We start from the raw sequence: 115,343 nt of genomic DNA, 5'->3' as shown, positions 1-115,343 counted from the left end.
TTATTGGTTCGATAATAACTGGCACTATGTACGCAAGTGGGATCATTTGAAAGAGGTGAAAAGCTTACAGCCTGTAAGTCCTGAACAAACAGCTGCATTACAAAAGCTGCAAGCGCAGGATTTCTCTGCCAGCGATGCTATTATCAGCCGCTGCATTTCAACCAGCATCAGCCTGCTGTGGACAGAAGAGCAGATTGCAGATAAAGGCGCTAAAATGGTAGCCGCAATTCAAAAAGTATTACAGGCCAGCCCGGTAACGGCCTAAGCCTTCTTTGTAAAATATCCTTTGGTAAAACCACTGCCGGCAACGGCAGTGGTTTTTGTTTTTATAACCTGTTTAAACCGCTGTTTGCTATATATGGATAACCTGCTGCCTGCTTTACGGCAAATTCCTTTCGGCCGTATTCTGCTGGCCTTTATTGCCGGTATACTGCTGCAAAACTATTGTCCTTGCCCTGCCCGCTTGTTGCTGGCAGGCGCAATACTGCTTTCTGTTATATGGGCTGCATGGTTGTTGCTGCCCGTGGGTTTTCAATACCGTTTCCGGTGGGTACAGGGTATTGTGCTTTCGGGCATGCTGGTGGTAACGGGCGCGGCGGGTGTGTGGCTGCAAAGCATCCGCAATCATCCTGCCTGGCTGGGCCATACTTATCAGCAGGGTATGCCGTTGCTGATGCAGGTAACAGAGCCCCCGGTAAGCAGGCCTGCATCGTGGCGTGTAATGGCACAGGTGCAGGCAATGCAGATAAATGGCCAATGGATGCCTGTTACAGCAAAGCTTTTACTGTATTTTCAAAAAGATACTGTGCCACCACCTGTACCCGGTACGCAGTTAATCAGCAGCAAGGCATTGCAGGGCGTAAGTAGTTTTAATAATCCGGGTGGGTTTAACTATGCTGCGTATTGCGCCCGCCAACACATTTTTCATCAGGCATACCTCCGCACCAAAGATTATCAGCTGGTGGGTGTGCAGGCGCTGCCTGCCTATCAGCGTATACTGGCAAACGCGCGGCAGGCGGTGCTGGATAATATACACCGGTACATTGCCGATAAACAGCTTGCCGGTGTGGCAGCTGCCCTGCTGATAGGTTACCGGGATGAGCTTGACCGCGAATTGCTTACTGATTATGCGGCAGCTGGCGTGGTGCATGTAATAGCTATCAGCGGCATGCACCTGGCAATGATTTACGGGTTGTTGTGTGTAGTGTTAAAGCGGTTAAAGCCGCACAGGCAATTGCGATGGGTACACGTTATTATTACCCTGCTGGTGCTATGGTTGTTTACAGGGCTGGCGGGTGCGGTGCCATCTATTACCCGCAGTGCTGTTATGTTTTCTGTAATAGTATTGGGGCAGGCTTTTTACAAACGCCATAATGCTTTTAATAACCTGGCAGCTTCTGCTTTTCTGCTACTGGTGCATCATCCTTTTTGTTTGTGGGATATTGGTTTTCAGCTTTCCTATGCAGCCGTTGCCGGTGTAATGCTTTTTTACCAACCCCTGTACCAGTGCATGATATGGCAAAACCGTATGCTGGACTATATATGGCAGCTTACGGCACTAACGTTGGCAGCACAGGTGCTGGCTTTGCCGGTAGTGCTGTATCATTTTCATCAGTTTCCCGTGTTCTTTGTGCTATCCAATCTTTTTATAGTGCCATTATCGGGTATTGCATTGTATGCCGCTATGGTTATGCTGGCTGTATATTGGTGGCCATGGCTGGCTGCGTTAACGGGTAAGCTGGTTGCCTGGTGCATTGCAGCTATGAATGTGGTGGTAAAGCAGGTGGTGGTTATGCCGGCAGCTACTACAGGTGCAGTGGCATTCAATGACTGGCAGGTGGCCTTAATGATAGCGGGTATACTAAGTATTTGCTACAGTGTGTGGCTACGGAAAAAGGCAGGGTGGATGGCCGGGGCAGGTATGCTGGCCGCAGTGCTTGTTATAGATGGTATTGGTTTGTGGCAAAGCCGCAGCCAGAAAAGGTTTGTAGTATATAATATTCCCTCTGCTACGGCGTTGGATTTTATAACCGGTACGCGCAGCTACCTGGCGGGCGATGCTGTGGTTTGGCAGAACAGAGAACTGTATACGCGGCATATTGTACCGGCACATACCTGCTGGCGTGTGGGCGGTTGCGCCCGTGCAGCGGCGCTTTCGGCAATACCTGTATTTACATTCGCAGGTAAAAAAATTGCACTGGTTACAACAGCGCTGGTACCCACAGCAGCAAATGCACGGGTTGTAACAGCGCCTGTATCCACAGTTGCCAATGCACCGGCGGCAAAGGCCAGGTTGGCAGCGGTAGATGTGCTGGTATTAGGCAACGAAGCCGGGGCGCAGGTGGCTGAACTGACGCAGTTATTTGGCTGTAACCAGGTGGTTTTTGACAGCAGTAACCCTGTGTGGAAAATAGAAAAATGGAAAAAAGCGTGCAACGGCCTACATTTGCGCTTTCATTCTGTGCCTCAGGATGGGGCGTTTGTAATGGAGCTTTAAACACAATAGAATCATGCAAAAGAAAATCCAGTCTGCACTAATCTCTGTTTTCTACAAAGATGGTTTGGAACCCATTGTAAAAGAATTAAACCGTTTAGGTATTACCATCTATACCACCGGTGGCACCCAGAAATTTATTGAAGACCTTGGAATTCCCTGCGTGGCGGTTGAAAGCCTTACCACTTACCCGTCTATACTGGGCGGACGTGTAAAAACCCTGCACCCTGCGGTATTTGGTGGTATTCTGGGCCGCAGATACGAAGCACAGGATCTGGCAGAAATGAAGCAGTACAACATTCCGGAAATTGATCTGGTAATTGTAGATCTGTATCCGTTTGAAGAAACCCTGCGTAACACTTCGGAAGAAAAAGCAATTATTGAAAAAATAGATATCGGCGGTCCTTCTATGATCCGCGCTGCTGCCAAGAACTTTAAAGATCTGGTGGTAATAGCCGCTAAAGATGACTATGCGGTGCTGGAAGAAATGCTGAAAAAACAGGCAGGCGAAACCTCACTGGAGCAGCGCAAAGCCTTTGCTGCAAAAGCATTTGAAGTAGTAATGAACTACGATATTGCTATCAGCAATTACTTTAACCCCGGCGCTACCGTACACTCTAACAGTGCCAACAATGGTAAGCAGGTGTTACGCTACGGCGAAAACCCGCACCAGAAAGCTACTTTCTATGGCGATCTTACCCAGCTGTTTACCCAGCTGAACGGTAAGGAACTGTCTTATAATAACCTGGTGGATGTAGATGCTGCCGTACAGCTGATTGGCGAATTTGCCGGCGGCGATACTGTGTTTGCTATTATCAAGCACACCAACGTATGTGGTGTATCTGCCCGCAAAACTGTTAAAGAAGCATGGGATGCTGCACACGCCGGTGATACTGAAAGCGCCTTCGGTGGTGTACTGGTAACCAACGGCACGGTTGATAAAGCCACTGCTGAAGCCATCAACGAAATTTTCTTTGAAGTATTAATTGCCCCGGCTTTTGATGCAGACGCATTGGAAGTATTAAAAAGCAAGAAGAACAGAATTCTGCTGGAACTGAAAAAAGGTGCCAAAGCACAAACCCAACATAAAACCTTATTAAACGGCGTACTGTCTCAGGATAATGACGAAGGCAACTTTGCTGAGTGGAAAGAAGTAGGTGGCCGCTATGCTACTGATGCGGAAAAAGAAGACCTCACTTTTGCGAATCTGGTATGTAAGCACCTGAAAAGTAATGCTATTGCACTGGTTAAAAACAAGCAACTGGTAGGTAAAGGCTGCGGACAAACCAGCCGTATAGATGCCCTGCGCCACGCCATTGAAAAAGCGAAGCAGTTCAACTTCGATTTAGCGGGTGCTGTACTGGCTTCAGACGCATTTTTCCCTTTCAATGATTGTGTGCAGATAGCGCATGAAGCAGGTGTTGTTGCTTTTATTCAGCCCGGCGGCTCTATCCGCGATAAGGATAGCATTGAGTATACGGTAACCAACAATCTGGCTATGATTATCACCGGTATGAGACATTTCAGACATTAGGATTTTATCGCCGGCCTTGTGCCGGTTAAGTAATAACAAGGGCATTTCACTAACCATGAAATGCCCTTCTTTATTTTATAGCATTTCTGCCCGTGGCGCTAAACGTATTCCTGCTTTTGAGATTTACTGCTATTATTCACCGCTCAGTTAATACATAGCAACGGTCGCTTAATCCCCGGAGGCGATCTGTCGTTTCTTTCAGCAGTGCTCACGAAGCTGTGGTGAGGGCTCATCGAGACGTGGTGAGCCCTCACGGAGTGCTGGTGAGCGCTCATGGAGACGTGGTGAGCCCTCATGGAGTGCTGGTGAGGGCTCATCGAGACATGGTGAGCACTCACGGAATGCTGATGAGCGCTCATCGAGACATGATGAGCCCTCACGGAGTCATGGTGAGGGCTCATCGAGCCGTGGTGAGTCCTCACGGAGTGCTGGTGAGCACTCATCGAGTCGTGGTGAGCCCTCACGGAGTGCTGGTGAGCACTCATCGAGTAATGGTGAGCCCTCACCAGCACCCGATGAGCAATGTAAAATCGCCGGAAAGTGCAGAAAAATCGTTGCGGTAAAAGGCAATGCCTGCCGCTATAATAACTTGAACCTGCTGAAACAGAGATAATTATTTAGCGGCGCTGTGTTTTTCGCGCCACATTTCGTTGAAGGTTTTGGGGCTGAAGTGAAGTTCGCTGCGGTGCTGCGTCCAGCCTTTGAATATTTTGTTTACCACCTTGTTTTTGAGGTTGCCGTTGGCCAGGTTCATCATTTTGCGGTTCAGGCTGGCCTGCTTCCACATTTTCCAGGCTATGCGTTCTGCCAGGGTGCTATTGCCGTTTTCTACGGCTTCGTGCCGGTTTTCCAGTAACAGCTCATGCAGATTAATACGTACGGGACAAACCTCTGTGCAGTTGCCACATAAGCTGCTGGCGTAGCTGAGGTGCTTGTAATCGTTCATTCCACGCAGGTGCGGGGTAATAACCTTGCCTATAGGGCCGCTGTAGGTAGTTTCGTAGCTGTGGCCACCAATGTTTTTGTAAACAGGGCAGGCGTTTAAGCAGGCTCCGCAACGAATGCAGTACAGTGCTTCGCGGGTGGCGGGGTTTTGCAGCAGGTTGGTGCGGCCGTTATCCAGCAGTATTACATACATTTCTTCGGGGCCGTCTGTTTCGCCGGGTTGGCGTGGGCCGGCTACAATGGTATTGTAAGCGGTTACTTTCTGCCCTGTGCCGTAGGTAGAAAGCAGGGGCCAGAATAAGGCCAGATCCTGCAGAGAAGGTATTACCTTTTCTATACCTACAATTACAATATGTGTTTTGGGCCATGCACAGCTAAGGCGGGCATTGCCCTCATTTTCAGTTATGGCTATGGCACCGGTATCGGCAATTATAAAGTTGGCACCGGTTACACCTACTTCTGCTTCAATGTATTTATCCCGCAGTTTCTGGCGGGCAATCAGTGTAAGCTGTTCGGGGCTTAAGCCGGGTGCTACGCCCAGTTTATCGGCAAACAGGCGGGCCACATCTTCCTTGCTTTTGTGCATGGCAGGGGTTACAATGTGGTAAGGCGGTTCGCCATCCAGTTGCTGAATATATTCGCCCAGGTCGGTTTCTATACTTTCAATGCCCTGCTGCTCCAGAAAATGGTTCAGGTGAATTTCTTCTGTAACCATGCTTTTGCTTTTTACTACGGTACGGCACTGTTTGGCGTTGCAAATGCGGCCTATTTCGTATAAAGCTTCGGCAGTGTCTTCGGCCCATATTACTTTGGCGCCGCGGGCGGTAATGTTTTTTTCAAATGCTTCCAGTTGCTGGTCCAGCGTTTCTATAGCGCGCCATTTCAGGTTTTTCGCGTTTTCGCGGGCCTGCATTACGTTAGAAAACTGGGTTTTACCCTGCGGAACTGCAGCATTGTACCGGCCAATATTAAAATTAATTTTGCGCCTGTGTTCCAGATCGGCGGCACGTACGGTACTCTTGGCTATAAAGCTGGCTGCAGTTTCCTTCATATGTTTCGTTTGGTAAAAGCCGGAACTGTGCAAAAGTAGTTCCGGTTTTGGCGGTGGTTACGCTTTTTGTTCTTTCATATACTGGGCAGTCTGGTCCAGCGTTTGGTAAAACTCCTCACCGTAATGGCGTGTAATGGCTTCTTTCAAAAAAACATAAGCCGGAACCTTCAGCTTTTTACCCAGTTTGCAGGCGGCCTTGCAAAGGTCTTCCCGCGGCTCGTAGTTCATGTACTCCATAGAAGGATCCACCTCGCTATGGCTTATTTTAATGGGAAACAGGTGACAGCTGATGGGCTTTTTCCAGGGAATTTTGCCATCCAGGTAAGCCTGCTCAATGCCGCATTTAATAACCCCTTCGGTGTCGCGGAAGGCGTAGGTGCACATTTCACCTTTAATGGTAGGGGTTACCCAGCCAAAATGTTTATCGTAAATGAATTTGCCCTGTTTTTCGTTCTCCGAAATACCTTCCGGCGTCATGTATGGCAAAACCACATCGTAATAATCTTTCAGATAATCCAGCTCGCTCTGTAACAGCGGAGCACCGGCGTCGCCATCTTCGCAGCAGCCTCCTTTACACCTGGTAAGATCGCATACAAACTGCTCCTCTACCACCTCATCACTGATCAGTACATTATCTATCGCTATCATGGGGCAAAGGTAGTTTATTTCCAGCGGAAGGTATTTATCATGTGCCGCATGTCATCTACCAGAAAGTTGTTTACCGGCAGCAGCGAATCCTGGTTAGGCGTGGCATCAAAATACAGCGCACCACGCAAAAAATGACGGGTGGAGTCGGTAAGAAAAAACTGGTTGGCTGTGGCTACATCGCCCCCCACTTTAAAAAACATACCGTGAATATTATTGGGGGTAACCATCAGCGAATCATCAATAGAATTGGCTTTTACGGTGTGTTTGCCCGTCATATTAAAAGCATCGCCTATCAGCTTTTCCAGCTGGTAGCTGCCTATGGTTTTGTAACTCACATACAGCCTGCTGTTAAACTGCGGAAAGTCAATATTTACCCACCACGGATTTTCCGGGGCAGCCCCGAAAAACGAAGTATCTCTGGATATTTGTGCGTAAGCGGGATATTCAAAAGAGTAGGGGTAGCCGGGTTCGTTGAACGTCTTATAGGTTTTGGCCGGAAAATCTATTTTAAAATAGCCTTTGGGCCTGGGCGTATAAGGGGAATTGCAACTCCATAAAGCCATTACAGCTACCAGAACAACTGACAAAAATTTCATGGTGTAAAACTAAGGGAAAGCGCATTACACCACAGGGCGTATGGCCACTTTCACTTTCTGTAGCCTGTTTTTCTCTATCTGCATTACGGTAAAATCAAAATCGCCGCTGTTAATTACCTGTCCCTGTTTAGGTATTTCTCCTGCCAGTTCCAATACCAGACCCGCAAGGGAGTCGCTATCGCCTTTTACCTGGTCAAAAGTGGTAAGGGGCAGCGCCAGGGCTTTACATACATCGTAAATCATGGTTTTGCCGTCGAAAATATAAGTGCGGTCGTCTATTTTAGTAAAGGCGGCTTCTTCCTCCTCATCAAATTCATCCTTAATATCGCCGATTACCTCTTCCAGAATATCTTCCAGCGTTACAATACCACTGGTGCCTCCGAATTCATCTACTACTACGGCTATGTGAATGCGTTTGGCCTGAAATTCTTTCAGCAGGTCTTCAATCATTTTCTGTTCGTGTACAAACAGCGGCTGACGCATCAGAAAATGCCAGTCAAAATCGGCCGGGCTGTCCAGATAGGGCAGCAGGTCTTTAGTATTGATAATACCGGTAACCTCATCCAGATTTTCTTTGTAAACGGGCAGGCGGCTGTAGTGCAGGTCTTCTACCTGTGCAATCAGTGCCTGAAAGCTGGTGTTGAGTTCAATACCGCTTACATCTATACGGGTTTTCATTACCTGCTTTACGGTAATGTTACCAAACTTGGCAATGCCCTTTAATATGCTTTTTTCTTTTTCAGAAGTGGCTTCGCCTGAGCTTTTGTCAATAGCCTCATCCAGCTCCTGCATGGCGTAATCGTTTCTGTCAGTAAGCTTATGGTCGGTAATGTTCAGGTACTTAATAGCAATATTAGACAGCCAGTTTACTGCATAACCGGTGGTTTCTACCAGAAAGCCCACGTCTTTAGCAAAACGTATGTTGTTTTGGGTGGCCATTACTTTGGGCATAACCTCGCAAAATAACAGCAGTAACAAGGTAACAGATGCTATTTTAATTAAAAAGTGCACCCAAACCAGTTCATGATCCAGTATTACCAGATCATCAATAAGAATATTGGTTATGATAATGATGGCAATATTGGCTATACAGTTAGATATAATAAAACTGGCCAGCAACTGGCGTGGGTTTTCCAGCAGGTCTATAATACGTTTATACGACGGTTGCTGCTTGGTTTTAAGCAGATTAATGTCTTTACCTGTAAGCGAAAAAAAAGCAACTTCAGCGCCTGAAATAGCAAAGGAAAAGCCCAGCAGCAACACCAGCAGTATTACCAATACGGTAGTAGCCTGTGTGTCTATGTGGGCTGCCAGTATCCATCCGGTACGAAAAAACGATGTAACAGTCAGCGGAACAGCCACCATGTGTATGTTTTAGAACGTACAAAGATATTTAAAATGGCAATCCCTCCGACGGATCCGATCCCAGTGAAGAAGGTGGAATGTCCTCATTACTAAAGCCTTCTATCTGATCTGATACTCCGGAAGAAGGGTAAGCGCCATGATCGCTGCGTTTATCCAGCATAATCAGGTTGTCGCCTACTATTTCGGTAGCGAATTTTTTGTTGTTGTCTTTATCTTCCCAGCTGCGGGTGCGCAGGCGTCCTTCCACATAAATAAGGCTGCCTTTGTGCAGGTATTTCTGCGCCAGTTCGGCAAGGCCCCTCCATAATACAACGGTATGCCATTCAGTTTGCGAAATGAGTTTGCCGGCTCTGTCTTTATATGTTTCTGTTGTAGCCAACGGGAATTTGGCTACTGCAATATTTCCTTCCAGGTACTGTACATCCGGATCTTTTCCCAGGTTACCTATCAGCATTACTCTGTTAACTCCTCTCATACAATTGAGTTTATTAATCGCCTGTTATTGTAATACGTTACGTTGTCTCAGATATGTTTCTAAATGAAAAATAAGAAAAAACTATGAAAAAATCCATGCCAGAAACATTTAAAACAAAAGACTATCCCTTTTTTTAGGGTCAAGCCACATATTCACCAGACGGGGAAAGGCCAGCTCCTGCATACGGCTGCGGCTTACCCAGTTAAATTCTTTGAGGGGGGCGGGTATCTGCGGCAGGTTTACCTCAATAAACTGCGCTTTAATGGTTTGATGTGTCAGCTGTTGCGATAGAATGCCGCTGATAGAAAGTATGTCGGGTGCAGACTCTCCCAACTGATCGCGGCACCATTGTTCAACAGCGGCTCTGGTCCACGTGGTTTTTTCGGTACTTTCTACCAGGTAAAACTCATGCAGGTTTTCCCATATATCTCCTGCGCCGCGTTTATGTATCAGCGTTTTATTTTGTGCGTTAAGTATAAACCAGGTAAAATGCCTTGTTTTCTTCTGCAGTATTTTATTTTTTACCGGCAGCATGTTTACCCGGCCATGTTTGCGGGCATTACAGGCGGTTTGGAGTGGACAAACGGAACAGGCGGGGGCCATGGGTTTGCAAATGGTGGCTCCAAAATCCATAATAGCCTGGTTAAAAGCGCCGGGCATTTTTTTATCCAGCACTTCATTGGCCAGTTCTGTAAACAGTGCTTTGCCTTCTGTGCTATCGGTAGGCGTGTCTATATTAAAAAAGCGGGCTAGTACCCTGTATACGTTACCATCTACTACAGCATAAGGCAGGTTAAAGGCAAAAGATGCAATAGCGGCGGCTGTGTACGGGCCAATGCCTTTGAGAGCTACAATATCAGTATAGGTATCGGGAAACACGCCATTGTACTGATTTACAATGGTGCGGGCAGTAAATAATAAATTTTTGCAACGGTTATAATAGCCCAATCCCTCCCACAATTTAAATACCTGCTCATCGGGGGCGGCTGCCAGTTGTGCAACGGTGGGGTATTTACTGGTGAAGTTTTCGTAATACGTACGCCCCTGTTCTACGCGTGTTTGCTGCAAAATAACCTCGCTTAACCAGATTTTGTAGGGATCTTTTTCCCCTTTCCAGGGCATCTGCCGGTTGTTTTGAGTAAGGTGCCACTCCATTAAAGAGGCAGTAAATTTCTTATAAAGCATCATAAATATTCCAAATATTTGCCATTCAACCCCCAACATCTTTTAAAAAATCTGCATTTTTCTTTCGATATCTGCGTTTTTGGTCTTATTTTAGATTCGACTAAACAAGAATAAACGAACCAAAATGAGAAAGTCCGACCTGATCAACAATATCTCAGATAAAACGGGCATCCCTAAGGTAGATGTTTTAGTAACCTTGGAAACCATGCTGAAAGAAATTAAGGAAAACCTTTCCAAAGGAGAAAACATTTATATCCGCGGATTCGGCAGTTTTATCACTAAGAAACGGGCAGCTAAAATAGGCCGTAACATTAAGAAAAACGTTGCAGTTGAAATTCCGGAGCATTTTATTCCGGCCTTTAAGCCTTCTAAAGAATTCGTTAACGAGGTGAAGCAAATGCGCAAGGAAGAGTAACTTCGTGCGGATGAAAAAAGTTTTGTTTATTACAGGCGGTACGCTTGTATTATTTGTTCTTGTGTTTTTTTCGGGATGTTCTTCTGAAGATAATAAGTCCGTAACCAATACTAACAGCGATGCCGGGGCCGCCCCGGCTAGTCGTGTTATCACTACAGACACGCTGCTTGCCCAGGCTAAGAAAACATTGAATACTACCCAATTACAGTACATTACCCAGCTGGAGAGCAGTGTTGCTGCCGGCGGTACACAACCCCAACAAATGGAGGCTTACCGTAAGCTGGCCCACTTCTGGGGCGATAGTGTGCACGTACATGTTCTGGAGCTTTATTACCATGCTCAGGCCGCTAAATTGGAAAATTCTGAAAAAAGCATCACCTTTGCTGCCCATTTGTTGTTAGACGAGCTGATGGCGGAGCAGGAGAGCCCGGCCATTCAGCAATGGTTAGGATTGCAGGCGAAAGAATTGTTTGAGCAGGCATTGAAGCTGAATCCTTCCAACGACTCATTAACAGTGGGGTTAGGAGCGTGCTATATGTTTGGTAATGTATCAGATAACCCTATGGAGGGCATTCTGAAAGTGAGAGAGGTAGCACAAAAAAATCCTGACAACTTATACGCTCAAATGATTCTGGGGTTGGGTGGCATGAAAAGTGGCCAGTTTGATAAGGCCATTGAGCGTTTTACAATCATTGCAAATAAGCAACCGGACAACCTGGAAGCGTTGTTTCACCTGGCTGAAGCATATGAAAGAAAGGGAGATAAGGTAAACGCCGTAATCTGGTATAAGAAAATTCAGAAAGTGGTGCCTTTGCCGGAAGCAAAAAAAGATATAGCAGAGCGCATAAAAACGCTTGAGCGATAAATGTTCATTTGAATTTGTATAACTAAAAACTTATTTGAGTATGCCTTGTGGTAAAAAGAGAAAACGTCATAAGATCGCGACACACAAACGCAAGAAAAGACTGAGAAAAAACCGTCATAAGAAGAAGAAATAGTCTTCTTTCTTACTGTCGTCATACTATTAATGCCGGGGCGCTACCGGCAATCCGGCATTAATAACTAGTACCAGACAGCTATTCCTTGACTTCCGCCTCGCAACTTTACCTTTCCTTATCAGACCAAAAGTGGCTGGATTTTGTGGATTTTTGTTGGCTGATTATTTTGCTGCATACCGGCGAACGGTATTGCTATGGAAACAATTTAAAGTTGCTATGTTGTGAATAAAGAACTTATCATAAATGTAGGCTCTACAGGGGTGGAAATTGCCCTGCTTGAAGATAAAAAGCTGGTAGAGTTGCATAACGAAAAAGCCGACGCAAGCTTTGCTGTTGGCGATCTTTACCTGGGAAAGGTAAAAAAACTGATTCCCGGGTTAAACGCTGCCTTTGTTGATGTAGGATTTGAGAAAGATGCCTTCCTGCATTACACCGATCTCAGCCCCTACGCACGTTCTATTCTGAAGTTTACCCAGGCCGCTATGGTGGCTAAAGAGCCGGAAGGCTTAGACTTCTCAAAATTCCAGATTGAGCCCGAGATTATTAAAACGGGAAAAATCAACGAAGTATTGAGTGGCAAGCCCAATATTCTGGTGCAGATTCTGAAAGAGCCTATTGCCGCCAAAGGGCCACGCTTAAGCTGCGAAATATCCCTGCCGGGCCGTTTTGTAGTAGTAACTCCTTTTAACGATATCGTTGCCGTTTCTAAAAAAATTCATTCTTCAGATGAGCGCAAGCGCCTCCATAAAATTGTGGAAGCCATTAAGCCCAAAAACTTTGGCGTAATTGTGCGTACCGCGGCTGAAGGAAAAAATACTGCGGAGTTACACGAAGACCTGCTGGATCTGGTGCAAACGTGGAAGTCTATTCAGCAAAACCTGAAAGGTGCTGCTGCCCCCGCCAAAATAATGAGCGAGCAGGATAAAACCACCAGCATTTTACGCGATTTGCTGAATGCCGACTTTAACCGCATTGTTGTAAATGATAAAAACATTTACAACGATACCCGCAGTTATCTGCAAAAGGTAGCGGCTGACAAAACGGATATTGTAGTGCACCACAGCAATGGCTCTCCCATTTTTGATACATATGGTATTACCAAGCAGGTAAAATCTTCTTTTGGCAAAACGGTAAACCTGCCCAGCGGCGCTTACCTGATTATAGAGCATACCGAAGCGCTGCACGTAATTGACGTAAACAGCGGTTATAAAAGTGTAAGCAATAACCAGGAAGAAAACGCGCTGGAAACCAATATGGAGGCTGCCGAAGAAATTGCGCGCCAGTTAAGGCTGCGTGATATTGGTGGTATTATAGTGGTGGACTTTATTGATATGAAGCTGCCTGATAACAAGAAGAAGTTACAGGAAGCCATGGAAGGGTTTATGCGTGCAGACAGAGCGAAGCACGCGGTATTGCCTATTTCCAAATTCGGGTTAATGCAGATTACCCGCCAGCGTATGCGCCCCGAAGTTTCTATCAATACTACCGAAACCTGCCCCTGCTGTAATGGCACCGGTAAAGTGGCGCCCACCCTGTTACTGGAAGATGATATTGAAAAGAGATTACATTATCTGGTTACCCACTCTCACAAGAATCTTACACTTACGGTGCACCCTATACTTTATTCGCACCTTACCAAAGGGTTGTTTACTTCTATCCGCAGAAAATGGCGCAAGAAGTACAAAACGCCTATTACCATTAAGCCTAATAATGACTATTACCTTACGGAATATCATTTCTTCGACGCTAATGAGGAAGAAATTAAGTTGTAAAGGTGAAGCACAATATTATAAGCCGGCAGTAACAACTGCCGGTTTTTATTTTGCATCAAAGTCAATTATTACCTTCTCTGTTTTGGGGTGTGCCTGACAGGTTAATATAAAGCCCTGGTTGGTTTCTTCCGGTTCCAGCGCATAGTTCACTTCCATTTCCACTTCACCTGCTACCAGCCGGGCACGGCAGGTACAGCAAACGCCTGCTTTGCAGCTGTAGGGCAGGTCAATACCATGGTGCAAGGCGGCATCCAGAATATTATCGCCATGCTGGTGCAGTGTAAACTCAAACGTTCTGCCATCTACACAAAGTGTTACCTGGCTGCCGGGTGTTTCTTCATCAGCTTCCTGTGCAGGGTTGCGGGGTGTTTTAACGGCGGGGCCGGCAGTAAACAGTTCCAGGTGAATACGCTGGTTATCTACTCCTTTGGCCTGCAGAAACTCACGCACACATAATGTCATTTGCTCAGGCCCGCATATAAAAAACTCGTCTGACCGGGTACTTATTACGCGGGTAAACAGCTCATTGCATTTGTCTGCATCTATACGGCCGGTATTAATGGCGGCATCAGTTATTTCGCGGCTTAGTATATGAATAAGCCGGAAGCGGCTCATATACTTATTCTTCAGCGCTTCCAGTTCTTCTCTGAAAATAATGGAATGCCGGTTGCGGTTGCCATAAACCAGTGTGCATTCGCTACCCGGCTCGGTATGTAATACGGCTTTTATAATGGATATAACCGGTGTTATACCACTGCCGGCTGCTATAAATACATAGCGCTTTTTATTGGTTGGGGTAAGCTGGGGGTGAAAGTTGCCCAGCGGTGGCATTACCTCCAGATTAACACCCGCCTGTAACTGGCTGTTGGCGTAAACTGAAAAAACGCCACCGGGCGTTTTTTTAACGGCAATGCGCCATTCTTTTTCAAAAGGCGCGCTACATAAACTGTAGCTGCGCCTTATTTCTTCATTGTTAATGAAACTGCGAAGGGTAATATACTGCCCGGGCTGATATTGAAACTTAGTTTGTAAAGCTTCAGGTATCTCAAAGGCAATAGACACACAATCAGATGTTTCTTTACGAATATCTTTTATGCAAAGCGTTTCGAAGTGTACAGACATGGCAGGCAAGTTCAAAAAATCAAAATTCAAAAGTTGCAATTCAAAAGTCTGAAAGCATGGAGAATGGTTATTTTCTCAGGCCCTCAATCAGTAGCGTAACCATGTTTTCTTCCAGGGCTTCCGCGCTTATTTTTTCGCGGCTGCGATGCCAGGAGTCAATGCCGCTTACTGCGTGCAGCATAATCAGCACAGCGGTAGGGGCATCAATCTGTTTAAACTCGCCCTGTTCAATTCCACGCTCAATAATAGCGGCAAAACGCTTACGGTAGTTGCGGCGCTGATTTTTGTAGTTGGATAAATAAGGCTCGGCAAGATGGCGCCATTCCCGGTCACTCACATATACCTCTTCATAGTTGTCTACCATCTGGTGAATGTGAAAGCGCAGTAACCGTTCTACTTTTTCGGGCGTGGTGGCGTTGGAGGTTTCTACCTGCCCCATATGTTCCCAATACAGGTTGGCAATGTTAAAACACACATCATGCAGTAGTTCTGTTTTGGATCGGATGTGATTGTAAAGGCTGGCTGCTTCTACCCCTACTTTCACTGCCAGGTCGCGCATACTGGCTGCCTTATAGCCTTTTTCCCTGAACAGGCTGGCCGCGGCTTTGGTAATTACTTCTCTGCGCGTTACATCTTTGTCGGTTTTAATACGTGCCATTTAGAAAAATAACTTAGTGCTAAAACCGGAATATACAACTTTATAGTGGTTTGCCGCTATACCAAACCTTGCTCTATGGCGGCTTTTACCAGCCCGGCAGTGTTTTTTACCCCCAGCTTTTGTAACAGGTGGTTACGGTGATTTTCAACAGTATGCGGGCTTATATGCAACTTTTCTGCAATTTCAGGATTGGTATATTCTTCCGTTATTAATTGTAAAATTTCTTTTTCGCGGCGGGTAATTAGTTTTTCGCTGGGCGGTGCAGAGAAATTGCTTATTAATTGCTTCTTAAGCTCTTCATAAATAAACTGTTCTCCGGAATAAACTGTATATATAGCTTTTGTTAATGTGTCTGGGTCGACGTCTTTTAACAGGTAGCCCATGCAGCCCTGTTTCAGCATTTTTTTTACCTGAACCAGCACGTCTACATTGGTTAAAGCGATAATTTTTATGGACGGAAATTTTTTAGAAACAATGCCTGCCAGTTCTATTCCATTCTTTCCAGGCATCTGAATATCCAGTAATAGTACATCGGGCTGTTCTTTAGGAAGGGCTTCCAGCAGCTGATCGCCGTTTTTATAGGTGCCGGCTAGTACAATATCGGTGGTTTCGGATAGTATTTTCTGAATGCCGTTAATTACAATAAAATGATCGTCGGCAATGGCTACTTTAATCATATTCAGGCCTGGTTTTCCGGCTTCAAAACTACTTCAATATAAATACTTGTCCCGTTTTCGGGCGGGTTTTGTATCTGCATGGTGCCATTAATGGCTTTTATACGGTCGGCAATGCTTTTCAGGCCTATGCCTTTGGCGGTTAACAGTATATTTTCCGGCATTCCAATACCATTGTCTTCTACGGTAACATCAAAAATAGCATCGCTAAAGCCAATCTGCACCATGGCTTCTGTAGCTTTTGCGTGTTTGATAATATTATGCACCAGCTCCTGTATTACCCGGTAAATAGTCAGTTCAAACTGGGGTGCAAAGGAGCGTGGCTTGCCCATTGTCTGAAAATGAATACGGGTAGGGCTGTTATTACCTACCTTGCGGCAAAAGTATTCTACTGCTACCACCAACCCTTCCTGCAACAGAATTTCGGGCATCATGTTATGGGCGGTTTTACGAAGCTCGGAAGAAGCTTCTTCCAGCAAATGCAGGCCATCCTGATAGTCATTGCTGTTTTCCAGGTGATGGTTGCGTTTTACCATTTCAAAATTCATGCGTGCACCGGCCATCAGCCCGCCAATGCCATCGTGCAGTTCCCGTGCAATCCGCGCCCTTTCTCTTTCCTCACCCGCTATAGTGGCGTTCAGCTGGGCAATTTCCATCTGCTGCTGAAAGCTGTTTATTTTTTCCTGCTGCAGGTGCTGTTTGTGGCGGTTGCTGCGTTGCCACAGCAGAAAAAGCGCCAGCACAGACAGGGTAATGAACGATATACCTGCTATCCACACATTGCGCTGGCGCACGCGGTTTTCCGCTTCTGTAGTGGCCAGTTTCTGTTGCGCCAGGGCTTTGTCTTTCTCGCTTATCCGGTACTTTATCTGTAGCCGGTTCATCATATCTATCTTGTCCTGCTTCATCAGGCTGTCTTTCAGCCGCATGTAAATATCCTTGTATTCCAGTGCTTTCGACAGAATGCCCAGTTTGGCATAAGCATCTGCCGCCACCTGGCAGGCATCTATCATTTCCTTGTTCTGAAAATCGTTACGGTCGTAATGCTGCCATACCTCTTCAAAAGTGCTTACGCTGCGGGTGTAATCTTTCTGCAGGTAATACGCTTTGCACAAATACAGATAACCCATTACCAGATAACGAACATTGGTGCCCAGGGCATCTTTTAGGGCCAGTTCGCGGTTAATATATTCTATGGCTTTGCCGGGCTGGTTCTGGTTCAGATAAGTTTCGGCAATATTCAGCAGCGTAGCCGCATCCCAGGTAACGTTGGAGATTTTGTGCTTCTGGCGCAGCTTCATATATTCCAGATAATAATAGCGCGAAGAGTCTTCGTTACCAATGCTGCTGTAATAAGCGCCCTGCAGGGAGTAGCTGACAAACGACAGTTCCGTAATACTGTCTTTCCGCATGGCCTCATCGGCTATTTTAGCTTTGCTGATGAAGTACTGCGTGGGTTCAATATATCCGCCATTGATATCCCAGTTGGTATTAAGCCAGAAGTAAGCCAGCTGGGTGTACAGAGAAAGTGCGAAGTACGATTTAACCGGTATTTTTCCTTCCTCAATAACATCATTCATGAGGTAGAAATAGTGGGCGGAAGAATCTACCATACCCCGTGTTTCATAGGCTTTAGCCAGAATATTATACAGCCGGTATAACACATTACTGAAGTTATCTGAATTGCGGCCGTAGTACTCAGAAAGTGCCAGATTGCTGTATTTAATAGAAAGGTCGGTATTGCTGCCGTAGTACCAGAACCCCAGTTCAGTAAGGGCGCTGATAATGCCTTTGCTCCACTTGATGTTATAGCTTTTAATCAGTGCCTGGTTCAGATAATAATAGCTGCTGTCGTGGTGTGTATCCAGTAAATCGCGCGAGCGTAGCAGGTAGGTTTTAATAAGGTTGGTATCTGTTTTTTCAGAAGGGTTGGTCACAAAATCCGGCTGCGCGTTGGCACAAAAAGCCACCAGCAACAGCACAATTACCAGGAATTGTCTGAGGGGATTGAATGCTGATTGTACAAGGGTGCACGTCATATGCCACATAATTATATATTACTTCCCACAGTGGCATTTTTCAAAATAAAGGTATACACAGCTACTAATATAGGGGTTTACATTCATTTTTTTATTTGAATGTTTAGCATTACCTATTCCACCATACAGATAAATACTTTTACCTGCGGGCAAATACAGCCCTGTTGTTACCCGTGAATTTCAACCTCCAAGCTTATTTGGGTGCGTTTACCAACACTAACTGAAGAATTTATGCAGTATTGTAAGAAAGTTGCCTTTGCGGTTCTGGGATCAATTTTCACCTTCTTATCTGGCAGTCAGGTGCAGGCACAGGTAGATAAAAACATTGGCTCCGGCACTTCCGGCAACGGCGAATGGACTTATCCCACCCCTATGCAGGATGCAAAACCGGGTAGCCGTATGCAGTTTTTGTATCTGGCATCGGAACTGCAGGCGGCGGGTATGACTGCGGGCAATATCAACGCCATTAAATTCAACATATTACAGGTAAGCGACCCTACTGATCCTAATTACGCTATTGAAGAGTTTACCATAAAACTGGGTGGTACTGCTACCGCTTCCCTTGATAACAGCAAATGGGAGCCGGGTACTAACCAGGTTTTCGGCCCTGTAGATCATACGCCGGTTGCGGGCATTAATGCTTTTACACTTGCTACCCCCTGGTTCTGGAATGGTACCGATAATATTGTAGTGGAAATTTGTAATGGCCGTTCGGGGGCAACCTCTTACCTGGCGTCCCGTAACTCCAGCGTGCCCTGGACAACAGGATTATCTTTCAACGGCTCTCACTCCTACGGCGATTATAGTCAGCAGAACCTTTGCGGTTATGATGATGGCGTTAACAGTGAACTGGGCGACCCTCATGCCCGCCCCGATATTATATTGAACTGGACGGTTGCACCGCCCTGTACCTCTGCAGGTTTAACAGCAGGCACCGCTACAGCCAGTATTTCCAGCCTGTGTGCGGGCGAACCATTTGCTGTTACGTTAACCGGTGCTACGGTAGCTACCGGGTTAACTTACCAGTGGCAGTCTTCCGCTAACGGCAGCACCTGGAGCAATATCAGCGGTGCCACCAGCTTTCTGGAAACCATGAGCCAGAGTGCAAGCACCTACTACCGTGCAGTGGTTACCTGCGCCAATGGTGGCAGTGCCAATTCAGTACCGGTACAGGTAATTGCGCCTACGCCTATTGGCAATACTACTTTTACTATTAATAACAATGCACCTGCGGGCGGCGGCAACTTCCGCTCGTTTAATGATGCTTATAATGCCATCCGTTGCGGCATTAACGGGCCTGTGGTATTTAATGTAGATGCTGCAAGCGGCCCGTATAACGAGCAACTGCTAATAAAACCTGTTCCGGGTGCATCTGCTGCTAACACCATTACCTTTAATGGCAACGGAGCAGAAATTGCTTTTACCTCTTCTAATAACAATCAGCGTGCAGTAATAAGACTGGACGATGCTGATCATTTTATTTTTAATAATCTTACTGTTACCGCGGGTGGTACTGATGCAGAAGGCTTTGGATATGGCATTTTTCTTACCAACAATGCAGATTCCAATGTAATTAACCAATGTCGCATTAAGGTAAACCCTACCGCCAGCTCCGGCACTTTTGCGGCTATAGTAGCTTCTGCTGCAGATGCATACATGCCTGTTGATGGCGCTTCTTCTTTATGTGATGGCAACAGGTTTACCGGTAACCATATTACCGGCGGTGCTTATGGAATTGTGCTTACCGGCTCAGATACCCGGCCTTTAGCCGGCAACGTGGTGAAGGGTAATAAAGTGGAAGATTTTTACACTACGGCTATTTATGTGGAAAGTGCCATGAGTGCGCTTGTTGACAGCAACGTTATCAGCCGGCCCAACCGTACTGATGGGTATGAGGTAACGGGCATACTGGTTACCGGTTTTAATGCACGTATGGTGGTAAGCAGAAATACCATTACCAATATTTTTGGTGGTGCCAACACTTCTGCCCGGTTTATTGGAATTTATTTTTCTGCTGCTACCGGCTTTTTTGGCCAGGAGAATGTTATCAGCAATAACCTGATTTATAGTATTAATGGTGGTGGCAATGTGTATGGCTTATATAATGAGGCCTCTGCCAACGTAAATTATTTTTATAACACCGTTGCGTTAGATGGCGATGGTAGCGGGCTTGCCACTGACAACGTAACGGTGGGCTTTTACCAGGTAAATGCTGATGGTGTGTTATTTAATAATAACAACATTGCTGTTACCAGAACCGGCTATTGCGCTAACGCAGCTATGTGGTATGCTTCGCTTGCTACCAGCATCACTTCTGACAGAAATAACTATTATGTTGCCAAAGGCTCAGGTAAAAGAATGATGGGTTGGGTAAATGGGGTTGAAGCGGGTTTCCTGGCAAACTGGCGTTCAATTACCGCACAGGATGCCAACTCAGTTTCCGCTGACCCTATGTTTACCGATGTGGCAGCGGGCAACCTGCAGCCAACCAACCCGGCTATTGATAATGTGGGTAACGCTATAACAGGTATTACCGCCGATATTACCACGGCTGTAAGAAGTTCTACTACGCCGGATGTTGGTGCCATTGAGTTTCAGAGCGTGCCTTGTGCTACACCAGTGGCGGGTACTGCTGCTTTAAGTGAAGATGCAGTTTGTGTAGACAAAGGTGTGTCTATTGAGCTTACCGGCAACTCTATGGGAGCGGGGCAAACTTACCAGTGGATGTCTGCCGATACAGAAACGGGTACCTATACTAATGTGGGAGGCGCTTCTGCCAACCCAACCTTAGAGCTGGTAGCCACCACTTCTAAATACTATAAGGTGCAGATAACCTGTGGTGCTGCCAGTGTTACTTCCAACATTGTGGCATTAACAGTGTATCAGGCACTGGCACCTCAACATTATACTATTAATAAGGGCATGCCGGCAAGCGCTACCAACTTTGTAAGTTTTGGAGCTGCTAAAAGTGCACTTGACTGTGGTATTGCAGGCCCTGTTGTATTTGATGTGGTAAAAGGCAGCGGCCCTTACGACGAGCAGCTGATACTTATGCCTGTTAAAGGTGCTACCAGAATTAACACGGTAACATTTGCCGGGCATGGTGAAACCATTCGCTTCGGTTCAACTGACAACGAGCAGCGTGCTGTAATTAAACTGGACGATGCCAATCATATTATATTAGACAGTCTTTCTATAGATACACGTGGTGGAACCTACGGTTACGGTGTACAACTGATTAATAATGCAGACAGCAATATTATCAGGGGCTGTACCATTACCTCTTCCACAACCTCCAGTTCGCAAAACCATGCGGGTATTGTTATCAATGCTTCGCATAGCGATGCAGTGGAGCGTGGGGCTACTAATTGCGATGATAACCTGATGGAGAAAAATGCCATTGTGGGTGGATATTATGGCATTACTGTAGTAGGCGATCCCAATTACTCCAACGAGGATAATGAATCATTCATTTACCGCAATAAAGTATTGAACAATACGGTGCTTGATTTTTATGCGTACGGCATTTATGCGCTGGGCACAGGATTTACGGCAATAGAGGATAATATTATATCCCGCCCTGCACGTACTTCAGTAGGTGCTTTTACCGGTATTTATCTTTCCCAGACACACCGTAGTGCTTCTGTTACCAGAAACAAAGTTTTTAATCCTTTTGGTGGCAATCTTAATTCTACCGCTGCTTTTACAGGTATTCACCTGAACGAAGCCGGATACGAGCCTGAACTTGGTCGCAGCTTTATAACCAATAACGTTATCTATAATATTAATGGTAACGGTGCACAAACGGGCATCAACTGTACCTCTCCTTTATACCTGAGTATTTACCATAATACCATATCGCTGGATAACACAGCCAGCACCGCTACTGCAGGTACCACAGGAATTCTGGTGTTTTCCGGAGGTAATAGTGAAATCAGAAATAATATTATTTCCATTACCCGTGGTGGCACCGGTAATAAGTATGGTGTTAACCTAACTGGCGACCGTTTTGGTGTGGAACTGAACAAAAACAACTATTATATTAAAGGTACAGGTGGTAATAATTTTACCGGATATCGTGATAGGGCAGCAGTAACTATAGAAGATTGGGTTGCGCTGTCTGCAAAAGACGTTAACTCAGTAAGTATTGATCCGGTATTTGAAGATGCTGCTACCGGAAAGCTGAAGCCAGGTGCGGCACCTTTAGATAATACGGGTGACGGATTGGGAGTAGCTGCTGATATTGCAGGTGTAACCAGAAGTACGGACAAGCCGGATATTGGCGCTTACGAATTTACTATACCGGCGTGTGTAACACCTGTGGCGGGTACAGCCTCTGTAACGCCTGATGCAGGTATCTGTATGGGCAGCAAGGTAAACCTTAATCTGAGCGGCAACACGGTAAATGGTAACCAGACCTACCAATGGCAGAAATCGCTTACCGGTAACGGCGCATGGGAAAACGTGGGCGAGCTGCTGTACAAGCCGGCACAGACTACTGAAGTGTTGGCCAGCTACTATTTCCGTTGCTACACAGCATGTGCAGCCGGTAGTGATACTTCTGCCCCTGTAAAAGTTACCTTAAATGCTGCTCTGCCGGCAGGTGTATATACTATTAACCCCAACGGATCGGGCAACTTTATCAGCTTTACTGCTGCGGTAGATGCTATGAAATGTGGTATTGCCGGTGCAGTTACTTTTGACGTAGCGCCCGGAACATATACAGAGCAGGTGCTGATGCGTAAAATACCTGGTGCCGCTGCTACCAGCCGTGTAACCTTCCGCTCTGCCAATGGTGCGGCCTCGTCTGTTATTTTAACAGCAGCAGGTACTACAGCTGCCAACTATGTATTAAAACTTGATAGTGCGCATTATATTACTTATAAGGACATGACTATTACTGCCTCTTCTGCTACCAACGGAAGGGTAATTGAACTTTCAGGCACCTCCTCTTACGATAGCCTTTTGGGCAATACCATTAATGCACCCGTTGCTACAACTACAGCTACCAGCCGTGCAGCAGTGTTTAGCAGTGCATTGGAAGGTGCGGGTGTGGTGTTAAAGGGTAACACTATTAATAATGGAGCCAGCGGTATTTATATAGCTGGTAATACCAGTAAAAGAAGCAATTACCTTACACTGGAAGAGAATACCGTAAAAGGATTTTACCAGTATGGCATTTACAGCCGGTATAATAACCGTGTAACTGTTCTGCGGAATAAAGTAACTGTTTCGGGTACCGTAAACAATACAACCTATGGTATTTATGCCGGTAATGCTGATACTACTTTCCGTGTAACCAATAATGAAGTGGTGGTAACCAATACTACTGCTACGGTTTACGGGCTGTATACCAATGTGCTTGGTGCACAGCAGGGTGAAGTATCTGCTGTTTCTAATAACAGCATTGTAGCTACAGATGGAAATACCGGCAGCCTGTATGGCCTTTACATTACGGGTACTATAAATGCAAAAGCGTATAATAACGTTGTAAGCCTGCATACTACCGGTTCTGATGCGTATGGTTTGTATAGTTATGCCAATACAAACGGGCAACTGTATAACAATTCTGTACTAAATACTTCCACTGCAACGGGTGCTAACGTGGCTGCTTATGTGAATGATGATTATGAAGAGCTGCGTTCTGTGGATGTTCGCAATAATATTTTCTCGCACGAAGGTGGTGGTATTGCGTGGTTTGTGGGTAATGCAGACCGTGTAAACAGCGATTACAATTTGCTGTATACCACTGGTGGGGTATTGGTAGAGCAGGAATTCTGGGGCCAGTATGCTACATTGGCTGATTGGAATGCTGCTTCCGGTTACGATGTTAACTCTATCGTATATAAACCTGCTTTTCTGAATGCAGTTACACTGCGTCCGGATGTAACCAATCCGGAAGTATGGGCTATTCATGGCAGAGGTGTACAGATACAGGGTAATGCAAAAGATTATAGTGATAATCAGCGTCCTGCTTCTTTAGAGGAGGGGGTGCCTGATTTAGGTGCTTACGAGTTTTTACCCGGCTCACAGCCTGTAGCTGCTACAAGTGCTACTGTGCCTGTTGCAGGGCAAAAACAGGTGTTTGTGCTGGGTACCGATACGGTGTGTGTAATTAACTGGGGCGCTACTGTACCTTCTTCCATTACCGTTCGCCGATATTCTGGTATTGCTCCGGCATCTATAGCAGCGGGAACGCAGTACATGTATTTTTATGTAGATGCAGAAGTGGCTGCTGGTGGTGCTTATGAATATTCTATTGAGCAGAAATATCTGGATTCATGGAGAGGATTTATTGACAGGGAGCAACGTATACGCCTGGGTAAAACGGATGCAGCCAATGCATGGGGTGCAGACCTGGAAAGTGGTGTGGATATTAACACTAATTATATTACACAGGCAAACCTTACTTACCTGGATAAGGTAACAGGGCTTGCTGACGCGAGAGTGGCTTATCCCGCCGAGGATGATATTAAGATGGATTCCTCTCATATGGGTACCCGGTTTTGGCTGGGCTATGGTAAAACCGAACGCTATGGCATGGACGCGTTTAATGTGTATATAGGTGGTGCAGCCAAAGATGCCAATGTAACAGTTAAAATAAACGGCACTACCTGGATAAGGAACTATCACATCCCTGCCGGGCAGTTTATAAAAAGCGAGGATTTTCCGCGGAACGGTGTAAACGGTGCTTATCTGAATGTGGAAGGTTTATCAGACAAAGGCATCAGTATAGAAAGTGATGAGCCTATTGCAGCCTATGCCTACGGCGAGAAATGGGGTAATGCACATGCATCATGTATGTTATTACCAACCGGTGCGTATGGTATGGAGTATTATGCACTCTCTTTCAGACAGTATACTTATGATACAGAACCTTATCATTCCTGGTTTTATGTAATTGCCGATCATGATAATACCATGGTGGAAATTACACCATCGGGCCAGACTACCGGAGGCAGAAAAGCAGGCGTGCCATTTGTAATTACGTTGAATAAAGGCCAGGTATATAATGTACTGGGGGCTGGTAAAAACCAGGATGCTACATGGGATTTATCTGGCAGCCGCATCCGTTCGTTAAGTAATGCGGCCGGAAAATGTTATCCTATAGCGGTATTCTCCGGAAATAGTAGTGCTTTTGTGGACTGTGACAGTGCTTTTACACCTTCAGGTGAATATCTGGTACAGCAAAATATACCAGTAAGAGAATGGGGTACAAAATATCTTACTGCTCCCAGTTCTTATGTGAGCAGGCCTAAAGACCATGCAACCAACTTCTACAGGGTGCAGGTAAAAGACGCGTCTACCATTGTAAAACGTAATGGTATTGTTTTAACCGGCCTGGAGAATAACTATTATACTTACCTGAGTAATACTGCTGATTATATAGAAGCCGATAAACCGGTTGCGGTAGTACAGTTTTTTACTGGTGAAACCGACAAGTGCGGTTTTGACACTACTTCAGCTGAAATGATTGCCGTTATGCCTGTAGATCATGGTGTGCATAAGACTACATTTTTCAGAGCGGGCAATTCCAATGCTAATCCTACCTACAACTATCTTACACTGATTATACCGGATGCGGGGCTTGCATCTTTAAAAATAGATGGCAGCAATGTGTTTGACGATACTTATGCGCACCCAGGCAAGCCGGGATATTCAGTAGTGGTAAAGCGCTGGAAAGCCGAAAATCTGGAAAGCAGTGTAGTAGAGAGTGATTCTGCATTTACAGGTTTGGTTTACAATAATTACTATTATAGTTATGGTTATACACTGGGCACTATGGTAAACAGCCTTTTGGCCAATCCGGGTATTACCAATGTGTACGATTCAACCGGTAACTACAGTGCTTATACCTGTGTGGGTACTCCGTTTAAACTAACAGTAAAAATTCCGGTAATGCCTACAAAGCTTACGTGGAAAACTGGTGGTGTGCCTGCGTTAACACCTGAGCAAAGCGATGTGGTGCAGAATGCTCCTACGGCTATAGATACAGTGTTGATGAATGGCCGTTCTTACTATGTGTTTGCATTGCCTGATGAATATAAGTTTACAGCAACGGGGGAATACAGTATTCCTGTGGCGTATGAAAATCTGGATCTGGAAAGTTGTAACCATACTTCTGAATCCATTCTTAAAGTAAAGGTGATTGGTGCACCCGTGGCAGATTACACACTCAACTACGGTGGTTGCCCGGGTGATATTGCACAGTTTAAAGGAACAGCTACTACTGCTAATGGTGCAGTGGCCGACCGCTGGAAGTGGAGTTTTGGCGATAACACTACCGGATGGGGTGAAGAAGTGGATAAGCGTTACCCGCATTATACAAGAGATACTACGTATAATGTGCAGTTACGTGCTATTATTCAGGACGGATGTATTGCTGATAAGGCCGGTATTGTAAACGTAAAAGCCGATGCCCGCCTGGAGTTACTGAGCGATTCGGTAGTTACCTGTGTAGGTAGTGGTGCAGCATTTAATGTAAAAGAGCCGGTAACCGGCGTAACCTATAACTGGTATCTGGTGCCTGAAAATGGTACTGCTGCCGGAACGGGAACCAGCTGGACGCTGCAGCCGGTAACTGCTAAAACCTACGTATACCTTTCTGCGGTGAATGTGAATGGCTGCGTTACGGTACCAAGAAAAGAAGTAGTGGCTGATGTGAAGCCGGTACTTGCTGCTCCCGTGGTAACAGTGGATTCAACAGGTATATCTACTTTGCGTTTTGCATGGGCCGCTGTAACAAACGCAACGGGTTATGAAGTATCTACCGATGGTGGCGTAACCTGGAGCACGCCTTCCTCAGGCACGCTGGGTCTTACACATACTATTTCCGGCCTACAGCCCGGAAGGGAAGTGAAGATACAGGTAAGGGTAAAAGGTGAACTGGCATGCCAGGAAGCGGTAAGTGCAGTGATTACTGCTACTACCTTGCTTGACAGTGTGTTTGCTGCCAATGCATTTTCTCCTAACGGTGATAATCTGAATGATGAGTTTAAGATACGTGGGGAAGTAATCAGAAGCCTGCACCTGGCCATCTTTAACCAGTGGGGTGAAAAAGTATTTGAATCTTCTGATAAAGAAGTGGGTTGGAAAGGGGATTACAAAGGCAAGCCGCAGCCATCGGGTGTGTATATATATGTATGCAATATTATACTGATGGACGGTAGCAGCACTACCAAAAAAGGATCGGTGAACCTGGTAAGGTGATGCCGGTAAAAATGTGAATATGATAAAGAAGCTGTGTGTATTAGTAATTCTTTTAACAGGGTGCGGACGTAGCGTTGCCCAGAACTTTACCAACCGTGGTAAAGACTTCTGGACAGGCTACGGCCTTCACCTTTTTATGGAACCTCCCCGCCGCGATGTTCCGGCCAGCATAGGATGGGCTAATACCCAGGATATGGTGCTGTATCTGAGCGCGGAGGAAGATGCACAGGTAACAGTTACTGTTAAGGGCAGGTCGGGTGTTGAAAGCAAACCTTACACAGTACGGGCAGGAACGGTAACGGTTACTGATCCTATGCCTAAAGCCGGAGCTTATGATTGCCGGTTGTATGAAGATCCTCCGCCTTTTGGAAACGGGGGAGATGGGTTGTTTAACCGTTCTATTCATATTGAAAGCAGCGTACCTATTGTAGCTTACGCACATATCAGCGGCGCACAATCGTCCGGTGCCACCATGCTTATGCCCTCAGAATCCTGGGGGTATGTGTATAAGGCAGTAAACAGTCAGCAACATGTAAACGGCGAAGCCAAAGGATGTTACTCGTGGATATTTGTTGTGGCAGATCATGATAATACAGTTATCGAAATAACGCCTTCTGTTCCGCTGCGGAACGGAAAGCAGGCGGGGGAAGTAATTACAGCTACGCTGAATAAAGGAGATATTTATCAGATTGTAGGTGCAGAAATTGATGAAAGAAGCGGACAAGATCTTACCGGAACAAAGGTGCGGTCCGTTGCCAACGCTGCGGGCGATTGTTTTCCGGTAGGTGTGTTTTCAGGAAGCAGTATTACTGCCATTACCTGCGATGGCTCCAATAATGGTGCAGGCGACAACCTTATACAGCAGGCGTTTCCCGTGCATGCATGGGGCAAGCGCTATTTAACAGCGCCGTTTTCCAATAGCGAAAATGCGGCTGATCCTAATCCCTCTATTTATCGTGTAGCAGTAGATGATCCGGCTACTGTGGTAAAGAAAAATGGTCAGCAGATGACAGGCCTCACCAAAGGATTCTATTATGAATATCTGAGTTCTGCTGCTGATTATATTGAAGCAGACAAACCCATAATGGTTACGCAATACATGCCGTCCATGGATCAGCGCGGTGCTTACCCTGCCGGTTGCGGTTATAAAGGGCTGGGTGATCCTGAAATGGTATATCTGAGTCCGCTGGAACAAGCTATTGATAACGTAGGTTTTTACCGCAATACGGCTGCCATTGTAGAGGTAAATTATCTGACACTGATTATACCTGCGAAAGGGGTTGAAACGCTTACAATTGATGGCGCGAAAGACTTTAGTCATACCTACCCACACCCCAATCTGCCGGGTTATACCGTGGTAGTAAAACGATGGCCGGCAAGTAAAGCGCAGTGTATTGTTAAAAGCGACTCAGTTTTTACCGCCACCACTTATGGACTGGGAAGGTTTGACAGTTATGCTTACAATGCCGGTACTAAAATCAACAACCTTGGCGGTACGCTGGGTTTGCATAATACCGAAGGGGAGGCTGGCGCAGCACATAGTTTTACCTGCCCCTCTTCGCCGGTAAAGCTGTCGGTGCTGATGGCTTACAAGCCTGAGAAAATGGTATGGTATGTAAGCCAGCTTACACACGCAACACCTAATACAGATGTTACACAGGATAATCCGGTACCTGCAGAAACGGTAGTACTCAACGGCATTACTTACTATCGGTATACTTTACCGGATACCTACACGTTTGATGCTACCGGCAACTTCCGGTTTACGGTAAGCACTACGCACCCGAGCATTGCCAATTGTAACAATACAGAACGTTTACTGCTGGATGTGCCTGTTAAACCCAGACCCAGGGCTGAGTTTACCTATACACATACCGGCTGCGTGGCAGACCCGGTTACATTGAATTGGAAAGACGGTTCTGCCGGTAGTTTTGAAGTAACCAAATGGAACTGGGAGTTTGCTGATAACGGCACTGATGCCGGTAAATCTGTACAGAAACTGTTTACAGCAGAGGGCGCTCATAATGTCAAACTCCGCGTAGTATCTAAAGAAGGTTGCGTAGGCGATACAATTCAGCCTGTGCAGATAAACAAAGGGCCGGTTATTGATCTGGCTATTACACCCGCAGTTATCTGCGAAGGCAATACGGTTACTTTACAAACAACCAGCCCCGCAGGTTCAGAATACACATTAAAGAACTGGTATTGGGATTTTGGCAATGGCAGTACGCGCAATACAACGGTGGGTGAGGTGAATGATCTGGTGTATGCTGCACAGGAAAAACCTTATACTATAAAGGTAATAGCCAAAGTAAGTGAAACCTGTAAAAGCGATACAGTGTTCAAAACTGTTAGCGTCAACAAAGCACCTAAGGCTGTATTTGCTGTAACAGGTGATATATGTGCCGGTGGTGAAGCTACTATTACAGACAGGAGTGAACCGGCAGATGCAGCCATTACCAAATGGAACTGGGAGCTGGGCGATAATACCAACGTGGAATATAATAATGGCAATGCATTTAAACATACTTATGCCACCGCTGGTGTGTTTAAAGTAGTGCATACTGTTACAGATGCAAAAGGTTGTGTAAGTACTGCGGTAACACAGCAGTTAACGGCGCATAGCTTTCCGGTAGCGGATTTTACCTTGCCAACACGTGTTTGTATGCCCGGTGATGCGGTTGTTGTGAATAACAGCACCGGTGAAGGTATGCTTACCTACAAGTGGCTGATGGGCGATAACAGCGGAACACTAACTACCAAAGATGCCAGCCATGCCTACGCTACAGCGGGTAATTATACCATTCAGCTAACTACCAGCAGTGCGTATAACTGCTCCGCTACTGTTACTAAAATACTGCCTGTTACTGCTTTTGGCAGCAAGCCGGTTGCGGCATTTTCCATAGCGCCGGAAGAGGTATGTCAGGGCACAGAGCAGCGCTTTACCGATGCCAGTACCGCCACTTCCGGTACCAGCATTAACAGCTGGAAATGGGATTTTGCAGATGGCGGCACTTCTGCACAACGCAATGCTGTATGGAAGTATGGTAGCGCCGGAACACGCGAGGTTAAGCTGGTGGTTACAGATGCGGCCGGTTGCGCATCGGATACCGCCCGGCATACTGCCAAAGTAAATGTGCAACCGGTAATAACCACTGGTGGGCGTATTGTGGTGCAAAAGAACAAAGAGGTAACATTGCCTGCAACCGCTAATACTACTACAGGGGTAAGCTTTGCATGGACGCCTGCCACTGAGCTTACCGGTGCCAATACATTGCATCCGGTATACATTGCCACGCGCGACCAATTATTTACGCTAAAGGCTACCAGTAACGAGGGCAACTGTACGGCTTCAGCTGTGCTGGAAGTAAAAGTGCTGGTAAAGATTACACCGCCCAATGTGTTTACGCCTAATGGGGATGGTATTAACGATACCTGGGTAATTGAAGGCCTGAGTGATTATGCAGGCTGCACGGTGCAGGTGTTTAACCGTTACGGGCAGAAGGTGTACAGTACACAGGGGTACAGCAAAAACTGGAATGGAACTATGAATGGCAAGGTGGTGCCTTCCGGAACTTACTATTATATTATAACCGACAATACCAGCGACTGGCAGCGTTTAACAGGGTCAGTTACTATCATCCGGTAGGCATGCTTACCGGAGTTATCAAAACATAAAGCTTATAGAAATGAAAACAGGAATCAGGATTGTATCACTCTTTGCGGCGGCCTGCTTTTTGGCTGCAAAAGCTTATTCACAGGTTGATCCGCATTTTACCCAGTATTACGTGCACCCCGCTTGGCTAAACCCGGCGCTTACAGGGATGTTTGATGGGGAGTACAGGGCCAGTGCCATTTACCGCAACCAGTGGAGCAGCGTTTCCAGTCCTTTTTCCACTATTGGTGCTTCGGTAGAAGTGCCTACTGAAAAGAATCTGAATGTAGGGGTAAGCCTGATTAACCAGCGTGCAGGTGATGGTGGCTATACTTATACCACCGCTTATGGCAACGTAGCGTACACCGGGCTGCGTTTTGGCCGTGGCGATTTTCAGCGTATTGCCATAGGGTTGCAGGCGGGTATGATACAGCGCAGATTTAACCCTTCCAAACTGGTATTTGACGATCAGTGGAACCCGGTTACCGGCGGCCTGAAGCCTACGCAGGAAGTAATTAACAACCCTTCTGCTACTGCATTTGATGCGGGTGCAGGTATTTTATATCATGATGCGGCACCGGGCAAAAGAGCCAATGTGTTTGCAGGTTTTTCTGCCAGCCATATTAACCAGCCCGAAAACCGGTTTGGTTCGGTTACCAATGAAAAAATGAGTGTGCGTTATACGCTGCATGGTGGTGTAAGACTGGCTATGTCTGAAACCGTAAGCATTACACCGCATGTATTATATCTGCGTCAGAACAATGCAGAGGAGAAGATGCTGGGTGCCTATGCGCAGTTACGTGCGGCCGCTACTACTGATCTGCTGCTGGGGGCTAACTACCGCCTGAAAGATGCGTTTGCCATTCAGGCAGGTTTTAGTTACAATAGTCTGGTGTTCAGCGCCAGCTATGATATTAACACGTCTGATCTGGGCCGTATGACGCGTGGCGCCAACAGCTTTGAAATAGGCCTCACCTTTACCGGCATTAAGAAAGCCAAAACCCCGGAAGTAGAGTTTGTGTGTCCGAGACTGTAGTAACCGGCTGTATATTCCTGTTCCACATTCTTTATTTATCATTTACTATTACCATGAAACTGATCGCATATAAGAAAAGGTTAATTACCATTGCAGTAGCCGGTGGGCTGATGCTGCTGGTATCTTCTGTTCAGGCGCAGCTGAGTCACGACTACCTGCGTGCTGCCGACAATTACTTCCGCAAGGCAGATTATTCTTCTGCTTCTGTGTATTATGAAAAATTCCTGCAAGGCAATGGCAAGGCGCAGACTGGCCAGGACCCTTATGCCCTGCAAGCCACTAAAAAGGCAGGTGCAGCAGCCGGTAATAAACAGCAGGCTGTTTATCAGCTGGCAGAGAGCTATCGCCTGTTAACCAATTACGAAAAAGCGGCTCCGCTGTATCAGCAGATTACAGAGGGGCAGGCTACGCAATATCCACTGGCAGCTTATCATTATGCTACTGTGTTACGTGCCCTGGGTAAGTATGAAGAGGCAGAAAAAGCGCTGAATCAATTTGTAAGCACCTATAGGGAAAAAGATAATTATAGTGCTACCGCACAGCGTGAGTTACTGAACCTGCGTTTTATACAGCAGCAGTTGCAAAAGAGCGATGCAGCCCAATATACCATTACCCGAATAAGTGAAGGAAAAGAAGGTGCAAGTTATGCGCCTGTGGTAACGCCTGATAATACACTGCTGTTTACGGCTACATGGGCAGAAAGTGGTAAAGGCCATACGAACCATATTTTCAGCGCCAGCTATGCGAATGGGGCCCTGAGTAATGTAGACAAAGCTGCGTTGCCTGCTACAGAACTGCATGAGGGTACGGCCAGTGTAAGTGCAGACGGCACTACTTTATACCTTACCCGCTGGCAGGTGAAGAACGGTAAAAAAGCTGCTGCTATTTATAGCAGTAAAAAAGCAACGGACGGTAAATGGCAGGCTCCGGTTGCGTTAGGCGCGGTGGTAAATACCCCTGGCGCTAATACGCAGCAACCTTTTATTATGCCCGGTGGCAAACAGCTGTTGTTTGTGAGTGATAAGCAAGGCGGCCTGGGTGGGTATGATATATGGGTGGCTGAGTTGAATGCAGCGGGTGAGCCAGTTAGTGCTGCCAACCTGGGTGCTACCGTAAATACGCCTTTTAACGAGCAGGCACCTTATTTTCATGCACCTTCCTCTACACTGGTTTTTGCTTCTGATGGCCGTGTGGGTATGGGCGGTTATGATCTGTTTTACAGCAAGGGTACGCCCGGAAGCTGGGCAGAAGCGGAGAACTTTGGTTATCCGGTAAATTCTGTGAAAGACGATATGTATTTTACCAGCCTGGGCAAAAGTGATAATATACTGGAGCAGGTGGTGTTCAGCTCTGACCGTTCAGCTGTATGTTGCCTGGAACTGATGCAGCTGCAAAAGCCAACGCCGGTAGCCGTAATTCCTCCGGTAGTGGACTCTACCCCTGTGGTAAAAGCTGAGCCGGTGAAGCCTGTTGAAAAAGAGCCTGTTACTGCTGCACCTGTAGAGGAAGTGGTGGTACTGGAGAATGTATTTTATGAAATAAACAAGGCTACTATTACGCCGCCATCTTACCCTTCGCTGGATAAAATAGCAGCCAGGCTGAAAAGTGAGCCGGAAACTACTGCAGAAATAAGTGGTCACACCGATGATACGGGGTCTGAGGAGTGGAACCAGCAACTGTCTGAACAACGTGCTGCCAAAGTGGTTGCCTATCTGGTGAGCAAAGGGGTGCCGAAGGAGCGTTTGACTTCCAAAGGATTTGGTGCCAGCAAACCGGTTGCGGCTAATAAAAATGAGGATGGAACCGATAATCCCGAAGGTCGCCGTAAGAACAGACGTACCGAAATGCGGATTATGGGTGTGAAACCATAAAGTAAAAAAATTGTCCATGTGATAACTCGTCAGTAAATTGTGGGTGCTTATGAGGAAAAAACTTGCTTTAGGGGTGGGTACAGTAATGATGTGTCTTATGGCACAGGCTCAACAGAAGCCACATTACACCCAATATGTGATGAACCAGTACATACTAAATCCGGCTTTAACGGGTATTGAGAATTACACAGACGTAAAACTGAGTCACCGCCGGCAGTGGTCGGGCCTGCGCGATGCGCCGGTAACTACCTATTTTACTATTCACGGAGCGTTGAATAAGAAGGATTACCGTACTACGGCTACTTCATTTCAGGTAGATGGTACCAATCCGCGCGGTAACGACTACTGGCAGGATTACACGGCTGCTGAACCGCATCACGGTATTGGTATGCAGGTAATTAATGACCAGACGGGGCCATTGCGCAATTTCTCTGCTTATGCTACGTATGCCTACCACATGGGTATAGGTGCCAGAACCAGCCTGTCTTTCGGTGCAGGTGCGGGGCTGTTTAATGTTAGCCTGGATGCCAATAAGCTGAACTTCGGCAACACGCAGGTGGATCCGGCTGTGTATAACAATGGCACGGTGAATGTAATCAGGCCCGATTTCATGGCTGGTTTATATCTGTATGGCCCGGACTATTTTCTGGGTGCTTCTGTGCAGCAGCTGATGGGGCAGAGTGTGTATTTTTCCGGAGCGAGAATAGCAGACGGTAATAAACTTACACCGCACATATTTGCTACAGCGGGCTACCGTTTTCTGCTGAGTGATGATCTGAACCTGATACCCTCGGTAATGGCCAAGTTTGTAGATCCGCTGCCTGTTCAGTTTGATATTAATGCCAAGCTGCAGTATCAGGACTTTCTGTGGGGAGGTATAGGTTACCGCAAAGACGACGGCTGGAACGCCATGGCAGGTGTAAACATCAGCAGAACATTTAATATCAGTTATTCTTACGACTATACAACCTCTGCGCTGAATACTGTCAGCAACGGCTCGCACGAGATTGTGCTGGGTGTGTTGCTGGGCAATAAGTATGGCGATTGGTGCCCCAGGAACATTTGGTAATAAGAGTACAAACGAACCTATTCAACCTGGAGCTTTTAGAAACGACTTGTAATGTTTTAGTTTTTTCTCATGTGTATCCTGGCCTGTATCTACAGGCCGGATGTACAGAGAAAAGCCCGCAACCGCAAAAGAATACCCAAATACGCCTGTATTTGCCTGAAATATAATAGGTTTGCCCCCGGTAAAAAACCGAAATCATTATATGTCATTAATAGTAGTGGGCACTATGGCGTTCGACGATATTGAAACGCCTTTTGGAAAATCAGACAGAATTATTGGAGGATCAGCTACTTACGTAGCCTATGCAGCCAGCAACTTTATTCAGCCGATACAGCAGGTTTCTATTGTAGGAAACGATTTTCCTGCTGAAGAAATGGACTCGCTGAAAAAGCGTGGTGTACAGCTGGAAGGTGTGGAAGTGGTGCCTGATAAAAAGTCTTTCTTCTGGAGCGGCCGCTACCATATGGATATGAACACCCGTGATACACTGGTGACTGATTTGAATGTACTGGCAGACTTTAACCCCGTTATTCCGGAAAGTTATCAGCAGGCGGAGTTTCTGATGCTGGGTAACCTGATGCCTAAGCTGCAGAAAGCGGTAATAGAGCAGATGAAGAAGCGTCCGAAGCTGATTGTACTGGATACCATGAACTTTTGGATGGAGACCGCTATGGACGACCTGAAAGAGGTGTTAACTATGGTGGACGTATTACTGATAAACGATAGTGAAGCCCGTCAGCTGAGCAATGAATTTTCTCTGGTAAAAGCAGCTAACAAAATACTGGCTATGGGCCCACGTTACCTGATTATTAAAAAGGGTGAGCATGGTGCGTTACTGTTCCATGAGAACAGCGTGTTCTTTGCGCCTGCCCTGCCTTTAGAAGAGGTGTTTGACCCAACCGGTGCCGGTGATACTTTTGCAGGTGGTTTTATTGGCCATATTGCAAAAACCAAAGACGTTTCTTTTGAGAACATGAAGACTGCTATTATTGTAGGTAGTGCTATGGCCAGCTTTTGTGTAGAGAAGTTTGGTGCACAACGTTTGAAAGAAATAAGCAAGGAAGATATTGAAGCAAGACTGGATGCGTTTGTGCAACTGGTGAACTTTGATATTGACCTGGTAGCATAAAAAATAGTTATATCTATTAGGGAAAACCAGGTGTTTCTACCTATATATGATAACGTTTATCAAATAAAACTTCCTGCAACAGGAAGTTTTTTTATTTTTCCGGATAGTCAAAAAAACAAGTAATGAGAAAGCACGTGTATGTGATGTCCGCTGCCAGTGTTCTGTTGGCTTTGCTAACAGGATGTGGCAACAGCGAACAAAAAGCCACAATGGAAAGAGCTCAGTTTTTAGAGGTTGCCAATGTTGATTCTTCTGTGAAGCCGGGAGACAACTTTTTCTTATATGTAAACGGTAAGTGGATTAAATCTGCCGTGATTCCTGCTACGGAAAGTAGTGTAGGTTCTTTCAAAGATCTGGACATCAGAACCCGTGGGCATTTGAAAGAGATACTGGAAGATGCTGCTAAAAACGGACAGGCTAAAGGTGGTATAGAACAGCTGGTAGGTGATTTTTATGCTGCCGGTATGGACTCTGCTACTGTAGAATCCAGAGGATATGAGCCGGTAAGGCCGTTGCTGAAAAAAATAGAGGGGCTTACAGATGCTGCTTCTGTAATTGCGTTTGAGGCTGGTTCTGAAAAAGATGGTCATGGTTCATTTCTGCCTGCATTTATAGGGCCGGATGAGAAGAACAGTAGTATGAACACCGCTTTGTTTGTGCAGGGGGGATTGGGCTTGCCTGACAGAGACTATTACTTCAGCAAAGATTCTGCTACATTAAAGCTGGTTGCTGCGTATCAGAAAATGCTTACCACCCTGTTTACATTAACAGGCGGAGATTCTGTGGTGGCTGCTAAAAATGCAACTGTAGTATATAACCTGGAAAAACAACTGGCGGGTGCGCACCGTACCAATGTAGAGCTGCGTAACCCTCAGTTAAACTATAACCGGTTTGCGGTAGCCACGCTGGAAGAGAAGCAACCCAATATTGGCTGGAAATCTTATTTAAAAGCGATTGGTATTACAGCAGATTCTGTAAACGTAGGGCAGCCTGGTTACTATACAAAGCTGAACGAAATGCTGAAGACAGTTCCGGTAAGCGAGTGGAAATTATATCTTACCGCACATCTGTTACAGAACACAGCTAATGAGTTAAGCAGTGCTTTTGTGAACGCTGCTTTTGCGTATAGCAGTGAACTTACCGGCGCTAAGAAACTGAAGCCACGCTGGGAGCGTATTTATATGGCTGCTGATGGTAGCCTGGGCGAGGCGCTGGGACAGTTATATGTAAATAAATACTTTACAGAAGATGCGAAGAAGCGCATGCTGGAACTGGTGAATAACCTGGAGAAGAGCTTTGACAACCGCATTACGCATCTGGACTGGATGAGCGACAGCACCAAACAGGTTGCCAAAGAAAAGCTGCATACCTTTTTAAAGAAAATTGGTTTTCCTGACAAGTGGAAAGACTATAGTAGTGTGAAAGTTGCGCGTAATACTTACTTTGAGAACGTGGAAGCGGCTGCACGTAATGAGCATGCGTTTCAGGTAGCACAGGTAGGCAAGCCGGTTGATAAAACCCTTTGGCAGATGACTCCGCCTACTATTAATGCTTACTATAACCCAACTATCAATGAGATAGTATTTCCGGCTGGTATTTTGCAGTTCCCCTTCTTTGACCCCAATGCCGATGACGCTATCAACTATGGCGGTATAGGTATGGTGATTGGTCATGAAATGACGCATGGTTTTGACGACCAGGGATCACAGTATGACAAAGAAGGCAACATGAAGGACTGGTGGAATAAAACTGATAAAGAGAAGTTTCAGACAAAGGTAAATCAGGTAATAAGCCTGTATGATGGCTTTACTGTACTGGATTCTGTACATGTAAAAGGTGCCCTTACGGTAGGTGAGAACATGGCAGACATTGGCGGTATTGCTATTGCTTACGATGCCTTTAAAATGACAAAGCAGGGGCAGGATACTACGCGTATTGATGGCTTTACGCCAGATCAGCGTTTCTTTATGTCTTTTGCACAGGTATGGCGTAGTAAGTATAAAGATGCAAGTGTGCGTAAAAACATTAATACCGACCCGCATTCGCCTGCTATGTGGCGTGTGTTAGGGCCGTTGATGAACTTTACTCCTTTTTATAAAGCCTTTGATGTGAAGGAAGGAGATAAAATGTATAAGCCTGAAAGCGAGCGGATTACTATCTGGTAAGCCCGGTTGGGTTTAATGGCTATGCGGCGTCTGTTGTGAATTTTTTGTTTTCCGGTGTAGGAATTAAAATATTTCATTACATTCGCTTCGCAAATGATGCAAGTAGTGAAACATATTAAACGCAGCAAGAAACAGTTTTCCTCCGGGGAAGGTGCCTGACGTTTTGTATGGATCATCAACATAACTAAACAGCCTTCTCCGCACGGGGAAGGCTGTTTTTTTTGTATCAATACTAATCACCATTATTAAACCACAAAAGGCCTTCGTAAGCGGAGGTTCAGGAGGGTATCATGAAAGTAGCTGTAGTAGGCGCCACAGGACTGGTAGGCACCAAAATGTTGCAGGTTTTAGCAGAACGTAATTTTCCGGTAACTGAAATTGTACCGGTAGCATCAGAAAGATCTGTTGGTAAAGAGGTTGAGTTCAAAGGCGTGAAGTACAAAATAGTAAGCATGGCCGATGGCATTGCCGCTAAACCTGCGGTAGCTATTTTTTCTGCCGGTGGCAGCACGTCTCTGGAGTGGGCGCCTAAGTTTGCTGAGGCAGGCATTACGGTTATTGACAACTCCTCTGCCTGGCGTATGGACCCTACCAAAAAACTGGTAGTACCCGAGATTAATGCCGATGCGTTAACCGCAGAAGATAAGATTATTGCTAACCCCAACTGCAGCACTATTCAAATGGTGGTGGCCCTTAACCCGCTGCACCAGAAATACAATATCAAACGCGTAGTGGTAAGTACTTACCAGAGTGTTACCGGTACCGGTAAAAAAGCGGTAGATCAGCTGTTTAACGAGCGCAAAGGCGCTGAAGGCGAAATGGCTTACAAATATCAGATTGACCTGAACGTAATTCCTCAGATTGATGTATTCCTGGATAATGGTTATACCAAAGAGGAAATGAAAATGGTGAAAGAGACGAATAAGATTATGCGTGACGACTCTATCCGTGTTACTGCTACTACTGTACGTATTCCGGTAGTGGGTGGCCACAGCGAGAGTGTGAACGTAGAGTTTTCTAAAGACTTTGATCTGGAAGAAGTAAAAGAAATTTTACGCAATGCACCAGGTGTGGTGTTACAGGATGATACTGCCAGCCAGACCTATCCTATGCCACTGTGGGCGCACGAAAAAGATGAAGTGTTTGTAGGCCGTCTGCGTCGTGATGAGTCTCAGCCTAATACATTGAACATGTGGATTGTGAGCGATAACCTGCGTAAAGGTGCTGCTACCAACGCGGTTCAGATTGCTGAGTACCTTCAGGGTAAAGGCCTGCTGTAATAACAATAGTATAGGAGTTCATAATAACAGGTTTGTGGTCCATAGCCAGAGAGGGTGCTATGATATGGTGAGGAGTATTAACAGATACAAGAGATAGTCTTCGGTTGCCAGCTATTTACTATCCGTGTTTTTGAAAGTGGTGCATGATACTCTCTGCTATGGACTTCCGGCCGGTTATATGAACTCTTTTATTTACTTTACCGGCCTAAAGACCTTGTATATGGATATTGAACAGTTACGCGACTATTGCCTGAAACTGAAAAATGTAACAGAAGAGTTTCCTTTTGGAGATGAAACGCTGGTGTTTAAGGTAAAGGGTAAGATATTCCTGTTGTGTGGCATGGACAATGACCCGTTACAGTTTAATGTAAAGTGCGACCCTGACCGTGCGGAAGAGCTGCGGGAACAGTACCCTGCTGTTATACCGGGTTATCATATGAATAAGAAACACTGGAATACAGTGATTGTAGATGGCAGCCTCTCCAATGCCATGCTCCGTGAGTTAATAGATCATTCTTATGCGCTTGTATATAAGAGCTTACCAAAGAAGTTAAGGGAAGAGTAACTATAAAAACATTGCCCTCCGGTTGGAAGGCAATAAAACGTAGTTGGTATGTTGTACCAGGCAAACTGGCTCGTACCATTATTACTCAATAGATCTGTTAATAAAGTACACCAGTGGCTGCAGCACCTCAAAAGCTTCCAGTATTCTTTTCTCAAAGCCTTTGCTGGTTATCTCTTCATCTGCAATAGTAGAAGTAGCAATAAAGCTTTTGTATTTCAGGTATTCTATAGCCGGGTTGGTGTCGTCGTAGCCTTTTGGCGGGCGGCTCAACTTCAGATCAGAAGAGTTGTCCAGTCCGTTGTAAATCTTCACAAACTTTTTATTGCTTACAATGCCGGTAAATTCTTCCAGGCAGTAGTCTATTTCCTGCCTTACTTTTTTCAGGTTATCCGCTTCGGGCATCCACAGTCCGCCACCCACAAAGCTTTTGCCTCCGGGCTCAATATGCAGGTAGTAGCCTGCATAAGGGCTTTTTTTGCCTTCGCGCTGCAGGCTGGCGCCGAAGTTGGTTTTATAGGGAGACTTGTCTTTGCTGAAGCGTACGTCTCTGTTAATACGAAACAGACAGCTCTTTGCAGTAAGTTCTGCCAGCGTAAGGTCTTTAGCGCTGTGTTTTAATATCAACTCATGAATCAGCGCGGCAAAGTCTGCTTTGGCTGCATCATACTCTTTCCGGTGTCCATCAAACCATTCTTTCACATTGTTCTTTTTCAGTCCTTTTAAAAACTGAAGGGTGCTTGCCTGTAACATGATGCTATGCTTATGTGTGTTATTAGGATTTTGCGGTGGTGTTATCGGTAAGGCTGCGGAACAGTTCTTCCAGGTTGCCACCTTCGTTTTGCAGCTGAACTATGTTCAGGTTGTGCTGCAGGGCCAGTTCCATCAGCTGCTTGCGGGCAGCGGTGGTATCGGCAGTATGCAACTGCCAGCTATGGGTGTTGATTTTATTTACTGACTGAATAGCGGGCAGCCTTTTAAGCCACTCATCTTCCAGTGCCTCTTCAAACTGTACGCGGATGGAGTTGTTCTGCCCTTTCTGTAACTCGTTCAGCGGGCTGTCTGCCACAAGCTGGCCGCGGTTGATAATTACCACGCGACTACAGATGGTCTGTACTTCCTGCAGAATGTGTGAGGAAAAGAGAATGGTTTTGTTAAGGCCCTGTTCTTTAATTACGTTTCTGATTTCAACAATCTGATTAGGGTCGAGGCCGCTGGTAGGTTCATCCAGAATCAGCACTTCGGGGTCGTGTACCAGGGCGGCGGCCAGTCCTACCCGTTGTTTGTAGCCTTTACTCAGCTGGCCTATCTTCTTTTTGCATTCCAGGGTAAGGCCGGTAAGGCTTATTACCTCTTCTATTCTTTTTTTTGCCTGGTCCACGCGGTGTATACCGGCTACAAAGCTCAGGTATTCCCTCACATACATATCGGTATACAGCGCGTTAGACTCCGGCAGATAGCCTATTTTTCTTTTTATTTCAATAGGGTTGTCCTTTACTGACAGGCCGCTTACCATAACCCTTCCACTATCGGGTTGCAGGTAGCCTGTAATCATTTTCATGGTAGTGCTTTTGCCCGCACCGTTGGGGCCCAGAAAGCCTACTATTTCACCTTTTTGCAGGGTAAAGGAGATATTGTTTACCGCCTTTTGTTCACCATATAATCTGGTCAGTTGCGAAACCTCTATTGACATAAGCCAAAGATAGGCATCAACTATCATATTCGCCTCTGAGGGCGTAGTAGCCAAATATCATTAACCCTATGGCAATGGGCGTAAATATGGTAATAATAATAACCCAGGGCAGGTATACATCCTGTACCGGGTTGGCGGTAATACGTGCCCACGCTTCGTATATCAGCAGCGCAATAGCTGCCGGCCCTGCCAGCAGCCAGAAAATACCCAGAATGCGTTTGATTGTGTTCATATAGCAAGAATTAGTGGTTATGAATGTTTAGGTTGGCGGGTGCTTACATACAACAAACCTATTACAAAGCACAGGGCAGCCACACCAATGGGGTACCAGAGCCCTGCCAGTATATCGCCCTGCGGCGCGGCCGGTGTTTTGGAGTATTCGTATAAGAGCACGCCAATAAAAGGTACCAGCCCGCCAAACACGCCGTTGCCAATATGGTAGGGCAGGCTCATACTGGTGTAGCGGATATGGGTGGGAAACAGCTCAACCAGAAAAGCGGCTATAGGCCCGTATACCATGGTAACAAATAATACCAGTAAAAACATAAGCCCTACCACTTTAGGTGCATAGGACGAGGACAGTGTAACAGACTTTGCTGTTTTGGCTATGCCTGCCTGCTCTGCCCCGTTTTTAACCGTAAAGGTTTGTGTTACGGTTTCTGCATATTTACTGCTGTCGGTATAGGTATGCAGGGTGGTGCTATGCACCGTTCTTTCACCGGCATCGCCCATGGTTTCAGTTTTGGAATAGGAAAGCAGGGCGGTTACTTCTGTTTTTTTAGAAAGGTCGGCATAACTGTAAAACTGTGAGAAGATAGCGCGGTAGCTTACAATGGCTATCAGCATACCCGCCAGCATAATAGTCTTACGGCCAATTTTATCGCTCAGGGCGCCGAACACTACAAAGAAGGGCGTACCCAGCAGCAGGGCAATGCCTATCCAGGTATTTACCTGTGTGGCATCTATTGCGCAGGTGTTGAGTAAAAAGGTTTGTGCATAAAACTGCCCGGTATACCATACCACGCCCTGCCCCATGGTAGCACCAAACAATGCCAGTAACACCATTTTCAGATTGGCCTTGTGGCCAAAGCTTTCTTTGAGGGGATTTTTAGATACTTTGCCTTCTGCCTTCAGCTGTGTAAAAAGGGGCGATTCGTGCATTTTTAACCGGATAACCACTGAAACACCTACCAGTACTATACTCAGCAGAAAGGGGATACGCCAGCCCCAATCGTTAAAAGCGTCTTTACCCAGCATGGTCTGGCAGCAGAGAATTACCGCCAGCGATACAAACAGGCCCAATGTAGCAGTGGTTTGTATCCAGCTGGTAAAGTAGCCGCGCCGGTTTTCGGGGGCATGTTCTGCCACATAGGTTGCGGCACCGCCATACTCGCCACCCAGGGCCAGACCCTGTAACAGACGTAATAGTAATATAACAATAGGGGCTGCCTTAAAGGTTTCGTAACCAGGTATTAAACCTATACAAAAGGTACTGCCGCCCATAATAACCAGGGTAACCAGAAAGGTGTACTTACGGCCCAGCAGATCGCCCAGCCGCCCGAATACCAACGCCCCAAACGGCCTTACTATAAAGCCTGCTGCAAAGGTTGCCAGCGTACTAAGGAAGGCGGCGGTAGGGTTGGCACTGGGAAAAAACTTGTCTGAAATAGTTTTGGAAAGGCTGCCGAAGATGTAGAAGTCGTACCACTCAATTAAGGTACCTAACGACGATGCCCCAATAACACTGTAAAGGGTTTGATTGCTTTTTTTCATATTGATTACTGGCAAGAGTTTGAGCAGGAAGATAAAGAAAATATGACAGTTTTAAGACAGGGAGGGCTGTGTGAATAGTCAGATGCTGTAAATTTAAGCTTTACAAAAGATAGATAGCTATGTCATATCCTTATCAGATCCGGTCAATGGCGGAATACGAAGATGCGTATGCGCAGAGTGTACAGAACCCCGAGAATTTCTGGGCCGATATTGCCAGCCACTTCTACTGGCGCCGCCGGTGGAACAAAGTACTGGAATGGAATTTTAAAGATCCTGATGTAAAATGGTTTACAGGAGCCAAACTGAATATTACCGAAAACTGTATAGACCGTCACCTGGAAAAGCTGGGTAACCGCCCTGCTATTATCTGGGAGCCAAACGACCCGGAAGAGCATCACCGTATTATTACTTATAAAGACCTGCACGAGAAAGTAAACCAGGTGGCCAACGTACTGCGCAACAATGGCGTGAAGAAGGGCGACCGGGTGTGTATTTATATGGGCATGATTCCCGAGCTGGCTATTTCGGTACTGGCCTGTGCCCGCATAGGCGCTATACACTCTGTTATCTTTGGTGGCTTCTCTGCCCGCAGTATTGCCGACCGTTTACAGGATGCACAGGCAGAATATATTATTACCAGCGATGGCGCGTTCCGCGGCCAGAAGGATATTCCGCTGAAGAGCGTGATTGATGATGCACTGGTAGCCTGTCCTTTTGTGAAGAAGGTAATTGTATGTACCCGCACCCGCACTCCCGTATCTATGATTAAAGGCCGTGATGTGTGGTGGGAAGACGAGATTAAGAAAATAGAAACCCTGGGTATGACAGATTGCCCGGCGGAAGAAATGGATGCAGAAGACCCGCTGTTTATATTATATACCTCCGGCAGTACCGGCAAGCCTAAAGGCGTGGTACATTCCTGCGCAGGTTATATGATTTATACCAACTACAGTTTTGTAAACGTGTTTCAGTACAAGCCGGGAGATATTTTCTTTTGTACGGCAGATATTGGGTGGATTACCGGACATAGTTATATTGTATATGGCCCGTTAAGTGCAGGTGGCACCACGCTGATGTTTGAAGGCGTGCCTACCTGGCCCGATGCAGGCAGACTGTGGGATATTGTGGACAAGTATCGTGTAAACACGCTGTATACCGCGCCTACCGCTGTAAGAAGCCTGATGGCATACGGACTGGGGCCTTTGCAGAACAAAAGCCTGGCTTCGCTGAAAGTAATTGGTTCCGTTGGGGAGCCTATTAATGAAGAAGCATGGCACTGGCTGGATGAGCATGTGGGTAAGAGTAAATGCCCGATAGTAGATACCTGGTGGCAAACGGAAACTGGTGGTATTCTCATTTCCAACCTGGCGGGTATCACCCCTTCCAAACCTTCTTACGCCACACTGCCTTTACCTGGTGTGCAGGCCATACTGGTAGATGAGCAGGGTAATCCGGTACCGGGTAGCGACAGTGCTGCTGACGGCGTATATAAAGCCAACCCCGAAGGCGCAGGACTGGAGAGCAATGGTAACCTTTGTATCAAATTCCCATGGCCGTCTATTATACGCACTACCTACGGCGATCATGAACGTTGCCGTACCACCTACTTTGCTACCTACGAAAACCAATATTTTACCGGCGATGGTGCCCTGCGCGATGCCAATGGCAACTACCGCATTACCGGCCGTGTAGATGATGTGCTGAACGTGAGCGGCCACCGCATAGGCACTGCCGAAGTGGAGAATGCCATTAACATGCATACGGATGTGGTAGAGAGTGCTGTGGTAGGCTTTCCACATGAAATTAAAGGACAGGGCATTTACGCTTATATTGTATACAGCGGCCGCAACCCCGATCAGGTATTAACCCGCAAAGATATTATAGCCACGGTAAGCCGTATCATAGGCCCTATTGCCAAGCCGGATAAGATTCAGTTTGTAAGTTCATTGCCTAAAACCCGCAGCGGTAAAATTATGCGCCGTATTCTGCGTAAGATTGCTGAGGGGGAAATGGATAACCTGGGCGATACTACTACACTGCTGGACCCGAATGTGGTGGAAGAAATCAAGCACGGTAAGCTATAGGCTTACCGGTGTAAAAATGGAAAGGCGGCCTTATCAGGTCGCCTTTTTTCTATATGTATATACCCCTGGGGAAACCGGGTGTTATGCTACCGCACGGAAATTGTTTGTTTTAGCACCGGTGATAACAGGAATGTATTCTGTTTTAGTATCCAGGTGGCTGGCCTTTACCATAAACTCTTCCAGAATGGCCTGTACGGCACGTTTGGTTTGTTTAAAACGGGAAGGCGTATTGTTAGACTGCTGATATTGTTGTTGCAGATGGTAAAACGTAGTTTGAATATGATGCCTTAAAACAGGATTGGATACCTGCTTGTAATGACGTGATAATATAGTCATCATCTCTAACAGGTGCAATCTTAAGGTAAGCACGTCGGCAGTGCTGCGGAAAGTGATGGCTTTCATCTGTTCTCTTACTTCAAGTATATTTTCCATGTCGTTTCAGTTTTTAAGTTAAGGCCGGACCGCGTTTTTTTCCTTTTAGTCACGATCCGGCCTCGTTTGTGTTTTTGTTCGGTTACAGTGTTTTCATCAGGTCCGGTGTTCTTCACAGGTTGTGTTTACATTTCATAGGTACGTGTGTCATAGGTTGTGTTCTTCATAGCCATTGGTGTTTTTCACAGGTTCTGGTTTTCATAGGTTACTTAGTCTTCATAGGTCTCAGTTTTCATAGGTTCTTTAGTTTCTATACAGCTCAGGTTACATAGGTTATTTTAGTTTTTCATAGGTTAACCTTATGCCAGAGTATAATTCTAGAACCTTGCCATTTTTTCTGACGGTTTCATGATTATTTGATGAAACCCTTATCTGGTATGCGTTTCAGCTGTTTTAAATTTTTTCTTGGCACTTAAGAAAACGTTAAAGAAGTGTTGCAAAACTTCCACATCATAAATAGCAAAAATCTTGGGCGTCATGAAAAAAATGATTCGAACGTATTGAAATACAATTTGTTGTAATATTCCCCACACCCTTTGCCATGATAATTTTAAGAATAAGTTGACTTTTTATGTGCTATACCCCGGCGTATATTTGTATTGTAATCGGAAGCAAGGTTACTAACACAGTAACTACCGACTACCACCAACAAGATTTTAGTAAGAATTTTCATATGGCAAGCAATCGTTAGAGGTCATCTGTTTCTACAGAAGACCCTTTTTTTTATGGGTATATCCCAACCTGCCAATCGAAAAACCTTGTTTCATACATATTTCATGTATCTCCTATGGAGTATGTATGCATTATCTATGCTTCATCTATTGGGCATCCATGCACCAGGGTAGGAGCAGGCCCGGTACGCTCTTCCATCGGTGTCGATTCATACCTCAAGCGTTCAGATTTTAATAGGTAGTGGGCGGCGAATTGCTTAAATTGTTGAAGCAAAAATTTGCTGCTATGGCAATATATGTGTGTGAAAATCCGCCCGCTCCGGGCAATTATGGTATTCTCCAGGTGTATAAAGACCGGGGGAGAACCATTGCGCGCATATATAATCCGCTTAGGGGAGAGCGTGTAAATACGGCTCCTGAATTTGCCAATACCCGTAAACATGCAGCGTGGCTGGCGATAGCTTCTCCTTTAGCGTCTGCAGCACACCGTACTTTGCCTGCAGGTCGGCAGCGTGCTCATTATCAGCGTCTTGCCGGGAAGACCATTCAATGGTTGAAGGAAGGCAAAAGCCCCGCTGAGGTGCAATTGCTGTTGTTAGAAGCGGTGGAGGACATTCGCAAAGAATTAAAGCAGCAGCGGTTACAAGTTTTTTGGAAGCAACGGAAGAGCGTGAGCAGGAGTACTTTTTCTATGTCCGCATTTGCAGTATTGAAGGCAACTGGTAAAGTTGCTGGCAACATAAATGAAAATCATGCCTGGCAGTATGGCTTTGGGGTTAAACCTCCTTCGGCTGCCCACGCATTTCTGCTTGTATACCCGCCTGATGTGGGTACTTACGTAACTGCACATCCACCAGAAATAACTACTTCCAGACCTTCTCACTTTTCCAACATGGGTGCATCCCCGCACGTTCAGGTTGTATTCCTCCAACATTAAGATTTCCTGTTTTTCAGACCCGATGAAGATTTATTTGTTTGGTGAATAATTATTCACCTAACTTTGTATTGTGAAGCCGAAAGACGAAAGTAAGATAGACGAGATTTTTGCAGCTACGCTGGAATTGGTAAAAGAGCATGGGTTATCGGGTATAACGGTAAACATGATTGCCAAAAAGGCTGGTTTTGCAACAGGTACGGTTTATATCTACTTCGAAAACAAGGAACAACTGATTGTAAAACTGTTTGAAAAGTGTTTTTACGCGTATGCGAAGGACTATTTTCAGGGTTTTGATGCTGCTGCTCCCTTTAAAGTGGCTTTTCATACTATCTGGATGAACATGCTGCGGATATCAGTGGAACACTTTAGTGAGCTGATTTTCATTGAGCAATGTTTTCATTCTCCGTTTATTTCTGACGAAACAAGAGCCTCTTCCAAAGAAATTCTGGTGCCCTGGCGTAATCTGTTAGACAGAGGCAAAAGCGAGCGCTTAATTAAGCAGGTAGATACCATATGGATAATGGCGTATGTAAGAGGCGTTATACGGGAGATGGTGAAGTTTATTAAATACAATCACGTAGAAATGACGCCTGAGTTTGTGAATACGATGTTTGATATGTGCTGGGATGGTATAAAGGACTAACTATTTTTTTGCCTTATCGGTGAATAAATATTCATTTTTATGAGGGAAGATATCAGAGTGTGGAGCAAAAAACAGCTAAAGGTACTTGCGGCAGCGGAGCAGCTATTTATAGCGCACGGGTTAGAGCGGGTATCTGTTAAACAGATAGCGGAAGCAGCTGAAACAGGCATCACGCAAATCTTCTACTACTTTATTAATAAAGAGCAACTGCTGCAGGCGGTGCTGCAATGGAGGCTTACACAGATACAGGAGCGTTTGGAAACAGCCGTGTTACAGCCTGCACTTACGCTACAGCAGCAGCTGGAACTGATTACAGAAGAATATATAGAACAGGGGTTGCGTAACCCATTGGTGCTTACACAGCTTTTTTATACCAACAATCTCGCGCCCGATGCAGCTAATGCAGTAACGCAGGATGTATTGGCAGAGAAAAGTCCGGTACTGGTGAGGGAGGTGATAGTAAGGGCGCAACAGGAAGGAAAAGTAAAGCAGGGTGTCAATGCCATGCAGGTAGCTGCACTGATTACGGGAACGGTTACCTGTATGGTGTTGAATAAGGAGGAGTTCAGAATAGGCTGTGGTTTGCAGCATCTGGATGAACCGGCTTTCCGGCAGCAGCTGCAACAGGTTGTTACCACACAGTTACACAACGTACTACAATCAATAATGATATATGAGTAAAAAAAGGAAATATGGTGTTATAGCGCTGTTTCTGGGACTGGCTTTGTTGTGCCAGCCGGGCGTACAGGCGCAGACATCCGTATTAGGACTGAACCAGGCGATTGAGCAATGCTTGCAGAACAGTAAGCAGCTGAAGGTAAGCAAGGCAAAAATTGAGCAGGCAACCGCACAGTTAAAGCAGGCGCTGGACAATAGGCTGCCCGATGCTAAAGTAAGCGGCTCTTATTTATGGCTGCCAAAGCCGAATATTAAATTGAAAACCGACGACAATAGCAGCGGTGAAACCATGGCCCAGCCTTCGCAGGCGGTATATGGTATGGCTACTGTTAACATGCCGTTGTACGCTGGTTTAAAAATCAGATACGGCATTGAATCGGCTGAGTTAATGAAGAAGGCTGCTGAAACCGATGTGGAATACGACAAAGAAACGGTTGTGTCTAATGCTATTGCGGCGTATAGCAATCTGTATAAGTCGCAGGTAGCGGTGGCGCTGGTAAGGGAAAATCTTGCCCAGTCGCAACAGCGCGATAAAGACTTCTCCAATATGGAGAAGAACGGTTTGCTGGCGCGTAATGATCTGTTAAAGGCCCAGTTGCAGACTTCTAACATAGAACTGACACTGGTGAATGCAGAGAACAACCTGAAGCTGGCTATGGTTAGCTTAAACCTGATGATGGGGCAGCCGGAGCAAAACGTAATAGTGGCAGACAGCACCAGCTTTCAGCAGCAGTATACACTGGCTACTGTTGATGAGTACGAGCAGCAGGCTTTTCAGAACCGTAAGGATATGACTGCATTGGAGCTGCGCCGGAAAGCCGCTGAGGCTTCTGTTAAAGCCACCAAAGGCGAGCTATACCCCAGCATTGGTTTAACCGGTGGTTATGTGGCGGCGTATATTCCTAACCTGCTTACCGCTACCAATGTGGTAAACCTGGGGGTAGGCGTGCAGTACAATATCGGTTCTTTATGGAAAACCAAAGCCAAAGTAGCACAGGCACAGGCCAATGAAAAAGAGCTGGTAGCCCGTCAGGAAATGCTTACAGATGAAGTGCGTATGGATATTAACCGCGCTTACCAGAACTATCTGGCTACACAGAAGAAAATAGAGGTAGAAGAGAAGTCGGTAATCAACGCCACTGAAAACTACCGCATTACCAAAAACAAGCACGACAACAATCTGGTAACCACTACCGAATTGCTGGACGCCAACGTAGCGCTGCTGCAAAGCAAAATAAACCTGCAGGAAGCAAAGGCAGATATAGTAGTAGCATACAACACGCTGCTGGAAAAAGTAGGCGTATTAGCAGGTAATCAACAGAAAAACTAATTATAACCCCACGGAAAAAACAAATTGTTATGTCAACAACAGGCGCAGAAAATAGTGCTGCAGGCACTAAGAAAAAGAATAAAACCTTCCTGATTATACTCATCGTTGCTTTAATAGGTGGCGGCTGGTTCGGTATCAGCAAATACATACACAGTCAACATCACGAAGAAACAGATGATGCACAGGTAGAAGCCAACATAAGCCCGGTTATTCCGCGTATTTCCGGTTATGTAACTGAAATACGGGTGAAAGATAACCAGCTGGTAAAGAAGGGGGATACCCTGTTAATACTGGACGATAGGGATGCGAAGATTAAAGTAGAGCAGGCGGAGGCAGCAATGGCTACGGCAGAAAGCAATCTGGCTGCCGCCCAGGCCAGTGCCGGTGCAGCACATGCTAACATTGCTACTTCTGAGGCTTCGGTAACTACCGCAGATGCCCAGATTGAAACAGCAAAGATTAATCTGTGGCGTGCCACGCAGGATTTTAACCGTTACGAGAATCTGATTAAAGATCATTCTATTACCCAGCAGCAATACGAGCAGGCGTTGGCCGCTAAGCAAACTGCAGAGAAGCAACTGCAGGTGCTACAGCAACAGAAAAGTCAGGCCAGCACACAGGTGAGTGCAGTAGGCAGACAAAGCAATGCCACGGCTTCTCAGATTGGTGTAGCGGCTGCGGCCATCAAACAAAGAAAGGTAGATGTGGACGATGCGAAGCTGAACCTGAGTTACGCTGTGGTAGTGGCGGCTGAAAACGGCCGTGTATCTAAAGTAAACGTACAGGCGGGGCAGTTTGTACAGGCGGGTGCTGCCCTGTTCAGCGTAGTGTTGAGCAACGATGTATGGGTGGTAGCCAACTTTAAAGAAACACAGTATGGCAGAATTAAGGAAGGACAGAAAGTGTTAGTGGAAATAGATGCCTTTCCGGGGCATGAGTTTGAAGCAGTGGTAAGCTCTTCTTCTCCTGCCACTGGTGCACGTTTCGCGTTACTACCTCCCGATAACGCCAGCGGCAACTTTGTAAAAGTAGTGCAGCGTTTACCTGTGAAAATTGAGTTTGTAAACAAACAGGATTCACTGGTGCAGAAGCTGAAGGCGGGTATGAACGCAGATGTGGATGTGCATCTGGATTAGGAGATCTAATTACTAAAATATGTTAGAACAAAATTCGCTGGTAGAGTATGGGGCCAGGCGGGTGATTATTACCATCACCTGCGTGTTTTGTGCACTGCTGGAAGTGGTGGATACCACCATTGTAAACGTTGCCCTGAACGATATGAAGGGGAGCCTTGGCGCTACCCTGAATGAGGTGAGCTGGGTAATTACTGCCTACGCCATAGCCAATGTAATTATAGTACCTATGACCAGCTGGTTATCTCAGCAGTTTGGCCGTACCAATTACTTTGCCGCGTCGGTAATACTATTCACCGTATCCTCATTCCTCTGTGGTAATGCCTCTGGTATAGGAGAACTGATTGTTTTCCGTTTTATACAGGGGCTGGGGGGCGGTGCGTTGCTGGTTACTTCGCAGACTATTATTACGGAAATTTATCCGGTAGAAAAGCGTCCGATGGCCCAGGCTATTTATGTGCTGGGGGTTATTGTGGGGCCTACACTGGGCCCGCCATTGGGTGGTTATATTATAGAACACAGCGCATGGCCCAATATCTTTTACATCAATATTCCGGTAGGTATTATTGCCACCCTGCTTACGCTGATGTATGTAAAAAGTCCTAAATACTCCGAAAAGCGTAAGCCGGGTGAGGTAGACTGGTTGGGTATAGGTTTGCTAACCGTATCGGTAGGTTCGTTACAATATGTGCTGGAGAAAGGGCAGGAGGAAGACTGGTTTAGTAACACTACCATACTGGTGCTGAGTATTGTGGCGGTGCTGGGTACTTTTCTGTTTATCTGGCGCGAGCTGGTGTATAAGTATCCGGTAGTAGAGCTGCGGGTATTGAAAGATAGTAACCTGCGCATAGGGGTAATACTGTCGTTTATTATGGGCTTTGGCCTGTATGGTTCTACGTTTGTGATACCGTTGTATACGCAATCCATACTGCACTGGAACGCTTTTCAGGCAGGTATGCTGATGGTGCCCAGTTCGCTGATGGTGGCCTTTATGATGCCTGTGGTGGGTAAGCTGATACAGGGTGGTGCCTCGCAGAAACTACTGATTACGGGTGGTATGCTTATCTTTTTTCTGTTCTGTCTGGGGTGTTATGGTATTATGACGCCGAACACCAGCGGTGATGACTTTTTCTGGCCGCTGATGTTACGTGGCGTGGGTATGGGCTTTTTGTCGGTACCGGTTTCTGTAATGTCGCTGTCTACCCTGAAAGGGGTACAGATTGGTCAGGGTGCTGCCTTTACCGGTATGTTACGTCAGTTGGGCGGATCGTTTGGGGTGGCTTTGATTTCTACGTTTATCTCCCGCCAGAACATGGCGCACCGCAGTACGCTGGTAAGCAAGCTGGATATTTATAACCCCGATGTGCAGCACCGTGTGGCGCAACTGAAAGGTGGTATGATAGCCAAGGGCATGGCGCCCAACGTAGCAGAAAAAACAGCGTTGACCATGCTGGATGGAACGGTGAGTGTACAGGCTACCATTATGTCGTACATGGATGTGTTTATTATGATAGGCGGGATGTTTCTGGTGTGTGTGCCGCTGGTAATCCTATTTGTAAAACGTTCTAAAACCAAAGTGAGCCTGGCAGATGCTGCGGGCCACTAACCGGAAGATAGTATGTCATCTGTAATAGTTGTAACCAATTTTACTGCTTCCTCCCGCAACGCGCTGGAATATGCCTGTGGGTTTATGCGGGGCAGGCAGGTGAAGATAGTATTGCTGCGTGTGTTTTCCTTTTCTTCCGGCTTTGCCGGTGAAGGGGTAAGCATGGCAGCCTTGACGGAAGTAAGTGCCGCTGACGAGCGTATGTTACGGGAGGAAAAAGAAAGGGTGCAGGCGCTTTATCCGGATGCGCAGCTGGAAACCCGGCTGGTATCGGGCCAGTTTACGGATGCCCTTGCGGAAGAGGTAGCGGCGGAGGAAACCAGACTGGTAGTGATGGGGAAGGAAGGAGACTATAACGATCTGATGTCGTGGGACGATCACATGCTGGAAGCGTTTATTGACTTACCTGTTCCGGCACTGATGGTGCCTGCCAGTGTTTCGTACGCCGGTTTGCGCCGGATGGCTTTTGCCTGTAATTATCAGCGGGAAGATTTGTACGGTCCTGTACAAACCCTGCGCCGCCTGCTGGCCCGTACCGGAAGCATGTTACATTTTGTACACATTTACAAAACCGGCGAGGGTTTACCGGCCGGCGCACTGGAGTGGAAAGCAAAGTGGCAGGAAGAGCTGACGGGGGAGCGGGTAGTGTTTGAAGAACTGGAAGCTACGGATGTGGTGAATACGCTGGACGCTTTTAGTAAAGACAGAGATATTGATTTGCTGGCGATTCGCCCGCACCGCCATGGGGTATGGGCCAATGTGTTTGGTAAAAACAATACCCGTGCTATTGCGCATTTGAACACTATTCCTATTCTGGCGCTGCGTGGTGGCGGTATATAAAAGCTTGTGCTATTTATCCATTGCAGAAAAGTAAACAGGGCTGCCCAAAAGGGAGCCCTGTTTTGTTTATATGGAGTTGATTGCTGTTAATCGTGTCCTTCCTTAATACGGATGGCAAATGCTATTATGCCTACTGCGGCTGCCCCCATCCAAACCGGTAACAGTTCGTCTATATAAGCGAACAGGGTATACCCCATAAAGGCTATAATAAATGCGATAATGATGATGTCGTATAGAACACGCCCTTTCATTGTGTAGTGTTTATGTGTATGCTTAAAAAATTGTACCAAAGTATATAAACAAGAATGCCCGGCAGGTGCCAGGCATTCATTTATACAAAATTATATCATTTTACAGCAAAGGTTCTTCCTTTTTAACCGCAATACGGTAAAGTACTACTGCCATAGCTATAAAGAAGGCTGCGCCGAGGAGCATGTAGCCGGTTTCGCCGAAAAGATGGGTAAGACCTGCTTCTGCACTCAGCCTGGCGAGTACGTTACTCACGTTTTCGTTGGCAGAGGCAAATGCTACCAGCACCCCTGCAATGGCACCGCCCGCAACCAGGCCGGTAGCAAACAGGTTGCCTTTACCCAGGTCTTCTTCTCCCGCTTCGGTAGCAACCGCTTCGCCTTTGCGCTTTTTACGCCAGTCTACAATGCCACGTACTGCCCCGCCTGCAAAAATGGGCAGGGTGGTGCTCAGCGGCAGGTATACGCCTACTGCAAAGCTCAGGGCCTGAATACCACAGAGTTCCATTACCACGGCAATGGCTGCGCCTGCCAGTACAAACTGCCAGTCGAGGTTAAAAGACAAAATGCCTTTAACCAGTGTGGCCATTAAGGTACCCTGTGGAGCAGGATACGCATCGGAGCCGATAGCGTGGTGGATGCCTTTTGCCAGCAATGCCTGTGAAGGAGTATCCAGTATTTTAACGGTAGCACCAATAGCCAGTGAGGAAACGATAGCACCTGCAAACAGGGCTATCTGCTGGTATTTGGGAGTGGCACCTACTATGTAGCCTGTTTTCAAATCCTGCGAAGTAGCACCGGCGTTGGCGGCAGCAATACAGATCATACCGCCTACCACCAGGGCCAGTGGCTCGTATATTTTACCAGTCCAGCCTACGGCTATAAATACCAGGCAGGTGCCCATAATGGTAGCGATGGTCATACCGCTGATAGGGTTATTGCTGCTGCCGATAAGGCCTACGATGCGGGAAGATACTGTAACGAAAAAAGCACCGAATATAACTACCAGTACACCAATTACCAGTTTGCTGATGAGGCTATCGCCCGGTATCTGGGGCAATACGGTCATCAGTGCTATCAGTACCAGACTGCCAATACCTACGATGCGTACATCCAGATCACGTTCTGTACGGCGTATGGTGGCTTTGTCAGTTTTATCTGTTTTGATGGCGCTAAGGCTGCCTTTAAAGGACGATACAATAGTGGGTAGGGTTTTGAACAGGGTAATAAAACCGCCTGCGGCAACAGCGCCTGCACCAATCTGGCGTACGTAGGCACGGTAAATAGCATCAGACCAATCACCGAAGGTGTGCGTGGTTGGGTGCCAGTCACCCGGCCCGCCCGCTGCAGTCAGATCAGTCAGGTAACCCAGCTTTACCAATTGTGCGGCAATAATATCAGCCGGTACTACAGAGGCAAGTAGTGGTATAAATACAAACCAGCTTAATACCCCGCCCGCTACCAGCAGGCCGGAAATACGCAGGCCGATGATATAGCCTACCCCCAGGTACTCGGGCGTTATTTCGCTACTGAGGCGTGCGGATGGAAAGTAGCGGTTGGCTTGTGCGGTGGCAAAAGATGGCAGTTCGGAAATAACGCGAAATATCTTTTGCAGTATGGCATATACGAAGGCAAAGCCTAGTCCATAAAAGGCGGTTTGTGCTACGTTCCCTCCTTTTTCACCTGCTTTTAATACACTGGCGCAGGCGGTACCTTCCGGATAAGGCAGGTTGCCATGCTCCTTCACAATCAGGGAGCGACGCAGTGGAATCATCATCAGCGTACCCAGTATACCTCCAAAAATGGCCAGTGTTAGTATGGTCATGTAATTGAAGAAGGATGCACTGGTAGGTTCGGTAAGGAACAAAAAGCCGGGTAAGGTAAACACTACACCTGAGGCAATACTCTCCCCCGCCGAACCGGCGGTTTGGATGATATTGTTTTCGAGAATGGTGGTTCTGAAAAGTTTGCGCCCCAGCGTAATGGCTATTACGGCAATAGGTATAGAGGCGGAAACGGTAAGACCGGCTTTGAGCGCCAGGTAAACGTTGGCAGCGCCGAAGATGATACCGAAAAGGCAACCCATTACAATAGCCTTAATGGTAAACTCTTTCACGTTGGCTTCTGCCGGTACAAAAGGCTGAAACTCCTTCGATGTATCCTGCATAGTGTGGTATATATGGTTTTAAAAGTAAGGAAATAAAACAGGCGATGCAGCTGCATCGCCTGTTTAGATATGATTACCGGACCCGGCGTTATTTTACACCGTGCATCATTTTACTCAGTCTGCCTGAGATGATGAACAGTAATAAAGAAGCAACACCTGCCAGAATTACGAATACCATAAAGAACTCGTACAGATTATGGATAGTAAAACCTGCGAAGGTGGGATAGGTGGTGGCGATTTTTTCTTTAGCCAGTACTGCCAGTTGTTCTGCAGTAGCGGTTACTTTACCGTCCAGGATAGCCTGAAGGTCTATACCGGATTTGGCTGCTGTTTCAAACTTATCGCCTGTTGGAGGAATGATGGCGCCCAGTGTACCTGCCAGTGCATAACCTGCGGCGTTACCAATAAACCATACACCCATTAACAGGGAAGAGAAACGTTTAGGGGCCAGTTTGGCTACCAGGGATAAACCGATGGGAGACAAACACAGCTCGCCCAGGGTATGGAACAGGTACATTACAATAAGCCAGATAACACCCAGTTTACCGGAGGTGCCCAGACTTTTTACCTGAAAGGCAATGATTACATAACCCACTGCCAGCAGCAGTAAGCCGATGGCCTGTTTGGTGGTAGAACCCGGTTCTCTGTTCTTTTTCTGCAGGTTCAGCCACAGGGCGCTGAAAGGAAGTGCAAAAGCGATTACGAATATAGAGTTGGCATTCTGTACAAAGGAAGGAGGCATGGTCCAGCCCAGCAGATTCAGGTCTGTTTGTTTATCTGCAATAAAGGTGAGGGAGGAACCGGCCTGCTCAAACGCGCTCCAGAAGAAGATTACGAAGAAGGCCACAGTATAGATTACCAGAATACGGTCGCGCTCAATTTTAGTGATGGATTTATCGGTTAAAATCAACACTGCCAGACTGATACCTGCTGCGTAGATGAATGGATATACCCATGATTTGATAGGGTTAGGATCGAGCGACAGGTAGTGGATACCAAAGAAAAGCGCTACCATTAATATTACCACACCAATAATGGCTTTCTGGCTGAAGTGTGCTTTTTCTGCTTCGTCAGAATCAGATACCTGTTGTTGTGCAGCAAAGTTAGGTTTGCCGCCTACAGGGGTGCCGTCTGGTTTAACTACGTATTTGTTTTTGAGGAAGAAGAATACCAGGGTACCCAGCGCCATAGCGGCACCCGCTGCCAGGAAGCCCCATTTAAAAGCTTCTACCACGCGAACACCTGCTTCTGTTTTTACATCACCCAGGATAGGGCAGATGGACATACCCAGAAAAGCACCTACGTTAATACCCATGTAGAAAATAGTGAATGCAGAATCTAAACGGGTATCTCCTTTCGGGTAGAGCTGGCCTACCATAGAAGAGATGTTGGGCTTGAAGAAGCCGTTACCTATTATAATTACCCCTAAGGCTGCCCACATGGTAAAGGTGGCCGTTTCGAGGTTGGAAGCGTATAAGGAGCCGCTGGCAAAAAGCAGCAGCTGGCCAATAGCCATAACTGAACCACCCAGTATAATACAGTTGCGGTTGCCGAGATAACGGTCGCTTATAAAACCGCCGAGCATGGGAGTGAGGTAAGAGAGACCGAGGAAACCGCCATAAATGAGGGCGGCGTCTTTGTCGCTAAACTGAAGTGCATTTACTAAAAAGAGCGTAAGCAAGGCACGCATGCCGTAGAAGTTGAACCGTTCCCACATTTCGGTGGTAAAAAGTACGGCCAAACCTTTAGGGTGCCCTTTGGAGGGCGCAGTTTCGTTCATAAAAGCTTTATTTTTTGTACAAATGGGGGTGATCCTGCCTTTTGGGCGGCCCAAAATAACGGATAAAATTTAAAAAGCGGTCAAAAATGCTTTCACCCGTTAGTAAAAGAGGTGGTTTTAACAGGATTTGTCAATTCGATAATGCGGTAAATACAACTTATTGGTAAAAAGCCTGTAAGGAACTACTTTCGCCGCAGTTTAATTATTCTGTATATGAACATTCTTATTATAGGATCAGGCGGTCGCGAGCATGCTTTTGCATGGAAGGTGCGGCAGAGCCCTTTGTGTGGGGAGTTGTTTATTGCGCCTGGTAACGCCGGTACTTCTTTAGCAGGTACCAATGTGGCGATTGGGGTAAACGATTTTGCTGCACAAAAGCAGTTTTGCCTGGACCATAATATAGAACTGGTGCTGGTAGGCCCGGAAGAGCCACTGGTGAAAGGCATATCCGACTTTTTTAAGAAAGACGCTGATTTACAACATATAAAGGTATTTGGCCCCTCTGCGGAAGGTGCTCAGCTGGAGGGCAGCAAAGCTTTCTCTAAAAAATTTATGCAACGGCATAACGTACCTACTGCGGCTTATGCAGAGTTTACGGCTGAAAACCTGGAAGCAGGCAAGCAGTACCTGCAACAGCATAGCCTGCCGATTGTACTGAAGGCCGACGGACTGGCGGCCGGCAAAGGCGTAGTAATATGCACTAGCCACGAAGAGGCTTTACAGGTATTTGAGGAGATGATTGTGAACAAACAGTTTGGAGAGGCTAGCAGCCGTGTGGTGGTGGAAGCCTTTTTAACAGGTATTGAAGTAAGTGTGTTTGTGGTAACCGATGGAGTGGATTATAAGATAATCGGCCATGCAAAAGACTATAAGCGTATTGGCGAAGGTGATACCGGGCCTAATACCGGTGGTATGGGCTGCGTAAGCCCGGTTCCTTTTATGGATGCTGCGTTTATGGAAAAGGTAGAAAGCCGCATTATTGCGCCTACCGTAAAAGGCTTGCAGCAGGAGAAGATTGACTATACCGGTTTTATCTTCTTTGGACTGATGAATACAGACGGCGAACCGTTTGTAATTGAATACAACAGCCGCATGGGCGACCCGGAAACTGAGGTAGTACTGCCCCGTTTGCAGAATGACCTGGTAGAGTTGTTACTGGCGGCATTTTCGCACACGCTGCCGCAGGTGCAGATTGCAGCAGACAGCCGTAGTTGCAGCACGGTAGTTGCAGTAAGTGGTGGTTACCCCGGTGATTATGCCAAAGGGAAAAAGATAACTATTGATACCGCACAGTTACCGGAAGAGGGTACCATTGTTTTCCATGCCGGAACTCAGGAAACGGAAGATGGTGTGGTTACCAGCGGCGGACGTGTGCTGGCCGTAACTTCTTACGGTGATACGATTGTTAAAGCAGCGGCCCAATCGCGTAAAGCATTGGAAAGCATAGCTTTCGAGGGTATGAATTACCGCAGGGATATTGGCTATGAATTTGAGTAGCCGGCGGAACCCTGACCCATTATATTTGTAACTATGAAGAAAACAGCTATCCTGTTGCTCGGATGTGCGCTTTCTCTGATGGCTTTATCGCAGGATAACGATTTTAAGCGTGACCTGGACAAGGCGAAGGAGGAAATGAAGCGGAACGGTCCGGACGAATCTCCTGACTACAACAGGGCGGGGCGACTATTGGAGTCGGCCCTGCAAAAGAATGCCAACAGCGCAGAGGCCTGGTATTTCTATGGCTATGCTATTGACAAGCTGAATGCGGTGGAAGGGGAGTACATGGTTCGTGTACAGCCGGGGTTAACCCGGAAAGCCAGTGAAGCTTTTGAAAAAGCGGTGGCTTTAAGCAATGATGTATATACAGGAGAACTGATGCTGCTGGACCCGCATACCAAAATACTGACGGTATGGGGCTCGCAGGCCATGAAGTATGCTTACGATAACAAGCCGGACAGCACTTTATGGAGTTTGCAGCAGGCGGCTACCCGTGGTGGCATAGACCGTACCGTGCTGGCCTATTTTCGCCAGGTAATGGATGAGTGTACCAAAGGTGCTTTTTTGTTTACCAACGGCGATTTATACCTGTATTACCTGTTGTATCTGCAACAGGTGGAGAAGTACCGTACGGATGTGGTGTGTGTGGATATAAACCTGCTGAACACCCGCTGGTACCCGCGCTGGATGGTGAAAAAGGGAGTGCTGCCAGTGTCGTATGCACCTGCCGACCTGGAGAAACTGGATATTATGCGCTGGGAAGCCAAAACGGTATCTATGCGTAACAACAATTCCCGCCTGGCCGATACCGGTATTGCATGGAAACTGTGGCCTTCTTTCAGCAAGAAATACCTGCTGCGCAGCGACCGTATTCTGCTGGATGTGCTGCAACAAAATGCTTTTAAACAGGAGGTTTATTTTCCTGCGGACGTGCCTTCTACTATGATGCTTTTTCTGGATAAGTTTCTGGTATGCCACGGACTTACTAACAAGCTGGTGATGGATACCACGCAAAACACGATGCCTTTACTGATGGCACGCTTAAAAAAGCTAAGGTATCTGCCCTCTACTTCCAGGGGGTACCTGAACAACCGGGATAATATTCAGGTTTTAAATAATTACCGATTTACTTATACAACGGCGGTGAATTTGGCGCTGCAACAGCAGAAACCCGCGCTGGCACTGCAATTGATGGAATCGGTGGAGCATAAATATCCTGAAACTACGCTTCCTTTTTTTGCGCCTGGCGCTAAGGATTGGTTTGCGCAGCTAAGAAAAAAGACAGAAGAAAAAGCTAAAATGGAATAATATTTTCTGTAGTCGTTTATTTCTATCAATTTTGCAGGCATTAATCACACACACGGAACTTTTGAGCAATGGGAATGTTTAACTTTTTTACGCAAGAGATTGCTATGGACCTGGGTACGGCAAATACCCTGATCATACATAATGACGAGATTGTTGTAAACGAGCCTTCTATTGTAGCACTTAACCGGAACAATCCGAAGGAAGTGCTGGCAGTAGGTAAGAAGGCTTTGATGATGCATGAAAAGACCCACGAAAGTATCCGCACGGTTCGTCCTTTAAAAGACGGGGTAATTGCAGACTTCAACGCTGCTGAATTAATGATCCGGGAAATGATCAAGATGATCTACCCCAAGAAGCCGTTATTTCCGCCAAGCTGGCGAATGATGATATGTATTCCCTCCAGTATTACCGAGGTAGAGAAGCGTGCGGTGCGCGACAGCGCCGAGCAGGCAGGAGCGAAGGAGGTTTACCTGATACACGAACCTATGGCGGCTGCGCTGGGTATAGGTATTGATGTAGAGGAGCCCGTGGGTAATATGATTATTGATATCGGGGGTGGTACCACCGGTATTACTGTAATTGCGCTTGCGGGTATTGTGTGTGACCAGAGCATTCGTATTGCAGGTGATGAATTTACTTCTGACATTATGGAGGCACTGCGCCGCTACCATAGCTTACTGATAGGTGAAAGAACTGCCGAACAAATCAAGATTCAGATTGGTGCTGCCATGAAGGATCTGGAAAACGCTCCGGACGATTTACCTGTAAACGGTCGCGACCTGGTTACCGGTATTCCTAAACAGATTATGGTAAGCTACCAGGAAGTAGCGGAAGCACTGGACAAGAGCATCTTTAAAATTGAAGAAGCTATTCTGAAGGCGCTGGAAACTACCCCTCCGGAGTTGGCTGCGGATATTTACCGCCGTGGTTTGTACCTGACTGGTGGTGGTGCCCTGCTGAGAGGCCTGGACAAGCGTTTGAGCCAGAAAATTAAGTTACCGGTACATATTGCTGACGATCCATTAAAAAGCGTGGTACGTGGTACCGGAATTGCTTTGAAAAACTATCAGCGTTTTCCGTTTATCATGAGATAACCCCGTTTGCTGCATGCGCAACATTATTCTGTTTATCAGGCGCTTTTTTATTCTGGTAGTGTTTTTTGTGCTACAGGGCATTTGTATAGCTATTCTGGTGAGATACAACAAAACCTACGAGGCTGTATTTGCCAATTCCGCCACGGAAATTACCGGGCGGGTAGATAACCAGTATAATAAGGTGGAGTACTTTTTTCACCTGAAAAAGACCAATAAACAGCTTTCGGAAGAGAATGCCCGTTTGCGGAACATGCTGGCTACGAATTATATTGGTCCGGAAGTAAGTACCCTGCATCATCTGGATACTACTTTCCGGGATACCACCGGCAAGGTGCGTATATTTTCCTGGTTGCCGGCTAAGGTGGTAAACAACTCCTTTTCGGAAGAGAATAACTATTTAACATTATACCGTGGCGAAAAGCAGGGGGTGGAAAAAGATATGGCTGTAACCGGGCCTGATGGTATAGTGGGTAAGGTGGTACTGGTAAGTTCCAATTACTGCCGGGTGATGAGTTTGTTAAACCGCAACAGCAAGGTTAGCGCCATGCTGAAAAAAGAGTTATATACCGGCGCGGTGGAATGGGATGGAGCCGATCCGCGTTTTGTTACTTTAAAGAATATACCCAAAAGTGCAAAGGTGGTAAAAGGGGATACCGTGTTAACCAGTAATCTGAGTGGCAACTATCCTCCAGGGTTAATGATTGGTACAGTTGAGTTGGTGCAGTCAGAACAGGCCAGTAACTTTTATACCATGAAAGTGAAAACAGCTACCAACTTCTTTAACCTGCAATACGCCTATCTGATACAGAACGAAACCTGGAAAGAGCAGAAAGCGCTGGAGGCGCAAGTCACCCCCAAATAAGCAGATGAGCACACTTGTTAAAAATATTATCCGTTTTATCCTGTTTCTGCTTGTTCAGGCGCTTGTGCTGGATAAGGTTCCTCCTTTACACCAGTTTGTAAAGCCTTACCTGTATTTTCTGTATATATTATGGTTGCCTTTTAATACACCCCGTATAGGCCTGATGTTTATTTCGTTTGCCTTTGGCCTGTGTATGGACTATTTATCGGGCACGCCAGGTTTGCATGCAGCGCCTTGTGTACTGATAGCCTATCTGAGGCCTTTTTTACTGAATGTACTGATGCCCCAGGAGAAAACGGAGCTTTCCTATGGTGAACCGGGTATTGCCAGCATTGGCTTTGCGCCCTATAGTGTATATGTGGTGTTGCTTACTTTTATTCACCATGCCTACCTGGTACTGATAGAATGGCTGCAGTTTGGTGATTTCCTCTTTTTTATTGGCAAGGTGGCGGCTACTACGGCTGTAAGTTTGCTGATGATTTTTGTAACGGAGGTATTGTTCTACCGTAAATCCCGTTTCAGAACAAATGCGGCTTAATACATGGCTGTTTCTGCCCGGTATTTGAATATTTTTGTCTGGTAACCTTCATTTTTCATGAGCAACAATAATGGTATTAACATATCCAAAGGTATTGACTGGTGGACCGTGCTGTTATATGCCGTGCTGGTTAGCATAGGCATTCTCTGCATTTTTATGGTGGAGTACAAAACAGACACTAACTGGCTGTCTTCTTTGTTTACCGGTAAAACCAACTACAGCAAGCAGATATGGTTTGCAGGGTTTTGTACTGTTGTAGCTACATTTATATTGCTGAGTGATAGTAAGCTGTATACGGCTTTTGCCAACCTGCTGTACGTGTTTGGGATTTTTCTGATGCTGCTTACGTTTGTGTTGGGTAAAGATATTAACGGCTCCAGAAGCTGGATTCCCATGGGGGGTGGTTTTAACCTGCAGCCTGCGGAAGTGTGTAAGATTTTTGCGGCGCTGGCGCTGGCCAAATTTATATCACGACAGGATACTGACTTTTCAAAACCTACTGCTCAGATTATTGCAGCTGCTATTGCCCTTGCGCCGGCAGTGCTTTCTGTAGCGCAGAACGAAACCGGTCTGGCGCTGGTGTATGCTTCGTTTTTTATTGTAATGTTCCGCGAGGGGCTGCCATCCTGGATATTGATTGTTGGTTTTTCTTTTGGTACGCTGGTGGTGGCCACCCTTATTGTGGAGCCTAACCTGCTGGCCATTATTTTAACCGTTATTGCCGGGGTGAGCGTGTATATTATGCGCAGGCAGATTAAGCGTAATAAAGCATTACTGATTGCAATAATAGGTTTGTGGGTGTTTTGTGTGGGGGTACAACGTTTTGCGGTGCCTTATATTTTTAATAATGTGTTTCATTGCTACCAGTCGCAACGTATTTACAGCATGGTGGGTAAGGATTATGACTGTAGCCAGAACAGAAGTGCTAAAGCAGGCGCTGCTAATGACAAGCCGGTAAAGAAACCAGATGATTATAACGTTCGCCAGAGCAAAATAGCTATTGGTTCCGGCGGTATTCTGGGGCGTGGCTTTTTAAAGGGTACCCAAACCAGAGGTAAGTACGTACCAGAGCAGCATACTGACTTTATTTTTACTTCATTAGGCGAGGCCTTTGGGTTTACAGGGTGCCTTATTTTTCTGGGTATTTATCTGGCGTTGCTGTTCCGGATTGTAAAAATAGCCGAGCGGCAACGAAGTACTTTCAGCCGGGTGTATGCGTATAGTGTTGCCAGTATTTTGTTTTTGCATATTGCTATTAATGTGTGTATGACGATTGGATTGTTTCCGATTATTGGTATTCCATTACCGCTGATCAGTTACGGAGGTTCATCGTTGCTTACGTTTACTATTCTCATCTTTATTATGATACGACTGGATGCTGACAAGCACATGGTGTTGCGTTAGCAGGTATTTGTATTTTTGCAATTCTGAATGTAGATGTTATGAAGATTATTCCGTTATCTGAAGGGGTATTTACGATAGATAAAACGAAAGTGTTTGTGCCGTTTGATGAGCAGCAGGACGATTTGCAGAGCAGGCCTATAGGCAGCTTACTGGTAGAAGTTCAGCCTTTTGCTGTGGTTACGGAAAAAGATGTGCTGTTACTGGACGCCGGGCTGGGTTTTAGCCGCAATGGTGAATTACAGCTGATTACCAACCTGAAGAACAATGGCATACAGCCGGAGCAGGTTACTAAAGTGCTGATGTCGCACCTGCATAAAGACCATGCTGGCGGCGTAAGTTTTCAGGACAAGCTGGGTAACTATCATATTGCTTTTCCCAACGCTACTTATTATATACAGGAGAAAGAACTGGCATTTGCCTTTGAAACCGGTTTTCCCTCCTTTATGCCTGAGGAGTTAGGTGTGTTACAAAATCACCCGCAGGTAGTATTACTAAATGGCGATGGTGTAATTGACGAATATATCCGTTATGAGGTAACCGGCGGCCATAGCCCTCATCACCAGGTATATTGGATTGAAGAAGGTGGGGAAACCATATTCTTTGGTGCGGATGATGCGCCTCAGTTGTCGCAGATGAAAAGTCGTTTTGTGGCTAAGTATGATTATGACGGCAAAAAGTGTATGGAGTTACGCCTGAAGTGGTGGGAAGAGGGGCATGAAAAGCACTGGACTTTCCTGTTTTATCATGATGTAAAATCGCCTGTTTATAAAGCCTAATATACTTTGCAGGTACCGGTTGCTTTTTAGTTACTGGTACCTGTTGGCTTCCTTACGGGCTTTTTTCCGGTTGTCCAGTTCCTTTCTTAACAACTCGCGGAAACTACGTTCTACAGTAAAGGTTTTGTTTACTCTTTCCTGATCTACCAGTATCTTTTTAAACTCAGGGCGGTATTTTTTGCGTACCTGCAGAATGGTTTCTTCAAACAGTATTTCATCGTCAATTTCATCCTGCGACTTTTTTACTTTTCTCAGCTCGTTCATGTAGGCGTTGTATACAGGCCAGAATTGCTGGGCTTCCTGTGGTGTGAGGTTAAGTTGCCGGGTGATGTAGGCAATGCGGATAGCTTCCGTTTTGTTGGCAGCCTTTTTATCAGGCTGTTGTGCCATTGCAAAACAGTAAAGCAGCAGAGAAAATGATATAAAAAGAAACCTCTTTTTCATCTTTCGTCAAATTTAAATCCCCTTCGCCAGTCCTTCGCCAGGATCACTGTTTTCTTTCAGATACTGACGGATTTCCTCTTCACTTATATCATTTACAATATGCTGAATGTCTGGTGACACACTGGTTACAGATGTACTTACGTCTGCGGTGGACGGATGTGTGCTAAGATAGTTAACTATTTCATCTTCAGATAAAACAGAAACTTCCTTCTTTACATCCAGGCTTTTACCGGTTTTAACTGTGCTGTTGCCGGATGTATTGCCAGCCGGCCCACCGTTATCGGTAAATACAAAAGCTGCTGTAACCATAATACCTGCCACCACTGCTGCTGCGGAATACCGGAGCCAACTGTTGACTTTACGTACAACACGAAGTGTGCGGAGCGTACTTGTATCAGCTACGGTTACCGGCATCTGAAGCTGTACCTCAAAATAGTTTTCGGGTATACTGAAAACCGGTTGTTTGGAAATGGTATTTAATAGCGGTGCTAATTGCTGCAGTTCCTGGTAAACCTCTTTATTACCGGCAACAGTTTGCTGGGACGCGCCTGCTTGTAAGTGTACCTGAGACAGGATGCGGGAAGAAAGTGCATCAAAATAACCGGTAGGAACCTGATAGGGAGTCTGTTGCGGAGTCTGCAAAGTGGCAGAGAAGCGGATATGCGACATAATATGGCCGGGAAGTGTATCGAAATACCATTCCGGTACGGTGTAAACATTACTGCGGGGCACCTCCATCCATATATCACTACTATTCTCTGTCATGTCACTTTTTTTGACTCATGCAGTTCCGGCTGGTTTAATGATTGCGTATAAAGTCTTCTATTTTTTTAACGGCGTGGTGGTAGCTGGCCTTTAAAGCTCCTTCGCTGGTTTCCAGCACGCGGCTCATTTCTTCGTACGGCATTTCATCGTAATACCGAAGGTTGAATACAATGCGCTGCTTTTCAGGAAGTTGTTGTATGGCCAGTTGCAACTTCCATTCCAGTTTGTTGCTATCGAAGTGCCTGTCGGCCATTATTTTGTTGCTGAGATTGCTTTCTACATCGCTGAGACTAACGGCGCTGCGTTTTTTCTGTTGTTCCAGAAAGGTGAGCGATTCGTTGGTGGCAATGCGGTAAAGCCAGGTGTATAACTGGCTATCTTCCCGGAAATTATCAAGGGCATTCCACACTTTGATAAACATGTTCTGCAATACATCATGCGTATCGTCATGATCTACTACCATGCGGCGGATATGCCAGTATAGTTTCTCCTGGTATTTTTTAATGATACCCGTAAAGGCTTGCTCCCTGGTTTCAGGCTGCCGGAAAAGATGCAGGAGTTCCTTGTCGTCGGGGTACATGCAGATGGCTTGATTGTTTATAATAACTTACCCAAAAATAAGTCCCGCCTTAGAAAGCGGGACTTAGTGTGAAAACGTTTTAACATTTTTCTGGTAATTATTTGCGGCTCAATGCTTTTTCAGCAGCGGCTACAATATCAGCGGTATCCAGGCCGTATTTAGCCAGCAGCTCGGTGGGTTTACCACTTTCGCCAAAAGTATCTTTAGTACCAATATACTCAATTGGAATTGGCAGGTGCTTAGCAGCAACCTGTGCAATGCTATCGCCCAAACCACCTAAAATGTTGTGCTCTTCGCAGGTAACAGCGCAACGGGTTTTGGTGATAGATTTCAGCACAGCTTCTTCATCCAGCGGCTTGATAGTATGTATGTTGATCAGTTCTACGCTATAGCCTTTTTCTTCCAGAATACGTCCGGCTTCAATAGCCTTCCATACCAGGTGCCCACAGGCAAACAGGGTAATGTCTTTACCTTCGTTTAACACCTGTGCCTTACCAATTACAAAGTCGCTACCGTCTTCTGCGGTAAAATTGGGCCATTTTGGACGGCCAAAACGCAGGTAAACCGGGCCTTCGTAAGCAGCGATGGCTTTGGTAGCTGCTTTGGTCTGGTTAAAGTCGCAAGGCACAATCACTGTCATACCGGGCAGCATTTTCATCATGCCTATATCTTCCAGTATCTGGTGGGTAGCACCATCTTCGCCCAGTGTTAAACCGGCGTGGCTGGCGCATATCTTTACGTTTTTACCGCTATAAGCAACACTCTGGCGAATCTGGTCGTATACGCGGCCGGTGCTGAAGTTGGCAAATGTAGTAGTGTAAGGAATTTTACCGCCGATGGTAAGGCCGGCAGCAATACCAATCATGTTGGCTTCTGCAATACCTACCTGTACATATCTTTCAGGAAACTCTTTTATAAACGGACCTATTTTCATGGAGCCGGCCAGGTCTGCTGTAAGTACTACTACATTAGGATTGGCTTTACCAATTTCATATATGCCTTCGCCAAAACCACCTCTGGTTTCTTTTTCGTTTTGTACCTGAATATCTTTCAGCATTGCTCTTATTATTATTGAATGAACAAATGTAAATGGATGATTTTAATTGAGGGCAGGATTCTGCTTTTTCATTAAAGCTTCATCTTCCTTCACTTTCAGCTCCCACTTCCATGCAGTGCGCATCATTTCGTCCAGATCGTACTTGATTTCCCATTTAAGGGTATCTACGGCATGGGCGTTATTGGCGTAAATAGCTACTACATCACCTGCGCGACGGGGAGAGATTTTATAATTCAGCTTTTGACCAGACACTTTTTCGAAAGAGTTGATGGCTTCCAGAACGGTAACGCCGTTGCCCGTACCCAGGTTAAACACCTCGCATTTGCTGGTATTTCTCTTATCCATCAGAAACTGGATGGCCAGGGTGTGTGCATGTGCGATATCGCAAACATGAATAAAGTCGCGTACACAGCTGCCATCGCGGGTTTCATAATCATCACCAAACACATTCATCTGCGGCAGTTTGCCAATAGCGGTTTGTGTAATTACCGGTACCAGGTTCAGCGGCTTGCCAAGGGGCAGTTCACCAATATAAGCGGTAGGGTGCGCACCTACGGGGTTAAAGTAGCGTAATAAAATGGTATTGAACTGATAAGCACGGGCAAACTCTTCAATTACCTGTTCACCCATTTGCTTGGTAGCTCCGTAAGGAGATTCTGCCTTTTTAGTAGGTGTTTTTTCTGTAACCGGGATAGAATCAGGGTTGCCATATACGGTACAGGAAGAGGAGAAAACGAAATTGTCAATTTTAAACTCCTTCACACATTTGAGCAGGTTGATGAGGGAGAACATATTGTTTTCGAAATAGTCGAGGGGCTTTTCTACAGATTCGCCCACTGCTTTATAGGCTGCAAAATGAATAACGCCGGCGATATCCGGATTTTCCTGGAATACTGCCAGCGTTTCATCAAAATTCTTAAGGTCTACGTTATAGTTCTTCAGCTTTTTGCCGGTAATCTTTTCGATACCGTCTAACAGGTAAGTGGTAGAGCGGGAGTTGTCGTCGATAGAAATTACATCAAAGCCATTTTCAATTAAGTCCACTACGGTGTGCGATCCGATAAAGCCACAGCCGCCGGTTACCAGGATTTTAGACATGTTATTTTGCGTGCTTGTTATGGTACGCAAAATAACACAATAACCTAAATAAACAGCAGCATAATGTAATATGATATGGCTGCGAAGATGGCGCTTACCGGTATAGTAAGTACCCATGCCCATACCAGATTAATGGTTACACCCCAGCGAACTGCGCTTAACCTTTTGGTAGCGCCCACCCCGATAATTGAACCGGTAATGGTATGCGTGGTAGATACCGGTATTTTAAAATGCTCTGTTAAAAACAGGGTTACCGCACCAGCTGTTTCAGCAGCCACGCCTTCCAGCGGGGTTACTTTGGTAATACGTGTACCCATGGTTTTTACAATTTTCCAGCCACCACTCATGGTACCCAGGCCAATGGCCACAAAACACATGATAGGTACCCAATCAGGAATATGATTGAGATCTGGAATATGATGGCTGGCCACCATGGCTGCGCCAATAATACCCATTACCTTTTGCGCATCGTTACTTCCGTGGCCAAGGCTGAACAGGCCGGATGATACCAGCTGCAGGCGTTTGAACCATTTTTCGGTTTTATACGGATTACCCCGTTTACAGAGGTGAACAATGAGAACGGTAATAATAAAGGCTATGATCATACCTATCATGGGAGCCAGCAGGATAAAGCATACGATAGGTATTACTTTGGCAGCTACTACCACCGCCAGGGTACCATATCTGGCTACCGCCGCACCAATTAAACCGCCGATGAGGGCATGGGAAGAACTGGAGGGGATACCAAACCACCAGGTAACCAGGTTCCAGATGATGGCGGAGATAAGGCCGGCCAGGATTACATACAATGCCAGCGGATCGCCCTTTTGGAGGGTAACGCTTTTGGCAATGGTATCTGCAATACCAAAATGCCCTACTACGTATTTGGAAATAAAGAAGGCGCCGAAGTTGAAAAATGCAGCCCACAATACGGCCTGAAAGGGCGTTAATACCTTGGTAGATACAATAGTGGCTATAGAGTTGGCGGCATCATGAAACCCGTTAATGTAGTCGAATATGAATGATAAGACTACAATTACAATTAATAATGTAACCATAAAAGGAGGTCTGTTGCCGTTACTAGGCGTATTTAACTATGATAGATTCTATTACGTTGGCTGCGTCTTCGCACTTGTCGGTAACGGTTTCCATAGCCTGATAGATTTCTCTTTTCTTGATCAGCTCTTTTACATCATTTTCCTGTTCAAAAAGCTTTTCAATGCTCATATCAAATACGTCATCTGCCTGGTTTTCAATGCTGTTTACGCGAACCATCGCTTCAGTCATCTGGCGTAAATTTTTCATATCACGCAAACCGTAGATAGCTTTTTTAATTTCCGCGCAACCCAGTTCAATCAATTCCGCCATTTTCTGAATACCGCTGTCGTTAGGGTTAACGCGGTAGAAATTGATTTTTTTGGCAGAAGAGAAGATATAGTCACAGATATCATCCAGTGAAGTAGCCAGGTAGTGGATATCCTCACGGTCGAAGGGAGTAATGAAATTACGCCCGAGTTCGGTGAAGATTTTATGGGTATGATCGTCATTTTTATGCTCCAGGTCTTCAATCAAACCAATCAGGGAGGCTCGTTTGTCAAGGTCAGGTTCGTATACTACCTGCTTGATTACCTGTCCCATGTGCTCGACATTTGTGCCCACATCTTCAAACAACTCATAGAAAACCCTGTTTTTAGGCATAAAAAGCTTGCCGATGTTGTTGATACCCATTTACATAAATTTTGGGGCAAAAATAGATTTAAGCAACCGAATTGGGTTCGGTTGCTTAAAGTTAACAATAAGATAATACTCTTGTTCTCGTCAGTTGTGCTGAATGATTACTTTTTTGCTTTTTTTAATGCTGCTATTTTGGACTTCAACAACATACATGCCGGTTGGCAGGCGTGATACATTGATTTTTTCCATTATTTGGCGGGTTGATAGCATTTTTGTTATAACTCCATTGCTACTGATAATTCTAATCGTGTTTATCTCTTTATCAGACATATTGGTGACAGTTAACCAGTTTGAAGCAGGATTAGGATAGATTTCGATTTGCGGGCTAGCCTTTGTGGAGTCTGATGTTACTGCCTTAGGTTGTTCCTGATCCGCAATGTTTGAACTCATTCTTGCCGGACTGGAGAAGGAAGGTCGCCGATCTTTATAGAATGAATTAGCGCAAAAGCCATACATGAATTCTCCATCATCGTCAGCTGTCGCCTGATAAAAAACCGGTGAGGTGCTACATGTTATATTGGGCTTTAATAGATAGCCAAATTCAAATGGATCGTACGGAGGGAAATAAGGATCATTTTGAACACTTTCTACTCCATTCATTTTGATAGGGTAGGTCTGGACTAAAAGAACATTTTGTCCTTGTCCATCTATACGTTCAAGATTAATAATAAGCTTTAAATAAAAATTTTGAGCGAAATCTCCGCCTGAAGCATACATGATTTGCTCGGATAGAGGCAGTGCTTTCTCTGTAAACTTCATATTATTGGATCCAATGCATTTAAAGTCAACAATGTATGATCCACGCCTCTCTAATCCGGTAATGGAGTTTTTAGGTAATTTTATTGGAAAATTATTGAACTGAGAAAAAGAACCAACGTCACTCACATGGATATATTCTGCTATAATTTGGGCCTGAATGTCATGTACTTTAAGGCCGGAGGCAGGATTAATTGCATAGTAACTCCTTGGTGTGCTTAAAAATGTAAAGTCTTTATATTCACCATGTGGTGAAGAGCCACGATATTGGCGATAAATCATTTCCGGAGTACTTAACAGTGTAAAAACTCCCATCGCCTCATTATAAATGGGATAGTCTTTTGTAATGCTTACGCCGGCGTTTTTACTGCCAGGATTGTCAAAATGAAAATTATGATAATTACTTTCTGTAGTTACTGTGCCGCTTAGATTAATATCCATATTAATGGTCATGGGCATAAGTTCAACTTTGGCAGGTCCCGCCTTTTTTCCTCCCAACACAAAATAGTCAACTACACTCATCGCTGTTCCCACATAAGGGATATCTTTTAACAGAACATTTTTTAAAAAATCCTTGACTTGACTATTGTTGGCTAAAGTTTGAATAGCACTTTTAATGTCTTCTTTTTTTATCGAATCTGTTGGAATTGTATTGGCGATTGAAGAAGCCAGACTGTAAAATGCATTCATTCCGGGAAGGGAATTGGTTATTGTTTTTTTTACGTCTGTATATATATCTTTAAATCCTAATTTAGAGTCATCATTAACGCTACCCTTTCCGCCGTTAATATCTGCAATTGTTTTCAAAGTACCGCTTGCTGTACCCTTTAATTTAATATCGGCTGTTCTCACCAAATGTGTTAATACGTTGATGTTAGACTGATACATACAAGTACAAGGATCAAATTGCATTGGAAAGTCCGTATAGAACCATTGACTTTGATCATTAATATATTTTACAACTGATTCAAATTTTTGTGTTCCATTGTTCCTTTCTGCATTGGTTGCATTTAGTTGGCTATTCGATAGATCGAATAGATTAGTTTGAATTCTACCCGGGAGGTTTTGAAATTGAATAACAATTTTCATTGCGTCGTAATCCTGTTGCCTGCATGTTTTAAAAAGCAGACGAAGTATGCCAGTGTATTTATTATATAATACCAACCATGAATGCTCTTTCTTTTCGCTGGTTGGCGTAATGTTATCATCCAGATATCCGAGATCTTTATGAATTAATTCCCATCCATCAGATGGTTGCATGTCTTTCAGTAGAGTTAGCAATTGGGTATTGCCGCCTCTGTAAAAAGGGGACTCTGTCATGTCACCAGGCACAGCTTGACATGTTGTGCTAATGTTGTAGCTGGGAAGAGTCCAATCAAACTTGTTCAATTTGGCTGGATTACCGGGATTGACAGCTGCTGCCGGATTGGTGGTTATTCCATTAATTGGATAAGGCTGCTGGGAAAACGAGACTAGCTGAATGATAAGAAATAAAAGGCAAAGGGTGTTTTTTTTCATTTTTTTTCTTCTAAAAAAAGAAAAATGTGTGAATAGATATTCATTAGCTTAATATTTAACCATACGGTCATATTTGTTTTATTAGTAATGGAACAAAGAGGCTCTTATTTCACGGGTTGGTAACATTGCGGTTACAATTTCTTAACATTCGGCTGGTACTTTCGCTCCAAAATATAAGGACGTGAAAAATTTGCTTTTGGGTGTTATTGTTTTGCTGCATATGGCTGCTTATGGGCAAACAGGCACAGGAAAGATTTCAGGGAAAGTACTTTCTTCTAATAATCAACCCATTGTTGGGGCTACTATAAAAGCCATAGAAAGCGCTAAAGGTACCAGAACAGACATTGATGGCCGGTATTTGCTGACATTACCTACTGGTAAATATACTATTACCATTAGCGCGCTTTCTTATGCTGCAAAGAGCATAGAAGGTGTGGAAGTTTCCGGCCAAAAAATTACAGATCTTGATATGGTACTTGACGCCGAGGTTAAAAACCTGGACGGCATTACGGTAAGATCTTCTTCTTCTGCAAAAAAGGAAACTGTTAGTACTGCTATTCTTTTTCAAAAAAATACCAACACTGTTGCTCAGGTGGTATCAGCTGAAGCAATTAAGAGATCTCCGGATAGGAATACCAGTGAGGTTTTAAAGCGTGTTTCGGGAGCATCTATTCAGGATGGTAAATTTATTGTGGTGCGAGGTTTGTCTGATCGCTATAATCAGGCTACTCTTAACGGGGCTTTGCTAAACAGTACAGAACCAGACCGGAAAACTTTTGCATTTGATATCTTTCCAAGTAATATTCTGGACAATATAATTGTCAATAAGGCTGCTGTTCCTGAATTGCCAGGTGAGTTTGCTGGTGGGTTGATTCAGTTAAATACTAAAGATGCTGTTGATAAAAGCTTTTTGACCGCTGTTGTAGGGGGTGGCTTCAATTCTCAGGCGGTATCTAATCCTTTTTACACTTATAAAGGAGGCAAAACCGACTGGCTGGGTGTAGATGACGGCACCAGAAAGCTGCCTGGTGGATTACCTGATTATAATGAATTTAATAATTTTTCCACCGGAAAGAGGTCTGAATATGGTCAGTTGTTTAATAACAACTGGGGCTATCACAAGCGTGGCGGGTTGATTAATAAAAACTTCCAGCTTACAGGCGGTCGTGTTTTGTATACTAATGGAGTAAGAAGAATTTCAGCCATCGCTTCTGTTAGCTACAATGAGCAATTCCGCAACTACAATAAGATAAACAGATTCACCGAGGGAGATGGAAGTGTAAGGTTTAATTATGTTGATAATTTTTCTGCAGACAACCTCTTACTGGGAGGCATTGTCAACGTCTCCTATCAGTCATCCCGCTTCAAACTAAGTCTGAAAAACAGCTATAATATTACCAGTACAGACCATTATATGATACGTACTGGTATTGACAACTCCAACCAGGCACAAGTAAATCTGCTTGGTTATCAATCTGCTTTTAAATCGAACAGATTATGGAACAGCCAGCTAAACGGCGAACATTTATTGGGAGCTGGCAGCAGTGCGGCCCGTATTAAATGGAATGCCAATATTGCTGTTTTAAATCAGAAGTTGCCTGATATGAAAAATCTGGCTTATAACGAGAATGAAATAAATGGCGTTAAAACATTTGTTGCCCAGATTAATGACGTTGCAGTACAGCCGGACAAAGTAGGCCGCTTCTTTTCTGATCTAAGTGACAAGATTTATGGAGTAAACGGTGACTTTTCAAAGCCATTTAACCTTGGTGGAAATCAACATGTGTTAAAGGTGGGCGCAATGGCACAGCGTAAAGACCGGGATTTTAACAGCCGTGTTTTTGCGGTAAGAACAAATGATAATAATACGGAGGTACGCTTTCAGCCTATTGATCAGATTTTTAATTCCACCAATTTTGCATCAGGAAAACTTTATATGTATGATGTAACGAGTGCTTCCAATAATTATGATGCTTTCGTAAATCTTTTTGCGGGCTATATACAGTTTGATAACAAAATTGCAGATAAAATAAAAATATCCTGGGGGGCGCGGGTTGAAAAATTTGAACAGGAAGTAAGCTTTATGACAACTACTGTTGGTGTTTCCAGGACTAATAATAGTTATACCGATTTCCTGCCTTCATTAAACCTGAACTATTCTTTAAATAATAAAACAAATCTGAGATTAAGTGGGTCGAGAACCGTTGCTCGTCCTGAGTTCAGGGAGATCGCAGCATTCTCCTTCTTCGATTTTGAGAGAAATGTAACTATTCAGGGGAATAGCTTTTTAAAGAGAACCAAAATTACTAATCTTGATGCCCGCTATGAATTATATCCGCAAGCCGGTGAACTGTTTACTTTAGGAGTATTTTACAAACATTTTGTTAGCCCTATTGAAAGTTCTTACAATTTTGCGTCTGGTTCTCCACAGTTTACCTATACCAATGCTAAATCGGCTGATAATTATGGTGTAGAATTTGAGTTCCGGAAAAAGCTTGATTTTATCAGTTTGCCGGTAGTAAAAGATATTACAGCTTTTGCCAATTTGGCTTTGATTGACAGTAAGGTGACATTTGATGCCAATGTGGCTGATCAGTTAAGTGGAAGACCCATGCAGGGACAATCACCTATTGTGGTTAATGCCGGTTTGCAGTATGTTAATGATGCATCTAAATCGAATGCCAGCATTTTATTCAATCGCATAGGTAGACGTATTGCTACAGTTGGATTTCCAGGTTTTGGTAATATTTACGAAGCTCCGCGTTCAATTATTGATTTTCAATTTACACAGGCATTAGCAAGATCATGGGAACTTAAGTTAACCGTTTCAGATCTGTTGAATCAAAAAGCTAATTTCTATCAGGATAATAACGGCGACAAAAAATACAGTGCTGACAAGGACAACCTTTTTAACTCTATGAATTATGGGGTCAACTTTGGAGCCAATCTGACTTATACATTTTAGCAAAGAGCTAATATTTAGATAACATTGGCGATACGTTTAATTAACATAGGTGTAAAATATTTGTGCATAATTCAAATTTCTTGTATGAAACAAACCAGAAGACTTTTATCGGCTTCAGCAGTGGGATTGGGTGCTCTTTTGTTAGGAGTAACAAGTTGTTCAAAAGATGATAATAACTCCAATCCTCCAACCAATACAGGCTCTGATACTTTGTCTGCCGCAATCACTACTTCCAGAACGTTGGTAACTGGTAAAACTTATTATCTGAAGGGGGTTGTATTTGTTTCTAACAATGCAACGCTGACTATACAGCCGGGAACTATCATCAAGGCTATCAAAGGTACCAAAGCTACGCTGGTAATCACCAAAGGTGCTAAAATAGATGCTCAGGGTACCCCTACACAACCTATCGTATTTACTTCTAACCAGGCAGTTGGTGCAAGAGATAAAGGCGACTGGGGTGGTATTGTACTTGTTGGTAATGGTATTACTAACTATACATATGGTGGTGTTAAAGGCAGAAGGTTACTGGAAGGTTTTGACCAAGCTGAGATTACTGCCTACGGAAATAATATTGTTGGTGGTGGTGATAACAACGCAGACAATTCCGGCTCTTTAAGATATACACGTATTGAATTTGCGGGTATTCCATTATCTTCTCAGTTGAACTCTGAATTGAATGGCTTAACCTTGTTGTGTGTAGGTAGTGGAACTACGTTGGATCATATTCAGGTGTCTTACTCTGGTGATGACTCCTTTGAGTGGTTCGGTGGCGCAGTAAACGCAAAATACCTGTTTGCTTACAGAGGCGTAGACGATGATTTTGATACTGACAATGGTTATGTTGGTAAAGTACAATTTGGTCTGTCAATCAGAGATAATTCTATTTTCGATGTGGGTACTGCGGCTTCAAACGGTTTTGAATCTGATAACGAAGATCCGGTTCCTACAACACTGAGCACTCCTTTAACTGCTCCTGTTTTCTCTAACATGACTTTCATCGGACCAGGTGCTTTTGTTGGTGCTTCTGCTGTTAATGCTGCATTTGGCAGAGCTGCTCTGTTAAGAAGAGGTACTCAGCTGTCTGTTTACAACTCGGTATTCCTGGGCTGGGCAAACGGCATCAACATTGACGGTGTTAACTCTAACGAGTGGGTTACCAACGGTCAAATGGAATTCAAAAATAACATAGTAGCAGGTTTCCCTGTTGGTAAATATATTTATGCGAGCAACGGTGGTGCTGCCGGTGCAAATCCAGCTGCTACTTTTATGGCTGCTGCAAACGCAAACGATACTACCATCAGCGATATCGCTAATCTGAAGTTTACTACTTTAAACGCTACAACTGTTGATGCTCGTCCTGCTACCGGTTCGCCGTTATTAGGTAAAGCTTCTTTCAGTGCGACTAAGCTGGCTGGTTTAACTAACGTAACATACGTTGGTGCACTGAACACCGGTGATACCTGGATGGACGGATGGGTTGAATTGGATCCTAAAAACAAAGCCTACTAGCATTAAATACAAATTTTAGACAAAGAGGTTGTGCCTGACGCACAACCTCTTTTTTTTCTCTAAATATCAAAAAATGAATCGCCAGACAGGGCTGATTTTTTACTTCAGCGGATGGCTCCCCTTCCACATCGTTATTTGTAGACAATGTAGCCAGTAACGGAAATGGATCGGCAAGAACACTCTCAGGATTTGCTGACTATTGCTCACGAGATAGGGCACATTCTGGGTTTGCGTCGCAGCAATTGGGAGGTTGACCCTAATTACGTTCCGGGAGCTGGCGCAAATTATTTCCCGGTAATAACCACTGAGGAGCCTAGTTCAATTATGAGATATGATATTGGTGTGCTTGGCTGGTCATGGACAGGCTTTTCTGCCAATGATACAGTAGCGGCTAATTATTTATATCCGGTGGAGTCCGTTGCAGCTTATGACAATGCTATTTTAGGACCTACTGTGGTGCCAGCTGTAGGCAATCTTACACATGATTGTGCTGCTCCTTATAGCGGCTTGGTTTACGACTGGCGTTTACTCGATATAAATGATAACTTATTGCATGATTTTTCAGATGTACCTACTGCTACACTGGAGTGGGGAGGTGGAATGACGCCAGGGCAACAATATAAGCTGCAGTGCCGTCTTGTAGGATTAGAATCACCCGGAACCTGGTCTAATTTAATTCTGACAGCTCAATAGAAATTAATACAGAGTTCGTTTTCCGTTCATAATTACTTTACATATGCCCTGCACCTTTGTTGTGCAGTTTGGTTCATAGCACACAAGTAACTAAGCAGATTTTCTCATGCCTGACAGCCCCGGTTTTTACCGGGGCTTTTTTGATTTACCTGTTAACTGATAGTTTACGCCCAAATGAATACCAAACAGCCGGGTGCCAAGAGACCATTGCAGATAGGCTGTTGTTTTACCCTGGGTAAGGTGTAAAGTGCCATTTACATATGCGTAGCGGCCGCCTGGCGTACCTTTTCCAAAATAGATATCACTATATTGTTTGCCCAGCATCAGATTCACTTCCAACTGAGCGCCAATGATGTTATGGGAAGAAGGAAACAGAATTTCTGTATAGCCGGAGAGGCTACCTAGTGTGCTGCTATTGGCAAGTCCGGAAACAGAGTCGGAATGCAAAGAATTTCTGAACGAGAGATAGTTACCAAACTCTTTATGCATGGCCACTTTGGAGCCCAGGCGTAATTCGGGAGCAGTATTAGACGGAGAGAGTGGTATTGCCACATGCATACCACCGTGGATATTACCGGTACCATAAAACAGATTGCCGGCACCGGCATTAATGGGTGCAACAGCTATATCATATGTATTTCGCCTATAGCTTGCAGTATCAAAAGCTTTGACATTGTAAATGCCGGCTACAAAGCCGCCTCCATAGTACGCCTGTAAAGTGCCGAAGTTATGTGTGCGATAAGCATTGATTTGCATGTTGGAACTCATATCTCTCCCCTGGTCGTTAGCTGAGCCGGTTTGCAAACTGGCATTACCATATAATGCAGACGCTATTTGTTCTTTTTTCAGCGGCACGGTATGGTAGGGGGTGTTGCTTCCATATACCGGTGAAACATAATAGGCCCTGCGTACACAGGACAGGCTTAAGGAGGCTAAGGTTGCGAGGGCTATAAGGTATTGGGCTTTCATTTGCTTTATTTGCAAACTGATACGGGAGAAATCTGCAGGGTTGTGTGAAAGAGTTGTTAATCCTTTCTTATGTCGAGTGTGAAGCCCAGAGTGGTACCGATGTCTACTTTACTACGAACATGCATTACGTGGTTATGTGCTTCTACAATGTGCTTGCAAATAGCCAATCCCAGGCCTGTACCTCCCACATCGCGGCTACGGCCACGGTCAGTACGGTAAAAGCGTTCAAATATGCGGGGCAGGTGTTCTTCCGAAATGCCTATTCCATCGTCGCTGATTTCTATAAGCGCATGCTGTTCGTCTGTTTTGTAAATGCTGGCCACAATATGGCCGTCCTGTTTGCCATATTTAATAGCGTTTGCTACCAGGTTAATAATTACCTGCCTTATTTTTTCTTTATCAGCAAAAACGGTAACGGGCTGTTCGCAGCCTTTTTTAAAGGTGCATTTTATATTTCTTCTGGCGCTTTTGATGGAGAGAGATTCGTATACCTCTCTTATCATATCCTGAATTACAAAGTTTTCTTTATAAAGCGGCTGTTCTCCACTTTCCAGACGGGATATTTCGTCCAGATCGCTTACCAGGTTCACCATTCTTATTACATTCTTGGAGGCATTTTCCAGAAAACGTGTAGCTATCTCGGGGTTTTCCAGTGCGCCGCCCAACAGTGTATCTACGTATCCCTGAATAGCAAAAATGGGTGTTTTGAATTCGTGGGCCAGGTTTTGCAGAAATTCTTTCCGGTAAGCCTCGTTGTTACGCAGGGCTTCAATTTCTGCTCTGCTTTGGGCGGCCCATTTTTCCACATCTTCCCTTACCTCGTCAATGCTTTTCTGGGGCAGAATGTACTTGTAATACATTTCTTCTTTTTTGGAAGCCTTTGTTTGGTAAATAAACTTATAAATGAGTTTGATTTTGCGGTATATAAAGCGCTGCAGCACATAGCGTATGAGCAGGTAGCCCCCTACAAATACAGCAATGAAGGCAATAATGCTTACCCATACGCTAAAGGTTACCAAAAAAAAGCCCAACCCTACAGGGAGGGAGAGTACCAGCGCAGTAAGCGCTGACAATTGATTAGGAGACAGGTTTTTTGTACTAAGCATTGGTTTAGTGTTATCATGGCAAAGGCCATAACACGCAATATAACCAAAAGTTACGCGACTGTTTAGATATCAAATTTGTAACCTACCCCTTTTACGGTGGTAATACAATCAATACCCAGCTTCTGGCGAATCTTTCTGATATGTACATCTATGGTTCTGTCGCCCACAATTACGTCGGCACCCCACACCTGACTCAGAATTTCATTGCGGAGGAAAACACGGCCCGGACGGGAGGCCAGCAGGTATAACAACTCAAACTCTTTTTTAGCCAGTATTACTTCTGCACCATCTACGGTTACCAGAAATTTTACAGGGTCGATAGAAATGTTGTTAATCTGCAGGGTTTTGTCGTCAGACTTGTTAATTCTTCTGAACAGGGCGTTTACGCGGCTGGTCAGCACTTTGGGGCTGATGGGCTTGTTTACGTAATCGTCTGCACCTGTTTCAAAACCTTTAATATGAGAGGCTTCATCGCTTAATGCGGTGAGGAAAATAATCAATGTATCCTGGAAAGCCGGTTGGCTGCGGAGTATTTCGCAAACCTGTACGCCGGTCTTTTTAGGCATCATAATATCGAGAATTACCAGATCAGGTGCCAGCTGCTTTGCTTTTACCAGAGCGTCTTCGCCATCTTTTGCAGTATGAATATCATAACCTTCTTTACGCAGGTTATACCCTATAATCTCTAAAATATCCGGCTCATCATCAGCAATCAGAACTTTCTTGCCCTTGGTTTCCATCTTAACAATATGTTTACACAAAAATAATGTTACGCGGTGTAACGCAGTGGTTTAGCGCATTATGTTATTGTTAAGGGTATATGGCCGCCTTTGGTCTTACTTTTGCATTAGTAAGATACGCTTTTGAACAGAGAAATAATAATTTACGGGATGAAGATGACTAAATTATACCTGCTGATAGTATTGCTGGCCTTAATAAAAACAACTGATGCTCAGATTGATAGCACGCGTATGCCTGAGATTCCGCTGATGCGGAAGAAGTTTCATGAAGATGTGGATAAGCTACAGCGCGAAATATTGAAACTGGATGGCAAGGATGACGGGCAGTTTACACCTTCCAATAATGAAGAACTGAATATGCAGGCTACTTATGCGGTGATAACAAAGACAGACCGCCTGCAACTGGCAATAGAATTGGATTCTGCGCTGGATGGCAACGATAAAATTAAGTATCTGCGTGGCCTGAATGACGTTTTATATGCTTTTGTGGCAGAAAATAAAGGCCGCAGAATAAAGCTGATAACTTTTACAGATGTGCTGAATGCTTATGAAGAGGCTATGCGGCTGGAGCGTCTGCAGCAGCCGATTACCCCGGTTATAGAAGCCAATTCGTTGGAAACCGGCAATATTCTGGTGCGTAGTTTTGCCTTTCAGCAAAATGCGGGGCTGGCATCTTCGAAGGATCTGCTGGTTGTGAAGGAGTGTCAGAAGTACCCTAACAAAATACTACCTATTCTTTCCAAATATCCCGATCTGCCTTACGCCGACAGTTTAATTGCGCTTGCTGCCAGAAGAAGTCAGGAAGAACTGTACAACTTTGCAGCTGCTACTACCAAACTGGGCGTGCGTATCCGGAAATCGGAAGATCCTCTGGTAAAAATTATTGCGCATATGGCGCGGCTTAAAACCGGGCGCCAGTATTTTCCTTTTCTGGATGATTTGTATAGAGGCAAACGCAGTTTTGCGGCTATAGATTCTGTAATGAATGACAGTGTGCAGTACTATAAACTGCTGGTGCAAACGCAGATTGCGTATGCAGATCGCTTGTTGAAAAGGGATACTCCGCTGGTGATGAATACTTTAACGGCCCGCCTGCAACAAAAGGCCAAAGATGTTTTTATTAATGAGATCAACGGTTTGCACGAATTGCCGGACGCAGTGCGGTTTAAAAAGATTGAATTGTTAACGCCGCAGGAATTGTATTACCTGGCTGTGTTGGGAGAGGAGGAAATTTATACGTCCAGTTATACCCATGGGGTATACCCGATGATATTTAAGAAAATGAAAGTGGCGCGTGGTGATTCATTGCTGATAAGTGTGCGTTTTGATCACTTTAAAAAGTGGATTAAGATGGCGGCAAATTATAATACGCTGGATCATTTTCTGAAAACCATGGAGAAAGAGAATGCTGAAATACTGATGAAGGCGTTTGTAAGAGGGTTGGATAAAACAAACAATCTGGAAGATGCGGTGGATGTAGCCAACTCTTATGCAAGTATTACCGATAAAGATTTGCAACAACTGATTATGAGTCAGGTGCAGCACAATCTGGCGGAAGTAAAGAAAAACCGCAATTTCCGTGGTGAACGCATTTATAGTATTTTGAATACCCTGTTTTTATCTATGGATTCTGCCAATCATATTGATGTGGCGGGAACACTGGGTATACCTCCGGTTTATTTTATGCCTAACAAATCTCTGCGCGACACTTCGGGCAGAATTGTGGTGCAACAGTTCTTTTATGGCGATAAAGATGGTAAAACGGTGTTTAATTCATTTGTAGGCCGTTTTTCTAATAGTAACTGGAAAATTACCAGTAATAATCAGTGGATAGCGGTTTCTTCTACCCGTGGTGTTCCGGTAACTATTTATGCTAATAAGCCACTGGACGAGGAAAAAGGATTGGATGCAGAAGCACAATCAGCTTTAAATAAGTATCTGGCAGAGAAAGAACTGAATCCATCTGTGGTTATTCACCGTGGGCACAGTTATTACCTGAATTCTACCATTGCCCAGTTGGCACCTTCTGCTAAAGTAATTCTGCTGGGAAGCTGTGGCGGGTATCAGAGTCTGAATACAGTATTAGGTATTTGTCCTTACGCGCAGATTATTTCTTCCAAACAAACAGGTAGTGGCTTAATCAACGCTCCTATGATTACTGCGCTGATGGAAACTGCCCGTGAAGGAAAGGATCTGAACTGGCCGGGGCTTTGGGGTAATTTGTCTAAAATACTTGGAAAGAATGAAATGTTTGCCGACTACGTACCACCCCATAAAAACCTGGGGGCCGTATTTATTATGGCATATAATAAAATGGAAGAGGCTGAATAGCCTCTTTTTTTATGTAAGAAAGGGATTGTGCCGCTTTTCATACCCGATGGTGGTAGGCCCGCCATGGCCCGGGTAAACCACTGTTTCATCCGGAAGGGTAAACAGCGTGTTAAGGATGCTGCTCAGCAATTGTTCGTGGTTGCCCCCGGGTAAATCTGTACGGCCAATACTGTCTCTGAATAACACATCGCCACCAATCAAAAAATGCTGATCTGCTGAATAGAAGCAGATGCTGCCTGGGGAATGGCCGGGCGCAAATAATACTTTCAGGATATCTTGTCCCAATGTTATATTGGTTCCTTCTTCTATAAAAGAAACAGGGCCTTTGTAATTATCGAAGGTAAGCCCATATTTAGCACCAGCTACCGGTGCCATTTCCATTACAATTTCTTCCTGTTTATGAAATTCCGGCAAAAGATTATAATGAGTGGCTGCCCAACCGGTACCAAACACATGATCCAGATGGCAGTGGGTAAAAACCAGCCGTACAGGCTTTAATTGTTTCGCTGCCAGTTGATTTTTTAATTCTTCCCATTCAGCGGAAAAGTAACATCCGGGATCTATAATAATGGCATCTCCTGTTTCGTTGGATAAAACGTAAGTGTTTTCTTGAAAGGGGTTAAAAGTAAATACATCAACCTTGATCATAACGCTATTTTTGAGTCTCTGTTACAGTTAATTATGCTAATTTTAAAATTCTAAAGACCGGATATGCAATTTAAACGCTTAAGGGTTGGCATTCTCTATTTATTTTTAGCAACCGTATTGTTCCCACTTCTTACCATAGGACAGGTAAACACCGTAGAGTTTGGCAAAAACCGTATACAGCATAAAAAATTTACGTGGAAGTTTTATCAGACCACCAATTTCAATACTTATTTCAATCAGGGTGGTTTAGAACTGGGTAAGTTTGCTGCCCAACTGGCTGAAGATGAGTTGGCCTCTATAGAGGATGCTGTTGAATACTCTTTACAGCGCCGCGCCAATCTGGTGATATATAATACTTACGACGATTACAAAAGCAGCAATATTGGTCTGGGGCTGGACTGGCAGAACGCCGGTGGTATGACCAAGCTGGTAAACAATAAAATTGTACTGTATTTTGATGGTAACCATAATACCCTGCGCCGTCAGATACGCGAAGGTATTGCCCGCATTCTGGTAGATAATATTCTGTTTGGTGATGATATTGGTGAAATTGCGAGTAATCAGGCCTTACTGGATATTCCCAAATGGCTTACGGATGGATATGTAGAATATATAGCGCAACCATGGAGTCCTGAGAAGGATGATGAACTGCGAAATGTAATGCTGAGCGGTAACTACCGGAAATTTTATCAGTTTGCCTTTGACAAGCCTACCCTGGCGGGCCATGCTTTCTGGTATTATATAGCTGAAAAGTATAAGAAGGAGAATGTGACTTACTTTTTATACCTGGCACGTTTGTATAAAAACCTGAACACAGCATCTCAGCGGATTTGTAAAAAGAAGTTCAAGGATGTACTGGCCGACTTTATGACTTTTGAAGAAGAAAAGTATGTGAAGGATCTGAAACAGCGTAAGAATGCCCCACGTGGTCGCTTATCGGTGGTAGAAGAAACCAAAAAGGCTGACTTCTTCCGTTTTCAGGCAAACCCCAACCCCCGTAATAACTCTTATGCGGTGGTGCAGTTTAAAAAGGGCGTTTACTCCGTAAAGTACGTTGACAATAATCTTGATGAGAAGGTACTGCTGAGCTATGGTGTAAGAACCATTACCGGCGATATTAATCCTAACTACCCATTACTTTCCTGGGACGGCAAAGGTTCCCGCTTACTGGTAGTGTACTGGAAGGGGGGCAAAATAAACATGTTTGTTTATGATGTGGTAGCCAATATTAAGCGGTTTAAGCAGGAAATAACTGCGTTTGACCAGATTTTGAGTGCCGGCTTTATGCTGGATGCCAATACTATTTTATTCAGCGCTGTAAAAAATGGACATTCGGACATTTTTACTTACCGTATAGACAATGAAAAGGTGCAACAGATTACCAATGATGTGTATGATGATCTGGACCCTACGTTTGTTTCTTTCCCTAACAGATCGGGTATTATCTTTTCTTCCAACCGCCCTTCCGGTGATGCTGTAAATGCTGATACGGTACTGCCCAGCAAAAACCGCTTCAACATTTTCATGGTAGACATCAGTAACAAAAGCGATTTTAAGCAGATTGCCCAGTTATCTAAAATGAAGTTTGCTGATGCACGTTCTCCTATGCAGTACAATGTAAACCACTTCACTTTTGTAAGTGAAGAGAACGGTATTGCCAACAGGTGGGCAGGCTTTTTCTCTACCTCCCGTAATGGGCTTGATACGCTATATTATATAGGTGACGAAATTTTGCGTAACCCGGGAGATAAAGAAATTGACTCCACATTATCTGCATGGCAGAAAAATGAGCCGGACAGCATCAGCTATTTTCAGGTATTTAAAGACTCTACCTATACCTTCCCTATAACCAACTACCAGAGCAGCCTGTTGGAAACCCGCATAGCGGGTGATAAAGGCCAGGTGAGCGAAGTAAGACGCGAGGGCGATTATAAATTTTTGTATAAGCTGCAGGTGGATTCTGCTATGTTACGGAGGCGGAGTGTAAATGCCCGTCCTACGGACTACATGAAGCGTCTGATGCAGGAAGCCCGGTTGGCTGGTGGCAGAGCAGTTACAGAGGTGCCTGTGAACAAGCCGGCAGAGAAAAAGCCTGCAAACAATGTATTCCAGAACGAGTTTGATGATGAAAAACCGGCCGCTACCACTTCCGTGCCTGTAATGGTAAACGGAGAGCCGGTTCCTGCAGCAGAAGGACCTGCCAGAGAGCCGGTGCTTGAAAAAGCGGGTTTGTTTAATTATAAGCTGAAGTTTAATGCAGATTATGTGCTGGCAGGTGTTTCTAACAACATTCTGATTAACCGTTTTCAACCATATGCGTATGGTGCATTGCCTGTAAGGTTGAATAATGGTAACGACTTTAACTGGTCGTTCCGGGTAGGGGTGAGTGATGTAATGGAAGATATTAAAATGATTGGTGGTTTCAGATTTGGCACCAATCTGTCTGACAAAGACGTGTTTTTTACCTTCCAAAACCTGCGCAAACGTTTAGACTGGGGTTTTACTTATTATAGAAGCACCACAGAAAACTATCCTACTTATATTATCAGCGGGCCAGGCGCCGGTTTTGACAATAAGCTGGTTACCAATCTGTACCAGGCCAATGTGGCTTATCCTATTGATGAAACAAAAAGCATTAGGGCCAACATTGCCTTACGTTCTGACCGTTCTGTTACCAGACCTTTTATTTATGAAAGCGGCCAGCCGCTGGAGCAGGGGCTGAATATTCCTGATACCGTAGCAAAAACGGGTATTGCCCATCTGGAATATGTGTATGATAATACCATTAACCCTACCCAGAACATCTGGAACGGTTTACGCTGGAAAATTTACTACGACTATTATAAAGCAGTAGGTAAAGGGGCTTCTACACGTGGTATTAATGTACAGAACCTGGGAGTGGACGCCCGGTATTATGTAAAAATTTACCGCAATTTCATCTGGGCGGCGCGTGCTGCCGGTGATTTCTCCTTTGGCGATCAGAAAATTTTATACTACCTGGGTGGGGTAGATGGTTGGATTAGTCCTAAAGCCAACCAGGACAACCTGCCCACTGGTCAGGATTATGTATACCAGTCTTTAACGCTGAACATGCGTGGCTTCAGGCAAAACGTAGCCAACGGTAATAACGCAGCTGTTATTAACAGTGAGTTCAGGTTGCCTGTATTCAGCACATTTTTTAATAAACCCATCAACAGCGCTTTTATACGCAACTTCCAGCTGGTTCAGTTTATTGATTTAGGTACGGCGTGGAGCGGAAGTCTCAAAAATATTGAGCGGCCTATTACTACTTACCGTCAATACCAGTCAGATGGTACGCCAGATCCTAACTATGCAACTATCCGCTTAAAAGCTGGTGGTATAGGGCCTTTTGCCGGTGGTTATGGTTTTGGCGTAAGAAGCACTGTGCTGGGGTACTTCCTCAAGCTGGATACGGCATGGGAAATGAATGGTATTTTCCGCGGCAAGCCGATGTGGTATTTTGCACTGGGACTTGATTTTTAATCGTTTTTTCCAATAAAGCTGCCGCCCCGCATTTTTGCGGGGCGGTTTTAGTTACTTTTCTTTGCAGTTTATTATTTATCATCAGAAGGTATTTATATGTGGTATCGTTTAGGGCAGTTTATTCTTAAGTTCAGATTACAGTTACTTATCCTGTTGTTTATTCTTACTGCCTGCATGGCATATTTTGCTTCGCGTGTGCAGATGAGTTATGAGTTTACACGGGCCATACCTACCGATAACGTTAAATACCAGGACTATCAGGCTTTTCTTAAAAAGTTTGGAAGCGATGGCAGCACAGTTGTACTGGGCATTAACAGTCCGGATTTTTTTAAAGTACCTGTATTTACGGCTGCGCAGGAGCTGCATAGCGGCTTAAAGCAGATTAAAGGGGTACTGGGCATTATGGACGCACCCGAAGCCATTCAGCTGGTAAAAGACACTGCTGATGGAACGGAAAGGCTGGTTCCTGCCAGGATATTTCCGGCAAAGGCTATCAGCCAGGCCGCCCTGGATAGTGGCCGTGCTATTTTTGAGAATATGCGTTTTTATGAGGGTATCTTATACAATCCCAAAGAGCATAGCTACTTATTTGCCCTTACACTGAATAAGGATACAGCCAACAGTAAATCGCGTACGCGGTTAATGAATGATATTATGAAAGAGGTACATGCTTTTGAAGGCAAAACAGGTCTTACCATGCATGTAAGTGGCTTACCCTATATACGTACTACCGTTGCCAATAAAATACAAAAGGAGTTGCAATGGTTTTTATTCGGTTCGCTGTTTTTGAGCGCGGTTACCCTGCTTTTATTCTTTCGTACAGTGAGCGCTATGTTAATGAGTCTTACCGTGGTAATAATGGGCGTAATATGGAGTGTGGGTACTATGGTGCTGATAGGGTATAAGATTACATTACTCACTTCTTTAATTCCACCATTGATTGTAGTAATAGGTGTGCCCAACTGTATCTATTTCCTTAATAAATACCATACCTCTTATAAAGATACCGGCGATAAGCAGAAGGCGTTGGTAACTATGGTAGGCCGCATGGGCATTGTAACCCTCTTCTGTAATATTGCAGCGGCGATAGGGATGGGGGTATTTTCGCTTACCAAGAGCGATATATTGAAAGAGTTTGGAGTTATTGCGGGGCTGAATATCATGCTGCTGTTTGTAATATCACTGATATTCATTCCTACAGTACTCAGTTATCTGCAGCCGCCCCAGCCCAAACACATGCGTTATCTGGAAAACAAGATGCTGGAACGCCTGCTGATACGGATTGAGAAATGGACATTTGAACATAGCAAGTGGGTGTATATAGTAACTGCCATTGTTACCATTGTTTCTGTAGCCGGGATATTCCGTTTAAAAAGTGAAGGATTTATTGTAGATGATCTGCCGCAGCAGGATGTGGTATATCGCGATCTGCGTTGGTTCGAATCTTCTTTCGGGGGCGTGATGCCGTTGGAAATTGTGGTGGATACCAAAAAGAGAAAAGGGCTTACACGTAATCTCCGGCCTATGGAGAAGATTGATTCATTTTCACAATACATCGCTTCCCGGCCCGAGACGGCAAAACCACTGAGCCTGGTGGAGGGTATTAAATTCCTGCGACAATCTGTATACGACGGTGATAGTACATATTTTGCTATACCTACCGACTTTGATGCTATTACTGTTATGAGCTATCTGAAAGGAAACGGCAGTAAAGATTCGGGTACCCGGAATAGTGCCTTTGTGAAGCTGTTAAGCAGTTTTAAAGATTCATTGGACCAGACTGCACGGATTAGCGTGAATATGAAAGATATCGGGAGCAGAAAACTACCCGGGTTGCTTGCTGATTTCCGGAAAGAGGCTGATAAAACTTTTGATACAGCGAACTATAAGGTAACCTTTACAGGCAGCAGCGTAACTTTTCTGGAAGGCTCTGCATTTATTATCAATGGGCTGCGCGAGAGCATCCTTTGGGCCTTTGGGTTAATTGCGCTTTGTATGCTGTATTTATTCCGTTCTTTCCGCATACTGCTTTGCTCTTTAATTCCAAATCTTATCCCACTGGTAGTAACAGCTGGTGTAATGGGTTGGACAGGTATAGCGCTTAAGCCTTCCACTGTGCTGGTGTTTAGTGTAGCGCTGGGTATAGCAATAGATGTAACCATACGTTTTTTAATAAACTATAAGCAGGAGTTGCCGCATTATAACAACAGCGTTAAGCCAACATTGGTGCAAACTATACATCATACCGGCGTTAGTATTATTTATACCTCTCTGGTATTGATAGCAGGATTTATTATATTTTGTATAAGCGAGTTTGGAGGCACCAATGCATTAGGCTGGTTAACATCACTTACATTAATAACCGGCACACTAACAAACCTTATATTGTTGCCTGTACTAATCTGGCTGCTCCGTAAGCGCTAACCTTAAAATTTACTTTAACTTCTCCGAACTTGTTTTTTAACAGTTACTTATGAGTAATTTGCTCTCAGTTGATACAGAAAACTGAGAGCAAATGAAAATGTGTGTACAAAAAGTATGGCAAATAAGGGGACTAAATCCTGCAAGACGTTTCTTTTACAATTATCTGGAATAGCAACCTGGTTGAGGTAACATTAGAGTAGGATTAGAAAATAGGCGGTATTTGCTTTTTTTTGAAGAGAAAATGGGTTTTTATGCTATTATTAACTAATTTTCCATCTGATTATTCAGCGAGAAACTAATTCGCCTACACATGAGAAAGCAAACAAACTCCATTCATGGACCTAATGTGTTCATTCCTCAATGGTTGTCTACGGACAATTATAATAAACTACCGGTACCTTTTCAACATTTCAATTTTACACATATAACGGAACTAAAGTCACTTTTGATGTAGCTATAAGCTAAATCGATAAAGCGTTCTTTCGTGATACTCCGTGAAATTATTGGCTGTACAAGCCGACAGGGCTTCGTATGCACAATTGCAGGTATATACATTTTTAAGTTAAAACCCCGATTTACATGAGAAAACTACTACTGTTTGTGGTAACGTGCTTTCTTTTGCTACAGGCATGGGCACAAAACCGGACTGTTACCGGTAAAGTAACAGATGAGCAGGGCAAACCAGTTGCCAATGCTTCTGTTTCTGTAAAAGGAACTACCAAAGGAACCATTACTAAAGAGGATGGTACCTTTTCACTAGCTATCGCTGAAAACGCCAAATCATTAGTTGTTACTTCAGTGGGCTTTACTCCGCAGGAGTTGCCTATTGGTAACAGATATTCCATCACTTTTGTACTTGCATCAAGTGACCAGTCGTTAGGAGAAATTGTGATTACCGGCTATAGCCGTGAAAAGAAATCGCAGTTTACCGGTGCGGCTGTAGTATTGAGTTCTAAAACAGTAGAAGAAGTGCCTGTGGGCTCTTTTGATCAGGCATTACAAGGTCGTGCACCTGGTATGCTTGTTAACTCCAGCTCAGGACAACCAGGTTCCAGTGCAACGGTTACCATCAGAGGAGTACAGTCTATTCAGGGGGCTGGCGCTCAGCCGTTGTATGTGTTAGATGGAATACCTATTCCTGCCAGCGATTTTCAAACATTAAACCCTAATGATTTTGAGTCGTTAACCATTTTAAAGGACGCCGGTGCAGGAGCTTTGTATGGTGCCCGTGGTGGTACAGGTGTAATAGTAATAACCACCAAAAAAGGAAGAGCAGGTGCTACCAAAGTTATGGCACGCAGCCAGTTGGGTATTACCAAGGCGCCAAGCTTTGACCGGTTGAATCTTATGAATGCTGCTGAGATACTTTCGTACGAAGAAAGACTGGGTAGTTTTGGATTAGATGCGAATCAGCTTTTACCAGGCTGGGCTTATTCAAAAAATAACCCTACCTATGCTGCTGCCAGTGCAACAGAAAAAGCGCGTCGCGACTTTTCTATGGATAGTCTGATTAATAATAATCTTAATATCCCTAAGCTGTTTTATCGTGAAGGCCTGTCTCAGAGCCATGAGATTAATATGAGCGGAGGAAGTGATAAAACCAGATTTTTCCTTTCTGCCGGTATTTTTGATCAGGAAGGTATAGATCTGGGTGCTGCATTACGCAGGTATACCACCCGCTTTAATATTGAACATACTTCTAACAAGCTTACTGTTCAATGGAATACTGCATTAGGTTACTCTAAAACCAATTATTCAGAAGGAGAAGCTTATGGCAACAGCCCAAGAAACGCTTTCCAGATGACCTACCGGGCCAAGCCGTACGAAAACCCATTCAAGGCTGATGGCTCCTATAATTTTGGTGTAAGTACACAACGCAACTTAAAGCAGATTGCGAATGTGCTTGAAGGTATTCAAAACTCCAGCCTGGTGCAGAATCAGGTTAAAATAAATACCGGCTTAACAGTAGGGTACAAGCTGTTGCCATCTGTTACTTTAAAGAACACTTTTGGTATTGATGTTGCGGCTGATATATGGCAGCGTTATATAAAAGCTGATTCTTATGTAGGCACTACTGCCGGCTTTTCTGCTACCGTTCCCGGTCTGGACGTAGAAGGTGCCAGAACCAATGTTAACCTGATTAATACTTCCAGTGTTACATATGCAAAACATATTGACAAGCATGATTTTGAAGTAGGTGCTTATTTTGAAGTGGTACGTAACTATCAGAAAGGTTTGGCATTTACATTGTATGCTTTGGATCCACGTCTTCCAAACAGCGGACAAGGTGCAGGGCAGCTGCCGGTTTCTTCCGGTCAGACCACTTATCCACAGAATGCAAACAGTGCAAAATCGGGCTTTGGAATACGTTCTTATTTTGGAACAGGCAGATATACTTATGATGATAAGTATACTGTTACTGGTAGCATTCGCAGAGATGGTACTTCACGTATTGCCAATAACGCAAACAAAGAAATTACTACCTGGGCAGCAGGTTTAAGCTGGAATGCGATTAAGGAAGACTTTCTGAGAACACAGCATGTGCTGAGCGACCTGAAAGTAAGATTCTCTTATGGTGTTGTTCCTAATATCGGAAGTATTGCTACCAACTCATATAATCTTTTGGGTACAGCAGCGGGAACATGGATGGCAGTATCTAACTATCTGGGACCACAGATTCCTTCTTTTGCTAATGCCAACTACGCAGGTGGAGGTACTGTTACAGGTACGGCTCCTTCTACGCCTGGTAACTCTCAGCTGAAAATTGAAAATATCAGAAAGGCAAACCTGGGTGTTGATTTTGCTGTATGGCACAACAGGGCAAGATTTACTGTTGAAGCGTACAGAAATGAGACTGTAGATTTATTCGTTTCTCTGCCATTGGCTGCCAACACTGGTTTTGGCGGAACAAGCAGACCTGTTAACGCGGGTAGAATGAGAAACCAGGGTCTTGAATTTATGGCGGCTGTGGATGTGGTAAGAACCCATGATTTTGATTTCACTTTTGGATGGAACCATGCTATCAACAGTAATAAAATTACCGACCTGGGTGGTTTAGATGAATATCCTTCAGGAACTTTCATTATCCGCAAAGGATTACCTTATGGTACCCATTATACCAGAAGCTATCTTGGTGCAGATCCGGCAACGGGAAGACCACGTTTTGAAACGCTGGATGGTAAAGAGGTGAATACGGCTGCAGCAGCGCCCAATATGGCTAAATGGGGAACTTATCTTCCCAAGCATGTTGGCGGTTTTACATTTGACTTCCGTTATAAAGGATTTACTATCGGTACCTTATTTTCATACCAGTTTGTTGTTACCAGAAGCAACAATATCAGAAACTGGATTACACGTGGTACTTCAGGTTATCAGGGATCTGTTAACGGTTCCAGAGAACTGTTAACCAAGCAGTGGCTTAAACCCGGAGATAATGCGTTTTTCCAGTCTCCTGTATACGACAGAGATTTCAGTTCATCAGATCTGGAAAATGCAAAATTCCTGAGATTCAGAAATATCAATGTTGCTTATCAGATTCCGGCTATTGCGTTTAAAGGCACTAATGTAATTAAGGGTGCAAAAGTGTATGCACAAATGCAGAACGTTGCCGTGTGGAGCCCATGGACTGGTCTGGATCCGGAAGATGGAAACAATATCAGTCTGAATGAATATCCCAATCCTAAAATGATTGTAGCTGGTATAGATATTAATTTTTAACCGGTACCCGGTTGATTCATTCATAATAAGAAATAGTTGAAGATGAAATATCGTAAAATAATATATATTCCTGCATTACTATTAAGCCTCGCTTCCTGCCGCAAGCTGTTAGAAGTGAAGGAAACTGATTTGCTTACCGATCAGTTAGCTTTGAAAACAGTAGCGAATAACGAGTCTGGAGTTATTGGCGCTTATGCAGGATTAGGTACAGAAATGGGCATTTTGCTGAACGCTATACTTTCCGATGAGGTTAAGAAAGGTGAGTTTTATAACTCCGCAACCGTTCATGAGTGGCAATACAGCTCTACAGACGTAACTATCCGCGATAACTTTACTGCCGTTAACCCTTACTACAGGGTGGTTGACAGAGTTAACAGGGTATTGCAGGCGCTGCCGGGTGCAGATTCTACCAGGTTAACTGATACGCAGGCTTTTCGCAGCCGTCTCAGAGGCGAAGCCTTGTTTTTAAGAGCTTTTTGCCACTTTGAAGTGTTCCGCTACTACTGTAATAACTATCATGCAGATAGCCTGGCAATGCCCTATATTAGCCAATACAGGCCCGATTTGCCAGCGATGCCCAGAATTAAAATGGGAGCCTATTTTGAGCAGCTGCAGGCTGACTTGACAGAGTGTAAAAACCTGGTACCTAACAGCCTTGCAGATGTGGGCAGAGCAAACAAGATTGCAGTAGCAGGATTGCAGGCGCGTGTTGCTTTGTTTATGAAACGTTGGGATGACGCCATTACGTATAGCACTGAGTATATTTCAGCTTTACCGTTGGCTACCAGCGCTTCATTTCCGGGCATATGGACAGATGCAAACAACGACGAAATTGCATTTGAACTGAAACGTAGTGCCAGCCTTGGTGCTAAAACAGGATCATTATTCAGAGCCGTTTCTACCGTTGTAGGTGGAAAAACAACAATGGGTACAATTACCTGGCTGGCATCTGATACTTTGTGGAATAGTTACGATACAGCTAAAGATGTACGCTTTAAGGCCTATTTTAAGGATGAGAAGCTGTTGTCTGATGCAGCAAGACCATCACACCTGGTTGCAAAGTATGCAGGTGGTGCTTATACAACTGCAACAGAAAACGTAGCTGACAATAAGATTTTAAGAACTGCTGAAATGTATCTTATACGTGCAGAAGCAAAAGCAGAGTCTGCTGCATCAGACCTGGGTGGCGCCGCTGCTGATATTAATGCTTTACGTGCTGCGCGTATTGCTGACTATGCTCCTATTGGCGCATATGGCTCAAAAGAACTGGCCATTGCAGATATTATGCGCGAGCGCTTTAAAGAACTTGCTTATGAAGGCTTCCGCTTCTGGGATTTAAGGAGGAAAGGGATGCCGGTAACAAGAAAGGCTTCTGACGCGCCTACCACGGACGAGTCTTCCCGTGTGTTACCTACAGGTAACTTCCGTTTTGTATTACCAATACCCAATGCAGAAATTCAGGCTAACAAACTGATGCTGCAGAATCCTGGTTACGCCAACTAAAACCATAGCAACATTTAATAAAAAGCTGTCTCCTGATAAGGGAGGCAGCTTTTTTTTCGGGTTAATTTTTTTATTGTAAGTGACGCATAATCAGTAAATAGTGATATGTATAATGGTTTTTGTTGTCAATTTTGAACGGCAGGCTTGCTTTTTTTATAGATAATTGGTATTTTGCTATTAGTTAGAACATCATAAACTAACGGCACATGAGAAAATTAGCACACGGACATTACTATGTCCACTACTCCCGATGGTTCCATCCACCGTTACACGGTGCAGATGTTTTTCCTGAAAAGAATACGATAGTTGATAAAGCTTTTCTGCAGATGGCTGTGTAAGCGCAGTGTAGTATTTATACAGTTTTATCTATTATGCTTTTGATGCCTTTGGCATTGAACAGGCTTTGTATGCCCCATCCTTATATATTCTAATCTAAAAAAAAGCATTTTACATGAGAAAACTATTGTTGTTTATGAGTTTGTGCCTGCTGACTATTCAGTTATGCGCACAGGACCGTACTGTTACGGGTAAAATAACAGATGATAAAGGAGACCCTGTTGCCAACGCAACGGTTGAAGTAAAGGGAACCCGCACCGCTACAGTAACCAGGCCTGATGGCTCATTTACTATTAAAGCTGCTGCTAATGCGGTGTTGGTAGTAAAAAGTCTGGGGTTTGAAAAAATAGAATATCCGGTAGGCACAAACAGTGTTGCTACCATTTCCTTAAAAACTGATCAGGCTACATTAAGCGAGGTGGTGGTTACGGCTTTAGGTATAAAAAAGGACAAGAAGGGATTGGGTTATGCTATTACTGAATTAAAGGCAGGGGATGTAACCAATGTGCCTAATCAGAACGTAGTAAACTCTCTTAATGGTAAAGTTGCCGGCTTGCAGGTAATATCCAGTGGTGGTGCCCCAGGTATGGGGTCGCGGGTGGTTATAAGAGGCGGTAACAAATCTATTACCGGAGATAACCAGCCTTTGTTTGTAGTAGATGGAATACCTATTTCAAATGCTAACGATGGTACCGCCAATACGGTTACCGGTGCAGGCTCACCTAACCGTGCTGCTGATATTAACCCTGATGATATAGAAAGCGTTTCTATATTGAAAGGAAGTGCAGCTGCTGTATTATATGGTAACAGAGGTTCAAATGGTGTAGTACTGATTACTACCAAATCAGGTAAAACCAAAATAGGTAAGCCCGTAGTAAGTATATCCAGCACTGTTGGATTTGACAGAGCACTGAAGCTGCCTGATTTTCAAACTACCTACGCCCAGGGGCAATTCGCGGGTACGCCAGCTGTTCCTACTTATGCAGAAGGAACCTCCTTGTCATTCGGCCCTAAAATTACAGGGCAAACTGTTGCCAGTGCAGCAGCAGGTGGTAATATTACGCTGAGAGCTTTTGATCCCCGGAAAGATTTTTTAAAGACAGGTGTAATTATTAATAATTCTGTTTCGGTTTCACAAGCCACAGAAAAGGGCAGTTACTTTTTATCTGCCGGTCAGTCACGGCAAACCTCTATAGTGCCTAACCAGGATTATAACAAAGCAAGTGTACGCTTTAACTCCACCAATAACCTGTCTTCCAAAATAACTACCGGTATTAATTTAAACTATATCAGATCATGGGGTGATGTGCCTTATGCCGGACAGGATGGCAATAACCCCATATTTGCATTGTTCAATGCTCCTGTAAGCTGGGACCTGAACGGTTATGGATATGTAAACCCGAACGGAACACAACGTAACTTCAGAGGCGGTAGCTTCGATAACCCATTATGGAGTGTGAATAAAACGTTTTATAACACCACCAGCGACCACTGGATTGCGGCTGCCAATGTTTCTTATAAGGCATTACCCTGGCTGGATTTCACGTACCGTTTAGGTGCTGATATCCTTACCGATTTCAGAAAATCGTTCCGGGATATCAACAGCGGCGGTAGCCCCAATGGCTACTTAAGTAATAACGATGTTTACAGACAGGAACTGACTTCTACGTTTTTAGTGAACATTAACAGAAAGCTTACCAAAGACATTGGATTAAGCTTAGTAGCAGGTCAGGATTACAACCAGCGCAAGTTGAAGAATATTGCGCAAACAGCTACTGCTTTAAGTTTGCCGGGAATAACTAATATGGCAAATGGTAAGTCTTTTGATCCTGACTATGAGTATACCTCAATCAGAAGACTGATTGGTACATTTGGCGATTTAAGACTGGACTATAAAAGCTATCTCTATCTGGGTATTACCGCTCGTAACGAATGGTCTTCTACCTTACCTACCAATGAGAGGAGTTATTTTTATCCAGGCGCTAACTTGTCTTTCATATTTACTGATGCTTTTGGTATTGATAAAAAGGTTCTTAACTACGGTAAAGTAAGATTGGCTTATGCCCAAACAGCAAGAGATGCCGGTGTATACAGTCTTCAGAATGTATATACACTTGGTGGTGCAACAGATGGTTTTACCAGTGGTATTACTTTTCCATTCGGTTCTGTTCCTGGTTATACATTTAGTAACACCCTGCGTAATCCAACGCTTAAACCCGAAAAAACCACAGAGTTTGAGGTGGGGGGTGAATTCAGATTTCTGGATAGCAGAATTAACTTAGAAGCAACGTATTTTAGAAATGACAACAAAGATGGTATTGTTGCTGTTGACGTTTCTCCTGCTACCGGTGCCACTAATGCTACATTAAACTCAGGGCACGTAAGATCTAATGGTATAGAACTGGCGTTGAATGTAACACCCGTTAGAACCAGAGACTTCACCTGGGATGCAACCATTACTTATAGCAGAATCCGCTCTAAAGTAATTGAAACTTATCCGGGAGTGGAGAGAATTTCTCTGGGAGGATTCTCTGGTAATCCGGCCATTTTTGCTATCAGAGGCGAACGCTATGGTTCTATTGTAGGCCAGAAATTGAGAAGAGATGCCAATGGAAATGTAATAGTAAGTGCTACAACCGGGCGTCCTTTATATGATGATGGTGGAAATCTGGGATATATTGAACCTGATTGGACAGGGGGTATACGCAACCAGTTTACCTATAAGGGCCTTACTTTCGATTTCCTTTTTGATACCCGCCAGGGTGGTGTTATGCTGAATGCAACCGAAGATTTATTAGATGGTTATGGAGTAAGCGCCAAAACAGCTTCCAGAGAAGAAGATTTTGTATATGCCGGTGTTAAGAATACAGATGGCAAGCCCAATGATAAAGTGGTAAAAAGAGATCAGACCTGGTGGAGTGCTGCTAAAGTGAATGAAGAGTATCTGTATAAAAACAATTGGGTAAAATTGAGAGAAGCAAACTTAAACTATACGTTTACCATCAAAAATGCTAAAGTGCTGAAGTCTGTGAATGTGGGCGTATACGGTCGTAACCTGTTCCTGTGGAGCGATATTCCACATGTTGATCCTGAATCCAGTTCTTTTGGTACAGGCAACGCGCAGGGTGTTACACGTATGGCTTTTCCAAGCACACGTTCAATGGGGGTTAACTTAAAAGTTGTTTTCTAAAAAAGCTGATTATGAAAAAATTAATTAATTATAGTTGGAGTAAGCTTGCTTTGGCAGGTGGCATTATAATACTTGGGGCTGCTTCCTGTAGTAAAACACTGGATGTTAATGCCGATCCTAATAACTTTCTGGATGTACCTGTTGCTACACTGTTACCGGCCGCAGAGGTTAACCTTGCCTTCTCAATAGGAGGCAATGGCACACGTATTCCTGCATCTTTTGTACAGTTATATTCAGGCCACAGAAACCAGCCATTGCAATATGGCCAGTACAATGTTACGCCCGCATCAACAGATGGTTTATGGTCGTCGCTTTATGCTGGAGTTTTGCGTGATCTGCTTGCGATTACCATTAAGTCAAGAGTGGCGGGAGATTCTATGTATGTAGGGGTGAGTCAGTTGTTAACTGCTTATACGTACGGTTATCTTACAGATATGTATGGTGATATTCCATTTACCGATGCATTGAAGGATGATAAACAGCTTACGCCGGCTTATGATAAACAACAGGATGTATATCCTGCGGTTATTGCTATGATAGAGGCCGGAATAAGCAACGTAAAGTCTGCCAAAGGAACCAAACCCGGTGGAGATGACGTTATTTATGCAGGAAATATGGCCAACTGGGAGAAATTTGGTAACTCTTTAAAGCTTCGGTTACTAAACCACCTGAGCAAAAAGCAACCTAATGCAGCGGCAGATTTTCTCGCTACCAATCCTGTGCTTATTACTGCTAATGCCGATAATGCCAAAGTTACCTTTGGTACTACCCAGGCGAACGCAAACCCCATTTATTCATTTGATGAATTGTCGGGCAGAAAAGATGCAGCTGTATCCAGCACTATTGTAAACAGAATGAAAGCTATAGATCCGAACGATGCGCGCATTTCCAAATACTTTAAGCCGGTAAAAAACAATACCAATGGTGTGGCCGGCCAATATATTGGTAATGTACCCGGGGGCGATAATGATGATGCTGGTGAGGCTAAGTTTTCAAGGGTAGGCCCTGCTTTTGCAGGTAATGGTGCACCTATTATTTTATTAAGTACCGCTGAAGTACAATTTCTGACTGCTGAAATAAAATTCCGTAAGAACGATCAGATAGGAGCGGCAGCAGCTTATAGCGCTGCTTTGGACGCAGATTTTGAGTTTGTGGGAAGCGCCTCTTACGCTGCCACTTACAAACTGAGGCCCGAGGTTGTTTATAACAGCACACTGCAGAGAATTATGGAGCAGAAGTGGATTGTGATGATGCAGGCGCCTTATGAGGCTTGGACTGACTGGCGCAGAACAGGGGTACCTGCACTTACTGCACCTACTACCAACTTTACAGACGGTGTTGTGCCCAGGAGAATTCCTTATCCACAGCTGGAGATTAACCTGAATAATGCGGCGCTTAAAAATGGTCCTGGTGTTCCGGTTCCTTTTGAATCGCTGAAAACGAAGGTTTGGTGGGATCAGTAATTTTAAGATACTGAGTATAAAAAAATAGCCCTGGCGCTTTTGCTGCCAGGGCTATTTTTTTGCAGAAGGTAATTTTATTTCAGCACCTCTGCCAGCTTTTTCTCCAGATCAGCCTCACGTAAACTGCTGGCGATAATTTTTCCTGAAGGATCGATTAATACATTAAACGGAATACCATCGAACTGATAAGTTTTCACTATATCACTTTCCCATTTTTTTAAGTCGCTTACGTGCGTCCAGGTAAGGTTATCTTTAGCTATGGCCTGCTGCCAGGCGGCTTTGTCAGAATCCAGCGATACACCTAGTATGGTAAAGTTTTTATTTTTAAACTTGTTGTAGGCAGTTACCACGTTAGGGTTTTCGGCACGGCAGGGTGGGCACCAGCTGGCCCAGAAATCTACCAGTACATACTTGCCTTTAAAGCTGCTCAGGCTTACAGGTTTACCGTTAATATCGTTCATGGTAAAATCCGGTGCCTGCTGGTTTTGCAGGGCATAAGGTTGCTCTGCTTCCTGTGGGGTGGCAGTAGCGGGGCGGGTAACCATTGACTTTAATTGTGCCAACTCTTTATGGTCTTTGAAACGATCTGCTGTCTGATTAATCAGTGGAATCAGTTCTTCTTCACGCATAGACTGGCGACCTAAACCCAGTACAAAAGAAGCAGAAGCCGGGCTGGGGGTTTGCTTAATAAATTCAGCCAGGGTTTCGTTCAGTTGCTTCAGCTGGCGGGTACCTTTTTCCTGCAGCACATTCACCACGCTATCGCTGTGTGGTTTGTTTCTTAACGAATCAATCTCAGCAAACGTGCCTGCAATAGCTGAATCGCGGGTGCGGTATTTTTCAAAAAAGTTGTAAAGGGCAGTGGTGGCATCAGAACCCTCTATATCAGGCTTGCGGAAGTTGGCTACATCAAACTTTACCTTTATGTGGTTGCCGTCGTTTATAAACAAAAGACCGGGCCCTTTTTCCAGTACCAGCTGGTAAAGTCCTTCTTCTTTGCCCATAGCACGTAATTCAAACGTGCCATTGCCTTTGAGTGAGCCGGAATCGAGAATAACGGGTGCAGGATTGCTATTGGAAAGTTCCTGCAGGTATATTTTTCCGTTGGCTACCGGTGCATGGGCTATCTGGCCGCTTACTACAAATGCACCGTGCTGTTTTTCTTTACAGGCCACTGCTGCAACCATTACGGATGCTATTGCCAAAAACTGCTTCATCTCTTGCTCCTTCTTTTGTTATTTATTTTAGTTTCTCCTGAATCAGCGTGGTTACCAGTTTGGGGTCTGCTTTTCCCTTACTTAGTTTTTTAACCTCGCCTACAAACAGGCCAATCAATCCTTTTTTTCCTTTTTTGTATTCTGTTACTTTATCGGGCATGCTTTCCAGCGCTATGTTTACCCATTGTTCCAGTTCGCTGGTGTCGCTTACCTGTAACAGATTCATATCTGTGGCAATTTGCAATGCATCTTGTTCCGGTGCTGCTATCATGGCAGGCAGTATGCGGGAAGAGGCTACAGAAAAGTTTACTTTTCCATCTTCTACCAGTTGCAGTAATGCTGCCAGCTGCGTGGGCGATACCGTAAATTGTTCAAAGCCCAGTTTGTTTTCGTTCAGGTATTGTTTAACAGGCCCGTTAATAAAGTTGGCTGCGGCTTTATATAATTGGGTATGTTGTAATACCTGATTATAATAATGGGCTGTTTCTTTTTCTGCACAAAGCTGTGCAGCATCGTATTCTGATAAACCCAGTTCTGTCTGATACTTTGCCAGTAAGGCAACAGGCAGTGCAGGCAGGCTTTCACGAATACCGGAAATAAGCGTATCGGAAAGATGAAAAGGGGCCAGGTCAGGTTCAGCAAAATAACGGTAGTCGTTGGCCTCTTCTTTATCTCTGATGGCAAAAGTGGTATCGTTACCGGCATCAAAACTGCGTGTTTGCTGTTTTACCGTACCGCCGGCTTCTACCAGCGCAATCATACGCTCAATTTCATACTCAATGGCCTTTTTAACGTTGCGGATACTGTTGAGGTTTTTTACCTCTACTTTGGTACCCAGCTTTGTTTCGCCTTTTAAACGGATAGATACGTTGGCATCGCAGCGCAGGCTGCCTTCTTCCATATTACCATCGCACACATTCAGCCAGCGCACCAGCCTTCTCACCTCGGTAACATACTGGTAAGCCTCATCGGCACTATGCAGGTCAGGCTCGGTAACTATTTCAATCAGCGGAACACCGGCGCGGTTGTAATCCACACAGGTAAACTGATCGTCTATATCGTGAATGCTTTTACCGGCATCTTCTTCCAGGTGAATACGGTTGAGCTGTACATTCCGGGTTTCTTCGCCTGTTTTAATGGTTACATAGCCCCCTTTGCAAATAGGGGTGGTATGTTGCGATACCTGGTAGCCCTTTGGCAGGTCGGGGTAGAAGTAGTTTTTACGGGCAAAGTAGTTATACTGCTCTATTTCGCAGTTACAGGCCAGGCCCATTTTAATGGCATACTCCACTGCTTTTTTATTGGTTTTGGGCAGGGTGCCGGGGTGACCCAGCGTAATGGGGCTAACCTGGGTATTAGGGGCAGCGCCGAAAGTTGTGGCGTCGCCACAAAACAATTTACTGTGGGTAGCAAGCTGTGCGTGCACCTCCAGGCCTATAACGGCTTCGTATTTGTCTGAAATATGGCTCATTCTTCTGCGAAAATACCCATAAACGCGCAACAAAAAACCGTTGCTGGACAACAACGGTTCATTGCATTGGAGAAACTGTATAAATGACGATTCAAAAACTAGAGGTTGGTTATTTTCAGCTTTTTAGCAAACTTCACCTGAACTGTTTTCTTATTATTACCACGAAGTATGTCTACTGTTATGGTATCACCTTCTTTTACCTCTTTCAGTTCTTCTCTTAACGCTTCTGCTGATTGTATTTTTTTACCGTTTACTCCGGTAATAATATCATCCTTTTCTATGCCTGCTTTGGCAGCGGGGCTTTCAGCTCCGGCTTCCAGCACTTTTAAGCCGTTGCCATCTTCTGTATCCTGTACCTGTAAGCCCAGGCGTAGTTTGCGCTCGCCCAGTACCAACCGGTCAATATCGGCAAAGCCTTCCATGCGTGGAAATTCCAGCCTGTCTGGTATATCAAAGCGGGTATAGCCATCTTCATTGTTCCAGTGGAAACCTTTTACAGTGCGTAGTTCGCTTTTGCCCAATGTTGCGGTTGCGGTACTCTTTTTACCGTTGCGCAGGTAAGTAACTACTACTTTGTCTTCCGGTTTGTATTTGCTTACTGCCTTTGCCAGATCATTATGATCGGTAACTGTACTGTCGTTAATAGCAATAATAATATCATTCTGCTCCAGACCAGCTTTGGCAGCGCCGCTTTCGGGTGTAACCTCCGCTATTCTGGCACCCTTTTCATCTTTTTCGGTAATCACACCCAGTACGGCACGGTTGCCAACAGCGCGAACGTTAACACGTGGCGATACTTTTACCCTTTCTGAAAACTCAGGGCCAAATGCTTGCCTGCCGTTACGGAAGCGAAGGCTGTTAAACTCTTTAAACCGTTTTACTTCTAACGAAGAATCGTTGAATTTATCCAGTGGTTTACCATTAACGGTAATATTATCACCATCAATAATGATGGTTGTTTTTTCTTCCTTACCACCTTTTTTGCGGATGATAATGCTTTCTTCTTTTTTATCAGAAGGCTTTTGCGCATAAAAGGCTCCGGAGCCCATTAGAGTAAGGCATAGCAGTCCTGCAACTTTTGTAATAAGCGTTGGCATAGTGCTCGTTTTTAGTTCTACGAATATTTTAGTAGATCAAATATAGTGAACAAATTTAAATACGAAGGTGTTCGCAAATGTTAAAGTACTGCCAATGAAACAAAGCATGTTAATGGCGCCAATTGCGTCAGCCAGTTGTAAATATGCATTCTGTCCGGATAATTTTACGGCAATTTTGAATCGCTTGAAAGTCTTTTGATTGATTGTCGGGTTGAACGGGACATTTCTCCCATCGAATCAAATAGCTGTCTGATTGATCGGGAATGCTATCGGCTAATATATGCGGGTTGGTAATTTAAAACTGAGCGCCGGGCTATAAAAGTTCAAAGCCTCCACGTGGGAGGCTTTGAACTGCTGGTATGTTTATAGTAAGCTTTTTACTTTTTCAATTACCTGTGGCAGATTGCTGGCATCCTGCCCACCGGCGGTTGCCAGTGTTTTTTGCCCGCCGCCGCCACCTTTAATCAGCGGTGCTATATGCTCTTTGATAATCTTCGGCGCTTCCAGACCTTTGGCAGCTGCCAGACTGTCTGACAATAATATAGCTACCTGCGCTTTGCCATCTGCAACAGCTGCAAGGGCTACCGCATAATCGCCGGTAAGATCGCTCTTCAAATCAAAGCAGAGCTTTTTAAGGTTATCGCCGCTGCCACCATCTACCACGGCCCCTATAAACTGAACGCCGTTTACAATAGTTACCTGCGTTAACAGTTCGCCTCTCAGCACTGCCAGCTGTTTAGCCTCCAGGCTTTCGATGCGTTTTTTCAGTTCAGTTGCCTCGGCGTTCAGGTTTTCTATGGCCTTCACCAGGTCTTTCGGGTTTTTCAGTAATTCCTTTATTTCCCGTGCCTGGGTAAACTGCTCCTGAATATAGGCTTCTGCTACTGCACCGCTTATTGCTTCAATACGGCGTACACCAGCTGCTACAGCGCTTTCGTGTTTAATTTTAAAGAAGCCCAGTTTACCGGTAGCGCCAACATGGGTACCGCCACAAAGTTCAATTGACCAGGTGGGGTCCATTACCACTACGCGTACCACATCGCCATATTTTTCACCAAACAGTGCGGTTGCCCCCATCTGAATGGCTTCTTCCTTCGGCATTTCCTTAATTACTACGGGAATGTTCTCGCGTATTTTGGTGTTTACTATCTGCTCAATGCGGACAATTTCCTCGTCGGTTACCTTGGCAAAATGCGAGAAGTCGAAACGCAGTTGTTCGTTGTTTACCAGACTGCCTTTTTGCGCAACGTGCGCACCCAGTACTTCACGCAATGCAGCGTGCAGCATATGGGTAGCACTGTGGTGAATGCTGATGGCATTTCTGCGCGGGCCATCCACTACAGCCAATACTGCGGCATGTATATTTTGAGGCAGCGATTCTGCCAGTTGTATATAAAGGTTGTTTTCCTTTTTCGTATCAATAATATCAATACGCTCTTCTTCAAACTGTAGTACACCGGTATCACCTGCCTGTCCACCACTTTCTGCATAGAAAGGCGTGCTTTCCAGCACCAGCTGATAAGCTTCTTTGCCCTTCGCTTTTACTTTGCGGTATTTGGTAACGCGGGTTTTGGTAGAAAGATGCTCGTAGCCGATAAATTCTGCTTTGGCATCATCGTGCAGTACTACCCAGTCTTCCGTATCAATGGCAGTTGCGGCGCGGCTGCGTTGCTTTTGCTGCTCCATTTCTGCGGCAAAACCGGCTTCATCTACCTGTAACTTATTTTCAGAAGCTATAAGGTTGGTAAGATCGAAAGGAAAACCGTAGGTATCGTATAATTCAAAAGCGTCTTTACCGGCAATGGTTTTAGAAGCTGCGGCACCGGTAACAATATCTTCAATTCTTTTCAGGCCTTTTTCCAGTGTACGTAAAAAGGCTTCTTCTTCCTCCCGTACTACTTTGCTTACAAAATCTACCTGCTGATGCAGTTCGGGAAATACCTGCTCAAACTGTGCAGCTAATATCGGCACCAGCTGGTGCAGCAATGGCTGCTTATAATCAAGGTAAGAGTAGTAATAGCGTACAGCTCTTCTCAGAATACGTCTGATAATATAGCCTGCGCCGGTGTTAGAAGGCAACTGACCATCGGCTATGGTAAAAGAAATAGCGCGGATGTGGTCAGAAATTACGCGGAAGGCAACGGCTTCCCTGGTATCACTGTAATCGTACTTTTTACCAGAAATTTTTTCGGTAGCGGCGATGGTGCCGGTAAATACATCCGTGTCGTAGTTAGATGATTTGCCCTGAATTACGCGCACCAGCCTTTCAAAGCCCATACCGGTGTCTACGTGTTTGGCAGGAAGCGGTACCAGGCTGCCATCTTTCATGCGGTTAAACTGCATGAATACGTTGTTCCAGATTTCAATTACCTGGGGGTTATCAGCATTCACCAGCGTGCTGCCATCAACCAGCTTGCGTTCCGCATCGGGGCGGCAGTCTACGTGAATTTCTGAACAGGGGCCGCAGGGGCCGGTGTCGCCCATTTCCCAGAAATTGTCTTTTTTATTGCCCAGCAAAATCCGGTCTTCTGCAATCCATTTTTTCCATTCGTTGTAGGCTTCCTCATCTTTAGGAAGGTTTTCTTTGCTGTCACCTTCAAAAATGGTTACGTACAGGCGGTCCTTATCTAATTTGTATACTTCTGTCAGTAATTCCCAGCTCCAGGCAATGGCTTCGGTTTTAAAATAATCGCCAAAACTCCAGTTACCCAGCATTTCAAACATGGTGTGGTGATAGGTATCTACCCCTACCTCTTCCAGATCGTTATGCTTACCGCTAACGCGTAAACACTTTTGCGTATCGGCCACGCGTGTGCTTTCAGGATTTCTGTTGCCCAGGAAATAGTCCTTAAACTGGTTCATACCCGCGTTGGTGAACATGAGGGTAGGGTCGTTTTTTACTACAATTGGAGCCGAAGGAACAATAACATGTCCTTTTGACTTAAAAAAATCCAGGAACTGCTGCCTGATAGCTGCGCTGGTTAACATAAAAAATTCTTCGTTTTTATAAATCGTATAGGTAAGCCGTTATCTTTGTTGGCTTACAAAGGGGCCAAAGGTAAAGTAAGAAATTTAAGGGCGGTGGGATGAAAAAAATTAAATACTTTTATAATACACATACACTTCGATACGAGAAGCTTGTAACTCCATTGAGGGTGAAGCTGTTACGAATATTGGGCTTTGTGGCGGCTGCTATTGTTACCGCTTCCATTATTGTGGCCATCGCCTTTCAGTATATTGACTCCCCTAAAGAAAAAGTATTAAAGCAGCAGAACGACGATCTGAAACAGAGCTACCGGGTTTTTAATGAAAAGATACGCCTGCTTCAACAGCAGATGACAGAATTGCAGAACCGGGATAATAATGTATACCGCACCATTTTTGAAGCCGCCCCTATACCCGATAGTGTGCGCCTGAAGGAGATGGAAAAGAATAAAGAGGTGCAACTGGTGCAGGGCATGGGCGAAACCCAGCTGGTAGCGGAAATGACTTCTCAACTGAACAATCTGGCCAAAAGAGTGGCCTACCAGGAAAAATCTTACAAAGAAATTGACGGAATGCTGACGAACAAGGAAAAGCTGCTGGCAGCCATTCCTGCTATTCAGCCCGTAGCCAATAAAGACCTTAACCGTATTGCTTCCGGCTTTGGGTACCGTATTGATCCGGTATATAAAGTGGCTAAGTTTCACGCCGGGCTGGATTTTGCCGCGCCGCAGGGTACACCCATTTATGCCACAGCAGACGGTGTAATTAAAGAAGCGAATTATAATGCCGGTGGTTATGGTAACCACGTGGTAATTAACCACGGCTACGGCTACGAAACCCTGTACGGGCACATGTATAAAATAAAATCCAAACCCGGCGACCATGTAAAACGTGGCGAGGTGATTGGTTACGTGGGTAGTACAGGTAAAAGTACCGGCCCGCACTGCCACTACGAGGTACACCGCAGTGGCGAACGTATTGACCCTGTTTATTATTTCTCCAACGATTTATCTCCCGATCAGTTTGATCGTCTCCTGAAACTGGCTGCAGCCAGCAACCAGAGTTTTGACTAATCTGTAGCGGCCCTCCGTATCAGACCAGCTTTATGACAACAGTCATATGTAGCGGTGATGTTGCTCATTCCCGGTGCAGCAGTATGCTTTTACCTTGCCTTCGAATTGGTAATGACTGCATGTACGTATGTTTTCTGAAATGGAAATGTGATGTAAAAAAATGCAGGCGTACCTGTTAGTACCCCAAATGCAAGGTTATGGCTACTACCGAGGTTGCAACTACGTGTTATCACTGCGGCGAAGACTGTGCTGATAAACCAGTATTACAATATGATAAAGTGTTCTGTTGTGAAGGATGCAGTATGGTATATGGCATTCTGCAGCAGAGCGATATGTGCGATTATTACGCTATCACCCTAAACCCTGGCCTGAGTCAGCGCCGGCCTGTTCGCCAGAACAAGTTTTTGTTTCTGGATGATGACAAGGTCAGGCGCTCACTCATTAGCTTTTCTAACGAAGAGCAATCTTTTGTAACGTTTTATCTGCCTCAGATTCATTGCAGCAGTTGTTTGTGGCTGCTGGAGAACCTGCACCGTATTCAGCCTGCGGTTATTTCTTCTAAAGTCAACTTTCCCACCAAAGAGGTGGAAGTTTTTTTCGATCATCGCAGTTTTAGTCTCCGTCAACTGGCCGAACTGCTTACCAGCGTGGGGTATGAGCCTTATATCAGTCTGCGGCAATCCGGCGCGCAAAAGCCGGGTGCAGATAAATCTAAATTGTATAAGCTGGGCATCGCGGGTTTTTGCTTTGCCAATATTATGCTCATGAGCTTTCCGGAGTATCTGGGTATTGATGTGCAGGAGCAATACCTGTCTTCCGTATTCCGGTATCTGAATCTGGGTTTGAGTTTGCCGGTATTTTTTTACAGCGCCTCAGAATTTTACAAAAGCGCCTGGAAAGGAATTAAGCATGGCTTTTTAAATATTGATGCACCTATTGTGCTGGCAGTACTGGTAACGTTTGTGCGCAGCCTGTACGAAGTGTTTTCGGGTACAGGAGGCGGTTATTTCGATTCTATGTCGGGTATCGTGTTTTTTATGCTGGCAGGTCGTGTGTTACAGGATAAAACTTATGACCAGTTGAATTTTGAGCGTGATTACACTTCTTATTTCCCCATAGCCGTTACACGTATCAGCAATGACACGGAGAAAACCGTAATGCTGCCCGATATTCATCTGGATGATACACTGCTGATACATAATGAAGAGCTGATTCCGGCAGATGGCATTATTACCCGCGGGCAGGCGCTGATAGACTACAGTTTTGTAACCGGAGAAAGCGCACCGGTGGCAAAAGAAGTGGGAGAGATTGTATATGCCGGTGGTAAACAGGTAGGCGGCAATATTGAAATACTGGTAATTAAAGAAGTGGCGCAAAGCTACCTTACCCGTTTGTGGAACCGTGGGGAAGAGCCCGCTAAAAAAGCAGAAGAGGAGCGCTCTTTTGTGCACTTGCTAAGCAGGTATTTTACCTGGATGGTGTTTGCCATTGCATTGGCGGCAGCAGGTTACTGGCTGGTGCATGATAGCAGCCATACATGGAATGCAGTAACTGCGGTGCTGATTGTAGCCTGCCCCTGTGCGCTATTGTTAAGTAATACTTTTACCAATGGTAATATTCTGCGCCTGCTGGGCAGGCAGCAATTGTATCTGCGCAATGCACAGGTAATTGAGGATATGGCGGCAATAGACCATCTGGTTTTTGATAAAACAGGTACACTTACACGGGCACATGGTGGCACGGTAGAGTACGATGGGCGGGAGTTAACGCCTGAACTGAAAATACAGGTAGCTTCACTGGCAGCGCAATCTAACCACCCTATGAGCAAGGCTGTGGTAAAGTGGGCCAACGCTGGCAGGCCGCTTACGGTACGTGGTTTTAAAGAAACAGCTGGCCAGGGTGTGGAAGGTGTTATTGAAGGCCGGAACATTGTGCTGGGCTCCCGCAAACTGGTAGGGCTTGAGAATGCGGTGAAAGATGCGTTTACCAGTGCAGTGGTATATCTGGCTGTGGAAGGGGAGGTGTGGGGCCGCTTTGTAATCAAAAATGCTTACCGGCCAGAGGTGCCTGAATTGTTTGGGCGGCTGCAAAAGAAATATGCCATTACTATTTTAAGCGGCGATAACGAAGGTGAAAGGCAATACTTGTCCTCTTTACTAAAACCGGGTTCACAACTACTGTTTAACCAGGGGCCGGAAGATAAGCTGCGCGTAATTCAACGCTTACAGCAAAGAGGCATAAGAGTAATGATGATTGGAGATGGATTAAATGACGCCGGTGCCTTGCAGCAGGCCGATGTAGGTATTGCCGTAACAGAAGATTCTAATTGCTTTACGCCGGCATCTGATGCCATTATGGAAGTAGGGCAGCTGGGCGCGCTGGATAGAATTTTACGTTTATGTATAGCCAACAGGCGTGTGGTAATGATAGCGTTTGTGGTATCTATACTTTATAATATAGTGGGTATCTGGTTTGCCGTACAGGCAAGGCTTTCGCCCATGATAGCGGCTATTTTAATGCCCGCCAGCAGTTTAAGCATACTGCTGATTACGTATGGCTTAAGTAACGTGGCGGCTGTGTATCTGCGGCTGAAGAAAACCGTGCAGACTACAGTGCATAAGAATTGATAATACACACACACACATGAGAAAAACAAAGGTCCACAGGTTATGGTGAGCTTGCTGGTTGCCATCCAGCCTGACTAATTGCTTATTGTTTTGTTACAGCCGGTAAAGCTGCTATAACCTATGGGCCTTGTTTGCAGGTTTATAATGTTGGCTATATTCTGAATTTAATGCCTGCATTAAAACCCAGACCGCCGATGTTTATGTAAGATTTCAGGTCGTCTGATGGCCTGTTATTGTCTTTATACTGTGTTTGAGTAGGATTGGCAGGGTCGGTGGCACCTGTGGGTGTGTTAGAGCTGGTGGTAAGTACATCTACATATTTAGTGCTTCTTTCCGCAGTGGATAAATCATTTACACTTCTTGCAGAGGTGCGTACCACAGAACCGTTCGTGGTATTCACCACGTTCAGGGTTTCGCTGTATTCGTTTACTTCCTTGCTTTTACCCTTTACCGGCACTGTTTTAAATTCTGCTTCCAGGAATACAGATATACGGTTGCCCGCGCGGCAGGTAACGCCCAGTGCTCCCAAAAAGCCAACGGTGGCGTTAGGGGTAATTGCTTCCTTTCTGTGTATGTTCAGTTGCGTAGCCAACGTGGGTGAACCGGCAACAGCGCCAGCCTGGTAACCATCGGTTTCAATATATAAACGCCCCCATACAGGTAATACTGCTCCTATGCGTACATACGGATCAAACCTGCCCTGCGAACCTGCTTTTATTACAATGGCAGGTACTACGTCAATGGCATTAACATGGCCGTGCGATTCTACTTCGCCCAGCCGGGTGCCGCTGCCCTCTGCGGTGGTAAGCTGGTGTGTCATCAGGTTCTTTTTGCTGTGGTAATAGTTGGCGCTTAATTCCACGGCCACATGCTGATTGATATCAAACCCTGCGGTAATGCCTCCTCTTACACCAGCGCCATAAGAGCCTGTAAGTACTCTGTCAGATACAACGGTAGTGGCACCGGTAGTCATATTACGCGTTTGAATAATCTCATGCGGATCGTAAGAACCTACTTTGGGAAACTGGCCGGGAGATACGCTGAAGAAATAGCCACCGGCCACCTTCATGTAAAAACGCTTTTCCGGTGCTGGTTTATCCTGTGCATGCAGGTTCAATGAGGTGAACATGCCAATAGCAATCGCTGCTGCGGTGATGTTTTTCTTCATATGGGTATTATTTAAGATTCAAAACACTCAAATAGCATGCTCAAATGATAGCAGTGCCGTTAAAACATGACAAAAATCAGGCGGCAGGTTGAGTTATATCATGGTGTACGGTCAGGCGTCAGTCTACTTTTGGGTCGTCATTCATACCATTATTCATGACTGTAATCATCCTTTTGCTGGTAGTGAGTATTTCAGTAGCTGCACTTTTTCTGGCTGCTTTTATATGGAGCGTAAAAAGCGGACAATACCGTGATGAGGAAGGTCCACCGGTAAGAATACTGTTTGATGATAAGCGTACCACTACAATTGATGAACCTTAATTCAAGACTACTATGCAGGTAGAAAAGTTCCATTATGATAACCGGATTGTAAAATGGTTTGCCTACGCCACTATACTGTGGGGCGTGGTGGGCATGCTGGCAGGTTTGCTGGCGGCAGTTCAGTTATATCTTCCCGGCGCCAACTTTAACCTGGCCCCCACCACCTTTGGCCGTGTAAGACCCGTACACACCAATGCGGTCATTTTTGCTTTTGTGGGTAACGGTATTTTCATGGGTGTTTATTATTCCTTACAACGCCTTTGTAAAGCACGTATGTTCAGCGATCTGCTGGGCAAAATTCATTTCTGGGGCTGGCAGCTGATTATTGTTGCAGCCGCTGTTACCTTACTGGCAGGTTATACCACCGGTAAAGAATATGCCGAACTGGAATGGCCTGTTGATATTGCCATCACACTCATATGGGTAGTGTTTGGTATTAACATGTTTGGTACCATTCTTAAACGTCGCGAAAGTCATTTGTATGTGGCCATCTGGTTTTACATTGCTACCTGGGTAACTGTTGCCCTGCTGCACATTGTAAACTCATTTGAAATACCGGTGTCGTTTATGAAAAGCTACAGCTGGTATGCAGGGGTGCAGGATGCGCTGGTGCAGTGGTGGTATGGCCATAACGCGGTGGCTTTCTTCCTTACCACGCCTTATCTGGGTTTGATGTATTATTTTTTACCCAAGGCTGCCAACAGGCCGGTGTACAGTTACCGCCTTTCTATTATCCACTTCTGGGCGCTGATATTTATTTATATATGGGCTGGTCCGCACCACCTGTTATACACCGCACTGCCCGATTGGGCGCAGAGCCTTGGGGTGGTATTCAGTGTAATGCTCATTGCGCCCAGCTGGGGTGGTATGCTTAACGGACTGTTTACGCTTCGTGGCGCATGGGATAAGGTACGGGAAGAGCCCGTGCTGAAGTTTCTGGTAGTAGCTATTACCTGTTATGGTATGGCCACTTTTGAAGGCCCGCTGCTGAGTCTGAAGAATGTAAACGCTATATCACACTTTACTGATTGGACCATTGCGCACGTACACGTTGGTGCGCTGGGTTGGAATGGCTTTCTCACTTTTGGTGTGCTGTACTGGTTAATACCACGCATTTTCAACACCCCTTTATACTCCCGTAAACTGGCTAACACGCATTTCTGGGTTGGTACACTGGGTATTATATTATATGCGGTGCCGTTGTACTGGGCTGGTTTTACGCAGAGCATGATGTGGAAGTCTTTTACAGAAGAAGGTCAGCTGAAATTTCAGTTTCTGGAAACCGTAACCCATATTCTGCCTATGTACATTACCCGTAGCCTGGGTGGCCTGTTATTTCTGGCCGGTACACTGGTAATGTGTTACAACCTTTTTAAAACTGTAAAAGCAGGTAAACTGGTAGCAGATGAACCGGCAGAAGCTGCACCGTTGCCTAAAGTGATTGAAGTACATGGTAAGGAACACTGGCACCGCTGGATTGAAAGAAGACCTATACAACTGCTGGTGTTCAGCCTTATTGCAGTAGCTATAGGTGGCGTGCTGGAAATGGTGCCTACTTTCCTGGTTAAAAACAACATTCCTACCATTGCTTCTGTACAACCTTATACAGCGCTGGAATTACAGGGCCGTGATATTTATATCCGCGAAGGTTGTTACACCTGCCACTCTCAAATGATACGGCCGTTTCGTGATGAAGTGGCACGTTACGGTGAGTACAGCAAAGCCGGGGAGTTTGTATACGATCACCCTTTTCAGTGGGGTAGCAAACGTACCGGTCCCGATCTGGCCCGTTTGGGAAACAAATATCCCGATAGCTGGCACTACAACCACATGATGGACCCACGTATTATGTCGCCCGGTTCCATTATGCCTAACTATCCCTGGTTGCTGGATGATGCTATTGATACTGCTTCTACGCCTGCTAAAATAAGGGCTATGCAAAAGCTGGGTGTGCCTTATGCAGCAGGATATGATCAACAGGCCAATGCCGATCTGCGTGTACAGGCAGAAGCGATTACACAGCGTTTGAAAAAGGATAAAATTATCACCAGCAGCAATGCGGAGATCATAGCGCTGATAGCTTATCTGCAACGTTTGGGTACAGATATTAAACCGGCAACTGAAACGCAGGAAACTGCCCAACAATAAAAGATTGTATCATGAAATTTATACATTATCTGGAGAAAATAACCGGTGTGGATGTATTTGCACTGGCCTCCTTCTTCATCTTTTTCAGTTTTTTTCTGGTGATGACCCTCTGGGCTTTCCGGGCTGATAAAAAACTGATTGACCGGATTAACCGTATTCCTCTGGACCAATAAACCTGTTATCATGATTTCTTTATCAAAATATAAAGTGTGCCTGTTGGCGGCAGCTTTACTGATAAGTCCGGCAGCGGTTTTTGCTGCCGGCCCACCACTGGAAAATGAGATGAATAACCCTATGGCTATTACGCTGGTTATGATAATAGTGGGTTTGCTGATTGCTATAGGTGGTTTGGCGTACGTGGTATTAAGTGCAGCACAGGTGTTTGTGCAGCGCCATAAAGAAGAACAGCAGCAGGCAGTGTCTGCTGCCGGAAAAATGCTGATGGTGTTGGTGTTATGCCTTGCCGGTGGTGCTTTATATGCACAGGAAGATGGGGCGGCAGCGCTGAGTGTAGCGCAGGGCCCCGAACGCATTGCGGGTTTATCAGCCATGTCTTTTTACACGTTAATATCAGTTATTGGTTTAGAGCTGATAGTGATAATGGTATTGCTTTTTAACCTGAAAGTATTGCTGGGCCGCCAGATAGTAGCGGTGGCAGCTGCGGCGGCAGAAGAGCAGCCGGAGAAAGATCCGGTATGGAAAATCTGGTGGCATAAAATGAACAACTTCCGCAGTGCGCATG

At 45.1% G+C, this 115,343-nt stretch carries 81 protein-coding genes (2 of these 81 cut by a window edge); 46 read left to right on the top strand and 35 right to left on the bottom strand.

The genetic code is table 11. The features are described from left to right. The 3 genes from IEY13_RS22485 to purH form a co-directional block, all read left to right on the top strand. Nucleotides 1-265 carry the 3' portion of a DegT/DnrJ/EryC1/StrS family aminotransferase gene (locus tag IEY13_RS22485; RefSeq protein WP_188956465.1) on the top strand. 953 nt of this gene lie to the left of the window's left edge, so the window shows 265 of its 1,218 coding nt (coding positions 954-1,218); its start codon lies beyond the left edge, outside the window; its stop codon occupies nt 263-265. Nucleotides 266-358: 93 nt separating this feature from the next. Beyond that, a complete protein-coding gene (locus IEY13_RS22480) occupies nt 359-2,497 on the top strand; it encodes a ComEC/Rec2 family competence protein (protein ID WP_188956463.1) in 2,139 nt (712 codons plus the stop codon). Between the two features lie 13 nt (nt 2,498-2,510). Further along, nucleotides 2,511-4,028 carry a bifunctional phosphoribosylaminoimidazolecarboxamide formyltransferase/IMP cyclohydrolase gene (gene purH / locus IEY13_RS22475; RefSeq protein ID WP_188956461.1) on the top strand — a complete coding sequence of 506 codons (1,518 nt, stop codon included), beginning with the start codon at nt 2,511-2,513 and terminating at the stop codon, nt 4,026-4,028. A gap of 613 nt (nt 4,029-4,641) precedes the next feature. Here purH and IEY13_RS22470 read toward each other — a convergent pair. The 6 genes from IEY13_RS22470 to mutY all read right to left on the bottom strand — a co-directional run bounded on the left by IEY13_RS22470 (nt 4,642) and on the right by mutY (nt 10,296). Then, the gene (locus IEY13_RS22470; RefSeq protein WP_188956459.1) at nt 4,642-6,024 is read right to left on the bottom strand and encodes a LutB/LldF family L-lactate oxidation iron-sulfur protein; all 1,383 of its coding nucleotides are present in this window, start codon (nt 6,022-6,024) and stop codon (nt 4,642-4,644) included. A gap of 57 nt (nt 6,025-6,081) precedes the next feature. After that, the gene (locus IEY13_RS22465) at nt 6,082-6,672 is read right to left on the bottom strand and encodes a DUF3109 family protein (RefSeq protein WP_188956458.1); all 591 of its coding nucleotides are present in this window, start codon (nt 6,670-6,672) and stop codon (nt 6,082-6,084) included. Between the two features lie 14 nt (nt 6,673-6,686). Continuing rightward, entirely contained in the window at nt 6,687-7,268 is a 582-nt protein-coding gene (gldD, locus tag IEY13_RS22460) for a gliding motility lipoprotein GldD (protein WP_188956456.1), read from the bottom strand. 24 nt (nt 7,269-7,292) lie between these two features. Beyond that, nucleotides 7,293-8,633 (bottom strand): gliding motility-associated protein GldE, encoded by a 1,341-nt coding sequence (gldE, locus tag IEY13_RS22455; RefSeq protein WP_188956454.1) that lies wholly within the window; start codon nt 8,631-8,633, stop codon nt 7,293-7,295. A gap of 28 nt (nt 8,634-8,661) precedes the next feature. Continuing rightward, entirely contained in the window at nt 8,662-9,108 is a 447-nt protein-coding gene (locus tag IEY13_RS22450) for a single-stranded DNA-binding protein (protein WP_188956452.1), read from the bottom strand. Nucleotides 9,109-9,216: 108 nt separating this feature from the next. After that, entirely contained in the window at nt 9,217-10,296 is a 1,080-nt protein-coding gene (mutY, locus tag IEY13_RS22445) for an A/G-specific adenine glycosylase (RefSeq protein WP_229687966.1), read from the bottom strand. Between the two features lie 121 nt (nt 10,297-10,417). Here mutY and IEY13_RS22440 point away from each other — a divergent pair, with 121 nt between their 5' ends. From IEY13_RS22440 to IEY13_RS22430, 3 genes are all read left to right on the top strand, one after another. Continuing rightward, a complete protein-coding gene (locus IEY13_RS22440; RefSeq protein WP_116735569.1) occupies nt 10,418-10,708 on the top strand; it encodes an HU family DNA-binding protein in 291 nt (96 codons plus the stop codon). Nucleotides 10,709-10,718: 10 nt separating this feature from the next. Further along, a complete protein-coding gene (locus IEY13_RS22435) occupies nt 10,719-11,573 on the top strand; it encodes a tetratricopeptide repeat protein (protein WP_229687965.1) in 855 nt (284 codons plus the stop codon). Between the two features lie 354 nt (nt 11,574-11,927). After that, nucleotides 11,928-13,478 (top strand): Rne/Rng family ribonuclease, encoded by a 1,551-nt coding sequence (locus tag IEY13_RS22430; RefSeq protein ID WP_188956450.1) that lies wholly within the window; start codon nt 11,928-11,930, stop codon nt 13,476-13,478. Nucleotides 13,479-13,523: 45 nt separating this feature from the next. On the opposite strand, the gene paaE is transcribed toward IEY13_RS22430, so the two are convergent. The 4 genes from paaE to IEY13_RS22410 form a co-directional block, all read right to left on the bottom strand. Then, entirely contained in the window at nt 13,524-14,600 is a 1,077-nt protein-coding gene (gene paaE, locus IEY13_RS22425) for a 1,2-phenylacetyl-CoA epoxidase subunit PaaE (RefSeq protein ID WP_188956448.1), read from the bottom strand. 67 nt (nt 14,601-14,667) lie between these two features. Next, on the bottom strand, nt 14,668-15,258 hold the full coding sequence (locus IEY13_RS22420; protein ID WP_188956446.1) for a TetR/AcrR family transcriptional regulator: 591 nt from the start codon (nt 15,256-15,258) through the stop codon (nt 14,668-14,670). Between the two features lie 56 nt (nt 15,259-15,314). Continuing rightward, nucleotides 15,315-15,935 (bottom strand): response regulator transcription factor, encoded by a 621-nt coding sequence (locus tag IEY13_RS22415; protein WP_188956444.1) that lies wholly within the window; start codon nt 15,933-15,935, stop codon nt 15,315-15,317. A gap of 2 nt (nt 15,936-15,937) precedes the next feature. Then, on the bottom strand, nt 15,938-17,971 hold the full coding sequence (locus IEY13_RS22410; RefSeq protein ID WP_188956443.1) for a tetratricopeptide repeat-containing sensor histidine kinase: 2,034 nt from the start codon (nt 17,969-17,971) through the stop codon (nt 15,938-15,940). 231 nt (nt 17,972-18,202) lie between these two features. Between IEY13_RS22410 and IEY13_RS22405 the strand changes: the two genes are divergently transcribed. From IEY13_RS22405 to IEY13_RS22365, 9 genes are all read left to right on the top strand, one after another. Beyond that, nucleotides 18,203-27,181 (top strand): DUF8696 domain-containing protein, encoded by an 8,979-nt coding sequence (locus IEY13_RS22405; protein WP_188956441.1) that lies wholly within the window; start codon nt 18,203-18,205, stop codon nt 27,179-27,181. A 19-nt stretch (nt 27,182-27,200) separates the two neighbouring features. Continuing rightward, nucleotides 27,201-30,830, top strand: a complete 3,630-nt coding sequence (locus IEY13_RS22400; protein WP_188956439.1) for a PKD domain-containing protein — start codon at nt 27,201-27,203, stop codon at nt 30,828-30,830. A gap of 40 nt (nt 30,831-30,870) precedes the next feature. Beyond that, nucleotides 30,871-31,872, top strand: coding sequence for a PorP/SprF family type IX secretion system membrane protein (locus IEY13_RS22395; RefSeq protein WP_188956437.1), 1,002 nt, complete (start codon nt 30,871-30,873; stop codon nt 31,870-31,872). Between the two features lie 53 nt (nt 31,873-31,925). After that, nucleotides 31,926-33,743: an OmpA family protein gene (locus IEY13_RS22390; RefSeq protein WP_229687963.1), complete on the top strand. Its 1,818-nt coding sequence runs from the start codon at nt 31,926-31,928 to the stop codon at nt 33,741-33,743. A 49-nt stretch (nt 33,744-33,792) separates the two neighbouring features. Then, nucleotides 33,793-34,812 carry a PorP/SprF family type IX secretion system membrane protein gene (locus tag IEY13_RS22385; RefSeq protein WP_188956435.1) on the top strand — a complete coding sequence of 340 codons (1,020 nt, stop codon included), beginning with the start codon at nt 33,793-33,795 and terminating at the stop codon, nt 34,810-34,812. Nucleotides 34,813-35,014: 202 nt separating this feature from the next. Then, entirely contained in the window at nt 35,015-35,941 is a 927-nt protein-coding gene (locus tag IEY13_RS22380; protein ID WP_188956433.1) for a PfkB family carbohydrate kinase, read from the top strand. Nucleotides 35,942-36,063: 122 nt separating this feature from the next. Continuing rightward, the gene (locus IEY13_RS22375) at nt 36,064-38,106 is read left to right on the top strand and encodes a M13 family metallopeptidase (protein ID WP_188956431.1); all 2,043 of its coding nucleotides are present in this window, start codon (nt 36,064-36,066) and stop codon (nt 38,104-38,106) included. Between the two features lie 290 nt (nt 38,107-38,396). Continuing rightward, nucleotides 38,397-39,386 carry an aspartate-semialdehyde dehydrogenase gene (locus tag IEY13_RS22370; protein WP_188956429.1) on the top strand — a complete coding sequence of 330 codons (990 nt, stop codon included), beginning with the start codon at nt 38,397-38,399 and terminating at the stop codon, nt 39,384-39,386. A 220-nt stretch (nt 39,387-39,606) separates the two neighbouring features. Then, nucleotides 39,607-39,951, top strand: a complete 345-nt coding sequence (locus tag IEY13_RS22365; RefSeq protein ID WP_188956423.1) for an MmcQ/YjbR family DNA-binding protein — start codon at nt 39,607-39,609, stop codon at nt 39,949-39,951. 81 nt (nt 39,952-40,032) lie between these two features. Here the strand turns inward: IEY13_RS22365 and IEY13_RS22360 are convergent, their stop codons facing one another. From IEY13_RS22360 to IEY13_RS22345, 4 genes are read right to left on the bottom strand one after another with little or no spacing between them, the layout of a single operon-like run. Then, nucleotides 40,033-40,701 carry a DUF2461 domain-containing protein gene (locus IEY13_RS22360; RefSeq protein WP_188956420.1) on the bottom strand — a complete coding sequence of 223 codons (669 nt, stop codon included), beginning with the start codon at nt 40,699-40,701 and terminating at the stop codon, nt 40,033-40,035. Between the two features lie 22 nt (nt 40,702-40,723). Then, nucleotides 40,724-41,641 carry a gliding motility-associated ABC transporter ATP-binding subunit GldA gene (gldA, locus tag IEY13_RS22355; RefSeq protein WP_188956418.1) on the bottom strand — a complete coding sequence of 306 codons (918 nt, stop codon included), beginning with the start codon at nt 41,639-41,641 and terminating at the stop codon, nt 40,724-40,726. A 16-nt stretch (nt 41,642-41,657) separates the two neighbouring features. Further along, nucleotides 41,658-41,873, bottom strand: coding sequence for a DUF6814 family protein (locus tag IEY13_RS22350; protein ID WP_188956416.1), 216 nt, complete (start codon nt 41,871-41,873; stop codon nt 41,658-41,660). A 17-nt stretch (nt 41,874-41,890) separates the two neighbouring features. Beyond that, nucleotides 41,891-43,414 carry an MFS transporter gene (locus tag IEY13_RS22345; protein ID WP_188956414.1) on the bottom strand — a complete coding sequence of 508 codons (1,524 nt, stop codon included), beginning with the start codon at nt 43,412-43,414 and terminating at the stop codon, nt 41,891-41,893. A 119-nt stretch (nt 43,415-43,533) separates the two neighbouring features. On the opposite strand from IEY13_RS22345, the gene acs reads away from it, so the two are divergent. Beyond that, nucleotides 43,534-45,498: an acetate--CoA ligase gene (gene acs, locus IEY13_RS22340; protein WP_188956412.1), complete on the top strand. Its 1,965-nt coding sequence runs from the start codon at nt 43,534-43,536 to the stop codon at nt 45,496-45,498. Between the two features lie 81 nt (nt 45,499-45,579). Here acs and IEY13_RS22335 read toward each other — a convergent pair whose 3' ends face one another. Continuing rightward, complete coding sequence (locus tag IEY13_RS22335) at nt 45,580-45,930, bottom strand: hypothetical protein (RefSeq protein ID WP_188956410.1); 351 nt, start codon at nt 45,928-45,930, stop codon at nt 45,580-45,582. Nucleotides 45,931-46,842: 912 nt separating this feature from the next. On the opposite strand from IEY13_RS22335, the gene IEY13_RS22330 reads away from it, so the two are divergent. The 7 genes from IEY13_RS22330 to IEY13_RS22300 all read left to right on the top strand — a co-directional run bounded on the left by IEY13_RS22330 (nt 46,843) and on the right by IEY13_RS22300 (nt 53,768). Then, entirely contained in the window at nt 46,843-47,538 is a 696-nt protein-coding gene (locus IEY13_RS22330; RefSeq protein ID WP_188956408.1) for a hypothetical protein, read from the top strand. Nucleotides 47,539-47,608: 70 nt separating this feature from the next. Next, nucleotides 47,609-48,181 carry a TetR/AcrR family transcriptional regulator gene (locus IEY13_RS22325; protein WP_188956406.1) on the top strand — a complete coding sequence of 191 codons (573 nt, stop codon included), beginning with the start codon at nt 47,609-47,611 and terminating at the stop codon, nt 48,179-48,181. Between the two features lie 39 nt (nt 48,182-48,220). Next, nucleotides 48,221-48,862 (top strand): TetR/AcrR family transcriptional regulator, encoded by a 642-nt coding sequence (locus IEY13_RS22320; protein ID WP_188956404.1) that lies wholly within the window; start codon nt 48,221-48,223, stop codon nt 48,860-48,862. Beyond that, nucleotides 48,855-50,189 (top strand): TolC family protein, encoded by a 1,335-nt coding sequence (locus IEY13_RS22315; protein ID WP_188956402.1) that lies wholly within the window; start codon nt 48,855-48,857, stop codon nt 50,187-50,189. The genes IEY13_RS22320 and IEY13_RS22315 overlap by 8 nt, the downstream gene beginning before the upstream one ends. Before the next feature lie 29 nt (nt 50,190-50,218). Next, nucleotides 50,219-51,325 (top strand): HlyD family secretion protein, encoded by a 1,107-nt coding sequence (locus tag IEY13_RS22310; protein WP_188956400.1) that lies wholly within the window; start codon nt 50,219-50,221, stop codon nt 51,323-51,325. 19 nt (nt 51,326-51,344) lie between these two features. After that, the gene (locus IEY13_RS22305; RefSeq protein ID WP_188956398.1) at nt 51,345-52,928 is read left to right on the top strand and encodes a DHA2 family efflux MFS transporter permease subunit; all 1,584 of its coding nucleotides are present in this window, start codon (nt 51,345-51,347) and stop codon (nt 52,926-52,928) included. 12 nt (nt 52,929-52,940) lie between these two features. Continuing rightward, nucleotides 52,941-53,768 (top strand): universal stress protein, encoded by an 828-nt coding sequence (locus tag IEY13_RS22300; RefSeq protein ID WP_188956396.1) that lies wholly within the window; start codon nt 52,941-52,943, stop codon nt 53,766-53,768. Nucleotides 53,769-53,854: 86 nt separating this feature from the next. Here IEY13_RS22300 and IEY13_RS22295 read toward each other — a convergent pair whose 3' ends face one another. From IEY13_RS22295 to IEY13_RS22285, 3 genes are all read right to left on the bottom strand, one after another. Further along, nucleotides 53,855-54,019: a hypothetical protein gene (locus tag IEY13_RS22295; RefSeq protein ID WP_188956394.1), complete on the bottom strand. Its 165-nt coding sequence runs from the start codon at nt 54,017-54,019 to the stop codon at nt 53,855-53,857. 100 nt (nt 54,020-54,119) lie between these two features. Continuing rightward, nucleotides 54,120-56,183, bottom strand: coding sequence for an OPT family oligopeptide transporter (locus IEY13_RS22290; protein ID WP_188956392.1), 2,064 nt, complete (start codon nt 56,181-56,183; stop codon nt 54,120-54,122). A gap of 88 nt (nt 56,184-56,271) precedes the next feature. Further along, entirely contained in the window at nt 56,272-57,963 is a 1,692-nt protein-coding gene (locus IEY13_RS22285; protein WP_188956390.1) for a peptide MFS transporter, read from the bottom strand. A 213-nt stretch (nt 57,964-58,176) separates the two neighbouring features. On the opposite strand from IEY13_RS22285, the gene purD reads away from it, so the two are divergent. The 7 genes from purD to IEY13_RS22250 all read left to right on the top strand — a co-directional run bounded on the left by purD (nt 58,177) and on the right by IEY13_RS22250 (nt 65,442). Beyond that, complete coding sequence (gene purD / locus IEY13_RS22280) at nt 58,177-59,460, top strand: phosphoribosylamine--glycine ligase (protein ID WP_188956388.1); 1,284 nt, start codon at nt 58,177-58,179, stop codon at nt 59,458-59,460. 33 nt (nt 59,461-59,493) lie between these two features. Continuing rightward, on the top strand, nt 59,494-60,768 hold the full coding sequence (locus IEY13_RS22275; protein ID WP_188956386.1) for a hypothetical protein: 1,275 nt from the start codon (nt 59,494-59,496) through the stop codon (nt 60,766-60,768). Between the two features lie 68 nt (nt 60,769-60,836). Beyond that, nucleotides 60,837-61,862, top strand: coding sequence for a rod shape-determining protein (locus IEY13_RS22270; RefSeq protein ID WP_116735535.1), 1,026 nt, complete (start codon nt 60,837-60,839; stop codon nt 61,860-61,862). A 13-nt stretch (nt 61,863-61,875) separates the two neighbouring features. Next, the gene (gene mreC, locus IEY13_RS22265; RefSeq protein ID WP_188956383.1) at nt 61,876-62,724 is read left to right on the top strand and encodes a rod shape-determining protein MreC; all 849 of its coding nucleotides are present in this window, start codon (nt 61,876-61,878) and stop codon (nt 62,722-62,724) included. Between the two features lie 4 nt (nt 62,725-62,728). Next, nucleotides 62,729-63,262 carry a rod shape-determining protein MreD gene (locus IEY13_RS22260; RefSeq protein ID WP_188956381.1) on the top strand — a complete coding sequence of 178 codons (534 nt, stop codon included), beginning with the start codon at nt 62,729-62,731 and terminating at the stop codon, nt 63,260-63,262. 57 nt (nt 63,263-63,319) lie between these two features. Beyond that, nucleotides 63,320-64,666 carry a rod shape-determining protein RodA gene (gene rodA / locus IEY13_RS22255; RefSeq protein WP_188956379.1) on the top strand — a complete coding sequence of 449 codons (1,347 nt, stop codon included), beginning with the start codon at nt 63,320-63,322 and terminating at the stop codon, nt 64,664-64,666. A gap of 38 nt (nt 64,667-64,704) precedes the next feature. After that, nucleotides 64,705-65,442 carry an MBL fold metallo-hydrolase gene (locus IEY13_RS22250; RefSeq protein WP_188956377.1) on the top strand — a complete coding sequence of 246 codons (738 nt, stop codon included), beginning with the start codon at nt 64,705-64,707 and terminating at the stop codon, nt 65,440-65,442. Nucleotides 65,443-65,472: 30 nt separating this feature from the next. Here IEY13_RS22250 and IEY13_RS22245 read toward each other — a convergent pair whose 3' ends face one another. From IEY13_RS22245 to IEY13_RS22210, 8 genes are all read right to left on the bottom strand, one after another. Continuing rightward, the gene (locus tag IEY13_RS22245; protein WP_188956375.1) at nt 65,473-65,832 is read right to left on the bottom strand and encodes a hypothetical protein; all 360 of its coding nucleotides are present in this window, start codon (nt 65,830-65,832) and stop codon (nt 65,473-65,475) included. 66 nt (nt 65,833-65,898) lie between these two features. Next, the gene (locus IEY13_RS22240; protein ID WP_188956373.1) at nt 65,899-66,651 is read right to left on the bottom strand and encodes a hypothetical protein; all 753 of its coding nucleotides are present in this window, start codon (nt 66,649-66,651) and stop codon (nt 65,899-65,901) included. Nucleotides 66,652-66,685: 34 nt separating this feature from the next. Then, on the bottom strand, nt 66,686-67,231 hold the full coding sequence (locus tag IEY13_RS22235) for an RNA polymerase sigma factor (RefSeq protein WP_188956371.1): 546 nt from the start codon (nt 67,229-67,231) through the stop codon (nt 66,686-66,688). A 97-nt stretch (nt 67,232-67,328) separates the two neighbouring features. Next, on the bottom strand, nt 67,329-68,288 hold the full coding sequence (locus tag IEY13_RS22230) for a transketolase family protein (protein WP_188956369.1): 960 nt from the start codon (nt 68,286-68,288) through the stop codon (nt 67,329-67,331). A gap of 42 nt (nt 68,289-68,330) precedes the next feature. Continuing rightward, complete coding sequence (gene galE / locus IEY13_RS22225; protein ID WP_188956366.1) at nt 68,331-69,386, bottom strand: UDP-glucose 4-epimerase GalE; 1,056 nt, start codon at nt 69,384-69,386, stop codon at nt 68,331-68,333. Between the two features lie 44 nt (nt 69,387-69,430). Next, complete coding sequence (locus IEY13_RS22220; protein ID WP_188956364.1) at nt 69,431-70,444, bottom strand: inorganic phosphate transporter; 1,014 nt, start codon at nt 70,442-70,444, stop codon at nt 69,431-69,433. A 22-nt stretch (nt 70,445-70,466) separates the two neighbouring features. Next, nucleotides 70,467-71,084: a DUF47 domain-containing protein gene (locus IEY13_RS22215; protein ID WP_262891989.1), complete on the bottom strand. Its 618-nt coding sequence runs from the start codon at nt 71,082-71,084 to the stop codon at nt 70,467-70,469. 120 nt (nt 71,085-71,204) lie between these two features. Next, nucleotides 71,205-73,394, bottom strand: coding sequence for a T9SS type A sorting domain-containing protein (locus IEY13_RS22210; RefSeq protein WP_188956360.1), 2,190 nt, complete (start codon nt 73,392-73,394; stop codon nt 71,205-71,207). A 181-nt stretch (nt 73,395-73,575) separates the two neighbouring features. Here IEY13_RS22210 and IEY13_RS22205 point away from each other — a divergent pair, with 181 nt between their 5' ends. From IEY13_RS22205 to IEY13_RS22195, 3 genes are all read left to right on the top strand, one after another. Continuing rightward, nucleotides 73,576-76,359: a TonB-dependent receptor gene (locus IEY13_RS22205; RefSeq protein WP_188956358.1), complete on the top strand. Its 2,784-nt coding sequence runs from the start codon at nt 73,576-73,578 to the stop codon at nt 76,357-76,359. An 84-nt stretch (nt 76,360-76,443) separates the two neighbouring features. Further along, complete coding sequence (locus IEY13_RS22200) at nt 76,444-77,871, top strand: beta-helix domain-containing protein (protein ID WP_188956356.1); 1,428 nt, start codon at nt 76,444-76,446, stop codon at nt 77,869-77,871. 162 nt (nt 77,872-78,033) lie between these two features. Continuing rightward, nucleotides 78,034-78,564, top strand: a complete 531-nt coding sequence (locus IEY13_RS22195; protein ID WP_188956355.1) for a zinc metalloprotease — start codon at nt 78,034-78,036, stop codon at nt 78,562-78,564. 126 nt (nt 78,565-78,690) lie between these two features. Here the strand turns inward: IEY13_RS22195 and IEY13_RS22190 are convergent, their stop codons facing one another. From IEY13_RS22190 to IEY13_RS22180, 3 genes are all read right to left on the bottom strand, one after another. Continuing rightward, a complete protein-coding gene (locus IEY13_RS22190; RefSeq protein ID WP_188956353.1) occupies nt 78,691-79,533 on the bottom strand; it encodes a hypothetical protein in 843 nt (280 codons plus the stop codon). Between the two features lie 56 nt (nt 79,534-79,589). Beyond that, complete coding sequence (locus tag IEY13_RS22185; protein ID WP_188956351.1) at nt 79,590-80,639, bottom strand: sensor histidine kinase; 1,050 nt, start codon at nt 80,637-80,639, stop codon at nt 79,590-79,592. A gap of 62 nt (nt 80,640-80,701) precedes the next feature. Continuing rightward, entirely contained in the window at nt 80,702-81,379 is a 678-nt protein-coding gene (locus tag IEY13_RS22180; RefSeq protein WP_188956349.1) for a response regulator, read from the bottom strand. Between the two features lie 150 nt (nt 81,380-81,529). Between IEY13_RS22180 and IEY13_RS22175 the strand changes: the two genes are divergently transcribed. Beyond that, entirely contained in the window at nt 81,530-83,710 is a 2,181-nt protein-coding gene (locus IEY13_RS22175; protein WP_188956346.1) for a hypothetical protein, read from the top strand. Between the two features lie 9 nt (nt 83,711-83,719). Here IEY13_RS22175 and IEY13_RS22170 read toward each other — a convergent pair whose 3' ends face one another. Next, entirely contained in the window at nt 83,720-84,358 is a 639-nt protein-coding gene (locus IEY13_RS22170) for an MBL fold metallo-hydrolase (RefSeq protein WP_188956345.1), read from the bottom strand. 117 nt (nt 84,359-84,475) lie between these two features. Between IEY13_RS22170 and IEY13_RS22165 the strand changes: the two genes are divergently transcribed. The 6 genes from IEY13_RS22165 (at nt 84,476) to IEY13_RS22140 (ending at nt 100,495) form a co-directional block, all read left to right on the top strand. Beyond that, nucleotides 84,476-87,862, top strand: coding sequence for a TolB-like translocation protein (locus IEY13_RS22165; protein ID WP_229687961.1), 3,387 nt, complete (start codon nt 84,476-84,478; stop codon nt 87,860-87,862). 174 nt (nt 87,863-88,036) lie between these two features. Then, on the top strand, nt 88,037-90,286 hold the full coding sequence (locus IEY13_RS22160; RefSeq protein WP_229687960.1) for an efflux RND transporter permease subunit: 2,250 nt from the start codon (nt 88,037-88,039) through the stop codon (nt 90,284-90,286). Nucleotides 90,287-90,865: 579 nt separating this feature from the next. Beyond that, nucleotides 90,866-94,003 carry a SusC/RagA family TonB-linked outer membrane protein gene (locus IEY13_RS22155; RefSeq protein ID WP_188956341.1) on the top strand — a complete coding sequence of 1,046 codons (3,138 nt, stop codon included), beginning with the start codon at nt 90,866-90,868 and terminating at the stop codon, nt 94,001-94,003. A gap of 42 nt (nt 94,004-94,045) precedes the next feature. Beyond that, the gene (locus IEY13_RS22150) at nt 94,046-95,506 is read left to right on the top strand and encodes a RagB/SusD family nutrient uptake outer membrane protein (protein ID WP_188956339.1); all 1,461 of its coding nucleotides are present in this window, start codon (nt 94,046-94,048) and stop codon (nt 95,504-95,506) included. Nucleotides 95,507-95,957: 451 nt separating this feature from the next. Continuing rightward, nucleotides 95,958-99,032 (top strand): SusC/RagA family TonB-linked outer membrane protein, encoded by a 3,075-nt coding sequence (locus IEY13_RS22145; protein WP_188956337.1) that lies wholly within the window; start codon nt 95,958-95,960, stop codon nt 99,030-99,032. Nucleotides 99,033-99,043: 11 nt separating this feature from the next. Further along, a complete protein-coding gene (locus IEY13_RS22140) occupies nt 99,044-100,495 on the top strand; it encodes a SusD/RagB family nutrient-binding outer membrane lipoprotein (RefSeq protein ID WP_188956335.1) in 1,452 nt (483 codons plus the stop codon). Nucleotides 100,496-100,569: 74 nt separating this feature from the next. On the opposite strand, the gene IEY13_RS22135 is transcribed toward IEY13_RS22140, so the two are convergent. The 4 genes from IEY13_RS22135 to alaS all read right to left on the bottom strand — a co-directional run bounded on the left by IEY13_RS22135 (nt 100,570) and on the right by alaS (nt 107,268). After that, a complete protein-coding gene (locus tag IEY13_RS22135) occupies nt 100,570-101,712 on the bottom strand; it encodes a TlpA disulfide reductase family protein (RefSeq protein ID WP_188956333.1) in 1,143 nt (380 codons plus the stop codon). Between the two features lie 22 nt (nt 101,713-101,734). Next, the gene (gatB, locus tag IEY13_RS22130) at nt 101,735-103,183 is read right to left on the bottom strand and encodes an Asp-tRNA(Asn)/Glu-tRNA(Gln) amidotransferase subunit GatB (RefSeq protein WP_188956331.1); all 1,449 of its coding nucleotides are present in this window, start codon (nt 103,181-103,183) and stop codon (nt 101,735-101,737) included. Between the two features lie 98 nt (nt 103,184-103,281). Continuing rightward, nucleotides 103,282-104,280, bottom strand: a complete 999-nt coding sequence (locus IEY13_RS22125; protein WP_188956329.1) for a PDZ domain-containing protein — start codon at nt 104,278-104,280, stop codon at nt 103,282-103,284. A 363-nt stretch (nt 104,281-104,643) separates the two neighbouring features. Next, nucleotides 104,644-107,268, bottom strand: a complete 2,625-nt coding sequence (gene alaS / locus IEY13_RS22120; protein WP_188956326.1) for an alanine--tRNA ligase — start codon at nt 107,266-107,268, stop codon at nt 104,644-104,646. A 167-nt stretch (nt 107,269-107,435) separates the two neighbouring features. On the opposite strand from alaS, the gene IEY13_RS22115 reads away from it, so the two are divergent. Continuing rightward, nucleotides 107,436-108,338 (top strand): M23 family metallopeptidase, encoded by a 903-nt coding sequence (locus IEY13_RS22115; RefSeq protein WP_229687959.1) that lies wholly within the window; start codon nt 107,436-107,438, stop codon nt 108,336-108,338. Nucleotides 108,339-108,535: 197 nt separating this feature from the next. Further along, a complete protein-coding gene (locus IEY13_RS22110; protein ID WP_188956322.1) occupies nt 108,536-110,965 on the top strand; it encodes a heavy metal translocating P-type ATPase in 2,430 nt (809 codons plus the stop codon). A 151-nt stretch (nt 110,966-111,116) separates the two neighbouring features. Here IEY13_RS22110 and IEY13_RS22105 read toward each other — a convergent pair whose 3' ends face one another. Further along, nucleotides 111,117-112,133 (bottom strand): hypothetical protein, encoded by a 1,017-nt coding sequence (locus IEY13_RS22105; protein ID WP_188956319.1) that lies wholly within the window; start codon nt 112,131-112,133, stop codon nt 111,117-111,119. A gap of 155 nt (nt 112,134-112,288) precedes the next feature. Between IEY13_RS22105 and ccoS the strand changes: the two genes are divergently transcribed. The 4 genes in view from ccoS to IEY13_RS22085 are tightly spaced (at most 12 nt apart) and all read left to right on the top strand, a layout consistent with a single transcriptional unit that may run on beyond the window. Then, nucleotides 112,289-112,453, top strand: coding sequence for a cbb3-type cytochrome oxidase assembly protein CcoS (gene ccoS / locus IEY13_RS22100; protein WP_188956317.1), 165 nt, complete (start codon nt 112,289-112,291; stop codon nt 112,451-112,453). Nucleotides 112,454-112,465: 12 nt separating this feature from the next. After that, entirely contained in the window at nt 112,466-114,601 is a 2,136-nt protein-coding gene (gene ccoN, locus IEY13_RS22095) for a cytochrome-c oxidase, cbb3-type subunit I (protein WP_188956315.1), read from the top strand. Between the two features lie 11 nt (nt 114,602-114,612). Then, nucleotides 114,613-114,774 carry a CcoQ/FixQ family Cbb3-type cytochrome c oxidase assembly chaperone gene (locus IEY13_RS22090; protein ID WP_188956314.1) on the top strand — a complete coding sequence of 54 codons (162 nt, stop codon included), beginning with the start codon at nt 114,613-114,615 and terminating at the stop codon, nt 114,772-114,774. Between the two features lie 10 nt (nt 114,775-114,784). Further along, nucleotides 114,785-115,343, top strand: partial view of a cbb3-type cytochrome c oxidase N-terminal domain-containing protein gene (locus tag IEY13_RS22085; RefSeq protein ID WP_188956312.1) — the 5' portion only. 623 nt of this gene lie beyond the right edge of the window; only the first 559 of its 1,182 coding nucleotides appear in the window; it begins with the start codon at nt 114,785-114,787; its stop codon lies off the right edge, out of view.

The organism is Filimonas zeae (assembly GCF_014641615.1).
In the GTDB taxonomy this organism is placed as follows: domain Bacteria; phylum Bacteroidota; class Bacteroidia; order Chitinophagales; family Chitinophagaceae; genus Filimonas; species Filimonas zeae.
This window is presented reverse-complemented; position numbering and strand designations above follow the sequence as displayed.

Bases quoted from the DNA above. Each gene is read 5' to 3' on its own strand.
- IEY13_RS22480 (WP_188956463.1), top strand. From the start codon at position 359: ATGGATAACCTGCTGCCTGCTTTACGGCAAATTCCTTTCGGCCGTATT.
- purH (WP_188956461.1), top strand. From the start codon at position 2,511: ATGCAAAAGAAAATCCAGTCTGCACTAATCTCTGTTTTCTACAAAGAT.
- IEY13_RS22470 (WP_188956459.1), bottom strand. From the start codon at position 6,024: ATGAAGGAAACTGCAGCCAGCTTTATAGCCAAGAGTACCGTACGTGCC.
- IEY13_RS22465 (WP_188956458.1), bottom strand. From the start codon at position 6,672: ATGATAGCGATAGATAATGTACTGATCAGTGATGAGGTGGTAGAGGAG.
- gldD (WP_188956456.1), bottom strand. From the start codon at position 7,268: ATGAAATTTTTGTCAGTTGTTCTGGTAGCTGTAATGGCTTTATGGAGT.
- gldE (WP_188956454.1), bottom strand. From the start codon at position 8,633: ATGGTGGCTGTTCCGCTGACTGTTACATCGTTTTTTCGTACCGGATGG.
- IEY13_RS22450 (WP_188956452.1), bottom strand. From the start codon at position 9,108: ATGAGAGGAGTTAACAGAGTAATGCTGATAGGTAACCTGGGAAAAGAT.
- mutY (WP_229687966.1), bottom strand. From the start codon at position 10,296: ATGATGCTTTATAAGAAATTTACTGCCTCTTTAATGGAGTGGCACCTT.
- IEY13_RS22440 (WP_116735569.1), top strand. From the start codon at position 10,418: ATGAGAAAGTCCGACCTGATCAACAATATCTCAGATAAAACGGGCATC.
- IEY13_RS22435 (WP_229687965.1), top strand. From the start codon at position 10,719: ATGAAAAAAGTTTTGTTTATTACAGGCGGTACGCTTGTATTATTTGTT.
- paaE (WP_188956448.1), bottom strand. From the start codon at position 14,600: ATGTCTGTACACTTCGAAACGCTTTGCATAAAAGATATTCGTAAAGAA.
- IEY13_RS22420 (WP_188956446.1), bottom strand. From the start codon at position 15,258: ATGGCACGTATTAAAACCGACAAAGATGTAACGCGCAGAGAAGTAATT.
- IEY13_RS22415 (WP_188956444.1), bottom strand. From the start codon at position 15,935: ATGATTAAAGTAGCCATTGCCGACGATCATTTTATTGTAATTAACGGC.
- IEY13_RS22410 (WP_188956443.1), bottom strand. From the start codon at position 17,971: ATGACGTGCACCCTTGTACAATCAGCATTCAATCCCCTCAGACAATTC.
- IEY13_RS22405 (WP_188956441.1), top strand. From the start codon at position 18,203: ATGCAGTATTGTAAGAAAGTTGCCTTTGCGGTTCTGGGATCAATTTTC.
- IEY13_RS22400 (WP_188956439.1), top strand. From the start codon at position 27,201: ATGATAAAGAAGCTGTGTGTATTAGTAATTCTTTTAACAGGGTGCGGA.
- IEY13_RS22395 (WP_188956437.1), top strand. From the start codon at position 30,871: ATGAAAACAGGAATCAGGATTGTATCACTCTTTGCGGCGGCCTGCTTT.
- IEY13_RS22390 (WP_229687963.1), top strand. From the start codon at position 31,926: ATGAAACTGATCGCATATAAGAAAAGGTTAATTACCATTGCAGTAGCC.
- IEY13_RS22385 (WP_188956435.1), top strand. From the start codon at position 33,793: ATGAGGAAAAAACTTGCTTTAGGGGTGGGTACAGTAATGATGTGTCTT.
- IEY13_RS22380 (WP_188956433.1), top strand. From the start codon at position 35,015: ATGTCATTAATAGTAGTGGGCACTATGGCGTTCGACGATATTGAAACG.
- IEY13_RS22375 (WP_188956431.1), top strand. From the start codon at position 36,064: ATGAGAAAGCACGTGTATGTGATGTCCGCTGCCAGTGTTCTGTTGGCT.
- IEY13_RS22370 (WP_188956429.1), top strand. From the start codon at position 38,397: ATGAAAGTAGCTGTAGTAGGCGCCACAGGACTGGTAGGCACCAAAATG.
- IEY13_RS22365 (WP_188956423.1), top strand. From the start codon at position 39,607: ATGGATATTGAACAGTTACGCGACTATTGCCTGAAACTGAAAAATGTA.
- IEY13_RS22360 (WP_188956420.1), bottom strand. From the start codon at position 40,701: ATGTTACAGGCAAGCACCCTTCAGTTTTTAAAAGGACTGAAAAAGAAC.
- gldA (WP_188956418.1), bottom strand. From the start codon at position 41,641: ATGTCAATAGAGGTTTCGCAACTGACCAGATTATATGGTGAACAAAAG.
- IEY13_RS22350 (WP_188956416.1), bottom strand. From the start codon at position 41,873: ATGAACACAATCAAACGCATTCTGGGTATTTTCTGGCTGCTGGCAGGG.
- IEY13_RS22345 (WP_188956414.1), bottom strand. From the start codon at position 43,414: ATGAAAAAAAGCAATCAAACCCTTTACAGTGTTATTGGGGCATCGTCG.
- acs (WP_188956412.1), top strand. From the start codon at position 43,534: ATGTCATATCCTTATCAGATCCGGTCAATGGCGGAATACGAAGATGCG.
- IEY13_RS22335 (WP_188956410.1), bottom strand. From the start codon at position 45,930: ATGGAAAATATACTTGAAGTAAGAGAACAGATGAAAGCCATCACTTTC.
- IEY13_RS22320 (WP_188956404.1), top strand. From the start codon at position 48,221: ATGAGGGAAGATATCAGAGTGTGGAGCAAAAAACAGCTAAAGGTACTT.
- IEY13_RS22315 (WP_188956402.1), top strand. From the start codon at position 48,855: ATGAGTAAAAAAAGGAAATATGGTGTTATAGCGCTGTTTCTGGGACTG.
- IEY13_RS22310 (WP_188956400.1), top strand. From the start codon at position 50,219: ATGTCAACAACAGGCGCAGAAAATAGTGCTGCAGGCACTAAGAAAAAG.
- IEY13_RS22305 (WP_188956398.1), top strand. From the start codon at position 51,345: ATGTTAGAACAAAATTCGCTGGTAGAGTATGGGGCCAGGCGGGTGATT.
- IEY13_RS22300 (WP_188956396.1), top strand. From the start codon at position 52,941: ATGTCATCTGTAATAGTTGTAACCAATTTTACTGCTTCCTCCCGCAAC.
- IEY13_RS22295 (WP_188956394.1), bottom strand. From the start codon at position 54,019: ATGAAAGGGCGTGTTCTATACGACATCATCATTATCGCATTTATTATA.
- IEY13_RS22290 (WP_188956392.1), bottom strand. From the start codon at position 56,183: ATGCAGGATACATCGAAGGAGTTTCAGCCTTTTGTACCGGCAGAAGCC.
- IEY13_RS22285 (WP_188956390.1), bottom strand. From the start codon at position 57,963: ATGAACGAAACTGCGCCCTCCAAAGGGCACCCTAAAGGTTTGGCCGTA.
- purD (WP_188956388.1), top strand. From the start codon at position 58,177: ATGAACATTCTTATTATAGGATCAGGCGGTCGCGAGCATGCTTTTGCA.
- IEY13_RS22275 (WP_188956386.1), top strand. From the start codon at position 59,494: ATGAAGAAAACAGCTATCCTGTTGCTCGGATGTGCGCTTTCTCTGATG.
- IEY13_RS22270 (WP_116735535.1), top strand. From the start codon at position 60,837: ATGGGAATGTTTAACTTTTTTACGCAAGAGATTGCTATGGACCTGGGT.
- mreC (WP_188956383.1), top strand. From the start codon at position 61,876: ATGCGCAACATTATTCTGTTTATCAGGCGCTTTTTTATTCTGGTAGTG.
- IEY13_RS22260 (WP_188956381.1), top strand. From the start codon at position 62,729: ATGAGCACACTTGTTAAAAATATTATCCGTTTTATCCTGTTTCTGCTT.
- rodA (WP_188956379.1), top strand. From the start codon at position 63,320: ATGAGCAACAATAATGGTATTAACATATCCAAAGGTATTGACTGGTGG.
- IEY13_RS22250 (WP_188956377.1), top strand. From the start codon at position 64,705: ATGAAGATTATTCCGTTATCTGAAGGGGTATTTACGATAGATAAAACG.
- IEY13_RS22245 (WP_188956375.1), bottom strand. From the start codon at position 65,832: ATGGCACAACAGCCTGATAAAAAGGCTGCCAACAAAACGGAAGCTATC.
- IEY13_RS22240 (WP_188956373.1), bottom strand. From the start codon at position 66,651: ATGACAGAGAATAGTAGTGATATATGGATGGAGGTGCCCCGCAGTAAT.
- IEY13_RS22235 (WP_188956371.1), bottom strand. From the start codon at position 67,231: ATGTACCCCGACGACAAGGAACTCCTGCATCTTTTCCGGCAGCCTGAA.
- IEY13_RS22230 (WP_188956369.1), bottom strand. From the start codon at position 68,288: ATGCTGAAAGATATTCAGGTACAAAACGAAAAAGAAACCAGAGGTGGT.
- galE (WP_188956366.1), bottom strand. From the start codon at position 69,386: ATGTCTAAAATCCTGGTAACCGGCGGCTGTGGCTTTATCGGATCGCAC.
- IEY13_RS22220 (WP_188956364.1), bottom strand. From the start codon at position 70,444: ATGGTTACATTATTAATTGTAATTGTAGTCTTATCATTCATATTCGAC.
- IEY13_RS22215 (WP_262891989.1), bottom strand. From the start codon at position 71,084: ATGCCTAAAAACAGGGTTTTCTATGAGTTGTTTGAAGATGTGGGCACA.
- IEY13_RS22210 (WP_188956360.1), bottom strand. From the start codon at position 73,394: ATGAAAAAAAACACCCTTTGCCTTTTATTTCTTATCATTCAGCTAGTC.
- IEY13_RS22200 (WP_188956356.1), top strand. From the start codon at position 76,444: ATGAAACAAACCAGAAGACTTTTATCGGCTTCAGCAGTGGGATTGGGT.
- IEY13_RS22195 (WP_188956355.1), top strand. From the start codon at position 78,034: ATGGATCGGCAAGAACACTCTCAGGATTTGCTGACTATTGCTCACGAG.
- IEY13_RS22190 (WP_188956353.1), bottom strand. From the start codon at position 79,533: ATGAAAGCCCAATACCTTATAGCCCTCGCAACCTTAGCCTCCTTAAGC.
- IEY13_RS22185 (WP_188956351.1), bottom strand. From the start codon at position 80,639: ATGCTTAGTACAAAAAACCTGTCTCCTAATCAATTGTCAGCGCTTACT.
- IEY13_RS22180 (WP_188956349.1), bottom strand. From the start codon at position 81,379: ATGGAAACCAAGGGCAAGAAAGTTCTGATTGCTGATGATGAGCCGGAT.
- IEY13_RS22175 (WP_188956346.1), top strand. From the start codon at position 81,530: ATGAAGATGACTAAATTATACCTGCTGATAGTATTGCTGGCCTTAATA.
- IEY13_RS22170 (WP_188956345.1), bottom strand. From the start codon at position 84,358: ATGATCAAGGTTGATGTATTTACTTTTAACCCCTTTCAAGAAAACACT.
- IEY13_RS22160 (WP_229687960.1), top strand. From the start codon at position 88,037: ATGGCATATTTTGCTTCGCGTGTGCAGATGAGTTATGAGTTTACACGG.
- IEY13_RS22155 (WP_188956341.1), top strand. From the start codon at position 90,866: ATGAGAAAACTACTACTGTTTGTGGTAACGTGCTTTCTTTTGCTACAG.
- IEY13_RS22150 (WP_188956339.1), top strand. From the start codon at position 94,046: ATGAAATATCGTAAAATAATATATATTCCTGCATTACTATTAAGCCTC.
- IEY13_RS22145 (WP_188956337.1), top strand. From the start codon at position 95,958: ATGAGAAAACTATTGTTGTTTATGAGTTTGTGCCTGCTGACTATTCAG.
- IEY13_RS22140 (WP_188956335.1), top strand. From the start codon at position 99,044: ATGAAAAAATTAATTAATTATAGTTGGAGTAAGCTTGCTTTGGCAGGT.
- IEY13_RS22135 (WP_188956333.1), bottom strand. From the start codon at position 101,712: ATGAAGCAGTTTTTGGCAATAGCATCCGTAATGGTTGCAGCAGTGGCC.
- gatB (WP_188956331.1), bottom strand. From the start codon at position 103,183: ATGAGCCATATTTCAGACAAATACGAAGCCGTTATAGGCCTGGAGGTG.
- IEY13_RS22125 (WP_188956329.1), bottom strand. From the start codon at position 104,280: ATGCCAACGCTTATTACAAAAGTTGCAGGACTGCTATGCCTTACTCTA.
- alaS (WP_188956326.1), bottom strand. From the start codon at position 107,268: ATGTTAACCAGCGCAGCTATCAGGCAGCAGTTCCTGGATTTTTTTAAG.
- IEY13_RS22110 (WP_188956322.1), top strand. From the start codon at position 108,536: ATGGCTACTACCGAGGTTGCAACTACGTGTTATCACTGCGGCGAAGAC.
- IEY13_RS22105 (WP_188956319.1), bottom strand. From the start codon at position 112,133: ATGAAGAAAAACATCACCGCAGCAGCGATTGCTATTGGCATGTTCACC.
- ccoS (WP_188956317.1), top strand. From the start codon at position 112,289: ATGACTGTAATCATCCTTTTGCTGGTAGTGAGTATTTCAGTAGCTGCA.
- ccoN (WP_188956315.1), top strand. From the start codon at position 112,466: ATGCAGGTAGAAAAGTTCCATTATGATAACCGGATTGTAAAATGGTTT.
- IEY13_RS22090 (WP_188956314.1), top strand. From the start codon at position 114,613: ATGAAATTTATACATTATCTGGAGAAAATAACCGGTGTGGATGTATTT.